The sequence below is a fragment of the Motilimonas thetidivivens genome, assembly GCF_046452435.1.
GTDB lineage: Bacteria > Pseudomonadota > Gammaproteobacteria > Enterobacterales > CBDFNC01 > Motilimonas.
The window spans coordinates 57,672-173,014 of sequence record NZ_JBKFDK010000006.1 but is presented as its reverse complement, the minus strand read 5'-3'; the positions used below and the strand labels follow the sequence as shown (position 1 = coordinate 173,014).

The 115,343-nt window shown below is 45.4% G+C and carries 94 protein-coding genes and 1 riboswitch (2 of these 95 cut by a window edge); of the genes, 51 read left to right on the top strand and 43 right to left on the bottom strand.

Annotated features, from left to right (window positions below):
* The 4 genes from ACK8OT_RS06915 to ACK8OT_RS06900 all read right to left on the bottom strand — a co-directional run.
* A protein-coding gene (locus ACK8OT_RS06915; protein WP_410195764.1) for a glycosyl hydrolase family 18 protein crosses the window boundary here: on the bottom strand, window positions 1-2,034 show its 5' portion. It extends 942 nt beyond the left edge of the window; only the first 2,034 of its 2,976 coding nucleotides appear in the window; the start codon lies at window positions 2,032-2,034; its stop codon lies beyond the left edge, outside the window.
* Between the two features lie 392 nt (window positions 2,035-2,426).
* On the bottom strand, window positions 2,427-5,762 hold the full coding sequence (locus tag ACK8OT_RS06910) for a glycosyl hydrolase family 18 protein (protein ID WP_410195763.1): 3,336 nt from the start codon (window positions 5,760-5,762) through the stop codon (window positions 2,427-2,429).
* 168 nt (window positions 5,763-5,930) lie between these two features.
* Entirely contained in the window at window positions 5,931-6,758 is an 828-nt protein-coding gene (locus ACK8OT_RS06905) for a DODA-type extradiol aromatic ring-opening family dioxygenase (protein ID WP_410195762.1), read from the bottom strand.
* 9 nt (window positions 6,759-6,767) lie between these two features.
* Entirely contained in the window at window positions 6,768-7,721 is a 954-nt protein-coding gene (locus tag ACK8OT_RS06900; protein WP_410195761.1) for a glutathione S-transferase family protein, read from the bottom strand.
* Window positions 7,722-7,856: 135 nt separating this feature from the next.
* On the opposite strand from ACK8OT_RS06900, the gene ACK8OT_RS06895 reads away from it, so the two are divergent.
* Window positions 7,857-8,765, top strand: coding sequence for a LysR family transcriptional regulator (locus ACK8OT_RS06895; protein WP_410195760.1), 909 nt, complete (start codon window positions 7,857-7,859; stop codon window positions 8,763-8,765).
* A 275-nt stretch (window positions 8,766-9,040) separates the two neighbouring features.
* On the opposite strand, the gene ltrA is transcribed toward ACK8OT_RS06895, so the two are convergent.
* The 7 genes from ltrA to aspA form a co-directional block, all read right to left on the bottom strand.
* Window positions 9,041-10,696 carry a group II intron reverse transcriptase/maturase gene (gene ltrA / locus ACK8OT_RS06890; protein WP_410195759.1) on the bottom strand — a complete coding sequence of 552 codons (1,656 nt, stop codon included), beginning with the start codon at window positions 10,694-10,696 and terminating at the stop codon, window positions 9,041-9,043.
* Window positions 10,697-11,716: 1,020 nt separating this feature from the next.
* Window positions 11,717-13,354, bottom strand: a complete 1,638-nt coding sequence (gene groL / locus ACK8OT_RS06885; RefSeq protein WP_410195758.1) for a chaperonin GroEL — start codon at window positions 13,352-13,354, stop codon at window positions 11,717-11,719.
* Window positions 13,355-13,405: 51 nt separating this feature from the next.
* Window positions 13,406-13,699: a co-chaperone GroES gene (locus tag ACK8OT_RS06880; RefSeq protein WP_410195757.1), complete on the bottom strand. Its 294-nt coding sequence runs from the start codon at window positions 13,697-13,699 to the stop codon at window positions 13,406-13,408.
* Window positions 13,700-14,037: 338 nt separating this feature from the next.
* The gene (locus ACK8OT_RS06875; protein WP_410195756.1) at window positions 14,038-14,271 is read right to left on the bottom strand and encodes a DUF1107 domain-containing protein; all 234 of its coding nucleotides are present in this window, start codon (window positions 14,269-14,271) and stop codon (window positions 14,038-14,040) included.
* 441 nt (window positions 14,272-14,712) lie between these two features.
* The gene (locus tag ACK8OT_RS06870; RefSeq protein ID WP_410195755.1) at window positions 14,713-15,237 is read right to left on the bottom strand and encodes an FxsA family protein; all 525 of its coding nucleotides are present in this window, start codon (window positions 15,235-15,237) and stop codon (window positions 14,713-14,715) included.
* Between the two features lie 241 nt (window positions 15,238-15,478).
* Window positions 15,479-16,780 carry an anaerobic C4-dicarboxylate transporter gene (locus tag ACK8OT_RS06865; RefSeq protein ID WP_410195754.1) on the bottom strand — a complete coding sequence of 434 codons (1,302 nt, stop codon included), beginning with the start codon at window positions 16,778-16,780 and terminating at the stop codon, window positions 15,479-15,481.
* Between the two features lie 58 nt (window positions 16,781-16,838).
* Window positions 16,839-18,296 (bottom strand): aspartate ammonia-lyase, encoded by a 1,458-nt coding sequence (gene aspA / locus ACK8OT_RS06860; RefSeq protein WP_410195753.1) that lies wholly within the window; start codon window positions 18,294-18,296, stop codon window positions 16,839-16,841.
* Window positions 18,297-18,589: 293 nt separating this feature from the next.
* On the opposite strand from aspA, the gene cutA reads away from it, so the two are divergent.
* The 6 genes from cutA (at window position 18,590) to ACK8OT_RS06830 (ending at window position 24,058) form a co-directional block, all read left to right on the top strand.
* A complete protein-coding gene (cutA, locus tag ACK8OT_RS06855) occupies window positions 18,590-18,910 on the top strand; it encodes a divalent-cation tolerance protein CutA (protein ID WP_410195752.1) in 321 nt (106 codons plus the stop codon).
* A gap of 55 nt (window positions 18,911-18,965) precedes the next feature.
* Window positions 18,966-20,759 carry a protein-disulfide reductase DsbD gene (locus tag ACK8OT_RS06850; RefSeq protein ID WP_410195751.1) on the top strand — a complete coding sequence of 598 codons (1,794 nt, stop codon included), beginning with the start codon at window positions 18,966-18,968 and terminating at the stop codon, window positions 20,757-20,759.
* Window positions 20,760-21,695, top strand: coding sequence for a LysR family transcriptional regulator (locus ACK8OT_RS06845; protein WP_410195750.1), 936 nt, complete (start codon window positions 20,760-20,762; stop codon window positions 21,693-21,695). It abuts the gene before it with no gap.
* 136 nt (window positions 21,696-21,831) lie between these two features.
* Entirely contained in the window at window positions 21,832-22,443 is a 612-nt protein-coding gene (locus ACK8OT_RS06840) for a LysE family translocator (protein WP_410195749.1), read from the top strand.
* A gap of 137 nt (window positions 22,444-22,580) precedes the next feature.
* Window positions 22,581-23,219, top strand: coding sequence for a response regulator (locus ACK8OT_RS06835; RefSeq protein ID WP_410195748.1), 639 nt, complete (start codon window positions 22,581-22,583; stop codon window positions 23,217-23,219).
* 47 nt (window positions 23,220-23,266) lie between these two features.
* Window positions 23,267-24,058, top strand: a complete 792-nt coding sequence (locus ACK8OT_RS06830) for a hydratase (RefSeq protein WP_410195747.1) — start codon at window positions 23,267-23,269, stop codon at window positions 24,056-24,058.
* A 15-nt stretch (window positions 24,059-24,073) separates the two neighbouring features.
* On the opposite strand, the gene ACK8OT_RS06825 is transcribed toward ACK8OT_RS06830, so the two are convergent.
* The 6 genes from ACK8OT_RS06825 to ACK8OT_RS06800 form a co-directional block, all read right to left on the bottom strand.
* Entirely contained in the window at window positions 24,074-27,541 is a 3,468-nt protein-coding gene (locus tag ACK8OT_RS06825) for a hybrid sensor histidine kinase/response regulator (RefSeq protein ID WP_410195746.1), read from the bottom strand.
* Between the two features lie 75 nt (window positions 27,542-27,616).
* Window positions 27,617-28,756, bottom strand: a complete 1,140-nt coding sequence (locus ACK8OT_RS06820; protein ID WP_410195745.1) for a 3-phenylpropionate MFS transporter — start codon at window positions 28,754-28,756, stop codon at window positions 27,617-27,619.
* Between the two features lie 62 nt (window positions 28,757-28,818).
* A complete protein-coding gene (locus tag ACK8OT_RS06815) occupies window positions 28,819-29,571 on the bottom strand; it encodes a hypothetical protein (RefSeq protein WP_410195744.1) in 753 nt (250 codons plus the stop codon).
* A complete protein-coding gene (locus ACK8OT_RS06810) occupies window positions 29,564-30,667 on the bottom strand; it encodes a hypothetical protein (protein ID WP_410195743.1) in 1,104 nt (367 codons plus the stop codon). The genes ACK8OT_RS06815 and ACK8OT_RS06810 overlap by 8 nt, the downstream gene beginning before the upstream one ends.
* Window positions 30,664-31,371: a prepilin-type N-terminal cleavage/methylation domain-containing protein gene (locus ACK8OT_RS06805; RefSeq protein WP_410195742.1), complete on the bottom strand. Its 708-nt coding sequence runs from the start codon at window positions 31,369-31,371 to the stop codon at window positions 30,664-30,666. The genes ACK8OT_RS06810 and ACK8OT_RS06805 overlap by 4 nt, the downstream gene beginning before the upstream one ends.
* A complete protein-coding gene (locus ACK8OT_RS06800) occupies window positions 31,362-31,901 on the bottom strand; it encodes a GspH/FimT family pseudopilin (protein WP_410195741.1) in 540 nt (179 codons plus the stop codon). The genes ACK8OT_RS06805 and ACK8OT_RS06800 overlap by 10 nt, the downstream gene beginning before the upstream one ends.
* Window positions 31,902-32,110: 209 nt before the next feature.
* Between ACK8OT_RS06800 and ACK8OT_RS06795 the strand changes: the two genes are divergently transcribed.
* The 5 genes from ACK8OT_RS06795 (at window position 32,111) to ACK8OT_RS06775 (ending at window position 39,701) form a co-directional block, all read left to right on the top strand.
* On the top strand, window positions 32,111-33,916 hold the full coding sequence (locus tag ACK8OT_RS06795; protein ID WP_410195740.1) for a DUF294 nucleotidyltransferase-like domain-containing protein: 1,806 nt from the start codon (window positions 32,111-32,113) through the stop codon (window positions 33,914-33,916).
* Window positions 33,917-33,937: 21 nt separating this feature from the next.
* Window positions 33,938-34,561: a 3'-5' exonuclease gene (locus ACK8OT_RS06790; RefSeq protein WP_410195739.1), complete on the top strand. Its 624-nt coding sequence runs from the start codon at window positions 33,938-33,940 to the stop codon at window positions 34,559-34,561.
* A 311-nt stretch (window positions 34,562-34,872) separates the two neighbouring features.
* Window positions 34,873-36,822, top strand: coding sequence for an acetate--CoA ligase (acs, locus tag ACK8OT_RS06785; RefSeq protein WP_410195738.1), 1,950 nt, complete (start codon window positions 34,873-34,875; stop codon window positions 36,820-36,822).
* Window positions 36,823-37,065: 243 nt separating this feature from the next.
* Window positions 37,066-37,524, top strand: coding sequence for a type II 3-dehydroquinate dehydratase (gene aroQ, locus ACK8OT_RS06780; RefSeq protein WP_410195737.1), 459 nt, complete (start codon window positions 37,066-37,068; stop codon window positions 37,522-37,524).
* Window positions 37,525-37,868: 344 nt separating this feature from the next.
* The gene (locus tag ACK8OT_RS06775; protein ID WP_410195736.1) at window positions 37,869-39,701 is read left to right on the top strand and encodes an ATP-binding response regulator; all 1,833 of its coding nucleotides are present in this window, start codon (window positions 37,869-37,871) and stop codon (window positions 39,699-39,701) included.
* Here the strand turns inward: ACK8OT_RS06775 and ACK8OT_RS06770 are convergent.
* Window positions 39,689-40,327, bottom strand: a complete 639-nt coding sequence (locus ACK8OT_RS06770; protein ID WP_410195735.1) for a response regulator transcription factor — start codon at window positions 40,325-40,327, stop codon at window positions 39,689-39,691. The genes ACK8OT_RS06775 and ACK8OT_RS06770 overlap by 13 nt on opposite strands.
* A gap of 362 nt (window positions 40,328-40,689) precedes the next feature.
* Here ACK8OT_RS06770 and ACK8OT_RS06765 point away from each other — a divergent pair, with 362 nt between their 5' ends.
* From ACK8OT_RS06765 to ACK8OT_RS06740, 6 genes are all read left to right on the top strand, one after another.
* Window positions 40,690-41,118 (top strand): hypothetical protein, encoded by a 429-nt coding sequence (locus ACK8OT_RS06765; protein ID WP_410195734.1) that lies wholly within the window; start codon window positions 40,690-40,692, stop codon window positions 41,116-41,118.
* Between the two features lie 143 nt (window positions 41,119-41,261).
* Window positions 41,262-42,143, top strand: a complete 882-nt coding sequence (gene prmA, locus ACK8OT_RS06760; protein WP_410195733.1) for a 50S ribosomal protein L11 methyltransferase — start codon at window positions 41,262-41,264, stop codon at window positions 42,141-42,143.
* Between the two features lie 176 nt (window positions 42,144-42,319).
* Window positions 42,320-43,279, top strand: coding sequence for a tRNA dihydrouridine synthase DusB (gene dusB, locus ACK8OT_RS06755; protein ID WP_410195732.1), 960 nt, complete (start codon window positions 42,320-42,322; stop codon window positions 43,277-43,279).
* 26 nt (window positions 43,280-43,305) lie between these two features.
* Window positions 43,306-43,605 carry a DNA-binding transcriptional regulator Fis gene (gene fis, locus ACK8OT_RS06750; protein WP_233072658.1) on the top strand — a complete coding sequence of 100 codons (300 nt, stop codon included), beginning with the start codon at window positions 43,306-43,308 and terminating at the stop codon, window positions 43,603-43,605.
* A gap of 232 nt (window positions 43,606-43,837) precedes the next feature.
* Window positions 43,838-44,464 carry a hypothetical protein gene (locus ACK8OT_RS06745; protein ID WP_410195731.1) on the top strand — a complete coding sequence of 209 codons (627 nt, stop codon included), beginning with the start codon at window positions 43,838-43,840 and terminating at the stop codon, window positions 44,462-44,464.
* Window positions 44,461-45,210 (top strand): oxygen-binding di-iron domain-containing protein, encoded by a 750-nt coding sequence (locus ACK8OT_RS06740; RefSeq protein WP_410195730.1) that lies wholly within the window; start codon window positions 44,461-44,463, stop codon window positions 45,208-45,210. The genes ACK8OT_RS06745 and ACK8OT_RS06740 overlap by 4 nt, the downstream gene beginning before the upstream one ends.
* 31 nt (window positions 45,211-45,241) lie before the next feature.
* Here ACK8OT_RS06740 and ACK8OT_RS06735 read toward each other — a convergent pair whose 3' ends face one another.
* From ACK8OT_RS06735 to zntR, 4 genes are all read right to left on the bottom strand, one after another.
* Window positions 45,242-45,469 (bottom strand): alternative ribosome-rescue factor A, encoded by a 228-nt coding sequence (locus tag ACK8OT_RS06735; protein ID WP_410195729.1) that lies wholly within the window; start codon window positions 45,467-45,469, stop codon window positions 45,242-45,244.
* Window positions 45,470-45,588: 119 nt separating this feature from the next.
* Window positions 45,589-46,587, bottom strand: a complete 999-nt coding sequence (locus ACK8OT_RS06730; RefSeq protein WP_410195728.1) for a DUF6929 family protein — start codon at window positions 46,585-46,587, stop codon at window positions 45,589-45,591.
* A 413-nt stretch (window positions 46,588-47,000) separates the two neighbouring features.
* On the bottom strand, window positions 47,001-48,200 hold the full coding sequence (locus tag ACK8OT_RS06725) for an SO_0444 family Cu/Zn efflux transporter (RefSeq protein ID WP_410195727.1): 1,200 nt from the start codon (window positions 48,198-48,200) through the stop codon (window positions 47,001-47,003).
* Complete coding sequence (zntR, locus tag ACK8OT_RS06720; protein WP_410195726.1) at window positions 48,194-48,613, bottom strand: Zn(2+)-responsive transcriptional regulator; 420 nt, start codon at window positions 48,611-48,613, stop codon at window positions 48,194-48,196. The genes ACK8OT_RS06725 and zntR overlap by 7 nt, the downstream gene beginning before the upstream one ends.
* Before the next feature lie 370 nt (window positions 48,614-48,983).
* Here zntR and purH point away from each other — a divergent pair, with 370 nt between their 5' ends.
* Together purH and purD are read left to right on the top strand one after the other, a co-directional pair.
* Window positions 48,984-50,576, top strand: coding sequence for a bifunctional phosphoribosylaminoimidazolecarboxamide formyltransferase/IMP cyclohydrolase (purH, locus tag ACK8OT_RS06715; RefSeq protein WP_410195725.1), 1,593 nt, complete (start codon window positions 48,984-48,986; stop codon window positions 50,574-50,576).
* A gap of 110 nt (window positions 50,577-50,686) precedes the next feature.
* Window positions 50,687-51,979 (top strand): phosphoribosylamine--glycine ligase, encoded by a 1,293-nt coding sequence (purD, locus tag ACK8OT_RS06710; protein WP_410195724.1) that lies wholly within the window; start codon window positions 50,687-50,689, stop codon window positions 51,977-51,979.
* 185 nt (window positions 51,980-52,164) lie between these two features.
* Here purD and hupA read toward each other — a convergent pair whose 3' ends face one another.
* The gene (hupA, locus tag ACK8OT_RS06705) at window positions 52,165-52,440 is read right to left on the bottom strand and encodes a nucleoid-associated protein HU-alpha (protein ID WP_410195723.1); all 276 of its coding nucleotides are present in this window, start codon (window positions 52,438-52,440) and stop codon (window positions 52,165-52,167) included.
* A gap of 405 nt (window positions 52,441-52,845) precedes the next feature.
* Here hupA and ACK8OT_RS06700 point away from each other — a divergent pair, with 405 nt between their 5' ends.
* Window positions 52,846-53,898 (top strand): hemolysin family protein, encoded by a 1,053-nt coding sequence (locus ACK8OT_RS06700; protein WP_410195722.1) that lies wholly within the window; start codon window positions 52,846-52,848, stop codon window positions 53,896-53,898.
* 22 nt (window positions 53,899-53,920) lie between these two features.
* On the opposite strand, the gene ACK8OT_RS06695 is transcribed toward ACK8OT_RS06700, so the two are convergent.
* The gene (locus ACK8OT_RS06695; protein ID WP_410195721.1) at window positions 53,921-54,502 is read right to left on the bottom strand and encodes a YjaG family protein; all 582 of its coding nucleotides are present in this window, start codon (window positions 54,500-54,502) and stop codon (window positions 53,921-53,923) included.
* 31 nt (window positions 54,503-54,533) lie between these two features.
* Between ACK8OT_RS06695 and ACK8OT_RS06690 the strand changes: the two genes are divergently transcribed.
* The 4 genes from ACK8OT_RS06690 (at window position 54,534) to ACK8OT_RS06665 (ending at window position 61,563) form a co-directional block, all read left to right on the top strand.
* On the top strand, window positions 54,534-55,475 hold the full coding sequence (locus ACK8OT_RS06690) for a D-2-hydroxyacid dehydrogenase (RefSeq protein ID WP_410195720.1): 942 nt from the start codon (window positions 54,534-54,536) through the stop codon (window positions 55,473-55,475).
* A gap of 279 nt (window positions 55,476-55,754) precedes the next feature.
* Window positions 55,755-58,142 carry a glycosyl hydrolase family 18 protein gene (locus ACK8OT_RS06685; RefSeq protein ID WP_410195719.1) on the top strand — a complete coding sequence of 796 codons (2,388 nt, stop codon included), beginning with the start codon at window positions 55,755-55,757 and terminating at the stop codon, window positions 58,140-58,142.
* 493 nt (window positions 58,143-58,635) lie between these two features.
* A complete protein-coding gene (locus ACK8OT_RS06680; RefSeq protein ID WP_486348274.1) occupies window positions 58,636-61,053 on the top strand; it encodes a glycosyl hydrolase family 18 protein in 2,418 nt (805 codons plus the stop codon).
* A 387-nt stretch (window positions 61,054-61,440) separates the two neighbouring features.
* The gene (locus tag ACK8OT_RS06665) at window positions 61,441-61,563 is read left to right on the top strand and encodes a hypothetical protein (RefSeq protein WP_282560156.1); all 123 of its coding nucleotides are present in this window, start codon (window positions 61,441-61,443) and stop codon (window positions 61,561-61,563) included.
* Between the two features lie 104 nt (window positions 61,564-61,667).
* On the opposite strand, the gene ACK8OT_RS06660 is transcribed toward ACK8OT_RS06665, so the two are convergent.
* The 3 genes from ACK8OT_RS06660 to nudC all read right to left on the bottom strand — a co-directional run bounded on the left by ACK8OT_RS06660 (window position 61,668) and on the right by nudC (window position 64,437).
* Entirely contained in the window at window positions 61,668-62,195 is a 528-nt protein-coding gene (locus ACK8OT_RS06660) for a GNAT family N-acetyltransferase (RefSeq protein WP_410195718.1), read from the bottom strand.
* 230 nt (window positions 62,196-62,425) lie between these two features.
* Window positions 62,426-63,490, bottom strand: coding sequence for a uroporphyrinogen decarboxylase (hemE, locus tag ACK8OT_RS06655; RefSeq protein WP_410195717.1), 1,065 nt, complete (start codon window positions 63,488-63,490; stop codon window positions 62,426-62,428).
* Window positions 63,491-63,621: 131 nt separating this feature from the next.
* Window positions 63,622-64,437: an NAD(+) diphosphatase gene (gene nudC, locus ACK8OT_RS06650; protein WP_410195716.1), complete on the bottom strand. Its 816-nt coding sequence runs from the start codon at window positions 64,435-64,437 to the stop codon at window positions 63,622-63,624.
* A gap of 138 nt (window positions 64,438-64,575) precedes the next feature.
* Between nudC and rsd the strand changes: the two genes are divergently transcribed.
* The gene (gene rsd / locus ACK8OT_RS06645; RefSeq protein ID WP_410195715.1) at window positions 64,576-65,061 is read left to right on the top strand and encodes a sigma D regulator; all 486 of its coding nucleotides are present in this window, start codon (window positions 64,576-64,578) and stop codon (window positions 65,059-65,061) included.
* Between the two features lie 80 nt (window positions 65,062-65,141).
* Here rsd and fkpA read toward each other — a convergent pair whose 3' ends face one another.
* The gene (fkpA, locus tag ACK8OT_RS06640; RefSeq protein WP_410195714.1) at window positions 65,142-65,957 is read right to left on the bottom strand and encodes an FKBP-type peptidyl-prolyl cis-trans isomerase; all 816 of its coding nucleotides are present in this window, start codon (window positions 65,955-65,957) and stop codon (window positions 65,142-65,144) included.
* 131 nt (window positions 65,958-66,088) lie between these two features.
* Here fkpA and ACK8OT_RS06635 point away from each other — a divergent pair, with 131 nt between their 5' ends.
* The 5 genes from ACK8OT_RS06635 (at window position 66,089) to ACK8OT_RS06615 (ending at window position 71,504) form a co-directional block, all read left to right on the top strand.
* Complete coding sequence (locus ACK8OT_RS06635; RefSeq protein ID WP_410195713.1) at window positions 66,089-67,063, top strand: WD40 repeat domain-containing protein; 975 nt, start codon at window positions 66,089-66,091, stop codon at window positions 67,061-67,063.
* 7 nt (window positions 67,064-67,070) lie between these two features.
* Window positions 67,071-67,292 (top strand): SlyX family protein, encoded by a 222-nt coding sequence (locus ACK8OT_RS06630; protein ID WP_410195712.1) that lies wholly within the window; start codon window positions 67,071-67,073, stop codon window positions 67,290-67,292.
* A 147-nt stretch (window positions 67,293-67,439) separates the two neighbouring features.
* The gene (locus ACK8OT_RS06625) at window positions 67,440-68,903 is read left to right on the top strand and encodes a TldD/PmbA family protein (protein WP_410195711.1); all 1,464 of its coding nucleotides are present in this window, start codon (window positions 67,440-67,442) and stop codon (window positions 68,901-68,903) included.
* Window positions 68,904-68,905: 2 nt separating this feature from the next.
* Window positions 68,906-70,312 (top strand): metallopeptidase TldD-related protein, encoded by a 1,407-nt coding sequence (locus tag ACK8OT_RS06620; protein ID WP_410195710.1) that lies wholly within the window; start codon window positions 68,906-68,908, stop codon window positions 70,310-70,312.
* Between the two features lie 154 nt (window positions 70,313-70,466).
* On the top strand, window positions 70,467-71,504 hold the full coding sequence (locus ACK8OT_RS06615) for a cytosolic protein (RefSeq protein ID WP_410195709.1): 1,038 nt from the start codon (window positions 70,467-70,469) through the stop codon (window positions 71,502-71,504).
* Window positions 71,505-71,940: 436 nt separating this feature from the next.
* On the opposite strand, the gene ACK8OT_RS06610 is transcribed toward ACK8OT_RS06615, so the two are convergent.
* The 4 genes from ACK8OT_RS06610 to ACK8OT_RS06595 all read right to left on the bottom strand — a co-directional run bounded on the left by ACK8OT_RS06610 (window position 71,941) and on the right by ACK8OT_RS06595 (window position 73,785).
* Window positions 71,941-72,390 carry a hypothetical protein gene (locus tag ACK8OT_RS06610; RefSeq protein WP_410195708.1) on the bottom strand — a complete coding sequence of 150 codons (450 nt, stop codon included), beginning with the start codon at window positions 72,388-72,390 and terminating at the stop codon, window positions 71,941-71,943.
* Window positions 72,391-72,453: 63 nt separating this feature from the next.
* A complete protein-coding gene (locus ACK8OT_RS06605) occupies window positions 72,454-72,786 on the bottom strand; it encodes an immunity protein Imm33 domain-containing protein (protein WP_410195707.1) in 333 nt (110 codons plus the stop codon).
* 256 nt (window positions 72,787-73,042) lie between these two features.
* On the bottom strand, window positions 73,043-73,567 hold the full coding sequence (slyD, locus tag ACK8OT_RS06600; protein ID WP_410195706.1) for a peptidylprolyl isomerase: 525 nt from the start codon (window positions 73,565-73,567) through the stop codon (window positions 73,043-73,045).
* An 11-nt stretch (window positions 73,568-73,578) separates the two neighbouring features.
* On the bottom strand, window positions 73,579-73,785 hold the full coding sequence (locus ACK8OT_RS06595) for a YheV family putative zinc ribbon protein (protein ID WP_410195705.1): 207 nt from the start codon (window positions 73,783-73,785) through the stop codon (window positions 73,579-73,581).
* A gap of 109 nt (window positions 73,786-73,894) precedes the next feature.
* Here ACK8OT_RS06595 and ACK8OT_RS06590 point away from each other — a divergent pair, with 109 nt between their 5' ends.
* Window positions 73,895-75,814 (top strand): ABC transporter ATP-binding protein, encoded by a 1,920-nt coding sequence (locus tag ACK8OT_RS06590; RefSeq protein WP_410195704.1) that lies wholly within the window; start codon window positions 73,895-73,897, stop codon window positions 75,812-75,814.
* 458 nt (window positions 75,815-76,272) lie between these two features.
* Here ACK8OT_RS06590 and ACK8OT_RS06585 read toward each other — a convergent pair whose 3' ends face one another.
* Window positions 76,273-77,400 carry an immunoglobulin-like domain-containing protein gene (locus ACK8OT_RS06585; protein ID WP_410195778.1) on the bottom strand — a complete coding sequence of 376 codons (1,128 nt, stop codon included), beginning with the start codon at window positions 77,398-77,400 and terminating at the stop codon, window positions 76,273-76,275.
* Between the two features lie 243 nt (window positions 77,401-77,643).
* Here ACK8OT_RS06585 and ACK8OT_RS06580 point away from each other — a divergent pair, with 243 nt between their 5' ends.
* A complete protein-coding gene (locus tag ACK8OT_RS06580; protein WP_410195703.1) occupies window positions 77,644-78,168 on the top strand; it encodes a DUF1543 domain-containing protein in 525 nt (174 codons plus the stop codon).
* Window positions 78,169-78,387: 219 nt separating this feature from the next.
* Window positions 78,388-79,290 carry a substrate-binding periplasmic protein gene (locus tag ACK8OT_RS06575; RefSeq protein WP_410195702.1) on the top strand — a complete coding sequence of 301 codons (903 nt, stop codon included), beginning with the start codon at window positions 78,388-78,390 and terminating at the stop codon, window positions 79,288-79,290.
* Window positions 79,291-79,298: 8 nt separating this feature from the next.
* Here the strand turns inward: ACK8OT_RS06575 and ACK8OT_RS06570 are convergent, their stop codons facing one another.
* From ACK8OT_RS06570 to ACK8OT_RS06560, 3 genes are all read right to left on the bottom strand, one after another.
* Window positions 79,299-80,423 (bottom strand): methyltransferase, encoded by a 1,125-nt coding sequence (locus ACK8OT_RS06570; RefSeq protein ID WP_410195701.1) that lies wholly within the window; start codon window positions 80,421-80,423, stop codon window positions 79,299-79,301.
* A 332-nt stretch (window positions 80,424-80,755) separates the two neighbouring features.
* A complete protein-coding gene (locus ACK8OT_RS06565) occupies window positions 80,756-83,074 on the bottom strand; it encodes a bifunctional diguanylate cyclase/phosphodiesterase (protein WP_410195700.1) in 2,319 nt (772 codons plus the stop codon).
* Between the two features lie 10 nt (window positions 83,075-83,084).
* Window positions 83,085-83,738 (bottom strand): cupredoxin domain-containing protein, encoded by a 654-nt coding sequence (locus ACK8OT_RS06560; RefSeq protein WP_410195699.1) that lies wholly within the window; start codon window positions 83,736-83,738, stop codon window positions 83,085-83,087.
* A gap of 150 nt (window positions 83,739-83,888) precedes the next feature.
* Here ACK8OT_RS06560 and ACK8OT_RS06555 point away from each other — a divergent pair, with 150 nt between their 5' ends.
* The 4 genes from ACK8OT_RS06555 to ACK8OT_RS06540 all read left to right on the top strand — a co-directional run bounded on the left by ACK8OT_RS06555 (window position 83,889) and on the right by ACK8OT_RS06540 (window position 88,467).
* Window positions 83,889-84,851 carry an alpha/beta hydrolase gene (locus tag ACK8OT_RS06555; RefSeq protein WP_410195698.1) on the top strand — a complete coding sequence of 321 codons (963 nt, stop codon included), beginning with the start codon at window positions 83,889-83,891 and terminating at the stop codon, window positions 84,849-84,851.
* A gap of 61 nt (window positions 84,852-84,912) precedes the next feature.
* On the top strand, window positions 84,913-85,467 hold the full coding sequence (locus tag ACK8OT_RS06550; protein WP_410195777.1) for a TrmH family RNA methyltransferase: 555 nt from the start codon (window positions 84,913-84,915) through the stop codon (window positions 85,465-85,467).
* A 231-nt stretch (window positions 85,468-85,698) separates the two neighbouring features.
* A complete protein-coding gene (locus tag ACK8OT_RS06545; RefSeq protein ID WP_410195697.1) occupies window positions 85,699-85,911 on the top strand; it encodes a hypothetical protein in 213 nt (70 codons plus the stop codon).
* A 207-nt stretch (window positions 85,912-86,118) separates the two neighbouring features.
* Entirely contained in the window at window positions 86,119-88,467 is a 2,349-nt protein-coding gene (locus ACK8OT_RS06540) for a glycosyl hydrolase family 18 protein (RefSeq protein WP_410195696.1), read from the top strand.
* Between the two features lie 68 nt (window positions 88,468-88,535).
* On the opposite strand, the gene ACK8OT_RS06535 is transcribed toward ACK8OT_RS06540, so the two are convergent.
* Complete coding sequence (locus tag ACK8OT_RS06535) at window positions 88,536-89,270, bottom strand: substrate-binding periplasmic protein (RefSeq protein WP_410195695.1); 735 nt, start codon at window positions 89,268-89,270, stop codon at window positions 88,536-88,538.
* Between the two features lie 199 nt (window positions 89,271-89,469).
* Here ACK8OT_RS06535 and ACK8OT_RS06530 point away from each other — a divergent pair, with 199 nt between their 5' ends.
* From ACK8OT_RS06530 to ACK8OT_RS06515, 4 genes are read left to right on the top strand one after another with little or no spacing between them, the layout of a single operon-like run.
* On the top strand, window positions 89,470-90,141 hold the full coding sequence (locus ACK8OT_RS06530) for a vWA domain-containing protein (protein ID WP_410195694.1): 672 nt from the start codon (window positions 89,470-89,472) through the stop codon (window positions 90,139-90,141).
* Window position 90,142: 1 nt separating this feature from the next.
* Window positions 90,143-90,922, top strand: coding sequence for a PP2C family serine/threonine-protein phosphatase (locus tag ACK8OT_RS06525; RefSeq protein WP_410195693.1), 780 nt, complete (start codon window positions 90,143-90,145; stop codon window positions 90,920-90,922).
* Window positions 90,919-92,283 (top strand): protein kinase domain-containing protein, encoded by a 1,365-nt coding sequence (locus ACK8OT_RS06520; RefSeq protein WP_410195692.1) that lies wholly within the window; start codon window positions 90,919-90,921, stop codon window positions 92,281-92,283. Before ACK8OT_RS06525 ends, ACK8OT_RS06520 begins: the two co-directional genes overlap by 4 nt.
* Window positions 92,280-93,953 carry a hypothetical protein gene (locus tag ACK8OT_RS06515; RefSeq protein WP_410195691.1) on the top strand — a complete coding sequence of 558 codons (1,674 nt, stop codon included), beginning with the start codon at window positions 92,280-92,282 and terminating at the stop codon, window positions 93,951-93,953. The genes ACK8OT_RS06520 and ACK8OT_RS06515 overlap by 4 nt, the downstream gene beginning before the upstream one ends.
* 104 nt (window positions 93,954-94,057) lie before the next feature.
* Here ACK8OT_RS06515 and ACK8OT_RS06510 read toward each other — a convergent pair whose 3' ends face one another.
* From ACK8OT_RS06510 to ACK8OT_RS06495, 4 genes are all read right to left on the bottom strand, one after another.
* On the bottom strand, window positions 94,058-94,399 hold the full coding sequence (locus tag ACK8OT_RS06510) for a hypothetical protein (protein WP_410195690.1): 342 nt from the start codon (window positions 94,397-94,399) through the stop codon (window positions 94,058-94,060).
* A gap of 398 nt (window positions 94,400-94,797) precedes the next feature.
* Window positions 94,798-96,336, bottom strand: coding sequence for a hypothetical protein (locus ACK8OT_RS06505; protein ID WP_410195689.1), 1,539 nt, complete (start codon window positions 96,334-96,336; stop codon window positions 94,798-94,800).
* A 60-nt stretch (window positions 96,337-96,396) separates the two neighbouring features.
* Complete coding sequence (locus ACK8OT_RS06500; RefSeq protein WP_410195688.1) at window positions 96,397-98,550, bottom strand: TonB-dependent receptor; 2,154 nt, start codon at window positions 98,548-98,550, stop codon at window positions 96,397-96,399.
* A 166-nt stretch (window positions 98,551-98,716) separates the two neighbouring features.
* Window positions 98,717-99,112, bottom strand: coding sequence for a hypothetical protein (locus ACK8OT_RS06495; RefSeq protein WP_410195687.1), 396 nt, complete (start codon window positions 99,110-99,112; stop codon window positions 98,717-98,719).
* 465 nt (window positions 99,113-99,577) lie between these two features.
* Window positions 99,578-99,748, top strand: a riboswitch (FMN riboswitch).
* Window positions 99,749-99,882: 134 nt separating this feature from the next.
* Between ACK8OT_RS06495 and ribB the strand changes: the two genes are divergently transcribed.
* From ribB to ACK8OT_RS06455, 8 genes are all read left to right on the top strand, one after another.
* Window positions 99,883-100,536, top strand: coding sequence for a 3,4-dihydroxy-2-butanone-4-phosphate synthase (ribB, locus tag ACK8OT_RS06490; protein ID WP_410195686.1), 654 nt, complete (start codon window positions 99,883-99,885; stop codon window positions 100,534-100,536).
* A 243-nt stretch (window positions 100,537-100,779) separates the two neighbouring features.
* Complete coding sequence (locus ACK8OT_RS06485; RefSeq protein ID WP_410195685.1) at window positions 100,780-101,247, top strand: hypothetical protein; 468 nt, start codon at window positions 100,780-100,782, stop codon at window positions 101,245-101,247.
* A gap of 63 nt (window positions 101,248-101,310) precedes the next feature.
* Complete coding sequence (locus ACK8OT_RS06480) at window positions 101,311-102,435, top strand: hypothetical protein (RefSeq protein WP_410195684.1); 1,125 nt, start codon at window positions 101,311-101,313, stop codon at window positions 102,433-102,435.
* Complete coding sequence (locus tag ACK8OT_RS06475) at window positions 102,432-103,598, top strand: hypothetical protein (protein WP_410195683.1); 1,167 nt, start codon at window positions 102,432-102,434, stop codon at window positions 103,596-103,598. The genes ACK8OT_RS06480 and ACK8OT_RS06475 overlap by 4 nt, the downstream gene beginning before the upstream one ends.
* The gene (locus tag ACK8OT_RS06470; RefSeq protein WP_410195682.1) at window positions 103,595-105,547 is read left to right on the top strand and encodes a hypothetical protein; all 1,953 of its coding nucleotides are present in this window, start codon (window positions 103,595-103,597) and stop codon (window positions 105,545-105,547) included. The genes ACK8OT_RS06475 and ACK8OT_RS06470 overlap by 4 nt, the downstream gene beginning before the upstream one ends.
* 381 nt (window positions 105,548-105,928) lie before the next feature.
* Complete coding sequence (locus ACK8OT_RS06465; protein ID WP_410195681.1) at window positions 105,929-108,238, top strand: tellurite resistance TerB family protein; 2,310 nt, start codon at window positions 105,929-105,931, stop codon at window positions 108,236-108,238.
* Between the two features lie 3 nt (window positions 108,239-108,241).
* Window positions 108,242-109,549: an ATP-binding protein gene (locus tag ACK8OT_RS06460; RefSeq protein WP_410195680.1), complete on the top strand. Its 1,308-nt coding sequence runs from the start codon at window positions 108,242-108,244 to the stop codon at window positions 109,547-109,549.
* Window positions 109,546-111,741 carry a DEAD/DEAH box helicase gene (locus ACK8OT_RS06455; protein WP_410195679.1) on the top strand — a complete coding sequence of 732 codons (2,196 nt, stop codon included), beginning with the start codon at window positions 109,546-109,548 and terminating at the stop codon, window positions 111,739-111,741. Before ACK8OT_RS06460 ends, ACK8OT_RS06455 begins: the two co-directional genes overlap by 4 nt.
* Window positions 111,742-111,944: 203 nt before the next feature.
* On the opposite strand, the gene ACK8OT_RS06450 is transcribed toward ACK8OT_RS06455, so the two are convergent.
* Window positions 111,945-113,774 carry an ABC transporter ATP-binding protein gene (locus tag ACK8OT_RS06450; protein ID WP_410195678.1) on the bottom strand — a complete coding sequence of 610 codons (1,830 nt, stop codon included), beginning with the start codon at window positions 113,772-113,774 and terminating at the stop codon, window positions 111,945-111,947.
* A 467-nt stretch (window positions 113,775-114,241) separates the two neighbouring features.
* On the opposite strand from ACK8OT_RS06450, the gene ppnP reads away from it, so the two are divergent.
* A complete protein-coding gene (gene ppnP, locus ACK8OT_RS06445; protein ID WP_233072609.1) occupies window positions 114,242-114,526 on the top strand; it encodes a pyrimidine/purine nucleoside phosphorylase in 285 nt (94 codons plus the stop codon).
* Between the two features lie 188 nt (window positions 114,527-114,714).
* Here ppnP and ACK8OT_RS06440 read toward each other — a convergent pair whose 3' ends face one another.
* A protein-coding gene (locus ACK8OT_RS06440) for a cellulase family glycosylhydrolase (RefSeq protein WP_410195677.1) crosses the window boundary here: on the bottom strand, window positions 114,715-115,343 show its final stretch. 1,000 nt of this gene lie beyond the right edge of the window; the window shows 629 of its 1,629 coding nt (coding positions 1,001-1,629); its start codon lies beyond the right edge, outside the window; the stop codon is at window positions 114,715-114,717.

The window sequence follows — 115,343 nt, the reverse complement described above, 5'->3', positions numbered from 1 at the left end:
AGTTGATAGGAACACGCCCTTATCTTCATTCCATAACCAAGAAGCTTGTGCTACTTCGTCGTAATGCTCAACGTAGTTACCAATCGCTTGGCCTTCAGGCTTAGTTGTATCATGACCGTAGATGCTAACGTACGGCGTTGGTAGACCTTGTTTCAAGTTCTCTACGTGCCAGATTGGGTTAACACCCGCAAACATTTCTTTGCCGTCTGGACCTAAGTCGTACCATAAGTTTTCAATACCTTGTGCACCTAGACCACATGGCGCGCCCGCTTTTGGAGATAGCGCGTCTGGACCTAAGTTACCGCCGGTACCTAGGTAACATTCTTTTTGGTTTGGTAGTGCAGCTAGGCCATTGTAACCGTTAGTGCCGCCTTGAACTTGCTGCCAACCACGGGTGTAGTATGGTAGACCGATGTTGATACGGCCGCCCGCTAGTGCAGTACGGAAGTATTTGTAAGACCAGTCAATGTTTAGGTAGCCTTGGCTGTTGTAGTACTTAGCATCGTTACCTGTGTAGATACCTGCGTCAGCAATCTCGTTATCAACACCGTTGTCGTATAGTGCAGCGTTGTGACCAACGAAGTGGTTCCATGCACCGTGTAAGTCGTAAGACATGATGTTTACGTAGTCTAGGTATTTAAGTGCTTGGAAGCCTTCGAAACCACGTAGTAGGTAACCAGAAGATGGAGAAGCGATAGTTAGCATGTAGTGCTGATTATCTTTCTCACCTTGTTTGTCTAGTTCAGCACGTAGCGCTTCCATTAGCGCCATGTAACCGCCCCATAGCTTGCCGCGATGTTGGTTAGAGATCGCCCAATCTTCTGGGTGACCCGCATCAGACATAGATGATGGGTATTCGTAGTCGATGTCGATACCGTCAAAGTCGTAAGTTTCTACGAATTTAGCAGCCGATTTAGCAAATTTAGCAATCGCTTCGTGGTTGATTGAACCGTCTGGCTTGATAGTTAGGCTGTAGAAACCACCATCCATGTAACGGCCTTTGTCATCGAAGTGAGCACCGGTTTCAGCCCAACCACCAACAGATAGAAGTAACTTAACGTCATGCTTCTTCGCATATTGGTTTAGTAGGTTGAAGTGACCTTTGTATGGTAGAGATGGATCCATCGCATTTTCTGCGCCTTCCCATGTCATGCCGGTCGCTGGGTTGTTTGGATCGTTTACATCACCGATAGAAACTTCGCCTTGCTTGTTAATGTGAGCAAATGCGTAGTTGATGTGAGTAATGCTGTCCCATGGAATGTCAGACGCTAGGAATGATGGTTGACCATTCGCGCCGTTACGCCATGAAGTGAAGTAACCGATGATACGACGTGGGTGATCTGCACCCATTTTCTCACGGCCGTCTGCATCGTAAATTGTACAGTATGGCGTGTTAACACCTGGAGTTTGGTATAGACCTGCAGGCTTACAGTTTGCTTCGCCTACTGGTGGTAAAGTTGGTTCAACTGTTGGCTCAGCTGTTGGTACTGGAGTCGGTTCAGCTGTTGGTACTGGAGTCGGTTCAGCTGTTGGTACTGGAGTCGGCTCAGCAGTTGGTACTGGAGTTGGCTCAGCAGTTGGTACTGGAGTTGGCTCAGCAGTTGGTACTGGCGTTGGCTCAGCAGTTGGTACTGGAGTCGGTTCAGCAGTTGGTACTGGCGTTGGCTCAGCAGTAGGTACTGGAGTCGGCTCAGCAGTAGGTACTGGAGTTGGTTCAGCAGTTGGTACTGGAGTCGGTTCAGCAGTTGGTACTGGCGTAGGCTCAGCAGTAGGTGTAACACCTTCACATTGGCCTAGTAGCTTCCATTCTTGCCAGTTACCTGAACGCTCTGCAGGGTTATTGTTTTGTGTCCACCAGTTAGCTTGGTAAGCAGAACCTTCGAATTGAACTTGCGTGCCGCCAGTGTAAACGCCTTGCGCTGTCCACTCTTCTAGATTTGAACAATCTGCAGCTTGAGCGTTAAACGCCATCAAACATGCAGCGGAAAGTGTGCTAAGCGTAAAACCACGCTTCGCAAGAGGAGAAATGCTCATCTCGTTCTTCCTTAAACTAATCAATCTTATGCAGGACGCGTCCTGCTTCCTGTGCTAGCTTTCCTAGCTAGTACAGTCAATATACGTAGAAAAATGAATAAGGAAAAATTGAATTGAACAAAACGTGATCGACTCCCTGTATTTACAGCGAAAATATTACAGAGACTTCACGGATTGATATTTACTTCACCTTTTTAACGTGTTTTTTAAGTTTTAATCTCTAAATTTCCCCATAAAACCCTTATATAAAAGTGGATTTATCGTTTTCTGTTTGACCATTTTCTCTGCTATCGCCTGTTCCAATCTGATAGTAAAAGCCCCGCGATAGATCCTGTTGAACTTATCACGGGGAAGCTGAGCGGTTAGGCGATTGCTATCACCTAACCAATTCACTATTTAAGAGTACAAACCTTAGTCCAAGCAGAATCACTTGCCGAAGGCTCGGTATTCGCTTGACCCCAACTTGGTACCCAAATCGCACCGTTGTGCACCATTTTTTCGCCTTTAGCGTTGTATGGCTTCCAACCATCTTGATGGACAAAATCAGGATACACAGGTAAACCTTCTGGGCGGCATAAGTCTGCAAGCGGCAGCTCTGGGTGCTCTTGCGCTAGTGCATATTCAACCCCATCGATTTTCACTGTGTAATTCACCGGCCCGGTGATAGGCAAGTTATAAGTAAATTGAATTTTCCCTGTTGCACCATCGGCAATCGCTTGGTATTTCGACACGCTAAAACTAATGCGATGGAAGTTACCTTTTAGACCACCTATGTTGTCACCGTCATGACCCGATACGATACTCACGGTATTGGCATTACCAGCCACTGCATTGGCTGGCGCCGACGTTGGGTAATCAAATGAAATTTCAACCAGATCATCAATCGCGACACCGGCGTTATTTTCAATGATTAAGTCGGTCGTGATCGGGTAATCCGCACGCTGTTTATCAAGGGTGATTTTTAGATCCACGGCTTGCGCTGGCACACTGCCTTCAATGATCTTGTTGCCATAAGGCGTAGCCGACTTGAACTCTTCGTAAATGGTTTCTGTCATGGTGTTACCCATGTGGTATTCACCATTACCCGAAGCACATGCCGCTTCCGACTTATCGGCCACCGTGGTGCGCTTACCTTGAGCGTCATAAGGGTAACATGAATAGTCACCCGCTAATTCCCAGAACATGATACCGCCGATGCCCTGCTCTTTAACGTACGCTGCTTTGGTCAAGATTGATTTATTATCTTCCATCGACAGGAAGGTTTGCGTGGTGGGGTTCCACAACCAAGGAGCCACGGCTTGCTCATCGTAATGGTACTCGTATTGTCCCACTATCTGATCATAAGCCGATTTGTCACCGGTGTAATCTGGCGAGTTAATATAAGTAGTTAGGTAAGATCCGAGCATGTTGTTTTGCAAGTTTTTCGCATGCCACATCGGGTTTGAGCCAGCCGGCACTTCTTGATCTTTCTCCAAATCATGCCATAGGTTATCTAAGCCTTTAGCCCCTGCGCCGCACTTGCCGTGAGTCCCTGCAGGACAATTACTGCCCTTAGATTTACCCCACAAACCGGCTTCGCCGCCTGAGACTTTTTCCCAACCTCGGGTGTAGTAAGGCACACCGATATTGATGCGACCCGCTGGCATGCCGCCACGGTAATAATGAGCCGCCCAATCGGTATTTAAGTAACCTAATTTACCGTACTGCTGCGCGGCATAAACCTGCGCTAACTCACCATCTTTACCTGTGTCATAAAGCGCGGCATTGTGGCCCACGTATTCATTCCATGCACCGTGTAAGTCGTACGACATGATGTTGATGTAATCAAGATATGCATTGGCTTGATAGCGCTCCATACCGCGCAGTAACCAACCGGATGCGGGCGCAGCTACCGTTAATAGGTAATGCTGGCCATCTTCAACCGAGGCTTTATCTAGCTCCTCACGCATGACTTTCATTAGCTCAACATACGACGCCATTAGATGCGGGCGAAGTTTATCGGAAATCCAAAAATCATCGGGGTGACCCGCGCCTTTCATCGCCGAGGCGTATTCGTAGTCGATGTCGATACCATCAATTTTGTGCTTACGAATAAACTCAACCGACGATTTGGCAAACTTGGCAATGCCCGCATGGTTAATCGAGCCATCCATATTGGTGGTTAGCTTGTAGAAGCCACCGGTTTGCTCACGGCCATCAGGGCCATTGATGCCGCCCGTTTCAGCCCAGCCACCGACCGAAATTAGCACTTTTACATCGTGCTGTAATTTACGCTCAACCAAACGCGCTAGTTGCTCTTGCTGGGCTTGGCCTAAACCGACCCCTTGATCTTTACCCACATGAGCAAAGGCATAGTTAATATGGGTTAGGTTTTCCCATGGAATATCATCCACTAGGTAATCTTGATCGACATTGCCCTTATTACGCCAGCTAGTGAAATAACCAATGACACGGCGTGGGTGATCAGACCCCATTTTTTCTCGGCCTTGGTCGTCATAAACGCTACAGTAAGGCACTTTAACGCCCGGTGTTTGATACAAACCATCAGGGCGACAGTCATTACTCACCACCCCATCATTCAGCGTTAAGAAGGCATGTTGTTGCTTAGTTTGCCCCTTCATGTCGGTTGCCACCACGGTGACTTTTGCATCTTTGGTTGCAACAAAATCAAAGGTATATTTGCCGCTGGTGAAATCTGAAACCGTATCAGGCGTGAACCTCGCAATCGTCACACCATCAATCAAAAACTCAACCTGTTTTAGGCCATCGTCATTATCACTCGCAGTGGCATTAATGGTCACCGTGTCACCCGGCTTAGCTTGTGTGGCGCTTAAACTCATTGACACTTGCGGCGGTAGGTTAACCACTTCTTTACCATTCACCGTTAAGCCCTGCTCGACAATGGCGCCTTTGTCATCTTCGGCTTTCACTAAAATACTATTTACGCCGCTTGCGATAGTGAAGTTTGCAAGGTAGGTCACTTTATTGCTGGTACCATTATCTGGCGCAGGAATTAAATCAACGCTCACCCCATTCACGACCACTTGGACGTTAGCAATGCTGCCATCGCTATCTTGTGCAACCACTTGCAGCGAAACCGATTCTCCCACTAACATTTCTGCGCCATCGGTCACGCCAGATAGGGTTAAAGTTGGTTTTAGGTTGTCAACAGGCTCGGCATCCACGGTGATTTTTTGCACCGCTACCTCACTTTGGGCTCCTTTATCATCGTAGGCAATCGCAGTCAGCTCATGCTGCCCAGCAACTGCTTGCCAGCTAACTTGGTAAGGCGCATTCGCCACACTGCCAATCAGGCTACCGTTAATAAAGAATTCAACTTTGCTGACTTGGCCATCGTCATCTTTGGCGCTGGCAGTAAAGCTAGCAGATTGGCCTGCGGTTAACTTGCCAACATTCTCTAGGGCAACCGTAGGAATGATGTTCACTTTAGTATCGCCACATTCACCTTTGAATTGCCAGTTGGCCCAAGGCGATGCGTCTACGGCAGGCTTATCCCAGCTACCGGCATACCACTTATTTTCAAACACCGCTCCTTGGTGTTGAACTAATGTTCCTTTTGCTGCGTAAACAGCGGATGAATCCCAAGGTTGAATATCGCTACAATCATAACTAGCGGCTTGGGCATTAAATGCCAATAGGCATGCAGAGGTAAGAGTACTAAGCGCAAACGCGCCCTTGGCCAAGGAGGCCTTGGTTGAATGTTTCATACGTTTATCCTTAAACGAGGTTAGGTTGTGGTGCGACTTTTCCTAAGTCAGGCAACAACATAAACAACATATGAAACCAATTTCATAACATGGATCACATTTCAAAAACTGTGTAAAAAAACCACACTCCATGACAAATAATTGATCCACCTAAAGTAGTAATTAAGCTCACTCCAGATTAGAAAAAGACTCAATATTTTTGCCAAACCAAACAAACATCGATGCTTGATATCCTAAAATTTCCACCGAATAATCTTGGTCACAAGCTCGCCCTGCTAACCCATAACAAACATGCAGCGGCAGCAAGTGCTCCTCTCTGGGATGGCATTCTCTTGCTCCCGGCGCTTGTTGCCAATGCGCCAAATTTTGTTCACGCACCGGCTCTGACATATCTTGAGTACATAAGGTTGAGCCCAACCAAGACTCAAATGCTTGGTTATGAAGTTTCATCTGTTGGCTTGGGGTAAAAAACGCCCGCATGTTATGAAACGAGAATCCAGAGCCTACCACCAGCAAATCATTCCATTGGATTTGGCGTAGCGCTTTGCCAAGTAGAAGATGAAAGGACGCATCCAAAGAAGATGAGAGTGACAATTGCACACAAGGAATGTCCGCCTCTGGATACATAATTTTAAGGGGCACAAATAGGCCATGGTCATACCCACGATTGACGTTTTCTCTGGCTTCTATGCCATGACTTTGGAGCGCAGTCAGTACCTGTGCGGCCAACGCTGGCTCCCCCTTACAGGGATAGCTAATATCATACGCTGCTGACGGAAAGCCCCCATAATCATAAATCAGATCTGGCGCAGCAGCTGACGTCACCATCACAGGATCGGCTTCCCAATGAGCACTGATTACTAAGATGGCACTTGGCTTAACAATCTGCTTGGCGATGGTGTTAAGGGTAGCCACCATGGCTTGATGGCTTGGAGCACCGAGCAAAGGCATAGGGCCGCCGCCATGGGAGAGAAAAATAACCGTTCCATCATTCATCGCCTGCTCCTATTGAAAAATAGCGACGGGCCATTTAGGGACGATACCATTAGGATTAAGCGCCTTAATGGAGTAATACCCTTGTTTAATATGATCGACATTGACCGTTTCGGCGATTCCTTTCAGCCTCAATACTCGTTGCATATAGCGGTATAAGACGGGCATATCCTTGATCATATTGCGATTGCATTTGAACAAGCTGTAATAAGCCAGATCAAAGCGGATCAAGGTAACAAACAAACGTAGGTCCGATTCCGTTAACGCATCTCCAAATAAGAATAAGCGACCATCGGATAACCGCTGCTCCAATGTATCTAATGCCGTAAACACCTTTTCATACGCTTCCTCATAGGCCGTTTGCGTAGTAGCAAAGCCTGCTTGGTAAACGCCGTTATTTAAATAGGTATAAAGGTAATCATTTAACGCATCGATTTCTGCCGTTAGGTCAGCAGGCACCAAATCAGGTCCCTGATCGACCAATTCAACAAACGCACTATTGAGCATACGAACTATATCGGCCGATTCATTATTGACTATGGTATGGGTATGCTTATCCCACAATACAGGCACAGTGGCCCTGCCGGTAAAGTCGGGGGCGACTTGACTATACAGTTCATGTAAATAGGTTTTATGGCTTAGCTCATCTTGGCCATTGCTGCCTAGGCCAGCAAATTTCCAGCCTTGATCCGTTAACTTAGGCGAGACCACTGAGACACTAATGATCTCCTGCAACCCTTTTAAAGCGCGAGCCATTAAGGTGCGACTGGCCCAAGGGCAAATGTAAGCAACATAAAGATGATATCGCCCTGCTTGAGCTGGGTAGCCCCCCAGCCCCGTTATTCCAGCAGCACCATCTCGGGTGATCCAGTTACGAAATGAGGAAGTTTGTCGAATAAAACGCCCTTGATTATCTTGATCTTGCACCGGTTGCCATTTTTGTTGCCAAACGCCATTTACTAACATAGTTATGCCCTTGTCTGCTCTTTGCCCTCATCACCGTCTGAGTCGGGTATAAATAGAGACTAATCACAACCTTGGTGTAGATAAATGCTATATTCATTGCATTATTAACAACACTACGTTGGCAATAGAGAAACCATGGATCGCATTGAAACGATGAAGGCGTTTGTCGCCGTTGCCGAGCAAGGCAGTTTCACTAAAGCGGCTGATAAGCTTAGGCTTTCCAGCCAGTTGGTCAGTAAATATGTGTCACATCTTGAGCAAGGGTTAAATGTCAGGCTTTTTAATCGCACCACCCGACGCGTCCATCTTACCGAGGCGGGAGAACAATGTTTAAAGCATGCCACGCAGATCTTAGAAAGCTTAACCGATATGGAAGAGCATTTTGGTCAGATCCAGACCCAGCCAAAAGGGCGGCTGCATATTAGCGCACCGGTTTCATTTGCTACCTTGCACCTTGCCTCTTTGCCCAGGGATTTCAGAAAACACTATCCAGATATCTCTATCAATCTCGAGTTAAGTGATCGCAAGGTAGATGTGGTTGAAGACGGATTTGATGTCGCGCTGCGCATTGGCCATTTGCAAAGCTCATCATTAATCGCAAGAAACATTGCCCCCATTCGTCTCGTGCTTTGCGCCGCTCCCGATTATCTCAAGCAGCACGGTACGCCAATGGCTCCAAGTGAGCTCAACCCGGCCCATTATTTACGCTATAGCTATATGGATTTTAGCCCTTCAACCAATGAGTTAATCAATACGTTACGAACTTACGCACAGCAAAATCAAGGAGCCATGATAGCCAATAATGGTGAGGTGTTAATGCAAGCCGCCATCGCTGGTGAAGGCTATATTTTACAGCCCAGCTTTATCGTTGGTGCGGCATTAAAACAAGGTCATCTGCAAACCCTATTAGATTCGTTTACACCAGACCCATTAAGTCTTTACGCGGTTTATCCACACCGAAAATTACTTGCGCCTAAGCTGCGCGTGTTTATCGATTTTCTCAGTGCTTATTATGGTGAATCACCTTACTGGGATGAGTATTGAATGAAGCGGAAAACAGGAGGGTAAAAATCAATAAAAATGATTTGAGAGGATAAAAAAATGGCCAGCGCAATGCTGACCATTTTAAATAACAAGCTATTAAATCAATAACTTATTGACATAATACGGATGTCGGGTAGCAGCAGCGCATTACTGCGCCACCGCCCCCTAAGAACCGTACGTGCGAGTTTCCCCGCATACGGCTCAAGCCTTTATAAGCCTATACCTAGATATAGGCCAGCTTCGTTTAAGTCATTACATACTGATCATTAGATAGCTTAATCAGAGTGTATTTGTCGATGGCAATTGATATGCACCATTACCAAGTTGGAAATTTTATCACTGCCGCCCTTAGAGCGCGGTACGAGATGGTGTAAATCCCAATCATCCATTTCGTTCATGATTTGCTTACAGACAAAACATTGATAGTCCTGCCTCGTCGCAATTTTCCATAGCAAGTCGTTACCTGCGACTGACTTCTTTAATCGCTGAACCTGTAGGCGCTCAAAATATTGCTCATCTTCAGGTAGATAACAGTTAGCTGTTCCCTTGGTTTTTATATGCCTAACAATTTTTGTTTCCGTTGCATAAAGCAGACGATAACAACCATCACTCTCTCGTTTGGGTGCACTGAAAACCCAATTCCTTTGTCCTACTGATTTAAAGTATTTAAACCTTATCCAGCGTTTACGACGGTTAGAATGGATCCTACGGCACCATTGCCAAAGCATTTTCCAGATCCGGTAATCTACATACTTAAATGCGTCACCTGAACAGATACTTCGATGGTAGTTACACCATCCTCGTATCATCGGATTCAACTTCCCTATTATCGCGGAAGCTGGAGCCGTTTTATGACTATTCAGGTAATCTCGTATGCCTCGCAGAAATGCTTTTACGTTTTTCTTCGATGGCTTGATGATCATCTTGCCATTGTATTTACGTAAATTCTGCCCGAGAAAATCAAACCCTTCGTCAATGTGTGTTATCAGCGTTTTCTCCTCTGATAATTGCAGCCCACGCTCAGCCATAAAGGCTTTCACAAGTGGTAAGACTTTTTCTTCAAGAAGCTCTTTCGAGATCCCCGTAATGATGAAGTCGTCTGCATAACGCACATAATTAACCTTGGTTTTATAACTGGCTTTGGTATTTTTCGCCCCAAAGTGAGATTCAAGCACCGCTTCCAGTCCATCCAAAGCTAAGTTAGCCAGCACCGGTGAGATAATCCCCCCTTGAGGTGTGCCAGCTTCCGTTAGATTAAATTTTCCAGATTCCATAAAACCTGCCTTTAACCATTTCTTGAGAATAGCTTTATCCATGGGGACATTAGCTATTAACCAGTCATGACTAATGAAGTCAAAACACCCTTTAATATCACCCTCTAATACCCATTGAGCACTCGATTTACGACTGAGATTCACGAAACATTGTTCGATAGCATCAGCGCAACTTCGATGAGGGCGAAAGCCATAGCTGTTTCGATCCCCTGTTGTTTCCGATACAGGCTCCAAAGCGAGCAAGTATAAAGCTTGCATTGCCCTGTCGCGCATAGTCGGTATTCCCAGTGGACGACGCTTGCCATTGGCTTTAGGAATGTAAACTCGTCTAAGCGGTTTGGGCTTGTAACCCTTACGCTCTAACTGATTTATTGCATTCCATTTTCGGCTCGGAGTGTTCCAAGTTTCCCCGTCTACTCCAGCTGTGTTTTTACCTCTATTTTCAGTTACTCGCCTCACGGCGATAGCTTTAGCAGAAAACGATCGAGTCAGCATACGTTGCAGTTGTTTAACCTTACGCCACCTCGACTCTTTCGTTGCTTTTGCGATCCGTACTTGTAGCTCTCTCACCCTCAAATAACAGGTTTCCCAGTTTATTGAGTGCCACTCAGTGGCGTGGTGTGAGAACGCAGATACGTCAGTTTTTGAAGTATTCATCTTGCTGCTCTCCTAGTTCAAAGAAAAGTCACAACAACAAGACAGCACTACCTTCAGGGTAGTTACTACCCTGAAGGTGCTTATTTCTAAGTGCTTTTAAGCTTTACACGTTTTCACGCAATTAAAGACCTGTTGAAAGTCTGCCCTGTTTCCAGTGGAGGAACCTTTAACCCCCTATCTGCTTCATTACAAAGCAGCATTCGCTTTTTTCAACTTCCCGAGCCCGCATCTTCAACAGATCTCCTTGCGGATCACCTGCCCATAGGGCAAAGATACGGGGTTACCGAGTTCCATACTGATGACACGATATACTTAGGCTCTGTCAATACGCCGAAGGTTAAATGGCAACGTATCCCCAGATGTAAAAGGGATAACCAACCTCAATACCTTTTGGTTAGAGCATGTCAGTAGCATTTGCTCCTTGCGGCTGACGGCGCTTGTAAACAGTTCACATGTGTTAGCCATATATATCAGCCTAGCCTCTCAAATACTTACTACTAGCATTATCCAAACGCGATCTCACGATACGCGATTGCCCAAAATGGGGAGTACATTGTCAGGAAGCTTCCCACAAAACCGTTACCAGTAATGCAGTATCCCTAGGCTACTGTTAGTTGCATAACAGGTCTGTTATCAAAATATATTGATTCAGACAATCATCAGTACAGCTTCACACCGAGCTGCTCTGATACCATGGATCAAGATCCATTCCTGTAGTTTTTGAAGGTTACTAACCCTAGGCTAAATTGGAAATTCCAATTGCCTACTTGAAGGAACTGACAAGTCAGTTTATTGTGAAGGTTGGAAACACATACTATTGTATGATCGCAGCTTTTAGTCTCCTGCTACGCTTGTTTGGGTTGCGTATTACGCATTTTTAAGTTTGGGAACGCAGATTGCGCACACTCCTGTATTTCCCTTTAAGAGTGCTGGATAGTGGTCAGCTAAGCAAGCTGACCACCAGGCTAAATAAGCTTTAAAATCAAAAGCTTATTTAAGAGCAACACGACTCTCGTCGCATCACATCATACCGCCCATGCCACCCATGCCGCCCATGTCAGGCATTGCTGGTGCATCTTTTTGTGGCTTGTCTGTTACCATGGCTTCGGTGGTGATCATTAGACCAGCAACCGATGATGCAAACTGAATTGCACTACGAGTTACTTTAGTTGGGTCTAGGATACCCATCGCAATCATGTCGCCGTATTCTTCGGTTGCAGCGTTGTAACCGTAGTTACCTTCACCGCCGCGTACGTTATTGGCAACCACAGACGCTTCTTCACCTGCGTTAGTCACGATTTGACGCAGTGGCGCTTCCATTGCACGTAGTGCAACACGGATACCTACGTTTTGGTCTTCGTTGTCACCGGTTAGCTCGGCTAGCTTAGCTGCAACACGAACCAGTGCAACACCACCACCGGCAACTACGCCTTCTTCAACCGCAGCGCGTGTTGCATGTAGTGCATCTTCAACGCGTGCTTTTTTCTCTTTCATTTCTACTTCAGTTGCTGCGCCAACTTTAATTACCGCAACACCGCCCGCTAGTTTAGCTACGCGCTCTTGTAGTTTCTCTTTATCGTAGTCAGAAGATGAGTCTTCGATTTGACCACGGATTTGCGCTACGCGAGCTTCGATTTGCGCTTGCTCACCCACGCCATCGATGATGGTGGTTTCATCTTTGTTGATGATAATGCGCTTAGCTTGACCTAAATCTTCTAGCTGAACTTTTTCAAGATCTAGACCTACTTCTTCAGAAATCACGGTACCCGCAGTTAGGATAGCGATATCTTGAAGCATAGCTTTACGACGGTCGCCAAAGCCCGGTGCTTTAACCGCAGCCACTTTAACGATACCGCGCATGTTGTTCACAACTAGCGTAGCCAGTGCTTCACCTTCAACATCTTCAGCAATGATAAGTAGAGGCTTGCCTGATTTAGCCACGCCTTCAAGCGCTGGTAATAGCTCACGGATGTTAGAGATTTTCTTATCAACCAATAGGATGTAAGGGCTTTCTAGCTCAACCGTACCCGCTTCTTGATTGTTGATGAAGTAAGGAGATAGGTAGCCGCGATCAAACTGCATACCTTCAACTACGTCTAGTTCGTTTTCTAGGCCTTGGCCTTCTTCAACTGTGATAACGCCTTCTTTGCCTACTTTGCCCATGGCTTCAGCAATGATGTCGCCTACGGCTTTATCAGAGTTAGCTGAAATAGTACCTACTTGTGCAATAGCATTAGTGTCAGCACAAGGTACAGATAGGGCTTTAAGCTCTTCAACCGCAGCTACCACTGCTTTGTCGATACCGCGCTTTAGATCCATCGGGTTCATACCAGCCGCTACTGCTTTTAGGCCTTCGGTGATGATAGCTTGCGCTAAAACCGTTGCCGTTGTGGTACCGTCACCGGCCGCATCGTTGGCTTGAGAAGCAACTTCTTTCACCATTTGTGCGCCCATGTTTTCAAACTTGTCTTCAAGTTCGATTTCTTTAGCAACCGATACACCATCTTTAGTGATGGTTGGCGCGCCGAAGCTCTTGTCTAGTACTACGTTACGGCCTTTAGGACCCAGTGTTACTTTTACTGCGTTTGCTAATACGTTAACACCCGCTAACATTTTGTCGCGTGCATCAATACCAAATAAAACGTCTTTTGCAGCCATTGTTATTTCCTTAAATTCAATTAATTACTCAGAAAGATTAAAATGCGTTGTTTAAGCTTCAACCACAGCTAAGATATCGCTTTCGCTCATGATCAATACTTCTTCGCCGTCTAGCTTTTCAGTCTTAACGCCGTAACCTTCACTAAAAATAACTGTATCGCCAATTTTCACTTCTAACGCTTTAACGTCGCCATTTTCTAAAATACGACCATTACCTACGGCAATGATTTCACCACGAGTCGATTTAGTGGCAGCTGAACCAGTTAAAACGATACCGCCAGCAGACTTAGATTCTTGTTCTTGACGTCTAACGATAACGCGATCGTGTAAAGGACGAATTTTCATTGAAGTTCTCCTGAGAGTTTTGTTTATGTTGATTGCAATAAAAGACCGAGTTCATGCCTAGTTTTGTTAGGTTTTCACGAACTAAGTCAAGTCTATGCACTTCTTAATGGGGCTGATACAGGCTATCTCAAGGGGAACAAATAAAAAAAATTAAAAAAATTACCCACTATGAGAGCTACGGTGATGAAAAAGTGGATGTAAAGCGGTAATGAGTAAGTTTACTCTTGATTCACTCGGATGATGTTCCCATCGCGAGTAGCCACAGAATAGCCTATAAAGTAGAAAAGGAGCATTAGGCTCCTTTGCTGGGTAATCTGAACACTTAAGTAGTCTGTGAACTAAGCAGCGACACTTTGGTGTGTTTGCATCTCTTTGATAATGCGGTTGACTTCGCTCATCACTGACAAGGCTTTTTTGTCAGCATCTTTGTAAGCGACTAACTTACCATTAACAACGCGAAAACGGCCAATACCCACTATGTAGATACGCCCGTTGAAGAAGGCTTTGATGTGTTTCGCTACTTGACGAGGATGGTACTTTTTAAAAGTTCTTAAAGATACAGCAACATTCATGTGGAAAATCTCCCTTAATGATGCCTCTAATCGTTAGTACAACGAAGAGGACCAAATCAGCTGAACTATTCAGCTAAATGCAAGCTCCCTGCCACCTATGCTTTATTTAGAATCAAACCTATCCTTGGGTTTGATCCATACTTCAATAAGGCCCACCAAGCTGGTGAAAGTAATTATTGTGTCGACTTATACTCTGGTTAGACGAAAATCGATCACCAAAGTTCATTTTATTTTTAGTCTAGATTTCGACGTTCGGTAAAATACAGGGATAGTTTTTGCTTTTCAAGGCTTAGATTATTGCATAGCTCAATAGTGTGATGGCCGTTTGCGATATTTTTGCGGGAATATAGGTCAAAAAAGAGTGGAAATGAAAACAGCACGTTACCGTGCCGTTTTCGCCAAATGCTTCAAATAGATATTATGTTTAGCTAAGGCAGTGGATTATTCCTTGCGCTCATACTCACCTTCGATGGTGCTACCTTTGGCTTTACTGGCATCTTGAGCTGGGCCGTCGTTTATGTCAGTTGAAAACGGTGAGCCTTGTGAGTGAGTTCGAGGATCAAAGTGTCCATTAAAGCCCCCTTGAAAGCCGGCCGCTGGGGTCACCATTTGCACTTGTAGCTTGCTCATCGCTGCTTTTGCCAAATGCGCTCTAATACTAGGTTGTAATAGCATCAGGCCTAAAAAGTCAGTCACAAACCCCGGAGTCACTAACAGCACACCAGCTATCACCAGCATCATGCCTTCAACTAACTGTTGCCCCGGCATTTCCCCCTGATTCATCCGCTGTTGCACCTTAAACATGGTTTGAATACCTTGGCTACGAACCAGAGATGAGCCCACAAGTGCCGTCACAATCACCAAACCGATAGTAGGCCAAGCCCCTAAAATACCGCCCACTTTAACTAAGATAAAAATTTCTAATAACGATGTGGTGGTAAACAATAAAAACAATCTAGCAAACATAATCACCTCGACCTAAGTTCCATTTGGTAAGCATAACAAGCCCCACTTTAATCACCATACCTAGTTGCCCTTACAACCTTAGGCAAAATCCATAGTCTGGTTTTGATGTGAGTAGAGCTCGCTTTAACTGGGCGCAAGCTTACCTGAACTTGAGCCTAGCAACAAAAAACCCTGCCGCGTAAATACCGAACCATTCGCCTAGTATTTACGAAACAGGGTCTATCTTTGCTCTGAACACGTCTTATAGCACTAGATTGGCTACCACAAAGCCTAGCGCCACAGAGACGGCGATGGTCACGACACCCGGAATGACAAAAGGATGATTAAACACCGCTTTGCCGATGCGGGTCGAGCCCGTGTCATCCATCTCAACGGCTGCCAACAAGGTTGGATAAGTGGGTAGCACAAACAACGCACTCACCGCCGCAAATGATGCGAGCGCCGCTTCTGGGCTAACGCCCAATGCCAATGCTGGCGGGATCAATGCCGCCGTGGTCGCCGCTTGAGAGTACAACAGCATACTGGCGAAAAAGAGAATAACCGCCAGCATCCAAGGGTGATCCGTGAGTAACACACCGGATAATTCTTTAATTCCGTCTATGTGGTTGGATACAAAGGTATCGCCAAGCCAAGCTACACCAAGCACACAAATACAAGCACTCATGCCCGATTTAAACGTGGCGGCATTAAGTACCTCGGCAGTATCTATCTTGGTAAAAAAGGCAATGATGGTGGCAGCCGTGAGCATAAACACCATAATGGCTTCGTTACGAGGCAATACCGGGTTTTCAATCCAAGCCACGGTATCACTAATGGCCGTGGCATAAACGACAACGGCTAATATGGTCAAAAGAAAAATAACCACCGAGGCCTTGGCACCGGCTTTAATTTCAGTGGCTTCTATCTTATGGGTAGACACGAGTCCCTTGGCCAGACGATCTTGATAAACCTCATCATCGGCTAGGTCTTTACCTAAAAACTGCGCCACAAACGCGCCCACCATACAGGCAACAAAAGTAGTTGGAATACAAATAAGTAAGATCTGTAGATAACTCACATTGTATTTTTCTAGCATGCCCGACATCAGCACCAGCGCCGCCGAAATTGGCGAAGCTGTAATGGCGATTTGTGAGGCGACTACCGCAATACTCAAGGGTCTGGAAGGTCGAACGCCCTGCTCTTTGGCCACTTCGGCAATCACAGGTAAAGTGGAAAAAGCGGTATGACCAGTGCCCGCAAACAAGGTCATGACATAGGTGACAATAGGCGCTAAAAATGTCACTTGCTTCGGATTTTTCCTTAACAAGCGCTCAGCTAATGAAACCAGATAATCCAGTCCACCAGCCACTTGCATCGCTGCTATCGCCGCAATCACCGACATAATAATCAGGATCACGTCAACAGGAACCGACCCAGGCGTCATACCAAAGCCTAAGGTCAACACCAAGACACCTAAACCACCCGCAAAGCCGATGCCGATACTGCCGAGCCGTGCGCCAATAAAAATGGCCGCTAGCACCACCAATAGTTCAATTGCAATCATAATATATGCCTTAGCCGGCAATTTGCCGGCTTATCTGCTCAGATTAATAATCAATTTGTTAAACATGTAATTTAGCTCGGTATTGCGGCCTTCTTAAGTTCTCAACCGATAAAATTTCATCTAATTCGGCTTCACTTAGTAGCCCCAACTCCAGTGCGACTTGTTTTACCGATTGGCCAGTTTGCGCGCAAATGCGACCGATTTTGTCGCCGTTATGGTGGCCAATATAAGGGTTTAGATACGTCACTAAACCAATCGAGTTTTGGACATAACTTAAGCATACTTCGGGGTTAGCCGTGATCCCAGCAATGCATTTGTCCGCCAAGGTGTAACAAGCGTTAGTCAATAGCTGTAAGGACTCAAACAAACTTTGGGCGATCACCGGCTCCATTACGTTCAGTTGTAACTGTCCGCCCTCAGCCGCCATGGTAATGGTTAAATCATTACCACAGACCTTAAAACAAACTTGGTTAACCACTTCAGGAATAACAGGATTTACCTTAGCAGGCATAATGGATGAGCCCGCTTGCATTTCAGGCAAGTTGATTTCGTTTAAGCCCGCTCTTGGCCCTGAGCTAAGTAGGCGTAAGTCATTACAAATCTTAGATAGTTTGACCGCGCTACGCTTTAATGCGCCGGATAAAATCACATACGCGCCGCAGTCTGATGTGGCTTCAACCAAATCTTCGGCAGGCACAAAGTCATGGCCAGTTACCTCGGCCAATTTAGCGATGGCTAATTTTGAATATCCAGCAGGACTGTTTAAACCCGTACCAATCGCGGTTGCACCTAAGTTGACCTCAAGCAGCAGTTCCTGACAGCGTTTTATAAACTTAATTTCTTCATTAAGGGTAACCGCATAAGCATGAAACTCTTGGCCTAAGGTCATGGGCACCGCATCTTGTAATTGAGTGCGCCCCATTTTTAGGATGTCATCAAAAGATTTCGCTTTATCATCAAAGGCTTGTTGCAGATGAGCGATGGCCGCTAATAATTTGTCACTGTAGCGATACAAGGCAACGCGAAATCCGGTTGGATAGGCATCATTGGTTGATTGGCATTTATTAACGTGATCATTGGGGCTTAGGTGCTGATATTCTCCCTTGGCATAACCCATGTTTTGCAAGGCGATATTGGCGATCACTTCGTTGGTGTTCATGTTCACCGAGGTGCCCGCACCGCCTTGAAAAACGTCCACCTTAAATTGATCGAGTCCAATCCCCGTTTGTAAAATCAGATCGCAGGCTTGCACGATTTGTTGCGCCATGTCTTTAGACAAGGTACCAAGCTCACCATTGGCTAAGGCCGCCGCCTTTTTGGTCAGCACCATGCCAACAATAAATTCAGGGAAATCGGAAATGGTTTGCGAGCTGATCTTAAAGTTATTCATCGCTCGCTGGGTATGTACCCCATAATAAGCTTCTTTTGGGATCGCAAGTGGACCAAGCAAATCATGCTCAATTCGCGTGTCATCTTGGCTTTGCAACGGATAAGTAATACTGGCTGGTGCTGTCATGGTTTGTCCCCTTTAAGCGCTCAAACAAGCAAAGTAGCTGTGTCGGTACACAAACTACCATCAGATGTTGACCAACTTGCTCCGCATTCTTGTATCCCGCATCAAGTTATGAGACTTTTGGTCAATAAAACCAGACTACGTAATCATTGCGCACCTAGGTATAGGGGGATACCCTTATTCTGGGAGGGAAACAATGAAATTGTGATATGGATCAAAAGCGTATTGATGCGCTTATTGCTTCAAACTCAATCACGGATTACATGTCATTTCAGGACATTTGAGGAGTTATGCCAATGCAGCAAACCTACATCATGGTACTTTGTTCGGTGCCCGACAACACCGAAGCCGACAAGATTGCAACCGAGATCCTAAACGCAAAACTGGCCGCTTGTGTAACGATGCAGCCCAATGTGTATTCGATGTATCATTGGCAAGGGGAAATTAACCAAGATCGTGAAGTGCTGATGATGATTAAAACCTGCGCCACGTTATTTGAGCCCCTAGCAGAAGCCATTAAAGCAATTCACAGCTACGACACCCCTGAAATTATCGCCCTGCCGATCAGTCAAGGCGAGCCAAGATACCTAAATTGGATTGATCAAGTTACCCAGTAATTGTGTATCTTGTTTTGTTTTTATCCCAATAATTTTTCGCGTTAAGGTAGTAGTAATGAAAAAACGATGGACGGTTATTTTACTGTGTTGGCTAGTTAGCTTTGCTGTGCACAGCGCCGACCCTTTTAGCCAAGCCAATAGTAACAGTCCGTTTCAGCAGCCCAGTTTTTTACCCGTTGATCAAGCTTTTCCCTTTGCTTATCAGCAACAAGATGACGAAGTTTTTCTCAACTGGGCAGTCACCCCCGGCTACTATCTGTATCAGCATCAATTCAGCTTCAAGGTACAGGGCGCAGAGCTTGCCCCCTATCAACTCCCCAAAGGCATTGATTACCATGATGATTACTTCGGCGATGTGGTAATTTATCGAGAAGATACCGAAATCCAATTGCAAGTCGCTAACGTGCAAAAAGATGCGCAAATTACCGTCACCTTTCAAGGCTGTGCCGATGCGGGTTTATGCTATCCACCAGAAACCAAAACTATCTACCTAACCCCACTGACTGGCGACGCGAATACCGACGCAGCAGCGCCAGCGCAAGTTAATAAAGCACCAGTTAACGGGCCAAATCAGCAACCCCAGCTGGATAAGCAAAGTGCCTCTGGCTTGGCGGCAATTCTATCTCAGCAAACCTTATTAGTGAGCCTAGGGTTGTTCTTTTTACTGGGTATCGGTCTGGCTTTTACCCCTTGTGTTTTTCCTATGTACCCCATTTTGTCGGGTATTATTGTTGGTCAAAAACAGCTAAGTACCAAGCGCAGTTTTATTTTGTCTTTTACCTATGTGCAAGGCATGGCGCTAACCTATACCTTACTGGGCCTAGTGGTGGCGATGGCGGGATTAAAGTATCAAGCCGCGCTGCAGCACCCGGTTATTCTGATTAGCTTAGCCGTGTTATTTACCCTCTTGTCCTTATCTATGTTTGGTTTGTATAACTTACAGTTACCCGGCTTTATCAGTAACCGGTTAAATAACTTAAGCAACCAACAACAAGGCGGCAGTATTAAGGGTGTCTTTATCATGGGGCTGATTTCGGGCTTAGTGTGCTCGCCTTGTACCACCGCGCCCTTATCGGGGGCATTGCTGTATGTTGCCAGTAGCGGCGATATGACCTTAGGCGCCGCGGTGCTTTATGCACTTAGCTTGGGCATGGGCTTACCGCTATTAATACTGGGCAGCTCGGGCGGTAAATTGTTACCTAAAGCAGGGCCTTGGATGATGCACATTAAGGTGGTGTTTGGCTTCCTGCTGTTGAGTGTCGCCGTGGTGATGTTAGAGCGCTTTTTAAATGCCACCTTAGTTACCCTGCTATTCGCGTTATTGGCTCTTGCGCTATTGGCTTACTTAGCTTCAGCCAGTCGACGCAGTCTTAGTCGCTATAAAAATGTGCATCGTCTGTTATTGGCTTTAGCCGCGTTTGGAGTTATCGGCTACAGCGTGATACAGATCCAGCAACACCAAGCGGTGCAACAAAACCTCAAATCGCGCTTTGAATATGTGGCAAATTTGACCGAGTTAGAGCAAAAATTACAACAAGCCCAGCAACAAGAGCGCTGGGTCATGGTGGATTTTTATGCCGATTGGTGCGTGGCTTGTAAGGACTTTGAACGTGAAACCTTTGCTGATCCAAGCGTGATTGCCCAACTTGAGCAAGCCATGTTGATCCAAGCCGATGTCACGGCTAATAATGAGGCTAACCAAGCACTGCTGAAACAGCTAAACATCCTTGGTTTACCTAGCATTGAATTTTATAACCCCAAAGGCGAGCGACTTGAACAGGCTCGCGTGACGGGATTTCTCAATGCCGAGCAGTTTTTAGCGCATTTACAACAACTCGGGGTTAACTAAATGATTGACCGCATTAGCCGTATAAACCTTAACTTAATCGTAAGCTTGCATTTGTTACTGCAAGAATTAAGTGTCACCAAGGCGGCGCAGCGGCAATACATTAGCCAATCGGCGATGAGTAAAAACTTGGCTAAATTACGGGAGTTGTTTCACGACCCCTTACTGATGAAAGCCGGCAATGAGTTGATCCCAACCAACAAGGCGCTGCAACTGGCGCCCGAAGTTGCTAAGTTAGTGCAGACCATGGAAGGCTTATTTAGCCCACAAGAATTTGATCCCAGTGAATGCCGTAAAGAGTTCACCATCGCCGCCACCGACTATGTTAGTGAATATATTTTACCTAAGGCGCTGGCCGACATTTATTTGATGGCGCCGCATATCTGTATCAATGTGCAAAACTGGGATAAAGAAACCTATCAATTGCTCAAAGAAGGCAAGGTGGATTTAGGCACTACGATCCAAGATCCCAATGCCAAAGATATGCATGCCAGCCTTATCAACCGCGATTACTTTGTTTGCATCATGCGCCATGATCACCCGTTAAGTGGGAAGGCCGAGTTATCGCTGCACGATTTTGCCCAATACCACCATGCGGTGATCACAGTGGGTACGGATAAAACCACCGCGATTGATCGCGCCCTTGCTGAGCATGGCATCACCCGCAAGGTCAGATTACGGGTTAGCTCCTATCCTTCTGCGGTGAACATGGTGGCACAATCGGATTTGCTGCTTACCCTACCCTCGCATATTGCCAAACGCTTATCACAAGATCACCCCGTGACGATCAAGCCATTACCTGTGCATATCGACGAATTCGACTGTACCCTGCAATGGCATCATCGCAATCACCAAGATCCCGCCCATCGCTGGTTTCGCACCCATTTGGCTAAGCTCATTCAACAGCAAGAGCTAGATCCGCTGTCGCGTACAAATTAACCAATAAAAACTACCACCTAGCGCGAAAAGGCAAATTCCTAAATGGAATAATGACAATTCTTAAAAGTCACTCTGGTTATGACCACTTACCCCCTACACTTAGCCATATCCGTTTAACTTTGTGCTGTGTTGTATTATGTCTGAAGTGCTATTCACCTTACTTGTTATCAACTTACTTGGCATGCTAAGCCCAGGTCCAGATATGATCATGGTGATCCGCTATGGCAGCACAGGTGCTAAACGCACTACCTTATGTTGTATTTTGGGGATCATGACGGGGTTCTGTGCACACCTGTTGTTAGCTGTTTTCGGCGTGTCACTGCTGATTTCACAAGCCCCTTTGTTATTCACCGTGGTGAAATATTTAGGTGCAGGTTATCTAATCTATCTCGGCATCAAGGCATGGCGCAGCAAAAGCAAAAGCTTGGACTCTAGCTGCAAAGGCCCTATCAAAGCACGCTACGCTTATCTCGAAGGACTATTGTGTAATCTGCTAAACCCTAAGGTACTGATATTTTTGGTCGCTACCTTCACCCAAATCGTTTCCCCCGACACCTCAACAAGTAGCAAGTTATTCTTTGCCGCGACCATTGCCATTGAAGCCATCGTGGTATGGGCCTTGTTAATGAAGTTCATCTACTCTGGCTGGTTAAATAACTGGCTGCAAAAAAACCAACAACGTATCAACAAACTATCGGGCGGGATCTTAGTCGGCCTTGGCAGTTTGATTGGTATTCAGATGTCTTGATGCGTTAAATATTACATATTTGTGTGAGCTGGGATCTATACTAAAGTCTTACCACAGGGCCATCAATTGACCAAAAGTACAGTTGGTGTTAGCGTGAGGTAAATACGTATACCATCGATTAACATGGATATAACCCCATGGACACGCCTTACACTATTGTTATTGCAGATGATCATCCGCTATTTCGTAATGCCCTTTATCAAGCCGTGCATATGGCGGTTAACAACGCAAATTTACTCGAAGCCGATACCATTGACGGCCTCTTGGCGTTACTTGAACAAACGGAAGACGTCGACCTACTGCTACTTGATTTAAAAATGCCCGGTGCCAATGGCTTTTCTGGGTTAACCCATTTACGCGGCTTGTATCCCGATCTGCCTGTGGTCGTTGTCTCGGCCAGCGAAGATGAAGCCGTGATCCGCAAGGCCATTAAGCTTGGAGCCATGGGCTTTATCCCTAAGTCGGCCCCAATGAAGCAATTGGTCAATGCGTTAAATCAAACCTTAGCGGGCGACCCTTGGATCCCCGAAGGCATCGACCTAGATCAAGCCGAATCTGATCAACCCGACTTTGCCGATAAATTAGCGCAGCTCACGCCACAGCAATACCGCGTGTTAGTGATGCTCAATGAAGGCTTACTCAACAAACAAATTGCCTATGAATTAGGCGTCTCCGAAGCGACCGTTAAGGCACATGTCACCGCTATTTTCCGCAAGCTTGAAGTCAGCAATCGCACTCAAGCCGTGATAGCACTGCAACAAATGGAAGTGGAATAACCTTGATGCTCATCACTTGCTGATGAGCTTTCTTATCTGAGCCCCAAATGACTGTTATCTTATCTACCTCAGCAATTATTGATGCCGCAACCGAACTGACCCAGCGCCGACTAAATAAAACCAAAGGCCCGTCTTTGCTCCCTGAGCAACAACCGAATCACTTTGCCGATGCCTTTGCTATTGCCCGCCAAGTCAGTCAGCAATACTGCCAATTGGCTCAAACTGAGGTGATTGGCTGGAAGTGTGCCTTACCTAACGGCGAAAAAACCATTATTGGCCATTTGTTTGCCAACGAGGTTCAAAACGAAGCTCAAGTCTTACTGACGCCAACCCAAGGTGAAGCATTAATTGAGCCTGAGCTGTGTTTTACCCTATCACGCGATCTGCCGCCGCGGGCAACGCCCTACAGCCAAAGTGAAATTGATGCGGCGATTGGTTCAACCCGTTTAGCGTTAGAGCTCATTCTTAGCCGTTATCAAACGCCCGCTACAGAGAGCTTCCACGCCGCCCTTGCCGATGGCTTATTAAATCAAGGAATTTGGCTTGGCCCTGAAATTCGACCCAGTCAAGACGAAAGCTATGCTGCATTTGATTTAACCATCAACTCAACCGCGCTAGGCGAGCAAAGCTATCAGGCTAAACATCAAGACGGCCACGCCCGAGCAGGCCTGTATTGGCTGGTCAACTTTCTATCGGAGCAAGGTATTGGGCTCAAACAAGGCCAGCATATTATCACCGGCTCCTATGCCGGCGTGTTAGCTCTGCCGTTAAATCAACCCGTTCAGTTTCACTACGGTGATTTGGGTGAGTTTAGCGTCGAATTCACTCCATCAGCATAAGCTAAACAATTAAGCCTAGGCCCCATCCAAAATCGCCCTGATCAGGGCTTTTAACTTCAAAGGTTTTACAGGCTTACTTAAATAGCGATAGCCGTGATGCTTAATTTTAGCCAGCATCTCTTCTTGGCGATCAGCACTGATCACCACGCCGGGAATATCGCCGTATTGCAGCCTGAGCATATGCAAGGCTTGTAATCCGGTTTTACCTTGGCCTAAGTGATAATCACTGAGGATCAGTTGCGGCAACCAGCCACTGGCTAATAACTCTGCAGCATGATCTAAGCTTTCAGCCACTTCCACCTCACAGCCCCAGCGTCCCAGTAGCGCTTGCATCCCCGCAAGAATATCCACTTCATTATCAATACAGAGAATTTTAACGCCCTCAATACCTATGGCCGTGGCGATATTGGTTTGCTGCTGAGCGACTAATTTTGGCTCAGCTCGCGCGATCCGCACGCTAAATACGGTTCCCTTGTTGGGCCAAGAGCGCACCAGTAACTGATGACCTAATAACTTGGCCAAGCCTTTAGCAATAGCAAGACCTAAACCTAAGCCTTGCTCTTGTGCGGTTTTTGAATGATCTAACCGCAAAAACTCTTCAAAAATATCGGCCAGCTTATGCTGCGGGATCCCCGGGCCGTTATCCCATACTTGAATTTCAACCTCATTAGCAACACGGCGCACGCCCAGCAATACCTTGCCTTGAGGATTATAGCGAAATGCGTTGGTCAAAAAGTTTTGTAAGATACGCCTTAATAGCTTGGGATCCGAATAAACCGGAATATGAGCATGTTGGGTATGAAAATTCACCCCATATTCCTTGCCCAGTACACTAAACTCGGCATCCAATTGGCTTAATACATCGGTTAAATAAAAGTGCTTAGGCTTAGGCGTTAGCTTGCCCGCCTCTAACCGCGACATATCTAACAAATCACCGATTAGCTCCTCAGCTGAGGTTAATGAGTCGTCAATATGTTTTGCCAAAATCGACGTTTCAGGGGTATTCGCCATTTCGCGTAGTGATGAAGTAAACAGTTTCGCCGCATTCAAAGGCTGCATTAAATCGTGGCTAACGGCGGCCAAAAAGCGCGTTTTAGATAAGTTGGCCTGCTCAGATAACTCGGTTGCGTACATTAATTGTGAGTTTAAATGCGACAAGGCTTCGGTGCGCTCGGCCACTCGCGCTTCAAGGTTTTCATTGGCTTCTTTGAGCGCTTTTTCTGCTTGGCGAAACGGCGTGATGTCGTTAAAGGTCATCACGAAACCACCACCGGGCATAGGGTTACCTTGCATCTGAATTTCACGGCCATCAAGACGTGTGCGCGATGATTCATGTGGGGTGCCGTTGCGCATATGCTCAAGACGTTTGGCTATTTGTGATTCAATATCGCCTAAACCCAGCAAGCCTTGCTCTGCGTTATAACGCATGATGTCTTCGATTGGGCGTCCAACTTGAATAAGCTCCTTAGGGAAATTAAACAACTCGATATAACGGCGATTCCACGCTACCAGCTGTAATTGGTTATCGACCACGGAAATGCCTTGATTGATATGCTCAATCGCGCCTTGCAGTAGGCCGCGGTTAAATTGAAACAACTCAGAGGCTTCATCAACAATCGTCGCCAGCTCATCCAGCTGCATATCCCGCCCTTGTAAGGCGGAAGATAAGACTAAGCGCGCTGAAGAAGCACCAAATACACCAGCCAGTAACCGCTCGGTTAGCTCAATCAAAGAGCCCGGCGCTTGCATGTCTGGCTTAAGCGTTAAATCATTGATTCGGGCATATCGAGAAAAGTGTAATTTAACTCGGCGTCGCCCTAAAAAGCGCGTCGCCAGCATTTCTAACTCTTCAACACGCACCTTGGCTTGATAAAAGGCAACCGGATCTTTGTCAACGTTACCGACAAAAGCCGACGCTTGCATGCGCTCACTCAATGCCGGTGAGGACAAGCTAGAGCCAATAAGGTAACCCAGTAGATTGCTCAATAAGCTGAGAATGATGCCCCAGTAGGCCGGACTTAACTCAACGAAAATACCAAATTGTGGTGGCGTTAACAGCCAGATAAGCGAGTTATTATCCATGTTACCGGGTAACCAACCTAGCTCATGGCATAAAGTCAGTAACCAGAAACTAAAGCCCAGACCTAAGCCAATATACACCCCCTTACGATTCGCATTGCGCCAGAATAGTCCAAGGATAAGTGCGGGAGCAAACAAGGCGATAGCAGCAAAAGAAAGTACGCCGATGGCAGCCAGTGATTCAAGCTGGTTAAATAATAAATGCGCCCCCCATGCGAGCAGTAAGATCACCACAATCGCGGTGCGACGCACCTTGATCAGCAGATCTTTAAACTCGACAAAACTGTTTTGGCCAAAATTTTGCCGACGCAGCAGCAGCGGCAACACAATGTCGTTACTGATCATGATGCTCAGAGCAATCGTTGAGACAATCACCATGCCACTGGCGGCAGACATGCCACCAAGGTAAGCCGCGATGGCTAAATAGGGGTGGTCTAGTGCCATTGGCAAACTAATCACATAATGATCTGGGCTGACATCACTGCCTAACCAAAGCTGCCCAGCCATAGCAAGGGGTAACACAAACGCGCCCATCGCCAATAAATAAACCGGGAATAACCACCGCGCCCAATGAATATCTTGGCCTTGGCTATTTTCTACCACGGTGACATGAAATTGGCGCGGCAAACACACCATAGCAAATGCGGCAAGCAAAGTGAGCACTAACATCTCAATGCCTTGGCCCCAACTTAATGCCGTGGCATGTTGACTAAAATAGGTCGTGACCGGTGCCGTAATGGCCTCGGGCGCGCTGTAAAAAACGTAAGCTGCAAAAATCCCCACGGCGACAAAGGTAACAAGCTTAACTAAAGATTCAAACGCCACCGCAATCACCATACCACGATGATGCTCGGTAATATCAATTTTGCGGGTACCAAATAAGATGGTAAACATGGCTAAGGCAAGACTTACTAACAGTGCCATCAGCCCAGTATTATCGGTATTGTAAGGCGTGCTCACGGTAGGTGTGCCCAGCAAATCTAAGCCCATCACAATAGCGCGCAACTGCAAGGCGATGTAAGGCAAGATACCGATAATGGCAATCAAGGTGATCACCATGGCCAGCTTTTGAGACTTGCCGTAGCGGGCTGCAATAAAGTCGGCGATGGAGGTAATATGCTCGCGCTTGGCGATCAAGATGATCCGCCCGATCAGCTTCCAACCTAATGTAAAGACTAAGATAGGACCTAAATAGATAGGGATAAATGACCAAAAATCGGTACTGGCTTGACCCACGGTGCCAAAAAAAGACCAAGAGGTGCAATAAACGCCAATCGACAAACTATAGATGAGAGGCTGCCATTTTAAGCGCTTAGTAGTGCGCCGATCGCCAAGCCAAGCAATTAAAAACAGCAGACTTAAATATGCGACCGACACCGGCGCGACTAACCAGCCAAGATCCATGGCAAACCCAGTTGAAGAATATTTTTGCTATTGTTATGAAAGCGTTAAATCAAAACAAGAGGCAAGTGCTCAGAGTTAGATCTGACGCCGACGAGTTAACCAAAATACCGGCAGTGCAAATATCGCCATTAACCAAAAAACCTGCCCTTGCCAACTTGGGTATAAGTAGCCGGATACCCAAGTCAAAATCGCGGTCACTAAACCAAGGGCAATTGCCGAATAGAGGGCTTGTAATTGGATCGCGAATTGCGGCGGCGCTTCTTCTGAAATATAACGAATTGCCGCAATTTGCGCGGCGGCAAAGGTGATAGCATGTAAAGACTGAGCAAACACCACTAAGGCTAGCTCGCTAGTGAAGGCTAACATACTCCAACGCAGGGCGACGCCAACTCCCGCCAACATAAACAGCTGACTGGCTCGCCAGCGACCAAACCACTTACTGGCAATCGCCATTAAGCAAACTTCGGCCAACACCGAACCCCCCCACAAATAGCCGATGGTGGTTTCGCTGTAACCAACGCTTTTCCAATAAATAGAACTAAAACTGTAATACGCAGCATGGCTGCCTTGAATACAGCTGGTGATCACAATAAAACGCACCACGCTGGGCTGTTTTAGCACTTGCCATAAAGGCAAAGAGACACTGCTTTGCGACAGAGTATCTTGCGGTAAGGTGACAGGCTTGAACCAAGTCATCAATACCAACGCCAGCAAACTGGCTAACATGGCATAAAGAATAATCGAGTGGTCAAAGCGGGTAATTAAACCGCCCAAAATACTCGAAGAAATGATAAAACTGACCGAGCCCCACAACCGCACCTTGCCATAATCAAGGCGAATTTGGCTGACCCATTTTGAAGCTAGGGCATCACCCAACGGCATTAACGGCGAGATAATAAAATTAGCCAGTAAGGTGCCCAGCGCCAGTAAGATAAAGCCTTGTAAAAATAAAAACAAAGCAAAACACGCCAAGGTAAAAAAGCACAGATAGCGGATCGCAGGCAGCAGTTGGCTCTCTTTTTTGACTCTAGGCACGATCAACAAACTGGCAAAGCAGCGCAGCAATAACCCCGCCCCTAACACTAACCCAATTTGCCCCGGCGTTAAGCCCTCCCCCTCAAGCCAAAGCGCCCAAAAAGGTAAAAAAATGCCCCAAGCAAAGAAAAACAAGGAGAAAAAACCGGCAAGCCAAAGAGGAGAAGATAAAAAAGGCACTTAATGGACTCTGAAAAGGATAAGTGCCTTTATTGTAGTGATACAGTTAAGAATAGTAAATGTTACAAGCATGAACCTGGTGTGCATACTTCCCATGCATCAGCTATCCAGCTGGGATCTGCTATGTCAGTATTGCCTAGACCATGGTTAGCGTGATCTCGACATTTGGAACCAGCCTTACATTTATATGTTACTCCATCGTGCTTAACTAAATCGCCTTTAGCATAGAAGTTATTTTTAGCGGGTGCAGAAGAATCATAAGGCTCATACGCAGGTGGCACAAACGAAGGTGAAAGAGGATTCACACTGTCATCCAGTGGATTTTCTGTGCCTGAGCCTGGGTTATTCTGTACATATAAATTATCAGAGGTAAAAGCACTCACAGGACTGATAGCTGATTTTAATTCAATGGATTCTGAATCTCCATGCAACCCCGTCCAATTTACATTCACTTTCAACTCATATAGTTTGTTAACTGCAGTAATCCCCTGATTAGGGCTAGAAGTAATTACCGAAGGTACAACCTGCCGTTGAAAAGTAGTAAAACTAGCCGAAGTAGATTGAGGTAAGTAATTTAAAGAAGTAGCAGTAGCTGAACTAACACTACTAAAACTCCCAATCCCGAAACTTCTTAAATCATCAAAGGTTTCTTGTCCGACTCTCAGTGCAACGAGGTGCTCTTCAGCTTCAGCACTTTTTACACGCATGTGCTTTTGCAGGGAAACTATGCCAGAAACCCCCACACTCACGACTAACAGAGCAATCAGTATCTCAATTAAACCAATACCTGCTTGAAATTGTTTTAACTTAGACATCTTCCCAGCCTCCCGACATCCAAAATGCCTCTGCGTAATCACCTGTCGGCCTACCAGTGATATAATCTGGCTGATAATTAATCGTTACCGAGCCACGAAAAGTGAAGGTATATTTATAATCCACCACTAAAGCCCCATTAATCTCCGTAGAACCATCACCAAGAACAAACTTCGCTAAATCACGGCTATTTGTCCCCGTTAAAGGCGTATCATCAACAGCATCCGTATTTGTATTTAGTGCATAAACAAGACCATACGCTTTCGAAAACTCCGCATTTCCATTGTGAATAATCAATGTCACTGGATGAGCTTCCGACCCTATGATAGCGCCGCTAGCATTGCAGTCCCCCCTAACCCAAATAGTAGAGTATATTAATGAGTCAGCTTCTATGGTTGAACAATCATCAACCACGTGTACATCAGTGCGTGCGCGATAGAAGGTATACGCATCCCTACCTTGATTGAAATAGCGGTAAAAGTTATCACCACGTACATCCGAATTATCTGTGTTAACTGAAGAGGTGGTTGCGGAAGACCCATTAACAATATAGTCCTCACCACCAGTAACAACCGATTTTGAATTGCCATTTGCATTAATGAATGCCGCAGCCTCAAAAACAGGTGTTCCCGCGGCCACTAATGGAGCCTCAATAAGGATCCCTCCTATATTATGTCGAGCCACACGGGAAATTGTTTTTGTCGTACCATTTTTCCCCTTACCAACCGACGTAATTAAGGCGGCACCTTGCCCCGAACCACCTGAAGCAGCAGGGTAATCTTCAATTGTAACAGTGTATAAATCACTGCGAGCTGTGCTCACATACACTTTGTTTCCTGCCGTATTGGTTGAAGATGTGAAGTTTACGGTAGCATTCTTCCAACCATTACTATTTATGATACTCAGTCCGTGGTCTAAACCAGCTTCAGCGTTAACATAAGCTTCACGATATCGGTACTCGTTTTGCGCAATCTTACTTTCCATCAATCTGGATTTAACGCTAAAAAAAGTAAAGCTAGTCGCCGATACTAGAAGCAATAATGTTACGGTTAATGCTGCAACACCATGGTTATATTTAGGTAACGAACGCCTCATCATTGAAACATCTCCATATTTCGAACCTGAACATGAGACTCAAGTTTTTCTGTGACAGTCTTAGAGCCCAAGGTAGTTTGACCTTCTAGGGTGATTTTAACCACCCTCATTCTTGAATAGACCGATGTAGAAAGTAATGAATTCTCAAACTTTAGATCGCTGATCGTTATAAAATTAGGATCTGTGATAGTCTCCCAAGTAGTGCCATCGCAATTTGTAGGGTAGTTAACGTAACTGCTATTTGTAGTCATTTGGATAGCACCACTGCTCAATCGATATCCAAAGTGCTCGTTTGAGCCGATATCACCACCTGATTTATCTAAATCGTAGCGAAAGAGAATACAACTGCTGGGCTTGCTACCATGGTCTAAAATCGCTGTTGATATTCCTGCAGATACGCTGACTACTGTACCATCGGGTTTTGTAGTTGTAGTATTTTCTAACCACATAAATTTATTCGGACCCGACAAGGTACCTAACGCATAAGATATCGTATCCCCTCGATACCCCGCGCGGCGAATATCAGACTCCATTAAATGCATGACCGCTTGCAAGTCGGTTTTCATACGGGAGTATTTGATACTGTTGATGTTATTGACGATGCCGCTGACGTAAAGGCTAGAGATCATGGCGATCACTAAGGTGCCCAGTACCAGGGAAATCATCAACTCAACTAATGAGAAGCCTTGCTGTTTGTTTAGATACATTCCTTGTAACCTAATCCTACATCGCCAACTTGGCAGATTCGAACCCGACCACGAATCGACGTGATCACTTTTAACTCTTTATGCTGTGCGTTTTCGATGCGAATAGTACCTGCATTTGCGGTTAAACGCACGGGCGAAAATTTAACGCGACGATTTACGAAATTGACTGGTTTAGGGTCTGGCAATTGTAAACTTTCACCATCAATCCAGTCGGCACTGGTGTCCTGTCCATTTAAGGTACACGAGTTAGCCGTATAACAGTCGCAAGGCTCTTTATTACTTAAGGCCGTTCGCCACTCATCGCCATTTTGGCAGAAAAATAAATAGATGGCTTCATTTCGCTTCAGAGCCAAACTTTGCGCATGCTTGATTTGGCTATAGGTTGCTTCAGCAACGGATTTGAGGTTTTGATCTTGTATTAGCCCCCGATAGGAAGGGAGGCCAACGCCGAGTAAGACGCCGGCAATAGCCAGTGCAATCAATAACTCAATGAGATTAAAGCCATCTTGCCTAATTATTTGCTTATCCATTATACCCACTCAAAGCTAATTTTTTAAAGATGAACAAAAAACAACCACGATATCTGGATCACAGTTTAGTAAATGAATAAATAGATTTATCACTTAAACCCAATATTAGTGATTTAATTGTCATTAATGTGATCAGACTAAAGTCTGGCTAGGCAAGCTCATTTAATTAGCTAAGCTGGAAAAATGACATTTGGTGATTGGAGTAAGCTGTGGACGAAATCGTAAACTTCACCCTTAGCCCTTTTAATATGTTGACCAAATATCAGCAAAAGCTGTTTAGCGATAGTTTAGATATCATCTACTTACCAGCGAAAAGCCACTTCTTGCATCAAGGTCAATTGGCGTCGAGCTTTTACATTATCGTAAAGGGATTAGTTGAAGAATTCAGCGCAGCAAACGGCACCTTATTTGCGCATTACACCCATGATGATTTTTTTGATATCCGCAGCCAATTTGGCAGCCCATGCAAACATGATTATCGCACCTTAGAAGAAACCATTTGCTATACCCTGCCCACCGAGATTTTCCGAGAACTAGTCAACAGTAATAGCGAGTTTGCCGACTATTTTCAGCGCGATCTGGCGCAAAAATATGCCCAACTTGAAGCCCGCGAAGGCAATAAAAACCTCGCCGAGTTTATCCTCACACGCATTGATGAATCCAACTTACAACCTGCCATGGTGATTGGTGCTGATGTCAGCCTATTTCAAGCCACGCAAATGATGCTGGAGCAAAAGCTAGAAACCTTGATTGTTGAGCAAGATGGCCTCTATGGCATGTTAACAGGCACAGATTTGCTCAAGGCTTGTGTACTTGACGGTGTCGAGCGAACGGAAGCGGTGGCTAACTTTGCTAATTATCGATTGATAAGTATTGAATATGGCGATTTTCTCTTTAATGCCATGCTGGCCATGACCCAACACCATATTGAGCGGGTAGTGGTAAAACGCGGACCGAGTATTGTTGGCATCATGGAAATGTCCCATGTGCTGAGCTTGTTTTCGACTCACTCCCATGTGGTTGCCCTACGCATCGCTCGTGCGCAAACCATAGATGAACTAAAAGCGGCCGCCGAAACCCTTAATAACCTAGTAGAAAACCTCACTAATAACGGCATTAAAATCGTCTTTATTATGGAGCTGATGGCGACCATGAATGGTCAAATCATGGAGAAATTATTTCAGCTCTTGGTTCCAGAGGAAATACGTAGCCGCGTCTGTCTCATGGTGATGGGCAGTGAGGGGCGCGGCGAACAGATCCTTAAGACCGACCAAGATAACGGTCTGATCATCGAAGATGGTTTAGATTGGCCCGAACAAGAACAAATACTTAATGAATTTAGCCAACATTTACTTAGTTTTGGTTACCCGCCCTGTCCGGGTAACGTCATGGTGAGCAATCCGGCTTGGGTGAAAAGCCAAACCCAATGGCAGCAGCAAGTCGACACTTGGATAGCAAAAGGTCAGCAAGGTGACACTAACAGCATGATGCAATTAGCTATTATTAACGATGCCCATGCCATTACCGGAAACAAAGCCTTGTTAACCCCAATCAAACAACAAATCTTAACCGGTTGCCATGATAGAGAGTTGATGCTATCTCAGTTTGCCCGCATCGCCCTCACCTTCGCCACCCCATTAAGTATTTTCGGTAACTTGAAAAGCAAGGATGCTGAGCTGGATATTAAAAAAGGCGGGATCTTTACCTTGGTTCATGGCATTCGTTCACTCGCTATCGAACAAGGCATCCTAGTAAATAACTCCTTTGCGCGGATCCGAAAACTGATTGAACTTGGGGTGCTAGAGCCTAAACAGGGTCAAGACTTACAAGAAACGTTGCAACTATTCTTCTGGCTCAGATTAGAGCAGCACATAACACCAAGTAAACGGGGAATTAATTTGCTCGATATCAATCAGCTCACCCCCAATGAACGCGATTTACTCAGGCACGGACTTCATGTGGTGAAAAAGTTTAAAAGCTTTTTAGCCCATCACTTTATGATCCGTGATTACTAACGATAAGCCTTATTGACTAACATGCATTTAGCCAGACTACTACGACCATTTGATAAACGCAGAGCCAAGCAAACGCCCTTTACTGATATTTTTGCACCTTATCACGGCGATGAGCTGATATCGCTCGATTGCGAGACTACAAGCCTAGATCCAAACAATGCGGAAATCATTACCATAGCGGCGGTAAAAATTAAGCAGCAACAGATCCTGACATCACAAAAGCTCAGTATTAAGATCCAACCAACAGCCCCGATAAATGCCGATTCCATTGCGGTGCATCAAATCCGCAATCAAGATATCGCAGGCGCCATGAGCATAGAGCAAGCCTTGCCTATCATATTAAACTTTATCGGTAATCGCCCAATATTGGGCTACTTTATTAAGTTTGATCTGGCCGTTTTAAACCGATTTATCGAGCAAACCTACGGTTTTCATCTGCCCAACAAACCGGTCGAGCTGTGCCATGTGTACTACAAAAAGGTCAACACTTATTACCCCGATGCGTGGCTAGATCACAAATTTGAAACCTTAGCAAAAACCTTAGATATTCCGATCATGGGCCGCCATAGCGCCCTTGGTGACGCAACCACAGTGGCGCTCATGTATCTACAACTCACTTACGGCAAACGACCCGAGCTAATTTAAAATTTAAAATTATCAATCAGTTAATTTACCCCTTTGATTGCCTATTTAAACTCAGCGTGACCTTTATCAACAAAATGTTACAAAAATTAATATTTAGTTGAAGCGCTTCACATTACTTTAACCTTTCCCCCTCTATGATGTTGACCAAGATAGTAAGCCTCGGTTTTATATGCCGTTAGCCAAAGGTCTAATTGTTAAAAACCCTTTTTTATTCGAGTTTAATAATTATAAATGTTCAGGCTAACGCGCATCCCTACACATTTTGAAATGCGGTTTAGCAAACTGATAACAATTCCCTTCAAGGAGTGATAATGAGTGATTTAAAGGTCTATCCAGTACAAGAAAATATTGCCAAAAATGCATTGATTGATGATGCGGGCTACCAAAAGATGTACCAAGAATCCATCGTTAACCCAGAAGCCTTCTGGCGTGAGCAAGGTAAAATTGTCGATTGGATCACTCCCTACACTAAGGTTAAAAACACCTCTTACGATCCTGGCCACGTTAACATTAAGTGGTTTGAGGATGGTCAGCTAAACGTATCTGCTAACTGTATCGATCGCCACCTAGCAACACGCGGTGATGACGTTGCTATCATCTGGGAAGGTGATGATCCAGCTGACGATAAAAAACTAACGTATAAAGAATTACATAAAGAAGTTTGTCAATTTGCTAATGCACTTAAATCTCAAGGCGTTAAGAAAGGCGATGTAGTATGTTTATACATGCCTATGGTGCCTGAAGCGGCGATTGCTATGCTGGCTTGTACTCGCATTGGTGCGGTTCACTCTATCGTCTTTGGTGGTTTCTCGCCTGACGCACTAGCGGGTCGTATTATCGATTCAAATTCATCGATTGTGATCACCTCAGATGAAGGTCTGCGCGGCGGCCGAGCAGTGCCACTGAAGAAAAACGTCGATGAAGCATTGGCCAATCCAAATGTAAACAGCATTGAAAAAGTTATCGTATTAAAACGCACCGGTGGCGTTATTGCATGGCAAGAAGGCCGTGACGTTTGGTGGCACGATATTACAGCAGATCAACCGGTTGAGTGCGATCCAGAGCCAATGAATGCTGAAGATCCGCTGTTTATTCTGTACACCTCCGGCTCAACCGGCCAACCTAAAGGTGTGTTGCACACTACAGGTGGTTATCTCGTCTATGCGGCGATGACTTTTAAATATATTTTCGATTATCAACCTGGCGACATCTACTGGTGTACGGCTGACGTGGGTTGGATCACCGGCCATACTTATTTAGTTTACGGCCCACTTGCCAACGGCGCTGCAACCATTTTATTTGAAGGTGTGCCAAATTACCCAAGCACAGCGCGCATGAGCGAAGTGGTGGATAAGCATCAGGTAACTATTTTATACACAGCGCCTACGGCTATCCGTGCGCTAATGGCCAAAGGCGATGAAGCCACCGCAGGCACCTCACGCACCTCATTGCGCATTATGGGGTCGGTAGGTGAGCCAATTAACCCAGAGGCATGGGAATGGTATTACCGCGCTATTGGTAACTCAAGTTGCCCTATCATGGATACTTGGTGGCAAACCGAAACAGGCGGTATCTTGATCACCCCACTACCAGGTGCAACCGCTCTGAAGCCAGGCTCAGCGACACGCCCATTCTTTGGTGTACAACCGGCACTGGTTGATAACGAAGGCAATATTCTCGATGGCGCCACTGAAGGCAACCTCGTAATGCTAGATAGCTGGCCAGGTCAAATGCGTACCGTATTTGGCGATCACGAGCGTTTTGAGCAAACCTACTTCTCAACCTTTAAAGGTATGTACTTCACCGGTGACGGTGCTCGTCGTGACGAAGACGGCTACTACTGGATCACAGGTCGTGTTGATGACGTATTGAACGTATCTGGTCACCGCATGGGTACCGCAGAGATTGAAAGTGCGTTAGTGGCTCACCCTATGATTGCAGAAGCAGCCGTAGTAGGTGTACCACATGAGATTAAAGGCCAAGGCATTTATGCTTATGTCACCCTAAATGCAGGCGAAGAGCCAACACCTGAGCTTCATGCTGAAGTGAAGCAATGGGTTCGTAAAGAAATTGGCCCAATCGCTACACCTGATGTTTTACATTGGGCTGAAGCGTTACCTAAGACACGCTCTGGTAAGATCATGCGCCGGATCTTACGTAAGATCGCAACCGGTGATACCAGCACTTTAGGTGATACATCTACCCTAGCGGATCCTTCAGTGGTTGATAAACTGATTGAAGAAAAAGCTAAGGTAGTATAAAAGGGTATTGAAAGCATAAAAAAAAATTCCATTCTACACTCGCTTGCCGGCTTTCTAGCCGGCTTTTTTTTAGCTAAAGAGTGAAAAATTGAGTGGTAAAACCATGATTTAAATAGCTTTACCATTAAGATACAAATATATTCAAGCTTTCTTTAGTCAAAATCATCATGCCTTGATCTTTGTCTATGTTTGCCCGAGTTTCCGGCAGTTGTGACAAGGATCCCGTACAGAGAAAATCGATCTATGTCAAAAAAATGCAAAGTGCTACTGCTTAACGGGCCTAACCTCAATTTACTCGGTAAACGTGAGCCTGAAATATACGGTGCACAAACCCTAGACGATATCGTTGCCGATCTTAGCCGTTTAGCCGAGCAGTTCGATTTAGCGCTGGATCATTTGCAATCTAACCGCGAGTACGAGTTGATCGAAAAGATCCACCAAGCCATGGGACAAGTGGACTATATCATCATCAACCCAGCAGCCTTTACCCATACCAGTGTGGCATTACGCGATGCCTTATTAGGGGTCAACATTCCCTTCTTTGAAGTACACATTTCCAATGTGCATGCCAGAGAAGCTTTCCGTCACCACTCTTATTTAAGCGACAAAGCCACAGGTGTCATTTGTGGCTTTGGTAGCCAAGGCTACGAATTTGCATTACGGGCAGTGGCGCAAAAGCTGACTAACCAGAGCGTTGGATAAGTTATATCGTATGATTAATCCGCAAAAACGCGGTGAATATGTCCCTATACGCTCTGCGTTTTCATCCCTGAAAACGAAGTTGTGCTACTTATTCATACGATATACATCAGCTGGCTTCATTGACCAGAATTGAGGTTAACTAAGTAAAAAATCAAAAAACTACCCATTTGGGTAGTTACATTAAAATCAAAAACTTGTCATTATTCATCTCGTGCTTACGGTCTACAGTTACACAGCAGTGTGAGAGCGGTTGTGTAATCCGTACTTTACGCCATTGACACGAGAGAGCTAATTGGCGATTGCCCGACAATGTCGGGCTTTTTTTTTCTCTATAGCCTTATGATATGCTGAGCCTTCCTTCTGTGTTAGAAGCAACTAAGATGCCCTTGTCTATTCAACATAACGAATTCCTCACTACAGCTAGCATCAATAACTTTACTGGCTATTTCAATGATCGCCAGCAAGAAATCCATGCTCAACAAGCATTATGGCCCAGCCAAGCCCGGGCTTTGCGTATTCCGTTAATCATCTTTTCTCTGCTGATTGTTGGCGCCGGATACTTAGATTTTATCCATTATCAATTAAGTCTACATTTCTGGGCCATATTTAGCTTACGTCTGTTGCTAGCCGCCTTAGCGGGATGCATTTATAAACACAGTTTTCAGCGCCAAAAGCCCCCTAGGTTTGATTTACTGATGGGGATCTTTCAGTTCTATATTTTATGTTTCTTTTTTGCCTTGTTTTATGATCGCTGGTTTTTAAGCGGCTTAACTAACGTGTCTGAAACTTTTTATACGGTTTTGTTTATCAGCTATCCGTTATTGGCTTGCTATGTGTTTCCTAGCCGGTTATGGACATCACTGCTGCACAGCATCGCGGCTTTCATCATTTATGTAGCCATTTTGATCATGCTTCCTGAAACTCAGCTGCGCTATCATGTTACTGAGCTTATCACTGGCGAATTTTTTGTTTATTACGCTTATCACTTAATGAGAAGCCGCCACCAAGATCAACGTCAAGTCCTATTGTCCCAGCAGCGTCAGCAGCAAAGCCTTGCTCAAGCGGTTAAGGCCAGCCAAGATAAATCGCGCTTTATTGCCGCCACTAGCCACGACTTACGCCAACCACTGCATAGCCTAGGTATTTATAACGAATTATTAAAACAGCAACACCCTACCCCTTATGCTGATGAACTGCTGACCAAATCGAGCCGAGCAATAGACTCACTTAGTCAATATTTTGAAGCCCTGATCGATATTTCTCGCCTCGACAGTGGCACCCTAAAACCCACTTGTTATCACTTTCAGCTTGCTCCATTACTCATAAAAATAGCAGCCGATCTTCGCCCGTTGGCGCTGCAGCATAATATAACGCTTAAGGTGATACCAAGCGCTCAAGTGGTCTATAGCGACCCTAGCTATCTTGGCAAAGTCATTGAACAAGTGCTTAAAAATGCCCTGATCCACAGTAAAGCAACTAAGGTCATCATGGGGGCGCGCAGACGTAAAGGACGACTCGAGCTGCAAATTTGGGATAATGGCCAAGGCATACCACAAGATAAATCTGAGACTATTTTTGATGAGTTCAGCCAATTAGCTAATCCGGAGCGCAATAGAAATAAGGGTTTGGGGCTTGGCTTAGCACTGGCGAAAAAGATATCGAACTTATTAAAGCTGCAACTAACTTTGGTTTCTAGGCCAAATCACTTTACGGTATTTAGTCTGCAGCTTCAGTATGGGGATAAGCAACAGCTGATCAACACCAAGCCTAAGCCCAAATATGAACAAACCTCACCTCAACACAGCATACTGTTAGTGGATGACGACGAGATGGTACTGGAAGCCATGATCTCGATGTTAGAGAGCTGGCAATATCAAGTCGTTGCTAGCACATCGCCAGAGCAAGCCATTGAACTTGTTAAAACCAATAAAGTTGACGCGATAATCAGTGATTACAACTTACCTGGCCAATATAACGGACCTCAGCTGCTCACCCTGTTTAATCAGCTCAAAGGAGCGCCATTACCCGCCATCATTCTCACGGGGGATATCAATATTCCGGTTCGCCATAGTGATGAAGAAACGGGATATCTGTTACTGCATAAGCCAGTAAAAGGGGCTCAATTACGTATGGCCCTCAATAAGCTATTGATGAAGCAAAAGGCTTATGCCCGATGAAGCGGTAACAACCCTAACTCATTGGCGCGAGTGACAGATTCGGTGCGATTAGACACGCCAAGTGCCTTATAAATGCCCCGCAGATGAAATTTCACTGTGTCTTCTGAGATATTTAATATATCGGCCACTTTTTTATTGGGGTAACCCTTAGCCAACAACTTGAGCACATCCAATTGACGTGAAGAAAGAGTGCAACTGACTCGCGCTTGTTCGTTCGCTTTGTGCTGCATCAGCTCAACCGCTAACGATTCCGGAACATGGATTTGCCCCATCGAAATGTCTTCGATGGCACAAAGTAATTTTTCTGGTGGGTAAGATTTAGGTATAAATCCCATGGCTCCAGCATCTAACGCATCAGAAATCTGGGCAATATCTTCAGAAGCCGATACCACCGCCACGGGAAACAACATATCACGCGCATCAAGCGCCCGAAGCATGCTAAAACCATCCATTTCAGGCATGGCAAGGTCGATCAAGATAAGATCGGGTTGCTCACTAGTTAGTTGGGTCAATGCCGTAACAGCACTGTCAAAGGTTACCACCTCAGCTCCCGAATTTTGCAGCATCAACTCCATGCCATGCAAAAACAAATGGTGATCATCTATGATGGCTATTTTAATTTTCATACTTTCCCATTAGTTCCTTTTCTTATCTTTTTTCTAATTTAGAATCATAAGGATAGGCAGAATTACTACTTTAGACTGAGCAACCAAGTAAAAAACCACCGCAACAACCTTGGCCAGATCACATTTCTACGACTAAACTTCGCTTTAGTTGCAACATTTTTTTAACACCAATTTGAGATATTGTGAAGTATGAGATGAGCTAATGCTTTCATGAAAATCATACTTTACAACTAGCTTTGATGCCTCAAGGAGAACAATGGCCAGTAACGCATTAAGCGAACGACCTTAGCAAATTAAGTGACACCCTGTATTAGTTGTTAACAAACAACAAGCTGCATTGCAAACATAAATGGAGACGTTTTATGCTAAGCAAGATGACCTATGAATTACTTCCTATGACTTACTTAGTGGCAGGTGTAGGCAGTATCTCTATGCTAGAAACCAGCTATGGCATCATTGCCGGCACTATTCTCTATTCAGTTGGCGCGTTGGTTTGGGTAATGCGCTCCAACTATCGTCGCACCGATCAGCGTCGCCAGCCAAGAAGAAGTTTGTTTCTCCTTCCCGAATGGTTGTATGAGTTTATACCATTTTTACTTATTGCCTGTGCAGCCTTTATTATCCAGCTTTCCCATCAATTTGCAGCCACGATTGCAGCGACACTGCTTACGCTTTACGCTATGCATAAACTGTATTTACGCTACCAACACCGCCGTCACGAATGGCAAGAGCTCAGTATTTATGCGCCATCTAAACGAACTGCATCACGAAATGCAAATTTACATAAGTAACCTTACTGTGAAGCAAACGGGTTAATTTATACCAAAATCGTTGCAATCATTCAGGTTACTTTGCTGGGCAAAGCGGCGATGTTACCATTGTCGCCATCTAAACCGTAAAAATCGGTCATTATTTGCCTACTTGAGAAAACATCATGCCATGGATCCAACTTAAACTTAATGCGACTTCAGACACCGCCGAGCCAATCGGTGAGCTTTTACAAGATTCAGGCGCCCTTGCCGTCACCTTTCTAGATGCTCATGACACCCCTATTTTTGAGCCTTTACCCGGTGAAACCCGACTTTGGGGTAACACAGATATAGTCGCTTTATATGAAGCAGAGCAAGATCTCTTTCCTATCGTTGAAGCCCTTAAACTGCATCCAATTATGAGCAAAGATTTCGCTTGGAAGATTGAACAGCTTGAAGATAAAGATTGGGAACGAGAATGGATGGATAATTTTCATCCAATGAAGTTTGGTAAGCGTCTATGGATATGCCCAAGCTGGCGCGACGTACCCGATCCTACCGCGGTAAACGTGATGCTAGATCCCGGCCTTGCTTTTGGCACCGGAACACACCCAACCACACATCTTTGTTTAGAATGGTTAGAAAGTTTAGATTTAGCCGGCAAGACCGTTATCGACTTTGGTTGTGGCTCAGGAATTTTAGCCATTGCGGCATTGAAACTTGGAGCCAGCAAGGTTATTGGTATCGACATCGACCCACAAGCCATCACAGCTAGCCTTGATAATGCACAGCGTAATCAGGTTGCAGATAAAATTGAGCTATACCTTGCCAAAGATCAACCTCAAGGACTACTCGCCGATGTGGTGGTCGCCAACATTTTAGCTGGCCCATTACGCGAGCTATTTGACCCCATTAGCACCTTAGTTAAACCAAACGGTGTATTAGGCCTATCTGGCATTTTAGAACAACAAGCCGATGAGCTTAATGCCGTCTACCAAGCTAAGTTTGAAATGGCAGCGCCAACCATCAAAGATGAGTGGGCACGTTTGTCTGGCACAAAAATCTAAGCAAAACCGCACCCTAGTCGCCCAAGGCAGAGCCTAGCTGCTCTGCCGCAAGGTTGAAACACTAAAAACAAGGTCTTTTGCAAGTGTTTTTTTTGCAAAATGTCTATTTATTAACCTTTCCTCTGACGACAAAAATGCGTACACTACGCCGCCCATGTGAGAGGTAAGTGCGTTTCATGCGGATTGCAGAGTATATTTTAGACAACCCAGTTATTCTGGCACCGATGGCAGGCATCACAGATCGGCCATTTCGTCAGTTATGCAGAAAATACGGGGCTGCCTTGGCAGTTTCGGAAATGTTGTCGAGTAATCCATTAGTCTGGGAAACCGAGAAATCGAAGAACCGGATGGATCATGAAAATGAATCTGGCATTAGCGCTGTGCAAATTGCAGGATCAGACCCCAAATTGATGGCTGCTGCGGCAAAAGAAAATGTCGCCAGAGGTGCGCAAATCATCGATATCAATATGGGCTGCCCAGCTAAAAAGGTGAATAAAAAGTTAGCGGGTTCCGCTTTAATGCGCGACCCAGACTTGGTCAAAGCCATTTTACACAGTGTTGTCGATGCAGTTGACGTCCCTGTAACGTTAAAAATACGTACAGGTTGGGATCCTGAACATCGCAATGGCATTGAAATAGCGCAATTGGCGCAAACTGCAGGCATTCAATCTTTAGCCGTGCACGGACGAACTCGTCAGTGTATGTATAAAGGTCAAGCAGAATACGACACCATCAAGGCTATCAAGCAAAGTGTCACTTTGCCGGTAGTAGCGAATGGCGATATTACCAGTCCAGAAAAAGCGAAAGCTGTACTGGAGTACACAGGGGCAGATGCTGTGATGATCGGCAGAGGAGCCCAAGGTCAGCCTTGGATCTTCCAACAAGTCGCTCATTTTTTAAGTAGCGGAAAACATCTGGCACCGCCAAGCCGTGACGAAATTGCCGCTAACTTACTTGAGCATGTATCGCAATTACATGAATTTTACGGTGAACTTAAAGGTGCCCGCATTGCACGTAAACATGTGGGCTGGTACCTAAAAGAACAACCGAATACTGAAGATTTTCGTAAAAGTTTTAATACCTTAGAATCTGCCTCGGCACAACTTAAGGTATTAGAAGAATTTTTCATGCATTAAACTAAACCAAGAAGAGCTGATATCATATGTTCGAACAAAACACTTCTTCTGAAGCGCTAATCACTACAACCAGTGTTCCTGCGACAGGCCAAACGACTCAACGCCCACTTCGTGATTCTGTACAACAGGCTCTCACGAACTACTTTGCTCAATTAAACGGCCAAGACGTAACCGAGTTGTACGACCTAGTGCTTTCTGAAGTAGAAGCGCCTTTATTAGATGTTATTATGCAATACACTCGTGGTAACCAAACCCGTGCAGCTAACATGATGGGTATCAACCGTGGCACACTTCGTAAGAAGCTTAAAAAATACGGCATGAACTAATCAATCAAGCTTAATCGCTTGTCTTTTTAAGGGCTTAACTGTGATGGTTAAGCCCTTTTTTGTTTCTGCTAACACTTGAGCTTTGGAAGCTCATATCATCTCAACCCTAGCAAATAATACGTAATCTAAAAATCTAACTCCTTCACACTCTTGGCTTATCCCTTTGTGCCAATTACAAAAAGCTAACTAAGATTAAGCTACATGCGCCATATTTTTTGTAAAAGGAGCGGAAATGGCGATTCAATCAAGTCAGCTGCATCAATCATTAGCCGCACAAACTGCCGCTGCGGCAAATATTTCTGCTCAATTGAATCAATCTAGGCAGCAAGCCGGACTGCTGTCATTATCAGCAAAGAACCTTTCTGTGATTGCGGTGCGTATTGGGCAAGAAGCGGCGGGACTGAAAGTATTGTCTTTGTTTTATGATGAGTTTGCTCAACGCGCCATCAAGGTTTCCAATGAGATTAACCAGCTTGCTGCAGACATTGCGCTTAACTCGGTTAAACGTTGGCGCAGTGAAATGTTCCGACTAAAAATGGAGCAAGTATTGCGCCATCCTCCCGCCTTTTCAGGCGAATTGTTAAACCACAAGATGCAACTCGTTGCAGCCACCTCGGCTCATTTAAAGCAAAATACGGACGGCGCTTGCCAAGCACTCGAAAGCCATTTAGAAGAATTACTCACCTTTATGCAAAGTATGCAGGTGATCGCCATCAATGCTCGGGTTGAAGCGGGCAATTTGCCGCTTCATAAAGCCCAACTAGACGACTTATCGGCAAAAATTGATATAACAACGCAGAAAATCTTAGAAAATGTCCACGCCTGCCAACATCGTATGAAGGAAATAAAACAACCATGAAAATAGTGGAACTTTATAAAAACCAACAACATAAATGGATAATGTTAGGCAGAGACGAAACCAAACCCGATAAGATCATTGATACCAATCAGTATCTCATCTACCACAACGATCAGGCGATTCTACTCGACCCAGGTGGCATTGAATTGTTTGCTCCTATGCTGGAAGCCTTGGTAAAAATACTGCCATTAGAAAATATTCAACACTTGTTCGCGTCACATCAAGATCCCGATATCATCTCGTCTTTGGGGTTATGGGATCAGGTGTTAGATGGCGCTAAGTTGCATAGTCCTTGGCTATGGGAAGGCTTTATTCGGCACTTTGGTATGGAGCATACCGAATTTATGCCTATTCCCGATGAAGGCAGCACCCTCAATCTTTTTGGCCTAGAGCTACAATTTATCCCAGCTCATTATCTGCACTCATCAGGTAACTTTAACGTCTATGATGCCAAGGCCAAAATTCTATTCAGTGGCGATATAGGTGCGGCTCTAGAGCCCATCGACAGCCCACTTTATATTGATAATTTCGATGAGCACATTGCCAAAATGGCTTATTTTCATCAGCGTTGGATGCCATCTGAATCGGCCAAACAAGATTGGATCAAGCGCGTTAGAGAGCTGGAAATAGACATGATGTGTCCACAACACGGACGCATCTTTAAAGGTGAGCAAGTAGTGCAATTTTTAGACTGGTTTGAGCAGCTACCGGTCGGCATTGCGACCCAGTCTAAATCGAATCAATAAAGGATGAAGCCTAAGCTAAAGCCAACGCGATTTAAGCAAGCGCAAACTTTAGATTAGGCTCCATCGCCTTAACAAATTTAGCTTTACGATTGTAACTGCCCTTGCCTTTTTTCGCCTTTTCAACGCGCTGTTTAAACAATGGGGTATGTAATACCGCCTTAATCGCCGACTCCTTGATCTTGCCTTTAGTGTGCAAGTAACTGATTTCACCGCAGTCCACTTTGCTGTGCTCGACAGCTTTTGGTTTTATTTTACTCATCATTTTATCCTATAAAAAAACCGCGCCGTTAGTGAGCGCGGTTAAATAATAGTCAGGTCAATGTCATCGTTCAAGGGATATTTTATTTGTAGTCCCTTGCCCAACTCATTGAAATCAACTTATTGGTTTCGTTTTAACACAAAATTGAAGAACTCACTGGTTCCATCATCATTGTCACACACCAGTGCACCTTTGATAACATCTTCACCCTCTTCACTGATCATCACAGATTCAGCTTTAGCGAGTACCGCTTTACCGCCTTTTTGCAAAATGGCTGCGTAAAAAGTTAAATCAATCTCGTTTTCGGTAGCAAACTTAACCATAGGTAGCACGCCAACGAAGCTACCTAAGATATAGCCTTTTTTATTGATGCTGTTAGACGCTTCAATAGAAGCCGTAAATACTAGGCTATCTAACTTGGCCGAATAAGTTGCACCAGATAGGCCAGCCTCAAAACCGTGCATTTTTGGCAGGATGACTTTTTTCACTACCAAGTGCTCAACTTGCTCACGCTCGCCTAGCATGTATTGCAATATCTCATCGGTTTTTAGCTGATAAATTAAATTATCCCCGAAGTTACCTCGGTTTAGTAAGTAGGTGTATTCATTGGCAACCGCTAAGCCTTCGATATTGAACTTTTGATTCTCGGCAAAATTACCCGCACTGTGTAACTGGCTGTAAAGCGGGCTTAGAGAGCGTTCAATAATCTTAGAATGGTCTTGCGAAATAAGGTATCCCCATTCCCTCACCATGGCCTTTGAGCCTGAGCCAAGTACTAAAAATGCCTTGCCTTCTTCAAACGGAATCAAGGCCATTGACTCATAATCAGGCTTAACACTGCTATCTAACGTCCCGTTTTCTTTTAAACTCTCAGCCGGGAATTGCTTGATCGTGGTTAACGAGTCAACATTAAAGTTCTTGTCTAACTTGTATAAAAATGGAGACATATCGCTGACAGCAAAAATACTGTCATCTACTGTAACCAAAGAAGATGCCGCAGGTACTTTTTCGCTATGAACCGGATCACCTAATTCCAATACGTATTTGTGCCCAGTGCGCGCCTGCGCTTGCCCGATTACTGATGCTAATAGCAGCATCATGGCCATTTTTCTTAACATCCTTGCTCCCACATTCTAGTCACTCTTATGTGTCGATAAATAAATATGAGCAAACTCTACAAGTAATTGTCTTGTAAATCTATTAATCAACCTACAAAGGCTCAATAAAAATTTGATTAATCAATAACAGCACCACGAAATAGGGAAAAAATAAACCAATCCAAGGGCAAAAATCAGGGCAAACGTATGAATATTTTTCAATCGATGGGTGATGTTTTCTTATACGAATATCTGCCGCAAGGATGCGGCACTTAAGCCATCATGGATGATTTTATGGCGTTTCGTATAAGAAAATGTCACTTTGTCCGCTTGGATGATTGTTTTTTGCACATTCATGCGGTCACCCTAGGTCAAAAATGGCCAATCAGGATGATTAGGCATAATGGCTTCATTATTTGCAAAAAGCAGCCAACTTACTTGGCTATGTAGCCTTGCACTTTCTGCCAAAACACCCGCGCCATTAACAAGGCCAACAAGCAGCTTGACGCAATCGTTATCCACTCAGGTAACAACGCGTGATCTAATTGTGATAGCGGCGCAACTTGAAAACCATAAGTCGCAACCAGGTAATTAGTCAGCCAACCAAATACGATAGACATGGCTATAACACCAAACAAATAAGCAACTAACGCCCGTTTACCTAATTCTTTCAAAACCACACCTAAGGTTGCAATGTTGGTTGCAGGTCCAGCCATCATAAAGACTAAAACCGCACCAGGACTTATCCCTGACATCAACAACCCCGCAGCAATAGGCGTTGAGGCCGTGGCACAAATATACATAGGCACACTGATCAGCACCATGGCTAACATGGCCCAGATACTGTCACCCCATAAGGCTAGAAAATCCGTTTCCACATAAGTTTCAACCAAGGCAGCAAAAAATAAGCCAATCACTAACCAAACACTAATATCACGCACTAAATCCGTGGCAGCAAATAGCGTCCCAGAGCGTATTTTTTCCCACAGTCCTGGTTTTTTATCGCCATGAGCATCACCAACAAGGGATTGTGATGAACAACAACTCGTGGCTTCGGCTACCTTGTCATGGTTACAACAGTGAGATGAAGCAAGCTCAGCTTTCACCTTTTCACTGCCACCTTCACTGTTACAACAGCTGACAGCGGCATTCGCCTTTGTCTTAACCGCTTTACTGCTACAACAACCACTAGCATGACCATGGGCTTGTTGTTTCAGATCCTCTTTAGCTGCAAAAATAGCTTCTTCTTTGCCAACCAATAACCCCGCAACGATGGCACTCACAATCGCCGCAATCGGTCTAATTATCGCCATAAAGGGGCCAAGCAGCGCATAAGACACCGTCACCGAATCAACACCTGTTTCCGGCGTCGCAACTAGGAATGCTGTGGTGGCGTTTTTTGATGCGCCACTGCGACGCAAGCCCAATGCAGCAGGAATGACACCACAGGAGCACAAAGGTAACGGCGCGCCGATAAAGGCCGCCTTAATGGTTGTTTTAACGCCTTTACCGCCAAGATGGTTAGCCAAAAAATCACTGGGGATCGACTCTTTGATTAAGCCGGCAATCAACAACCCCAATATCATCCAAGGCGCCGATTCCATAAATAAGTCAATGAAATTGGTAATTAGCATAGCGCCTCCTGATCACTGGCCGCGAGGGCCTCCAAGATCGAACAATGACTCGCCGATTCAGCTCCCCCGCAACAAGAGCTACTCAGCTTTTGCAAGGATGCGCGAAAAATTTCCAGCTCTTTTATCTTGGCTTCGACTTGCGCCAACTTGGTATCGGTAATTAATTTGGGCTCCGCGCAACTGTGCCCAGCACTGTCTAGTTGAATGGATAATAACTCGGCTATTTCATCTAACGAAAAGCCGACACTTTTGGCGCGTAAAATGAAATGAAGCTTGGCTTCATCACCTTGGCTATAAAGCCGATAGCCTGCACCATTGCGGGCGCTAGGCACCAATAACCCTGATTTTTCGTAAAACCTTAGGGTGTCAGTTTTAAGACCACTGCGGGCCGCCATTTCACCTATTCGATACATCCAGCATTTCCTGTCCAAACTCAGTCACGGTGCCATTATAAAGTTTAGACCTTACTCCAAGGTCAAGGGGTATTTACGTAAAAATGGCGACAATTAGTTGCTTGGATCACAACTCGGAGGCTGTATTGACGCTTTTTTATGCAAAAAATCGCCACTAAATCCCTTTTTATTCCTTTTTTTCTGGTTAAAAGCAGCGCGAATTAAGGTAGAATACCCGCCAATTTTTACAGGCCAATAAAAACAACCACAAGCGTGTAAAAAATCTATCGCCATGCCCATATAAACCACCTAGCTATAAGGTGTTTTCAATCGGCAGAGATAGCAAAATTGTTTTACCCACCTTTAAAATCAATAACGGGAAGAAGTAGAAATGGACATAGCTCGACCAATTAAACGTGCGCTGATCAGCGTATCTGATAAAACAGGTATCGTTGAGTTTGCGCGTGAGTTAGCCGAACAAGGCGTAGAAATTCTATCTACTGGCGGCACGTTTAAGTTACTGGCTGATAACGGCATTAAAGTAATCGAAGCATCCGACTACACCGGACATCCTGAAATCATGGATGGCCGCGTTAAAACACTGCATCCAAAAATTCACGGCGGTATTTTAGGTCGTCGTGGCACCGATGAAGGTGTAATGGCAGAAAACAACATCCAACCAATCGATATGGTTGTTGTCAATCTATACCCATTTGCGGCAACCGTTGCTAACCCAAACTGTAGCCTAGAAGATGCCATCGAAAACATCGACATCGGTGGCCCAACTATGGTGCGCTCTGCGGCGAAAAACCACAAAGATGTCACCATAGTGGTTAATGCAAGCGACTATGGCCGCGTACTAGCAGAAATGCAAAGCAATAGCGGTAGCCTAACTTACCAAACACGTTTTGACCTAGCGATTGCGGCTTTTGAGCACACTGCGCAATACGACGGTATGATTGCCAACTACTTCGGCACGAAAGTACCTAGCTATGGCGAAAACAAAGAAGGTGACGCAGAATCTAAATTCCCACGCACTTTCAATGTTCAACTGCAAAAGAAACAAGACATGCGCTACGGCGAAAACAGCCATCAAGCGGCTGCTTTCTATGTTGAAAACAACGTTGATGAAGCGTCTGTTTCTACCGCTCGCCAAATCCAAGGTAAAGCACTGTCTTACAACAACATCGCCGACACTGACGCAGCGCTCGAGTGTGTTAAAGAATTCAGCGAGCCAGCGTGTGTTATCGTTAAGCATGCCAACCCTTGTGGCGTGGCACTGGGTGACAACATTCTTGAAGCTTATGATCGCGCTTACAAAACCGACCCGACCTCAGCGTTTGGCGGCATCATCGCATTTAACCGTGAGCTAGACGCTGACACCGCAGAAGCCATTGTTTCACGTCAATTTGTTGAAGTGATCATTGCGCCTAAAATTTCAGCTGCGGCCGAGCAAATTGTGGCTGCGAAGAAAAACGTACGCTTACTTGAGTGCGGCCAGTGGAGCGACAAAACCAAAGGTTACGACTTTAAGCGCGTTAATGGCGGCTTATTAGTACAAGATCGTGACCAAGGCATGGTGGGCTTAGATGACCTGAAAGTGGTCACTAAGCGTCAACCATCAGAGCAAGAGCTAAGCGATGCACTATTTTGCTGGAAAGTGGCTAAATACGTAAAATCTAACGCCATTGTTTACGCTAAAGACAAGTGGACTATCGGTGTCGGCGCAGGCCAAATGAGCCGCGTTTACAGCGCTAAAGTAGCAGGTATCAAGGCTGCTGATGAGAACCTAGAAGTCGCTGGTAGCGTGATGGCATCGGATGCATTCTTCCCATTCCGTGACGGCATCGATGCAGCAGCGGCGGCTGGTATTACGTGTGTGATCCAGCCTGGTGGCTCAATGCGCGATGACGAAGTCATTGCCGCAGCCGATGAGCACGGCATGGCCATGGTATTTACTGGCATGCGTCATTTCCGCCACTAATTCCAATATCACAACGGCCTAAGTCCCACTTAGGCCGTTTTGTTTTATTTCTGCAAATGAACACTTTGTTCGAGGCCTAGCTTCGATAAGTATTGAATCAAGGAATCCAAATGAAAGTTTTAGTGATAGGTAGCGGCGGTCGTGAACATGCCCTAGCTTGGAAAGCAGCTCAAAATGCCAATGTAGAAACCGTGTTTGTGGCCCCGGGCAATGCGGGCTCTGCGCTAGAAGCCAAGGTTGAAAACGTGGCAATTGGTGTCGAAGATATCGACGCGCTAGTTAAGTTTGCCCAAGACAAACAAGTTGAATTAACCATCGTTGGCCCTGAGGCTCCGCTGGTTATTGGTGTGGTTGATGCGTTTCGTGCAGCAGGCTTAAAATGCTTTGGCCCAACCAAAGGCGCTGCGCAATTAGAGGGCTCAAAAGCCTTTACCAAAGACTTCCTAGCTCGCCAAGATATCCCAACGGCTTGGTATCAAAACTTCACTGAAATTGAGCCAGCGGTTGCTTATATCAAAGAAAAAGGCGCGCCAATTGTAGTTAAGGCCGATGGCCTAGCAGCGGGTAAAGGCGTGATTGTTGCCATGACCGAACAAGAAGCGATTGACGCGGTTAACGATATGCTGGCGGGCAATGCGTTTGGTGAAGCAGGTAGCCGCGTGGTTATCGAAGAGTTCCTAGACGGTGAAGAAGCGTCTTTTATCGTAATGGTAGACGGTAAAAATGTCCTTGCTATGGCAACCAGCCAAGACCACAAGCGTGTAGGCGATGGTGATACCGGACCAAACACAGGTGGTATGGGCGCGTACTCTCCTGCTCCTGTCGTTACCCCTGAGATCCATGATCGCATCATGAACGAAGTGATTTACCCAACGGTTAACGGTATGGCTGCCGAAGGTAATACTTACACAGGTTTCTTATACGCAGGTCTAATGATCATGGCCGATGGTACACCGAAAGTGATCGAGTTCAACTGTCGTTTTGGTGATCCAGAAACTCAACCTATCATGCTGCGCTTACAGTCTGATTTAGTTGAGCTATGTCTAGCTGCTGAAGCAGGCGAACTGGACAAAGTAACGGCTGAATTTGATCCTCGCGCATCAGTTGGTATCGTACTGGCAGCAGGCGGTTACCCTGGTGACTACGCTAAAGGCGAAATCATTTCAGGTTTACCGACCACGCAAGTGGAAGGTGAAAAAATCTTCCATGCAGGTACTAGCCTAAAAGATGGCAACACAGTGACCAATGGCGGCCGCGTGCTTTGTGCAACAGCCCTAGGTAACACGGTTACCGAAGCGCAGCAACGCGCTTACGAGCTAACCAAACAAGTAAGCTGGAAAGATTCTTTCTACCGCACCGATATTGCATACCGTGCAATTGCGCGCGAGCAAGCGGCTAAGTAAGCCAACAGCTAAATGTGGCAGCCGCTCTAATTTGTGGGAGCCCCAGTGATGGGGCGATGATAGTTACTAAATGTTAAAGATAATCGCTGCATTGCGGCAGCTCCCACAAAAGCAGCCCCAACCTGCTTCTAGCGAAAAAAAAGCCAGGCTTAGCCTGGCTTTTTTCGTTATATGCAATCTTTTAATTATGCTTTAACTGCGTCTTTTAAAGCTTTACCAGCAACAAATGCAGGGATATTTGCCGCAGCAATTTGAATTTCAGCACCTGTTTGTGGGTTACGGCCTGTACGTGCAGCACGGTGGTTCACTTTAAATGTACCAAAACCAATTAGCTGTACTGGCTCACCGTCTTTTAAGCTTTCGGTAATGCCTGCTAAAACTTGTTCTAATGCAGCTTTAGCTTGTGCTTTAGAAAGATCGGCTTTTTCAGCGATGGCATCAACCAGTTGAGTTTTGTTCATGTGACTTCCTTTCCAAGGTCGTTGTGGACTTAATAGCGGGTTCAATGTATTCAAAAACAACGCCGTGCGCAAAGGGTTTATCTCTTAAAACCTGTTAACCGTCTGCCCTTTAACCAACTTCTGCGTGTAAGCTCACAATTTAGCCGCTACATTTAGCTAAAACGCAGCTAGATGATTGAAATATAATCGCAACAAATCTCGAACTCTGGCATTTTTGGATATAATAAAGCGCCTTTAACCATGCTATATAAGCAATCAAGCTCGCTGTTTTATGTTGGCTCCAGCTTTATCAACTCGGAATTTTCATCACGACAATTCATTTAAAAAGGCTTTTTCTTCATAGAGAATTAAGTAAACTAAAAAACAGCATTATTATTTAGCTAACCATTGCTTACAGGAGCGAACTTGTTTCTTTTACTTTTCTATTTGGCCTTGGCCGTTGGCGTTTCATTTATTTGTTCGGTTTTAGAGGCCGTGCTACTGAGCGTTACACCAAGTTATATACGCGCCCAAGCTATTAAGCACCCTACCCGCAGCGCCCAGTTAGAACAATTGAAACAAAAAATTGATCAGCCTTTGGCCGCCATCTTAACCTTAAACACCATAGCTCATACGGTCGGCGCAGCTGGTGTAGGGGCACAGGCTGCGGTGCTATTTAACAATCAATACATAGGTATCACTTCAGCTGTGTTGACGCTGATTATCTTGGTTTTTTCAGAAATCTTACCTAAAACCATCGGGGCGACGTATTGGCGTCGACTTGGTTTGTATATCGCTCCCGTTTTGATCGTGATGGTAAAACTGTTAAAGCCGTTTATTTGGTTATCAGACGTCATCACCCGTATCATTGGCAAACAACACGGTGAGCACCAACATATCCGCGAAGAAATTGCTGCCATGGCTCACTTAGGCAGCGAGACAGGGCAACTGGCGGATAACGAAGGTAAGATCATTAACAGCTTGCTCAGTACACGAGACACTAAGCTTAAAAATATCATGACACCGCGCACCGTACTGTTTTCGGTCGACAAGAACATGACGGTTAATGAATACCTAAGCCAGCACGCCGATGCGCCTTTCTCAAGGATCTTGTTAAGCAGTAAAGAGCGCGACAATGTGATTGGTTATGCGCACAAACACGATATCTTGATGAACCAGCAGCAAGGTGACAATGTAAAACTGGGTCAGTTGTTACAACCTATCTACGTTGTCCCTGATACAGTAGGCATTCCAGCCTTGTTTCAAAGTTTGCTCGAGAAACGCAATCACATTGCCTTGGTTGTCGATGAATATGGTGATGTGCAAGGCATTGTCACCATGGAAGATCTGGTTGAAACCCTGCTGGGCGTCGAGATTGTTGATGAGCAAGATAAAATTGCCGATATGCAGCGTTTAGCCAAAGCACGTTGGATCCGCCATCAGCGCAATACCGATGGCATCATTGAAAAACCAGAATAATTCGGCGGGTTTACATCATGCCTCAATCGAGGCTGATGCCGATATTACTGACGCCCTGATTGCGCGCAAACTTTCTGACCGCTTTCAATAAATCAGGGCTTCTTTGCTGTTCAAGCTGATAGATTAACTCTTGTTGAAACGCCAGCTCTTGCTCCATTAATTCATCAGCAAAAATAGCTTCTTCTGATAATTCTTCTTCGCAGGTCGCTTCAATAAAACTCGCGACGGTGGCGATAGACGTTTGACTCGCGTTAATCGCTTCTTCGCCATCTTCTTGCTTGTTCAACATTAAGTTAAATGCACAAGTCACCACCACGCAAGCATCCAGCGCAGGATAGACCCCATACATATCATAATCTTCAACGTTGGGAATGGCCGACTCAAAATGCTCACTTTGGATCTCAAAGTTCACCTTGGCATTTTTTACAATCAGCTTTTCCCAAAATAAATCCAACATTTTGCGAAAAGTCGCTTGCCCCGCAAACTCGGTGCCTTCACAAAATAACACATAGTTTGGGTACATACGCTCGGCCAAAGCGAGACAAAATGTCACTTGTTGCCATGGCGCAAATTGATTAAGTTGCTTATTTATATTATTTACCACTATCAAACCTGCTAAGTGCTTAAGGATGAAAATGCGACACACACTACTGATACTGAGCCAAGACGCCTCGCAATATCAACAAGCCCTAGCAAACAAGCTACCGGACCATGTATCGATGTTGGTGTGTGATAATATCGACTCTGTGGCTTGGATGCAGCAACAAATTACTTTAGCCCTCGCCGAGCCAGCATTAATTCGCCCCCTGATACCTCAACTTCCAAAACTGCAATGGCTGCAATCCACCTTTGCAGGAGTGGATGCACTTGCCGGAGCACATTTCCCCAAAGCCTGCCAAGTAACCGGCGTAAAAGGTATTTTCGGCCCCTTAATCAGTGAGTATGTGTTTGCTCATTTACTTGATTATCAAAGACAACTTGGCCAATATCGCCAGCAACAACAGCAGCAACTATGGCGCTCTCATGGCTATCACAGCGTACAAGGCATGACCATGCTAATCGTTGGCAGCGGCTCTATTGGCCAACATTTGGCGCAAACAGCAAAGCATTTTGGGCTAACCACCTTGGGGGTTAATCGTAGCGGTAAGCAGATAGCTGGCTTTGATCTATGTTACCCAATGGCGCAATTACACAGTGCGCTCTCGCAGGCCGATGTCGTGGTAAATACCTTGCCGCTAACGAGCGAGACCAGAGGTTTGTTTGACACTCAGTGTTTTAATCACATGCCCAATCACTGTGTCTTTTTCAATGTTGGCCGCGGCGCAAGTGTTAACGAAGCGGATTTGTTTGACGCACTTGAGCAGCGCCAGCTTGCCCACGCTGTTTGTGATGTGTTTAATACTGAACCTTTACCTGCTAACTCTGCACTATGGCACAGCCCATACTTAACCATTACACCGCACATTGCCGCGGTCAGCTCGCCACAGCAAGTAGCACAAATATTTTTAGAAAACCTGCAACGCTGGCAGCAAAACTTGCCGTTATTACATCAGGTTGACTTAACCTTGGGTTACTAATCAAACGATTCCGATGGCGATTAAAGGTGAGTAAACTCTCATTTATAAGGATTGCATTTGGCGCTGTCGATTAATCAAGCTAAATTTAATCCTGCTCTCATATGAGCATGGTGATGCACAATAAGTGTGATTAGGTCAGGAGACCTAACTAACCCACTGAAAGGCCAAGGATAGGCATATTCAATATTAACATTGGGGCTCAGCCCATGATGTTACCTGTCTGCGTTATTCAGTTCTCTTATCTGTGTTTTCTCGTGTAGAAGTCAAAGGAATAGACTCATGAAGAAATCAAATGTTTTTGTTAAAAGCTCATTAGCTGTTGCTGTTGCAATGGGCATGAGCAGTGCGGCTATGGCTGCACCTGGCACACCGATCGTACAATGGATGGAAGATAACTACTCCATTATCGAAGTAAACCAAGCCGCGTCTGCATATAAAGACTTATTCGTTGTTAAAGATGCCGCAACGGTTCCTGTTACTTGGGATATGTGGTCGGGTGCACCGGGCACCAAATGGCAAGTATTACTAAACGGTGAAGTTGCCCACGAAGCCACTATTGCAGCGACACCGGTACAAAAAGGCGTTGTTGATCTGCAAGTTAAAAAAGGCGGCCAATACGCACTAACGGTTAAATTATGTGATGACACCGGCGCTTGTAGTGAAAGTGCGGCGAAAAATATCGTGGTTGCAGATACCGACGGTAGCCACCTAGACCCACTACCGATGAAGGTAGATCCAAACAACGGTAACTACACCACCCCAGAAAACACGGTTGTAGGTACTTACTTCGTAGAATGGGGCGTTTACGGCCGTAAGTTCTCTGTTGACCAAATTCCTGCACAAAACCTAACGCACATTATCTACGGTTTCGTGCCAATATGTGGTCCAAACGAATCATTAGGTGAAATTGAAAACGGCAACAGCTTAGCGGCACTAAACCGTGCTTGTGCTGGTACACCTGACTATGAAATGGTTATCCACGACCCGTGGGCCGCTATTCAAATGCCACAAGGCAGCGATATCCACTCAACACCTTACAAAGGTACATACGGTCAAATGATGGCGTTAAAACAACGCTACCCTGATCTAAAAATTCTACCTTCGGTAGGCGGTTGGACCCTATCTGACCCCTTCTACGATTTCGTAGACAAGTCTAAGCGTGACATCTTTGTTGCTTCTGCTAAGAAATTCCTTCAAACATGGAAATTCTTTGACGGTATCGATATCGACTGGGAATACCCAGGTGGCCAAGGCGCACACCCAACCAAAGGTAACCCTGATTTAGATGGCCAAGCATACGCTGATCTAATGAAAGAATTACGCGCCATGCTAGATGAGCTATCTGCTGAAACGGGTCGTACCTACCAGCTAACTTCTGCTGTTGGTGTAGGCTATGACAAAATTGAAGACGTAAACTACATTGATGCCGTGCCTTACATGGACTACATCTTTGCCATGACTTACGACTACTACGGTGGCTGGAACAATGTTGTAGGCCATCAAACTGCACTTTACTGTGGTAGCCACATGAGTGCGGATGAGTGTGAAGGTAAAGGTCTTGACGCTGAAGGTAACCCTCGCAAGGGCCCAGCTTACACTTCTGCAAACGGGATTAACCTACTGCTAGAAAAAGGCGTTCCAGCGAACAAACTAGTGGTTGGTGCGGCTATGTACGCACGTGGTTGGACAGGCGTAACCCAAGAATCAATGACAGATCCTGCTAACCCAATGACGGGTGTAGGTAACGGTAAAGTGAAAGGCTCGTGGGAAGCGGGTGTAATCGACTACAAAGATGTGGTTCGCGATTACATCAACAACCCATCTGTTAAGAAGTTCTATGACGAAGTGGCAGAAGCCCCATATGCATGGAACCCAGCAACGGGTGACCTCATCACTTATGACGATCGTCGCTCAGTACTAGCCAAAGGCGCATACGTTAAAGCCAACGGTTTCGCGGGTTTATTCTCTTGGGAAATTGACGCAGACAACGGTGACATTCTAAATGCAATGCAAGAAGGTCTTGCTGGCCACGTTGTTGTAACGCCAGTTCCAACAACACCACCAACGCAAGAGCCGACTCAAGAACCAACGCAAGAACCGACTCAAGAGCCAACTCAAGAACCGACTCAAGAGCCGACTCAAGAGCCAACAGCTGAGCCAACGGCTGAACCAACTCAAGAGCCGACCCAAGAGCCAACTCAAGAGCCAACACAACCTCCAGCAGGCGATTACGATTTCGTTTACCCTGATGGACTAGGTAGCTACACAGCAGGCACTAAAGTACTTGCCAGCGATGGTGGTATTTACCAATGTAGCGTAGCGGGTTGGTGTAACCTAGGCGGAGCTTACGAGCCTGCGAAAGGTTGGGCGGCAGACAATGCGTGGACTAAAGTAGGCTCAGGCACCGTGCCATCAACCGAGCCAACTGGCACTCCAACTGTAGAGCCTAGCGTTGCGCCAACAGTGGAGCCAACGGCTGAACCAACGGCTGAGCCAACGGTTGAACCAACTCAACCACCAGCGGGCGACACAACTTGGGTAGATAGCCAAGTGTACAATGGTGGTGACCAAGTCCTATACAATGGCGTGAAATACCAAGCTAAGTGGTGGACACAAGGTGACAACCCATCTCAATCTGGTGAATGGGGTGTATGGAAAAAGCTATAAGAATTAATCAAATTGATTAAATCGATAGATTAAGTCTCGAGGGGAATGGATCACATTCCCCTCTATTTATTTTGACAATTTGATCCGCATAACAAATATCACTTTCAATACAATAACGCCCTTTAATAGCAACAAAAACCTAAACTAAATATGAAGTTAGGGAAATAATCTAAAAGTTTAGCCATTCGCACTTTATTTACGTCGATTTATTCACCATTTTTTTTAGCTTCATCACGTTTAGCACTTTCCCCGTCTTGCCCTTAGCATCAGATACTCCTATATTGTCTTAAGTCTGAACAAGACTACACTTTTTGAAATGAATCAGTATGGCCAGGAGGCCTTCTAATATACTGATTTATATGTTGCCAAGGATAGGCAAATACATTGGATAAGGATATTGCTGCGCCTCTGCCGCATATCTGCCCTACGTCTATCTCTTGCACAATTTCAAATTGACTCTGAATTCTCAATGACTAGTCAAAGGAATGGACTTATGAAGAGAAATATCTTAGCTGCATCTATCTTGGCTGCAATCAGCACTAGCGTAATGGCTGCTCCTGCTGCACCAAGCATCGACATGTACGGTTCTAACAACCTACAATTCTCTAAAGTTGAATTAGCAATGGACACTACCGCAGGGTACAAGTCTATGGTTAAGTACAACGAAGAAGCGCAAATCGCGATTAAATTCAACCAGTGGTCTGGTACTCCTGGTGACACTTACAAAATTTATTTTGACGGTGTTGAAGTTGCAACTGGCCCAATCACTGGTAGCCAAACAACTGCAACTTTCGGTTACGCGAAAGGCGGTGTTTACGATGTAGTAATCGAAGCGTGTGACGCAACTGGCTGTACTAAAGGTGCTTCAGCAAAACTAACCGTTGCTGACACTGACGGTTCACACCTTGCGCCACTAACAATGAACGTAGATCCTAACAACAAGTCTTACAATACTGATAAGAACACTGTTGTAGGTACTTACTTCGTTGAATGGGGTATTTACGACCGTAACTACACAGTTGACAACATCCCAGCTGACAACCTAACTCACATTCTTTACGGCTTCATTCCAATCTGTGGTCCTAACGAGTCTTTGAAATCGGTTGGCGGCAACAGCTTCAACGCACTTAAAACTGCGTGTCAAGGCGTGCCAGATTACGAAGTTGTAATCCACGACCCATGGGCTGCATACCAAAAGAGCTTCAAGCAAGCTGGTCATGACTTCAACACACCAATTAAAGGTAACTTTGCGATGATGATGGCGCTTAAACAGCGTAATCCTGATCTGAAGATCCTACCTTCTATAGGTGGTTGGACACTATCTGATCCATTCTTCTACTTTACCGACAAAGCTAAGCGTGACACATTTGTTGCATCAACAAGAGAGTTCCTAAAAACTTGGAAATTCTTCGACGGTATTGACATCGACTGGGAATTCCCTGGTGGTGGCGGTGAGAACGCAAACCTAGGTGACCCAGTAAACGATGGCCCTGCTTACGTTGCTTTAATGAAAGAGCTACGTGCAATGCTAGACGAGCTAGAAGCTGAAACAGGTCGTAAGTACGAGCTAACGTCTGCAATCAATGTTGGTTGGGACAAGCTTGAAGACGTTGACTACGGTGAAGCAGTTCAGTACATGGATTACATCTTCTCCATGAACTATGACTTCTTCGGCGGCTGGAACAACGTACCTGGCCACCAAGCGGGCCTATACTGTGGTTCATTCATGGCTCCTGGCCAATGTGATGGTACTGGCATTAACCCAGATACTGGTAAACCATATGGTGGTCCAGCTTACACCGCAGATCACGGCGTTACCGGTTTATTAGCACAAGGTGTACCAGCGAACAAAATCGTAATGGGTACTGCTATGTACGGCCGTGGTTGGGACGGCGTGATGCCATCTAGCCTAACAGATCCAAATGACCCTATGACAGGTACAGGTAACGGCAAGTTAACTGGTACTAAAGCACAAGGCGTTTGGGAAGCTGGCGTAATCGATTACAAAGGTATCAAGCAGTACATGCTAGGTGCTAACGAAACTGGCATTAACGGTTTCGAATACGGTTACGACGAGCAAGCACAAGCAGCATACGTGTGGAACCGTTCAAACGGTAAACTAATCACGTTTGATGACCAACGCTCAACTAAAGCTAAAGGCGCTTACGTTCGCGATCTAGGTCTAGCGGGTCTATTCTCTTGGGAAATCGACGCGGACAACGGTGACATCCTAAATGCAATGCATGAAGGTCTAAACGGTTACGTTGTACCAACTCCGACTCCGACTGCTGAACCAACAGCTGAGCCTACTGCTGAACCAACAGCCGAGCCTACTGCTGAACCAACAGCCGAGCCTACTGCTGAACCAACAGCCGAGCCTACTGCTGAACCAACAGCCGAGCCTACTGCTGAACCAACAGCTGAGCCTACTGCTGAACCTACTGCTGAACCAACAGCTGAGCCTACTGCTGAACCAACAGTTGAGCCTACTCAACCACCAGCGGGCGCTATCGTTTGGGTACCTGGTCAAACTTCTGTTAAGAATGGCGACCTAGTAACTTACAACGGCCTATGTTTTGTAGCTAAGAACAACCCTGGTACTTGGGAAACTCCAGCTGCAGGCGGTAACTGGTTCTGGACTGAAGTTCAATGTGAAGGTGGCGTAACTCCTACTGTTGCACCTACAGCTGAGCCTACCGTTGCTCCAACAGTTGCACCAACTGTTGAGCCTACAGTAGAGCCTACTGTTGCACCTACTACTGAGCCAGGTAACTCTACTTGGAGCGCAGACGCAGTTTACACTAAAGGCGATCGCGTTATCGTTGACGGTGTAACTTACGAAGCGAAGTGGTGGACTACTGGTGAAAACCCAGCAACAACTGGTCCATGGGGCGTTTGGGCAAAAGTTTAATATAAACTTTTCCTAGCCAACTAAAAGGGATGCGATTGCATCCCTTTTTATTTGTATCATCAAAATTCAGCTTCCTCCGCTATCTTCCTTCGCAATATTGCCCATCTTGCTATCGTCAAAAGCCCCGCAACTAACCAATATTTTACCTAGCTTGGTGAGAAATCATAAACAAGCAACCCAGATCACACAAAACTGTAATAATAAAACACAAAGAATATAGGTATTTCCTAAAACAATAAGTTACAAAACAAAAACCACTTCAAATCACACTTTTTTGTAATTTATTTTCACAAAGGTATTGAAAAGTGTGATCTGACGCAGTACTATTAACTCGTTCCTGAAGCAAAGGAACAAAACAATCAAACATTAATTGAAAGAGGTGACATTATGTTATTAGGTAGCTCAGCATTAGACTTCACACGCGCAACTATTCAAGAGCGTGAAGCACAACGTAAAGCAGGTTTAAACTTAAACTTCTTTGCAAAAAAGAAAGAAAAGAAAGTTAAATAAGACCAACTAGTGAATTGCACCACTAGTAAAAGCAGTAAAGTAGTAACAGTAACAAGAAAGCGAAGACCACAGGGAATAGCTCCAATCATGGAGCAAAAATGAACCTAGCCCTCACCTCCCCATGAGGCTTTGTCCAAACTATAGACCAATACAGGTTTATCATAAAAGTGGGTCTCCCGCTCCAATCTAAATCCCGAGCTTTCAGCCACCCGTTTTGACGCCACGTTATTATCCGCGATAAACGATATCAATCGTTCTAAACCTAGATCAGTAAAAGCATATTTCGTCGCCGCTCGCGCCGCTTCGCTGGCCAGCCCTTGCCCCCAATAATCAGGCAATAAACGATACACCAATTCCACTTCATCTTTTCCCTCTAAACGGTGAAAAAAATGACCACAAAACCCAATAAGCCTTTGATCTTCTTTACTATGAACAGCCCACAGACTAAAGCCTTTACTACTATATGTATCAAGAATGCTATTTAGAAAACTCAGGGCTTGTTTACGATTAAGCGGACCACTAATAGAAAACTTCATGACTTGTCGGTTTGACATCAACTCATAAAGCGCTTCAGCATCATCAGATTCAAAAAAGCGCAATATCAGTCGTTCGGTTTCAGCAATTTTCGGCATAACATCACACTCCAACTCTGAGTTAACAGCATCATAACCACAACGCTAACCCGCAATTCTTAACAACTAATCAAGCGGCAAGCATGGATGAGAAGCATCAGTGTGATCAAGCTTAGGTGAAATAAGCAGGCCTATCAAATGTGACTTGGTTTAGACCAAACCTATTGGAGCAAGAGTAAGACACAAAAAAAGCCGGCAGCCCGGCTTTAGATACAATCACTTAACAGTCATTATCTGTGGTAAGGCACACTTAACTCGTGAACCGCTTTAATAAAGACGCCCGCGTGCTCAGGATCGACGTCTAAGTGGATACCGTGACCCAAATTGAATACATGACCACTGCCTTCACCAAATCCAGAAAGGATATGCGCCACCTCATCACGAATACGCTCAGGGGATGCATATAACATAGAAGGATCCATATTGCCTTGAAGCGCCACCTTATCACCCACACGCGCCTTAGCATCGGCAATATCTATGGTCCAATCAAGGCCTACCGCGTCACAGCCTGTTGCCGCAATATCTTCAAGCCACATACCACCATTTTTGGTGAATAAGGTCACAGGCACCTTACGGCCTTCATTTTCTCGGGTTAAGCCGTCGACAATTTTAGCCATGTATTGCAGTGAAAACTCACGATAATCCCGTGGTGATAATACCCCACCCCAGGTATCAAAGATCATTAAAGACTGAGCGCCTGCTGCTACCTGAGCATTTAAATAACTAATGACGGAATCCGCCACTTTATCAAGCAACATATGTAGAATTTTCGGCTCTGCAAAGGCCATTTTTTTGATCTTAGTGAACGCTTTTGAAGAGCCACCTTCTACCATGTAGGTGGCTAACGTCCATGGGCTGCCTGAAAACCCAATCAGTGGAACTTCACCTTTTAACTCACGGCGGATAGTGCGCACCGCGTTCATCACATATTGCAATTCACCTTCAGGATCGGGAATACCAATTTTATCTACATCGGCTTTGCAGGTGATAGGACGTTCAAACTTAGGGCCTTCACCGGTTTCAAAATACAGCCCTAAGCCCATTGCATCAGGGATAGTTAAAATATCCGAAAATAAGATCGCCGCATCTAACGGAAAACGACGTAGAGGCTGCAAGGTCACTTCACAAGCCAGCTCTGCATTTTTACAAAGAGACATGAAGTCGCCCGCTTGAGCGCGAGTCGCTTTATACTCTGGTAAATAACGCCCTGCTTGGCGCATCATCCAAACTGGGGTTTTGTCGACAGGCTGTTTCAGCAGCGCTCTAAGATAACGATCGTTTTTTAACTCGTTCATAAAACTTCCATGGCAATGATTCTTTGGCGAATTGTAGCAAAGCCCGCCGACAAGGGAAAAGTAAATGTCATGTTATGCCCAAGCGACCTCAAGATACAGATTCAAAGCCGCTTTTCATGTTTAGCTTGAGGCTAACGGCATCTTTGTCTCACCTTCTCTATTAATAAGCGGGCAATCGTGCCATGAGGCGGCAATAAAGGTAAATCATCAAAACTAAACCAGCCCGCATCATTTAACTCGTTTTTATCTATATTTAGCTCTCCGCCTGCGTAATCAGCAATAAAGCCCATCATTAATGAATGTGGAAACGGCCACGGTTGACTCTTGATATAACGGATGTTTTTAACTCGAATGCCCGCCTCTTCAAACACTTCTCGCTCAACACATTGTTCAAGTGTTTCACCCGCCTCGGTAAAACCTGCCAACGTAGTATAAATTTCATGACCCGGTCTGTTATGGCGAACGTGATTAGCCAGTAACACCTGCTTGCCGCGACGAATTGCCACAATAATGCAAGGCGAGACGCGAGGATAACAACGATGACCACATTGATAGCACTTCATCGCCAATTCCCAATCGATGCGATGCATGGGCTGACCACATTGGCCGCAAAAACGGTGCGTATTAAGAAAGTTGATAATTTGAAAGGCGCGCCCTGCTAAGTTAAATAACTCATCACTCACCTTACCCAATAAATAGCGTAATCCTTGATACTCACCAAATCGCATATCCAAGTTCAGATCGGGTAACACAACCAAATTAACCGGGTAGCCTTCATATTCGCCGACCACTAACTGTTCAAACGCATCTAAATTGGGAAAGGGCAGTTCGTCTAGGCAACCAAAAGGGATGGGCTGCTCACCTTGGGCAACTAACAATTGATCCTCACCTATCACCAACCACCACGCCATCTGCTGCCGAGTTAGAAGGATTTGTTCATTTTGCAAAATATCGCCCTCACAATTTCCATATAGCTCACAGTTATACATGAAGTGGGTTTAAGTAACCAAATTAGAGTTGACGATAAGCCCGCTTTTCATTACTTATATCAATATGGCAATAAAAATAAAAACCAAGGACATAATATGTTGACCAAACTTGAACGCGCAAAACAGGAATGGGGTGGCACATCTCATATTATCGATAATTGGTTAAATGACCGTCAGAAAGTGCTAGTTGAATATTGTGAAATGGCTGGCCTGCCTCCTTTTGCCAAAGAGCACCACACATTGCCAACACTTGAACAAGTTCAGGGATTTTGCCAATCTTTAGTCGATTATATGTCAACCGGTCACTTTGAAATTTATGACCAAGTGGTTTCGGAATGTGAAAAACATGGCGCAGAAAGCGCAAGACTCGCTCAAGAGTTATATCCGAAAATTTCTCAAACCACAGATTCCGCTCTTGAGTTCAACGACAAATACGCAGATAACATGGACGAAGATTCGATAGATGATTTCGATATTGACTTATCTAAACTGGGGCAGATCATGGAGCAAAGGTTTGAATTAGAAGATCAACTGTTAGCAACCTTGCATCAAAAGCATCTCCAACCACAAGTACAAGCTTAATACTCTATCCTCATCTGAAACTGATTTGAAAAGTATTAAAAAAGGCGCTCATTGAGCGCCTTTTTACGTTTTGACTCAGCTTATTCTGCCGCTTTGTCTTCTGCTGGAGCTTCTGCTTTTTCGATTGATAGTAATTCAACATCGAAAATTAGCGCAGAGTGTGGAGGAATACTGCCTGCGCCTTGTTCACCGTATGCAAGTTCAGCAGGAATAGTAAACTGGAATTTAGAGCCTACATTCATCAGCTGTACGCCTTCAGTCCAACCCGCAATAACACGGTTTAGTGGGAAGGTAGCTGGTTGACCACGAGTTAGTGAGCTATCAAATACTTCACCGTTTAATAAACGGCCTTCGTAGTGTACGGTAACCGTATCTTCAGCACTTGGCTTATCGCCTTCAGCCGCCGTTAGCACTTGGTATTGCAGACCTGAATCTGTTGTTACCACACCTTCTTTTTTCGCATTTTCAGCTAGGTAAGCCGTTGCTTCTGCTTTTGCTTTTTCAATTGCTTCAGCTTGTTTAGCTTGGGCAATTTCACTTAGCTTTTTATCGTATGCTTGTAGCGTCGCAATCACTTCTTCGTCTTGTAGCTTTAATTCGCCACGTAGCGCATCAGAGATACCCGCAATGATTTGTTCTTTGTCTAGCGTTACGCCTAGCTGCTCTTGTTCAGCTAGGGTCTTCTCAATGTAACGAGAAACAGATGCACCAATTGCATAAGCTGCCTGCGCATTTTCGTTTTCAAACTTCACTTCAGGTGCCGTTTCTACCGCTGCAGATACCGCTTCTACCGCAGGCGCTTCAGCTTTAGGCGCTGTTTCCGCTTGCTTATCATTACATCCTGCAGCCGCAAGAACCGCGCCAGCAAGTAGCGATACCTTAAAAATATTGTTCATGTAAAAAAATCTCCCAAAAAAATGTCACCTCAGCACGCATTATCAAAACGTAATGAGGGGCTTAGCGTAATAAATCCGTTTATACTAACGCTATCATGCAGTAAACAAAACAAAATTAGTAGACTATTAAGATGACAAAAGGTGCAATCTTTTTATCTGTGATCTCGGCAATCTTGTTAACTGCTTGTAGCGGTGAACAACTGTCAGCCACAAAAATAGAACACGCTGTTGAAGGTGCTTACGCAGCTGATATCTCAGCTGATGGCCAGTACAGTGTTATTTCATCCATTCACCATGGCATTAGCCTATGGGACAATAAAAAAAATGCGTTGAAATATCAATGGAGCCATCAAGGAAGCGAGCAAAATCAGGTTTTTTTAACCCGCTTTTCCGATGACGCTAGCCATGTTGTTACCGCCACCAGCAACGAATTTGCCATTTGGGATGTGGCCACCGGTGAAGCCAAAGGGTTCTATCAAATTCCCGAATCCAATATTCGTGATATCGCGATTTCGGCTCAAGCGCGATACGTGCTGTACGGTCTCGCAACCGGCAAAGTAGTTCATATCGATTTAAATACGGGTCGTCGCCTTGAATTTTTAGGCCATACGGAAAAAATCAACGCCGTTGATATGTCGGCTAATGGCCATTACGCCCTGACCGGCGGCAATGATTACACGGCCTATTTTTGGGACACACGCACCGCGCAAGTACTGCACCGTTTCAACCATCCCAGCCGCGTGACCATGGTGAAACTAGAGCGCGAAGGGAAATACCTGTTTACCGCTGATAATCAAAAGCAAGCCAGCATTTGGGATATGCGCACCGGCCAAGCCGTGAGTCGATTAGATTACCTTGCGCGCCAAGAAATCTTCAGCAGCGTGCGTTTTGTTAACCAAGGCGACTACTTACTCACTGGCTCTCCGTCTCGTGTGCTGGCACTGTGGGACTCAAAAACCGGTAAACAAATACAGAAATGGCGCGTTAGCCCAAGAAAAAACAGCCGTCCAAAAAGTGCTGTAGTATACTCGGCCACCATGGTGGGTGAGCAAATACTAAGCGAAAGCTCGGCAGGCTTACTTGAGACTTGGAATATGAATAAGTAGTTAACCAATGAATGACTTAAAAGACATACTGACACGACTGGAATACTTAGAAACTAAGGTCGCGTTTCAAGATGACACCATCGAAGCCTTGAATAACGAAATTGCCTCTATGCAAAACCGTTTAGAGCTACAACGCGAGCAAATGAAATACCTAGTCAATAAAGTAAAAGACGTGCAAGGTAGCCAAATCGCACGGGAACAAGACGAAACCCCTCCGCCCCATTATTAATCCCAAGCTTTACATCAAACAAAGGCTAGCTATCACCACACCACGGATAGCTAGCCTAGCGGTCAAGCATTTGTTCGTGCCTCTATGCATTTCATTGTTCTACAAACGCTTGTCTGCCTAAGGCCATTACATTTTGAGAGTGACATTATGATAAGCCAAGCCAAAGCGCTGATTAGTTTTATAACCCAACACGGCGCTGAGTATGCCGATATCCGCATTCATCAGCTCGATGAAGCCGAACACATTGCCACCATGAAAGGTGATGTGGAAACCTATGATCGAATTAGTCAGCAAGGCTATGGTATTCGCGTTCTGGTTGACGGCGCTTGGGGCTTTGCCGCCAGCGAAGACATGAGTAACGAGGCCATGCAACACACCGCCTTACAAGCCATCGCGCAAGGCAAAGCGGCAAGCCAATTTATCCAACAAAAAATCACCTTATCGCCCAAGCCCGCGATTAAAGACAGATATTCATCGCCTTGCCAGATTGACCCTTTTAGTGTCGACACCCAAACCAAATTAGCCCGCCTGCTCCAGCTGGATCAACAACTCGCCGATGACAAATTCGATTACTGGGGAGTCTCTGCCAGCTTCTACAAGCGCGATATTATATATGTCGACAGTGAAGGCAGTGAAATCCAGCGCCAATTGATTGAACTTGATGCCAAACTGTTTGCCTATGCCACCGATATCGATGGTCAGCAGCAAAGGCGCACCTTTGTCATGCCACAAGATGCCAGCGGCAGCACCGGCTGGGAAAACATCATCAACGACAGCCAGTTTGATCACACTAAACGTCTACGCCAAGAATTGCTGAGTTTGTTGGACGCACCTGTGTGTGAAAAAGAGCGCTGCGACGTCATCTTATTACCCGAAATGATGGCGCTACAGACCCATGAAACCATAGGCCATGCGTTAGAGTTAGACCGAATTCTGGGCTATGAGCTGTCCTACGCGGGCGGCTCTCATATCGACTTGGATGACTTTGGTAAACTGCAATTTGGCAGTTACAAACTCACTGCCCGCGCCGACGGCACCGTCGCCAACTCTCCCGGCTCTATAGGTTTTGATGACGACGGCGTACCGGCCCGCAATGTCACCTTAATCCAAAACGGCGTGCTGAAAGACGCCATCACCTCAAGACAAATGGTGATGGAAGCCAATGCGAAAGCGGGTCGTACTATTTTCGATGGCTCTGGTGCAACCTGCCGGGCACAAAGCTACAACAGCTTACCCATAGAGCGGATGAACAACATCAATGTTGACGCCGGCCAAGACGGCACCTTAGCCGATATTATTGCTGCTACCGAAAATGGCATTTTACTGGAAACGCCTTGCTCTTGGTCGATCGGCTCAAATCGAGAAAACTTCCATTTCGCCACCGAAATCGGTTGGAAAATCAAACACGGCCAAATTACTCATGTGGTACGTAACCCCACTTATCGTGGTGACAGCTTGCCATTTTGGCGCTCACTCGACTTGGTTGGCGATGTCAGTACGTGGCAACTGCAACCGGTATTTATGTGCGGTAAGGGGCAACCCAATCAAATTATGCGCCTCGCCCACGGCATTCCAGCATGTCGATTTAACGATGTTCAGGTAGGAGAGTAACCATGCTCACTCATTCAATCACAGCCGTGGCTGCCACCCTCAAAACCATCAATCAATTTATGCGCCAGCAAGGGATCGAAGGCAGCCTAAGTTATCGCCATGAAGTGTCGCGCATGGTGCGTTGCGGGCGCAGTCAAATTTCACTCAATGTCGCCGAGCAAAGCGAAAAATACGTTATCGAGTTACAACAGGGTAAGCGCAAGATCAGCGGCAGCACCACAGCGCCAAACGGCGATCTGGATAAACTAAAAAGCCTAGTGATGTCATTAAACGAGCGCATTCAATATATGCCTGAAGTAGCGCATATGACGCCGATGACGGCCATTGCGCAAACCGACCTAGCCCGTTGTGATACCGACCCCGCACTGGCCAATATCGACTCCAGCATGATGGTGGATTTGTTTAAACAAACCCAGCACAAGTTTGCTCAGTTAGCAGTTGAAATATCCGGTGCATTTTCTGCGGGGATCTACAGCTACGCCATTATCAACACCTTGGTCGATGAGCCCGTCACCTATCAGGGCAGTGACTACAATATAGAGCTGGTGCTGCAATTATTAGATCAAGATAAAAAAGAGCTAAGAGTCGCTGATGTCGGCGCCTCACTCGCGCAATATCGACCGAACGCGCTAATCGATGAGTTAGTGCGCAGCTACCAAATTAAAACCAGCACCCCAAGGCAAGATCTCAGCGCGGGTGAATATGATGTGGTGTTTCATCGCGATGCCTTTGCTGAGCTCGTGCATTACCTCAGCTTTATGGCTCTGCACGGTGAAACTTATCAATACGGCATGGGCATGCTGCAAAAACAGCAACATCAACTGGGCGATAAACTATTCTCAAGCAAGCTGACCATCAGTGATGATCCCACCGACACGCAGACTTTATTCCAACGCCCGGTTGGCTTAAATGGCGTTGCGCGGCCAAGTGTCAACCTGATTGAACAAGGCGTACTAAAGCATCTCTATTACAGCAATAAAGACGACTGTGACCGCTTTAATGTTGAGCGAAATAATGATTACGACGCCGCCAGTTTAAAGGTGCATCCGGGCGATGGCCCTACTGATTTTAAGGCCATGGTCAAAAGCTGTATCAAGCCAACCCTTTACATTGGTTACATTCATTATATGAACGTCACCCAAGCCTCTAAGGGCGAGTTCACGGGCACCAGTCGCTTTGGTACTTATTTGCTGGCCGATGGCGAAATCAAGGCACACCTTTACAACCTCAGAATTAACGATGCCTATCCTCGACTATTTAACAATATCGAATGGCTTTCTGCTCAGCTCAGCCACGCCAACATTTCCAATACCTATGGTATGCGCTTGGCCAGCAGCATAGCTTGTCCTTTGTTTGTTAAGGTAAACCAAGTGCCGATCACCGGCTCAAGTGGTAGCTCGGATAATTAATGCTCATTGCGGCGCGAGGGCGCCGCATACTTACCCCAAACCATTCGCGAATCAAGTATCAACCATTTAACATCACGAGCGTTCATTTATTGAACAATTTTTAACCACCCGCCAGCTCTGCTATACTTGCCTCGGTTTTTCTGCTGGAGGATAAATGAAATTACTATATTGGCTCGATGACTGGTTAACCCTTACCCCACAACAACAAGCAACTAAGCTGCCACTGGAAGATGGCGATTTACTGGACGATGTTTACGTTAAGTATTATTTAGTTGATCCCAACAAGCCGTTACTCTTCACCTTCTCTCCCGCTGGTACTAATTATCAAGAGCATGATCTAACCGAAGACTTTGAACCTTGGGGCTATCGACTCGCTAAGCAACAGGGCATCAATGTGATGGCATTTCAACACTTAGGTATAAGTAATTGGTTTCGCAGTCGTAATCTGATTTTTTTCCTCGAACAATTGGCCCCTTTGCTTACTCCGTTCCAAACTCGACTAGGCTACGGCTTAAGCCGAGGCGGTTTTGCTGTCGGTGCTTTTGCCAATCTTCTGCAATTGGATAAGGTGCTGCTGTTTCATCCTGTCAGTACTAAAAATCAACAAAAAGCACCTTGGGATAAACGCAGCAGTACCGAGATAGCGCAAAAGTTTGATTGGCTGGGTGATTATCACGACTTGGATTTAGGTAAAGCGAAAGGCTATATCATCTATGATCCCCTCAATAAAACCGACCGCTTGCATGCTAAGCGCTACCCTGAATTAACCCATTTACGGGTGTTTGGCATGGGCCACAGCACCCATGCGACTTATATGAATAAGTTTGGTTTTTACAAGCAAGTTGCCGTCGATTTCATTGCCACCCAAGCCATCGATATTCCGAGCTTTCGCCAACAAACCAAAACCTTGAGATTCAAAGAAGACTATTACCGACGTCTAAACAAAGCCAATAAACAATCGGCCCATCGATTAACCCTATTGAGCAAAGCCCACCAAATCGTGCTCGGCGAACAACAAGCCCATGTGCAAGCGCATCAAGAAACCATCGATGTGCAACCTTTAGTTGAAATTGCTCTTCGGCATCAAACAGAGCATCCCAAAGACGCGAAGAAAATCCTCGAAGTCGCCCAACAACTGGCTCCCGACGATCTGTTGATTGAACAAAAACTGAAAGACCTAAATAACAACTAGCGTCTATTAACTTAAGCAATTGAACTTAAGCCATAGAACTTAAGCATTTGGCGAAGATTTTTTTGTGAGGCTTGAAGCTTGCTCAGGGAATGGATGAGATGCTCGACGAGCGAGCTCGGCTTCTACAGATCAATCGCACTGAGCTTAACCATGTTGACTAGTTGAGCAGGTATAGCTCAGCTTTTGCTATATAGCCTGCAATTTCCTGCCAGCTTTTTTCTGCTGGGATATATACCCAAGTTACCTCAAGATGCTTGTTCAGCGAGGATTTGTAGCCTGCTAGGCGCGACGCTGATTTGAGACATAGTCATTCTACGTTGAAAATCAGCAACAAAGCATAGCAGCCTACAAAACTCGCCCTTTGGGAGTCGCTCATTACGTCCATTTTTTCGTTAAAAAGCCTCGAAAGGGAATGCCATTCCTTCGTCTTTTTGCCTCAAACTGAACATAATGAGCGGCTCTGAATCCCGCATCTTGAGGTGTCTTGGGTATACATAGGGAAAGTTAAATCAAAATTACCCAGGATCAACACATCAGAGGTTTGAGAAACGAAAGCATCAAAGCGCAATTCTCTGACGTTTAGCCTGATGGTTTCTTCCATATTCTTTGCTGCTTCAACCAAGCCAAAGCGATTGATATTTTGCCTACAGATAGACAATCCAAGTTGGCTTTCAAGTGCTGTAAACAAATTTATAAAGCGCTGCTCAACGGCTATAAAATCTAACCAATTCGGATCATAAGCCCCTGAAGATAGTGCAGCAAATGACATCCAGTGCTTCGCCGCTTCATCTTGGCTTAACCATTTGGCGTGGATAGAGAGGTATCTACACTGCCAGCCATTTGGTGTTTCACCTTCAAGAAATGGTTCAATATCGAACGGTTTCATCTGCTTTACAGTCCTATCCCTTGGCTCAGGCGGCGACCTGGCAAAGATTAATTGTTGAACCTATTATCGGTCAGAGATCAGCGGATCATGCCATACATCCACATAATCACCTGCGACTAAAAATCGATACCCCGGCGGTAATGATAAGTATTGCTCTACTTCAGGTAAGTATTTGGGTATATGACTCACATGTAATGGCTTGAAAAAATCGACATCTTCAGACATTGTCTCACCACACCAAATATACCACCCACATGTCCCATTCTCAGGCTTATAACGAACCCCATTAATCGGCAACTGACCTATCGTTTCAATAGCGATACCTAGCTTTTCAGCCGCGTTGACGGGCAGTGGTAATGCAGCGAATTTTTTACACACGTCTTTTTGATTCGGCATAAAACTTCCTAAAAGAGTTAAATGGGTTAACCATTTTCTGTACTTTCAAAACGCTTTAACTATTGGACGATGGCCACCTAAGCCAATTAGAAGGGCTGAACGACTTTAGGGGCTGGATTACTGTGGGAGACGATTTTGTGGAAACGGTTTTTAAACCGCGAATCTATGGGTTTTAAGCGCGCTGCTGCGCGCAATAAAGTCCGCTCCCACGTGATGCAGCCTCAAAAAGAGAAACTGAACCTAAGTGCAATCAGGATTAGTGATTACAGTGCTCGCCGTGCTCATGATCGTGACCATGGTCATGGCCGCAGCCGCCCTCAGCGTGAACATGACCGTGAGCTAGCTCTTCGTCGGTCGCAGCGCGAATGGCTAATACTTCACCTTTAAAGGTTAAAGTTTGGCCCGCTAAGGTGTGATTACCATCAACTGTCACGGTATTTTCTTTCACATCGGTAATTTCAACCGAGCGAGGGCCTTGATCCGTTTCAGCAATAAAACGCATACCGACTTGAACTTGACCTTCGGTTTCAAACAGCTCACGAGGCACTTCTTGAACTAGCCCTTCTTCGTGCTCACCATAGGCGTCTTCTGGCTGACAAGTGATATCAAACTGATAGCCAACTTCTTTACCCGCTAACTCAGCTTCAAGGCCTGGCACCAAAAATAGGCTGCCTTGAATGTAGTCTAATGGCGCACCGTCACGGGTAGAGCCAAGCTCAGTACCGTCTTCGTCATACACGGCAAAGTGGATAGATACAACGCTATCATTTTCAATTTTCATAATATTTCCAATTATTTTTCATCTGGATTAAACACGCCAATCAATTGTTCGAATTGACGAGTCGAACCACTTACCTCACCAGGGGCTTGGGATTGTAAGTAGTCACATTTAACGCATTTTACTTTTTCCACGTTATGCTCAACAAACACCACTATGGTGTCTTGCTCACCACACGAAGGGCAAGTTGCGCCAGCAATAAACCGCTTTCTTTTACTCATATTGCTCCCCTGTTTTTTGCCACAGTGTAACTGATCAAAGTGAACTTTTCTTCTGCTATTAGACCTGTGTTAGAATCGCGGCTTATTTTTGTTAGATAGAAGTCAAATCATGATCACAGCCAGTGCCATTGAGCTCATTCGCGGCGGCCGCCCGCTTCTTCAAAACGCCACAGCCAGCATTAATCCGGGCCAAAAAGTCGCGCTGGTCGGGGCCAATGGCACGGGTAAATCTAGCTTTTTTGCATTATTAAAGGGCGAAATCCACGCCGATAACGGCGAGCTCAGCTTTCCGAGTAACTGGCAGCTAGCCAGTGTGGCACAAGAAACCCCAGCGCTTGAGAAAAGTGCAATTGAATACGTGATTGATGGCGACAAAGAATTTCGCCGCTTAGAAGCAGAGCTAGCAGAGGCTGAACAACAAGGTGATGGTAATAAAATTGCCCTGCTGCATGGCCAATTGGAAACCGTTGGCGGTTATACCATCAAGGCTCGCGCCGCTGAATTACTGGCGGGACTCGGCTTTAGTAACGATAAACAAGCTAACCCTGTGAGTGCCTTTTCCGGTGGTTGGCGGATGCGTTTAAACCTCGCCCAAGCCCTGTTATGTCGCTCTGATTTATTACTACTGGATGAGCCCACCAACCACTTAGATTTAGATGCTGTTATCTGGTTAGCGAAATGGCTGAATGCGTATCAAGGCACCTTGATCTTGATTTCCCACGACCGTGATTTCATCGATGATATCGTGGGAAAAATCATTCATATCGAACAAAACAAATTCTTTGAATACACAGGCGACTACACCAGCTTTGAAAGACAGCGCGCCGAAAAATTAATGCAGCAGCAAGCAATTTACGAAAAACAGCAAAAGCAAATGGCGCATATGCAAAGCTACATCGACAGATTTCGCTACAAGGCCTCTAAAGCGCGCCAAGCGCAAAGCCGAATTAAAGCACTGGAAAAGATGGAGCTAGCCCTGCCAGCGCACGCCGACAGCCAATTTAATTTTTCATTCTTTGAGCCCGATGCCCTGCCCTTGCCGCTTATCACTATGGATGAGATTTATGCCGGCTATGGCGACACCCTCATTTTAGAGAAGATAAAATTCAACCTAGTACCCGGCAGCCGCATTGGCTTATTGGGTCGCAACGGCGCGGGTAAATCAACCCTGATCAAACTGCTCGCCGGCGAACTTAAAGCCCAAGGGGGTCACTTCGAGTTAAACCCCAATGCCAAGGTCGGCTACTTTGCCCAGCACCAATTAGAGTTTTTACGCTTAGAAGATACCCCATTGCAGCACCTGGCTCGTCTGGCTAAAGACAAAACCGAGCTAGAGCTGCGCAAATATTTGGGTAGCTTTGGCTTTCAAGGCGATAAAGCATTAGAGCCCGTAGCGCCTTTCTCTGGCGGTGAAAAAGCACGCTTAGTACTGGCGCTGATCGTTTGGCAAAAGCCAAACCTATTGTTACTGGATGAGCCAACCAACCACTTAGACTTAGAAATGCGCCACGCCTTGACCGTAGCCTTGCAAAGCTTTGAGGGCGCCATGGTCGTGGTTTCGCACGATCGCCATTTGCTTCGTACCACCACGGATGATTTATATTTAGTCCATGATCGCCAAGTCGAGCCATTTAACGGGGATTTAGAGGATTATCATAAATGGCTTGGCGAGCAGCAAAAAATTGATAAACAAAAAGCTGCACCTGAAAGCAATGAAAAAAGTGCCAATAGCGCCGTCAATCGTAAAGAGCAAAAACGCTTAGAAGCCGAGATACGCAAGAAAACCCAGCCGTTCAGAAAAGCGATGGAAAAAGCGGAAAAACAAATGGATAAGTTAAGCGCGCAACTGGCAGAAGTAGAGCTAGAGCTTAACGACAGTGCCCTTTACGACATCGCACAAAAAGCCAAGTTGACCAAAGTATTAGAGCAACAGCGTCAGCTTAAAGCCGATATTGAAGGTGCAGAGATGGAATGGATGGATGCCCAAGAGCAATTGGAAGCGTTAGAGGCGGAACTTAATTTGGCCTAAATCACCTTTTAGTCGTAACTAAATGAGTAGGCTGCAGATAAAAGCCTACTCAGTTATTTTAACGTCGGTCGGCTTCGCGTTTACCTAACATAAAACCAAGGCTGTTAATAAATCGACGCTCGCACCAATTAACATATCAGGAAAAGCTGCCCGCATATTTTTAAATACTTGCGCCGCTGCGGGAAAGGTTTAACTTAAGCAGGTCTATTGGGTGGGCAGGGCGAGCGCATGAGTTTACAAAATGCAATCAACCAAGGGAACAAAGTGGAATTTTCTTATACGAAACGCCGTGAAATCATCCCTCAAAGGCTGTTAATGGCTTAACTGCCACATCCTTGCGGCAGATATTCGTCTAAGAAAACACCACTAAACGCTCAATAAACATTGATGCGTTTGCCCTGATCGGGTGGATCCCGAAAGACTCAGTAAAAGCCCTTCGAGACAAGAGCTAAACAAGACTACATTTTTTGATGTTGTAATAACCACTGGAACAGACTTTGGTCGTAAACATCGTAATTAGTAGCGCCTTCTCCCATAAACCCTAGACTATAAACATCATCATCAATCAAGTGGCCGCCACTAGGGAAAACCGTTAACTTGGTTTCGGAGACCAAGCCTGAGCAGGCTTTGAGGGTAGCGACAGCGCTAATGACATTATCACTAGGAATCACGTTATCATCAGCAGCAGTGAACGCCCAGATCGGGACTTCTTTTACCGGACAGATATCATGCCAATACCCCATAGACAACGGTGCAGCTGCTGCAAGTTTATGGCCATACTTCTGCGCATAATCCCACGTCATAAAACCGCCATTGCTAAAACCTGTCATGTAGATCCGGCTTTTGTCGATCGGGTAATTGCGCTCTGCCCATTCAACAAAACTATTGAGCCTTGCCGTTACATTATCCCCTAAAGCACTCTGGCAGCGTTGTGGTGCTAATACAATAAAGGGCAATTGATTATCCCATTGACCCGCTTTAAACATTTTCACCACATTGGTTTTATCCATTCCACTCATACTAATGCCATCAGTATCAAAGGTTTTCGAATGCTCATAACCATGATTACTGATTAATAGTGGATAGCGGGCTTTGGGATCCTCACCAAAATTAGCGGGAAGCTGTTCATAAAACTCCCAAATAGCATCCATTTCAGTAAAAAAGCGCGGACTATATTTCGCCACTCGATCGCCATCAACGATCCGCACCATGCGGTACTCACTCAATGAAAGGTTTTGCTCACTATCTACAACACTATATTTAAGTAAATAATCCCCTACTTTTCCGGTGTCTAGCTTATCTAATCCTTGTACTTGTACAGCAGAAGATAACTCACCATCTTCGTTATCAAATGCCTCGACACCCGGCTCTACATACTGGTCCCCCACATTAAGCAACATCACTTTATCACCCAGTAATTGAATGCTCGGCTGACCTGCTTGCTGAGCATAATTAGGCAATGCAACCTGACATACGTCTCCCGAACTACCCGCAATAGAATTTCCAGCGCCCGATGAGCCACCACCGCAACCAGACAACAATAATCCAAGCGAACTACAAATAACGATTCGTTCTAACAATGACATCACAATCCATTCCTTTGATAAAAAATAACACCTCAAATTAGGTAGCTATCTGTTCTCATTTTGCCGTTCATCTAAATAAAAAAAACCATATAAGTCACAAAAACATAAAGCACATGTTTTTATTAACCTTTATTCGACCTTACCGGTCTTTTCAAGCACACTCCTGCTATGAAATAACTTGAAGCAATAAGAGCTAGCTCATCACTTTTCTCGTAACATTTTTATTTATGTGGATAAGATTTAATGCATCGACTTTTTCTAGCTTATTTAGGCGGGCGGATCAGCGGCGGACATATTGAAATTCATGACATACGTTTTGTTCATGGAGAAGACATAACCGACACCTTTGGTCAGTTAAAACAACAATGGATTGGCAATAAACAAGGCGCTCATCTTGATGCTTACGTGAAGCTGCATCATATTGATGGCTATCAAATATCACTCTCACCCGAGCCCAGTCATGGCGCTAAACTCTACTTCGTCAACTTTGGTGGCTACCATCAACAGCGATTGGCTGAACTACATCAATTTTTTATGGTAGTGGCCGATTCTGCGGATCAGGCAAAACAGCGGGCTTGGCAAAAAATTCAACTCAGTTGCAATACTGCTTGGCAACAAACCCATCTTGATGACTTGAAGCAAGTTGATGATTGCTTTGCCGTTTCACTAATAGATAGCCCTTATCACGTACACCTTAACTATCAGGGTGAACATTTATCACAATCACAGCCCCTAAAGCCCGATTGGTTTGGTTACACCAAGTTATAAATAAGTCTTAAGCGGCAATAAACTATTCCTAAAATCAAGCATCTCCAAGTTGATTGGCTATAAATCAAATTTACCTCGCATTTACATCATAACTGCGCATGCTTAAAACAAGCAGACTAAAACCGCCTATACTCAGTAAATATCCGACCGAGCAAGCTTCCCCCCTATGAGTTAGCGAAACGGGCAATTGCAACCCGAGCACAGAGACTAAGAGTAAGTATGGAATACTCACTAGCAAAGCAGAAAAGACCATGCCCACAGCTAACTTCTGTTAAAGCTAATCTGCCTCGTTATCTTGATTTTCTTGGTCCATTATTTGCGCCGACACCGCGCTGGATTAAACGGCTTTGCTGCCTTTGTTTACTGATGTTCGCCCCCTTTGCTAACGCCGACTGTAAAAACGCCCCTCTCATCTGGGGTTGGATAGACTGGCCACCGTTTATTTATCAGCAGGAAAATGGCGAGTTCAAAGGAATCGACTACCAAATCATAAGCCAAGTCATGGCCAATACTTCCTGTTCAATAAAGCTTTCAGACTATCCTATCCCGTGGCGAAGGCAGCTGGCTTGGTTGGAAATAGGTAAAATAGCCATGATGAATGGTGCTTCTAAAACGGCTGAGCGAGAGGTATACGCCTACTTCTCGATTCCGTATCGCAGTGAATCCGTGAGTGTCTTTATCCGTAAAGAAGACTTAACCCGAATAGCAATATCTGAATTATCACAACTACTTGACCTCAAGCTGCAAAGCATTGGTTATAGCAAAGGAAGCTACTATGGTGAAGAGTTTGCTCAGCTACTTAATAACAAGCAGTTTTTGCAACTGCTACATTCAGATTTTGATATAAACAACTTCCACCGTTTGAACAATAAACGAGTCGATGCGGTGATCGCAGACAGCATCAGCGGAGCCGAGTTAATCAAACAGCTAGACCTAAGCGACAACATAGTAGCGATCCCCTCGATAAAAATCGTTACCGGTGACATCCATGTGATGTTTAGTAAAAAGGCCGTGACCCCATCGTTTGTGGAGCAATTTAATCAAGCTATCATGCGCTACAAGGCCAGCGCAGAATACCAGCAATTAATGCAAACTCTGCAACTTGCCCCTTTAGCCAATTAGGTTAACCGCTACTTAGTAGCTGCCAGCACCACAAACTTGTTGTTTTGACCTAGCTGCTCAACCTGACTAAAAATACGCTTTAACTTCGCCTTATAGCCCAATTGACGGTTACCGATAACAATTAATCGTGCGCCGCTGCGCAACACACGTTTGGCATCGGTAAACATCTGCCACGCAATATGATCGGTAATGGTATTAATTTGGTGAAACGGCGGATTACACATCACTAAATCGACACAGCTGTCATTGAAACCATCTAAGCAGTTATTAACTTGTACGCTAAATTGGCTTTCGGGCAAATCGTTTAGCTGCACATTATCTCGACAGGACTGCGCCGCCATGTAGCTCTCATCAACGCTAATAATATGAGCTTGTGGATTGAGCTTTGCCGCCTTAATGCCGATAACACCATTGCCACATCCCAGATCAATAATCTGCTGCAGCTGAGGGTCTTGTGGCACAAATTGCAGTAACAAACGCGCACCAATATCTAAGCTATCACTAGAAAAAACGTTAGCATGATTGCTGATCACTAAATCATGCTCAGGCACGGGCCATTGCTTCGGCTTTGGCAAGGCTTGTTGCAGTGATAAGTCTGGCTGACAAAAAACCAAACGCGCTTTTTTGACCGCTAACGAAGTGGTGGTTTGCCCTAAATACTGTTCAAAAAGCTTTAACGTCGAACTATGAATATCTTTAGCCTTAGCAGCGGCGACCACAACACAGTCAGCAGGTAAGGCATGGCACAACTGCTGCAATTGCCAAATAAGTAAACGGTTGTTCTTAGGTAACTTAAACAACACCAACTGAACATTAGCTGGCAGCGGGCTTAAGCAATCTAAAAATGTCACTGCAGGCTGCTGATTTTGCTGCAAGTTGAGCATGCTAGCTTGGCGTGCAATAAATGAATCCGTCACACTCGATACAGGCCCCTGCCCAGCAAACCAAGTAGCCAGCGCACCAAAGCTATCATTAAGCACTAAAATTGGCCGTTCTTGGTTGAGCTCTAGAGTTTGACAATGGTTAATCAAATACTCATCTGCCGCATCCCATGCTTGCAGGGTTTCATTTTTACGAACAGGGTAACGATTAAGCACCAGCGTGCGCTGATGGAGGTTCAAGCTTGAATTCATAAACTAACAACGACAACCAAAATAGTAGGGGTGCTATTGTCGCAAAAGCATTGGCAAAGTAAAACCTAAACAATCACGCGCCTGTGAATGAACCAATATGAATAAACCAATTGTGAATAAAGCAAGCGAGGGTAAGCTTCAGGGCAAACGTATGAACGTTCATTAAGCGATGAGTGCTGTTTTCTTATACGAATATCTGCCGCATGGATGCGGCAGTTAAGCCATCATGGATGATTTTACGGCGCTTCGTATAAGAAAATATCACTCTTTCCTCTTGAGTGGTTATTTTTCACTCACTCATGTGGTCACCCTAGGGTAAGCTTAACGCTTTATCACACCGACTTATCTTGGCTCCCAGCATTATATTTCTCTTGCCACGTAGCAAACTCCAATGCTTTTAATGGCTTAGAAAAAACATAACCTTGAATTAAATTACAGCCTTTACGTCTGAGAAAATCGATACCTTCAACCTCTTCGACCCCTTCCGCAGTCACAGAATAGCCCAACCCATGGCTCAGGGCGATGGTGGTATCCACTATCATGCTGTCGTTGTCATTAACCAGCATATCTTTAATAAAACAACGATCTATCTTCACTTCATTGACGGGTAAAGACTTCAAATAAGCTAATGAAGACTGCCCCGTACCAAAATCATCTATCGCGATACTGACCCCGATATTTTTAAACACCTGTAACACGGCAATAACTACTTGAGGGTCTTTCATCACCGCCCCTTCGGTCACCTCGATGGCAAAGGCGACAGCGGGTACATCATAACTTTGCAATAAAGACTGAATATAGGTAGGTAATTGCATATTTAACAAATCATGGGCGGAAAGATTAACCGCAATTTTTATCTCCACCCCTTGCGCCCGCCAAGCAGCTAATTGCACGATGGCCTGCTCAATGACCCAATTACTGACCTGTTCAATGTTACCTGAATGTTCGGCTAAGCGGATAAATTCATCAGGTGGAATAAAGCCTAAATCAGGGTGTTGCCAGCGGATCAAGGCTTCCGCGGCATGGCATTGATTTTGTTGGATATCGACCTTAGGTTGATACACCAAATGAAATTGACCTTGCGCCAGCCCTTTAGATAAGTCACTAATTATGGTTAATTCGCGTTGATACTGCTCATCTTCGCCGGCCAAATATGTGGCCAAGGGTTTATTTGATTGCACGGCTTTGGCTAACGCAATTTCAACCCGGCGCAGGGTTTCATCAACACTGCCACCATGCTGAATTACGTCCAAAACGCCAGCTCTTACATTAACCGAAATACTTGAGCCACGAACCGGATAGGGTTGCTCTAACTCTTGGATAATATTGCACAGTTGGTCTCGTTCAATTCCCTGATGAAACCAGAGTAAAAAACCATCGCCATCAATTCTGGCAATAAAATCGGCCTTAGGTTGGATGGCTTCTAAACGCTTAGCAAAACGCACTAACAAAGCGTCGGCGTTTGCAAAACCTATCATGTCATTAATATGGCGAAAGTGTTGTAAATCCAGCTGAACGAGGTGACCTGATAATTCACCATTAACTTCCCTGAGCATCTGTTTAACCGATTCACGGTTATGGAGTCCGGTTAAGCTGTCATGCAAAGATTGATAAGTTAAATCCGCTTCACGCACAGCAATATGCTGTTGCATTTTCGCCATACCATCGGCCAATATCTGTAATTCTTTGGGTGCATCCAAGATCGGCTTAGGTTGTTCGCCTTGACCAATTTTTTCAGCGTAATCAACCAAATGCATGATAGGCTGAGTTAAACTGCCCCCTAACCACCAAGCAATCAACAAGGCCAAGCCAACGGTGATGGTGAAAACGAGCAATAATCGGTTACGCAATTCCAGATAACTTAACTCCCATTGTAAATTGGAGAGATGTAACACCACCCACAAATCATCAGAGCTGTCATCCAGTGACATCGGAAATGATAAATATCCAGCTAATAAATCATCTTTAACTTGGTTCACCATCTTGGGCAGCAGTTCAACCTGATTAGTTAACGCAGCCACCAAAGATTGCGGCAAGGTTGATGCTATCGTAATTCCATAATCGGGATTCCAATGGACAAAGCTAACATCAACTCCGGTAATCGCTTTCGCTTCTTGAGCAACTTGCTGATCTAACACAAACCCCATACCAACCCAAGCCACCAAAATAGGCGCTTTAACGGGTTGCAACACAAATTGATAACTAACGCCGTCGATGTCCAGCATAGTCGATGAGGAAGCATTATTGGCGCTCTTTGTTAACGCATTAATGGCTTTAATTTCTGGTTCATCAATACCGGGTAAGCTCGCCTGTATCAACTCACCTTGCGGGGACAAAAGCACCACCACATCAGCATCAATGCGTTGACCTTGATTGGTTAACACAGATGCAACCGTTTCTTCCTCCCCCGTGGCAATGGCTTGTCGAAAGCCAAAATCTGCAGCAAGCACAGATAAGCTTTTGTTGAGCGCTTTAGAGCGGTTTTGTAACACATCTAAGAAAACATTAATGCCGACATCTAGGCTATTCTGCTGCTGCTTTAATCTGTCTTGATGGGTGGTGTTAATGACGGAGAGTGCAGTCGCTAACTGCACCAATACGAGAATCAAGACGATGACAACAATCAAACGACTACGGTAACTAGCGAACATCCATCCTCACTTAGTAATATTTTGGCAAGCCCGCTACGGGAGCGTCTGGCTTGATAGTCAATATCTTAAATTGATCGCTTCTATCCCCGTTTAAAGTGATCGCTTCAATGTCTGCAGAACGCCTTTGCCATGGATGCCAAACCTTTACTTGATAGTTAGCGGGCTCAAGTGCGTCAAACTCGACCATTCCTTTGTCATCACTCACGGCAACCCAAGGCGAACTGGCCACATAAATATGCGCCTGCATACGATCATGAATGTTACAACCCAAAGCCACCACACCGGGCTTATCAAATAAAATGGGGCTATGAGGACGGTCTTTATACAATTTGATTTCAAAGGTTTTCGCTTTGGAAAAAGAATACACGTGATGTCGAGTAGCATCTAAATTAGGGAAGTCGACCTCAGCCCCCACAGGTATCGCCAGCACAAAAGGTTGAAACTGTTTATATTGTTGGATGATTTGGTAATCGCCTGGAGTTTGCTTCGATATCGCGTTTTCCAACGCGCCGGCTGCAGTTGGAATAATCTCAACCACCGCATCGGGTAGAGGATGACCTAAGTTATCCACTACATTAATTTGCCATTGTGCCGCGCTCACAGACCAGCTTAACAACCCAAAACACAAGGCTAAACCATGTCCATATCGCCATTTATGCTCCACTTCTTGCCTCCCTACCATCTTGCTGAGCCAGTTATAACTATGGGAGATGAAAGCACATTTCGCCAATTAGTCAGCCGATAAATAGGTCTGAATATGATAGCCTAATCAAATCAATGAAAAATCATATAAAAGTATCAGGAAACCCTCTTTATGTTGCCCATTTTTCAACAAATTCAAGTCACCAGCCCGAGCCTAGCTGACAACCTACTTGGTGATGAACCAACGCGAAACGTACTCGTTTATCTACCACCTAGTTATCAACACAACCAGATTAAACGCTATCCCGTTATCTACCTTTTACACGGTTTTGGAGGCACACCCGAAGGCTGGTTTTCGACCTCAGCAGGCGAGCCTAGTATTCACTTAACCATGACCGAGCTGTTAAGTCAGGGTGCGGTTGAAGAAATGATTATTGTTGTTGCTGATACGCAAACCCGCTTTACGGGCGCGGGGTATAATAATAATCCGATTCAGGGCAACTGGCTCGACTTTATTAGTGAAGATTTACCCGCCGCAATCGAAGCCAACTATCGTTGTAAAAAAGGCCCAGAGCATCGTGCCCTAATGGGACATAGCTCCGGCGGAGATGGCGTGCTAAAAACCTTGTTATTTAAACCCGGCCACTTCAAACAGGCGGTAGCCATGAGTCCGGCTCAAATTAACGCCGATGACCTATCCTTTTTTAAAGACCTCTATAACAATAACCAAGCACAGTTAACCGCAGCAGCTTCAGGAGAGCTAACCGTTGAACAATTAGATGTTTGGCAGCACCTACTTTGCACTCGCTTCCAACAAGTCTTGCCTGCGCCGACTAAGCCTCCCCTCTATTGCCTTTTACCCGAATCAGACCAAGATTGGCAGGGCTTGGCTGATGCCGCTTTTAGTCGACTCATGCCCAAGGTTGGACACAATTTAAAGGGCGTAACACTGGCCATCGACATAGGAAAAAAAGAAGATACCTATCAAGACTGTTTGCAGTTAGTTGAGCAAATGCACGACTTAGGCATAGCGGTCAGCCTGTTTGAATTTGATGGCGGCCATGTTGATCATATGGGCAAGAGCCTAGTTTATGTGCTGACCTGGCTAAGTCAGGCATTACATCAAAGCCAATAATAGATATTGTTAATCAATACTTGCTACACTAGCGCGCTTGGTCATTCTTTAGAGCAAAATGATGAGTCACACAACAGACAATCAGACGCATAAGGCGAGCGAGCCTGACAGCACCGAACAGGTAACAATTGGCTTAACCAACCCCAAAAGTGCCACTAACGTGGGGGCGGTTATGCGCGCGGCCGGCTGTTTCGCGGTCGATAAGGTCATTTACAGCGGGCAACGCTACGATCGCACGGTTAAACTCAACACAGACACCAAGAAAATTCGCTCTAAGATCCCACTGTCGCAACAGGATTGTTTATTAACCAACAAAGCCGAAGACGTTCAAGTCGTTTGTGTCGACTTAGTGGTGGGAGCGACGCCACTGCCTGAATTTGAGCATCCCGCTAAAGCACTTTATATTTTTGGTCCTGAAGATGGCACTATCAGCCAACAAGTCATCGATAATGCCGATGCAGTGGTGTACATCCCTACCCTTGGCTGCCTGAACCTTGCCGCATCGGTTAATGTGCTACTGTATGATAGAAGTATTAAACGTCATCAGTTCAGCACCAGTGACGAGTTAATCAAAAGCAGCCGTGACCAAAACAACAAAGTAAAGGTAAAAGCGTAATGACACTAGATCAAAGGTATTAACGAGTATTATTTGAGCAAAACCTAACACCAAGAGCATTTTCTAATACGAATCGCGTGAAATCATCCCTGCCTGCTACTTTAGATTTACTATCCTCTAAACAAATGATTAAAGCGCCTCATACTGTCTGTTCTAAAGGCTTAGGCCGAGTATTACAGTCACCAAAACCCATGCCAACTAACTGTTATTTAAATAGTTATGATAAAAACCATGAATTTTGTAACGTTTTTAGTAGATTTTTTAAGCAAAAGAAAAAGAACAAAAAACAACCAAACAAAGAAATATCAAATAAAAATATTTAAATATGAAAAAATAATAATTGATAATATAAGAAAAACCTTGAAAACACCCCCACAAACAGATAAATCCACTTTTTATGCAGTAAAAATAATTTATTGCGCTATCGAAAACCCATTTCTATAGTGATTTGGTCCAGCTTTGGATACCCCAACAAGTCGGAATAGAGCAAATATGAGGTCAAGGAGACCCGCTGTTATTAGCTCAGGATGCCAAGGAATGGCGACGATGAATTAAGCATGTAATGAAGTAACTCGTGCCTGTTACTCTGCTCTGCCTTTCTTGTCATATCCGTACTTGTCATTTTTATCACATTGGTCAAGGAACGAACTAATGAGTTACACCGTGTTTAATAAATCTAAAATTGCCTGCGCACTTGCAGCCCTTGCTATTGTTGGCTCAGCCAATTATGCCTCTGCCGCCCCAGCCCATGATAAAACCGTCATCGGTTACATTACCCAATGGGAAGCATGGAAAACCATGCCCAACCATGGTATCGAAAAGGGCGCCGCTACTCACTTAAACGTCGACATGAACAAGTACTCTATCTTGAACTTTTCATTCTTTGGCGTTGCAAAAGATGGCTCGTTGCATTCAGGTGATTACCGCAATAAATCCATTTACCAAAAAGGCGCAGTGCAAGAGCCAGCCCCATTATTGCACGAAGATCTCTACAGCAGCTGGGATTACCACATCCTTTGGGGTGAGCTAGAAATGATCAGCGACTTCCCCGGTGAATGGGGTAATAAAGAGCTTAAAGCACGCATTGCCGCGCAAGGTTTTGTGCCACATCCTACCGCCAATGGTAAGTGGTTACATGAGCCAACCGGTTTAACCGGTAAAATGCCATTACCGCTGAAAAAAGAAGGCGGTGCACCGGGCCTACTCGATAAAGCCAAGCAAGAAGGCGTGACCGTGATGGCTTCCATTGGTGGCTGGAGTATGTCTAAACACTTCCCAGAAATGGCTGCCGATCCAGTTAAACGTGAACGTTTCCTAGAAGATGTTAAACGCCTAATGGACATGGGCTTTGACGGTATCGACTTAGACTGGGAATACCCTGCCTTTGGCGGCATGAACTTTGATGGCCGCCCAGATGATTTTAAAAACTTTGAAGATCTAGTGGTTGAAATTCGCCGCGTGATTGGCCCAGATAAAAAAATCTCGGCCGCTTTTGCAGCTAGCCCAACTAAACTAGAAGGCTTTGATTGGCCGAAGCTAGACCAATACATGGACTACTTCAACATGATGACCTATGACTACGAAGGTGGTTGGTCAGAAAAAGCCGGTCATAACTCTCCGCTGTATGCCTACCCAACCGCGTCATCGCAAGATTTTAACTGGCATTCAATGGCGCAGTTCTTAGCGTCAAAAAATGTAACCGCAAGCAAGATCAATATGGGTCTAGCTTATTATGGTCGCGGGGTACAAACCGCTGAGCCTGCGGATGTGGGAGCCGTAACCAAGAAACAACAAGTCACTTTCTCGGTTGATGGTCCGTTGCAATCTGCCGCCGATTTAACCAACTGGAAAAACTACGAAGGTCAGCCTAACTACGTTTACATTAAACAACAAATGGCGGGCTGGACCGAGCACTGGGATGATGTTGCTAAGGTGCCTTATCTAACCAAAGGTAACTATTTCCTAAGTTACGACAATGAAAAATCCATTGGTCTAAAAGCCGAGTATATTGTCGATAACAACCTTGGTGGTGTGATTGTTTGGCAAGTGGCTGGCGACCTTGAGTGTAAGGGCAGTTATGTTCCAAGAGGTCGCTACCTCAAAGAATGTACAAACCTATCGCTACCACTGGCTACCGTGGTGGATAACGTGTTTAACAACACTAAACCAAGCGCAGCACCTGTGCTAACTGTCCCTGGCGCACAAAGCGTTAATAGCGGTGCCAACCTTGAGCTACAGCTCAGTGCAACCGATGCAGACAGCCAAAGACTAACCTTTAACGCCGACATGGGCACTGTGGTGGCAACGGGTGATAAAACAGCAACCCTAAGCTACGTAGCGCCAACTACTAAGGTTGATCAAACCGTCACTATTAACGTCAAGGTTAGCGATGGTAAGAAAGTTGATAGCAAAGCCATCACGGTCAAGGTCATTGGCGATCCAAGCATAGTTAACAATGCGCCAACCTTAACCGTACCAGCCAGTGTTGATGTAGTGGGCGGTAAAACCGTCGCTATCAATGTTAGTGCTGACGATCAAGATGCCAACGATACCCTCACTATCACCAGCGATATGGGTGAGTTAATCCAATCAGGCAACTCAGCTGTCATTAATTACACAGCAGAGAAAGTGACAGCCGATACCACAGTGAGCATCAAGGTGACTGTTTCTGATGGCACTGATAGCGTAGAGAAAACGGTTGTTGTTAATGTTTCACCGGCACCACTGGGCAACGAGTGGGATGCAAACAAGGTTTACAACACAGGCGACTCTGTGGTGGTAAATGGCGTTAAGTACACCGCAAAATGGTGGACTAAAGGTGAGCAACCAGGAAAAGCTGCGGTCTGGGCTGAATTTGATGACGGTTCAACTCAAGAGTGGCGCGCGGATAAAGTTTATACTGGCGGTAAATTAGTCACTTACCAAGGTGTAACTTACAAAGCTAAGTGGTGGACCATGGGTAATAACCCTGCAGATGGTGGCCCTTGGGAAGCGCAATAACATAAGTCATTAACATTCCTTTGACCCAAAGAGGCGCCTAGCGCCTCTTTTTTGTTATTCGGCCTCGGCTATTCACGATAGCGCTTTAACAAGCGGTCAATAAAACCATCTTGTTTCATACTCTCTAAAATACGCTGTACATCTTGCAAGGGAATAGGGCTTAACTTGGAAATGGCAGGAATAATCTCATGCTCACTGATTAAGTAACTGGCAAACACAAAATCATCACTAAAACCGTGATGTTGCAATAACCATTCACCTTGAATATCAGATGTGATGACGGCATTAACTCGGTTCACTTGCAGCTTTTGTAAACTCTGCAGTACTTCTAAAGCATCGACCCGACGCGCCTCACCATTAGCAAGCAAGGATTCTATCTCGGGATAGGCATACCCTAGAACAGTACCTATGCTTAGCCCTTTTAAATCAGCTAACTTGGTTAAATCGGGGGCTTGCTTTGGGATCACGAGAATATTTTTTTCTATAAACAAAGCAGGGCCCCAATCCACCTTATTAGCTTCATCTAACCACTTAGGATTAGACGTCACCACGATATGCACCTTGCCTTTATCTAAACTGTACTCCAAGCGTTTTCTGGGGGTTTTTAAAAACCGAATTTGTACATTCGCACGTAAGCCAAATTCTTGCATCAACTCAACAATAATGCCTGACAGCCTGCCATTGGGCTCATTTAAGATATATGGCGCGTTATCACTAGGGGCATAGTTAACAATAAACGTCGGCTGAGCCAAAGCAAGGTGACTACAAAAGCACCCAACTAGTAACAATAAGCTCTTTTTCATGCGCAACTCTTTCGCTTTGTCCTATCACATTATTATAGGCAAGGTAGACCGATAAGCGCGCAGCGAGAAGCAATTTAGCTCAAACACCTCCACTAGCGCGGCCTGCATTATTTAGCGGCAAAATACGCAACCTTTAAAATAGTTGATAAAAAATATAGAATCACCCATTACTAAACAAGATGCATATAAGGACATAGCAATGACTCAGGCGATCCCAGGTGTTGAGTTTGCCGATAACACCAACCAACGAACCCCTTGCGTATTAGTTTTAGACGCTTCTGGCTCTATGTCTGGCGCCCCTATTGAGCAGCTAAATCATGGCCTACGCGTATTTGAAGAGCAGTTAAAAAGCGATGTTGCCACCGCCATGCGGGTACAAGTATTAGTCATCACGGTCGGAGGTCATGATGATGTCACCGTGGTACAACCTTGGGTTGATGCAATAGATTTTACGGCACCCGAGATTAAAGCTTCGGGCTTAACCCCACTAGGTCAAGGCATGTCATTTGCTTTAGAGCAGGTACAAAACCAAAAGGCCCAATACGACGCCAATGGCATCTCCAGCACCCGCCCTTGGATTATCATGATTTCTGATGGCTCACCCAATGATTATGGCTGGCAAGAAGCAGCCCAAGCCTGTCGTGACGCCGAGCAAAATAAACGTGCCGTGATCTTTCCCATTGGCACCGAAGGAGCAGACTTTGACGCCCTAGGTCAGTTTTCAAATAAAACGCCGAAAAAGCTAAAAGGCCTCGCCTTTAATGAATTATTCGTCTGGCTCAGTCGCAGTATGACCACGGTATCATCGAGTGTACCAGGTCAAAAAGTACAACTGCCAAGTACCAATGAATGGGCCGAAGTCGAAATTTAACATGACACAAACAAGCAGTAAGCAAGCGCCAACTTTACACTTTGTTGGCGCAGCAGTGCGCGGTCAGGGGCACCTTAAAACCAATCAACCATGTCAAGATGCTTGGCAAGTTGCCAGCGAAGCTGGTGCAACCGTGGCCTGCGTTTGCGATGGCGCAGGCTCAGCTAAACACTCAGATCAAGGCGCAAAAAAGCTCAGTCAAATGGTCTGTGATAACTTGCTAAATTACGTTTTGGCGCAACCATCTGCAGCGATTGCAGAGCCTGAATTAGTCAATCAACTATGCGACAGTCTAGCTAATTGTCGCCAAGAGTTAGCCAATCAAGGCCCATTAAATGACTATCACGCGACGCTTTGTGGCTTGGTTCAGCACCAACAGCAAAACTTAGTATTTCATCTCGGTGATGGCTTGATCATTGGAATCAACCCAGATGATTGGCAGGACTATATTGTCAGTGAGCCTGAAAATGGCGATTTTGCCGAAACCACCTATTTCTTTACCTTGGACGATTGGCAGTCGCACCTGCGGGTCATGTGCGCGCCAGCGCGCTACAAGATTTGGTTTTTAATGAGCGATGGCTGTGCCAGCTTTGCTGCGAAAACCCATCCTTATGCACCGGATTTAAAATTTTTAAAGCCGGTACATGATTACTTGGCCAGTGTTGAGAGCAAGCTTGGCAGCCAAGCACTAATGGCAACCTTAGATGATCCGCGTACGCATTCCATTACCCAAGACGATAAAACCTTAGTGTGGTTGTATAACTCAAGTTTGGCAGTATGACTCTACGCGTTAACCTTTGTTTTAATGATGGCAAAACCGAGCAAATCAGACTCAACCCCAAGGCGCTAAATCAAGGCGCAGATGGCGCTATCCACGCCAGCCTTGATGGCCAGTACGCCATCAAGCTTTATCATGACGCGGACAAAGATCCCACAAGGCAAGATAAGCTGTGGCAAATGATCGCCACCCCGATCAATGCTCACAACTCTAGGCATCAAAGTTTTACTTGGCCCATTGCACTCGTTGCCGACAATAAACAGCGCTTTTTAGGTTTTGCTATGCCGCTGCTCGATTTATCCGAGCATGTGCAACTGGAAATGCTACTGAGTAAGCGCACCCGAGAATTACATCAACTGCCAGATGACATTCGCTTTCGCATTAAGGTAGCGATTAATCTTTGCCAGCAAATCGCAGAGCTGCACCGCCTTGGCCATGCCATTATCGACTTAAAACCGGCCAACTTATCGGTTAATAAACGCAGCGCGCAGGTTTGCATCGTTGACTGTGATGGTTTTGCCATTAAGGGTAAACAAGGAGACTTTCCGGCTCATCAATATACCGCCGGCTTTATTGCCCCCGAGGCTTATCGTGAACAGCAACCACCACAAGCCCTTAGTCAAGCGCAAGATAAATTTGCCCTTGCGGTTATTTTGTTTCAGCTTCTCAATCATGGCTTACACCCCTTTCAGGGCGTACCCAAAAAAGGACGAGAGTTACCCACGGATAACCAAAATAAAATAGGCCAGCAGCTTTATCCGTACGGTGCAACAGCGCATCCCGACATCGCCCCGTCGCCTTGGTCATTGCACTTGGATTTTCCAGCTGAGCTGATCAATAGCTTTTGCCGCAGCCTGACATCTAGCCAACGCTTAAATGCTATCGACTGGGTTGAGTTACTTAAGGGGTTAGATCTTCAGCTAAGACAATGCTCGCAAGAAAACAGCCATCAGTATTGGGGCCAATCTTGCCCTCATTGTCTCCAGCCCAAGAAAAATATTGTCGCGCCGCCAGTAGCTCGTCCCCCAAAAGCGGCCAAAGCCCATCGTAACAGGCAGCGACAGCAAAATAGGGCAACGACCAATTATTCACCCAACATAGCTAGACCAACCAGTCCAGCTTATATTCCAACACCTAGACCGCAAATCAATGTCGGCCAAGTATTGGCTAATTGGCTGCGCGGTTTTAAGCTGTCCAAAAAACAAGTGGCTGGTGCAGTCGCTGTTAGTGGCCTGAGTGTTGCTGCTTGGGCTTTGCTTTTTGCCATGCGCCTTACCCCGGCGCCCATACCTCAGTTTGACATTATTTCAGGGCAGCCCAGTCAAACCATAACCAGTGTAATTGACGCGCAGGAGCAACCATGATCAAATGCTCCATTAGTTTTTTGTTGATGGTATTGAGCTTGCTTTTAGTCGCCATACTGTCACTTAATAACATCAATACACCAAGTGCTGATAAACCCGCGAATGAATTCACGCTCAACCCCGAGGCGGATGAAGTAACCCTTGATACAACCTCTTTTGAACACTACTGGCCACTGCCACAAGTGGGGCTCAGTGGCAATGAATATCAAAATAACCATGTCTTTTTTAAGCCAATAAAAGGGCAAGCCTTTGGGGTCACGCAAAGTTTACGTTTGCTCACTCAAAAGAGCGATCGTTTGGCCTTTTATAGCGGACAAGCGCACCATTTTAGCCTTGAAATCGATCTCCCCCAGCAGCAGCTATTTCTAAACCACTGGCAGTACCGCCCTCGCTCCGATTTGTTGTTTAGTTACCTGTGTCAACCTGAGCAAAGCAATTGTGTTGGCATTAAAAGCGTACAAAAAAACCGTTCGCATCTTTATAACCGCCACCCTGATCAAAACTTTGCTTTTTTTGACCAAGACGCCTCCTATCAAGATGACGAGCCTTGGCTATTTGATGTCGGTATTTCCGGAGACATAGTGGTGGCTGCCAGCCAGCGCCGCATCAAGGTATTTAGTATTAAGGATGGGACGCAGCCCGTAGCCCATGCAGAGCTGCCCGAGCATTTGCAACACTATCGCATCAAAGCCCTAAAGGTCTCCTCGGGTGCGTTTCATATCGCCGCCCTTTATGCGACTGCCGATGGCCGAGATAGCTTTATCCAAATATTTGAATTTGAGCGCTATCGCAACAGGATCACAGCCAAGCTCAAGATAACCCCTAAAGCCAACAGCGAATTTCACAGCCTAGCGCTAGGTAATAATGTACTTGCCATCGGAGAAGTGGTCTTCACTACGCCCCTAGTTCAAGATGAAGGCACTCAAGTAAAAGTAGATAAAGCGCAAAGCCAAATTCGCGTATTTAAACGAAAACCAAGAGACAGGTCCAAACCACGCAAAGTGAAGCGAACGGCGACAGGGTATGAGCGCGTTCCTGAACCACTGATTTATCAACATTTGGGCACGATAAAGGGTGAAATAATCCAACAACCAATCAATTATTTGGCCAAACTGCCCATGGCCAGTATTAAGCATGATATTGCACCGCCTCAGTTAAGCTTTATCGATAACCTGCAACTGCCCGGCAAGGAAAACTTTCTATTAACTGGGCATCAGTTAACCTTACACCAAGGCCTAGTAGCACAGCGCCACTATGCTGATCTCACTCTATTTAACATACAGACTCAGCCCATCAGCATCGCTGAACGCTTTCGCAGTTACTTTGTTAGCCAAGCTAATCAGGCCGTCTATTTTGACTACAAATTAGATTTAAGTAACGATGGCATTGAAGCCTTTTGGACTAGTTATCAAGATGATAACGGAGCCATTACTGCACCAAAACACCTTAAGTTTGACTCACTGGAAACCCAGCATGAAGACTCGTTTTTTCAATCAGACTTTAACCATGAGGCGGTCAAGCGGGAGCACAGTAAGCAAGCGCAGTCAAGCCGCCGCCAAAGCATTAATGACCGAATAGAGTCAGTGCAAACCATGACCCCAGCGCAAGCGCTGGCTTTCAAGCAAAAGTTGCTCAAGCTAGCTGAGCAACAAGGGCAAGGGCAACAATAGCAAGATTAGGCAGGCCCAAGACCCATCACTTTTCATGAGGGCATACTCCCAGAAATGCTTTACTCATTCTTATACTGCACCCAAGTAGTGTAGTCGGATCCATTTTATTTTTCGGTTAAGAACTGCCAAGCCTTTGATGCATGACCTTTAAACTCTTTTAATTCTTTGTCAATAAAAGGGATGTTCGAAGTCACCCAAGCTGAAGCATCCATCATGAATGGGATAGCTGTGTATATTAAAGCGGCAAACATAATGATAATAAAAAAACGAGCAAAGACCTTCGCCTTGCTATCTGAAATGGTTTGCAACGACTTATTACAAGCATCCCAACTAAGCTTTGCGATAATTAAGACAACACTTAACTCCAGTGCAAATATGACAAGTGCAATAAAGAAAAATACAGCTAGAAAAAATGCGCCTTCAATTAAACCTGCTAAAACGTCCAACCAGCCCCTCCTACCATCAAGATACAAACGTCTCATAATGATATAGTTATCATTTTTATACCGTGATTTAGTTTATATTTTATTGATAAAGAGAGAAAAGGTGATTACTTACCCCCCTCAAGCACGGCGAGCGCATGAGTGAACAAAATACAATCAACCAATCAACCAGAGTGGAATTTTCTTATACGAAGCGCCGTGAAATCATCCTTGATGGCTTAACTGCCGCATCCCTGCGGCAGATATTCGGCTAAGAAAACATCACTAAACGCTCAAAAACATTCATGCGTTTGCCCTGCAGCCACCCTCAGGGATCTCTAGCTGTAACAAGATATTGCTTTATCGCTCGATAAACTCAAATACGACGAACTTCATTGGCTGCAAACAAAGCCAGAGCCTAGCTAAGCTCTACGTCTTAGCTTTAACACTATCCCCAAGGCAGCAAACAGCATCGCCATAAACAGCACTATGCACATAATAATGTCACGGGTGGTACGTTCCATAAATGGGCGGGTAAAATTCCACTTATGCAACAAGCTAAATGAATACCCTTCATAGCGTGCACTATCGGTTAATCTGTCGACTAAAATCCCCGTCGCTGGATCAACAAACAGCTTATCGCCTAGCTCACTGTCATAATCTAGCTGCCACACGGGTAAGCGCTTGTTCCGAAAATCATAATGCATACCAAAGTGAGTGATTAATTGAGTTTGAGTTAATTGCTCAGGCGGTAATCCGAGCTGCTGACTGGCCATCGCTATGACCAGTTTTTCATCATCAAAGGGGACTCGCTGTCCGGTTTTAGTCGAGATATAAAGGGCTGGGTCGGTAATGGCAATACCATCATAAATAGCATCTCGTGACGGGGCTTGATGGTGGTGAGCATGCTCTTTGGCTCCGGTTGAGGCAATCGCATCGTGCACATGTCCCCCTTGTGGCTTACCTTTAGCGGGTAAACTCAAGCGATAGATAAGCTGACCTTGGGGGTCACGGATCAAACTCAATCCATTAAGCATAAAATCCAGCTCTTTGCTCGCCCACACCTGCTGATTGAGTTCATCATCTTGCCAAGTTAACGGCTCACTTAAGCGCATGCCACCGTGCTCATCGGCAAAGGAAGCATGGAGCAAATGGTATAAGCCACTGCCACTAAAGCCAAGCAAGGGCAGCCAAATTGCATAAGCCACTAAATGGTGCAGATTACGCTGCCAACTCACCTTATTACTGCGCTTAATCGTCATCACCATGGCCATGCCCGTTAAGGTCATTAGCACCAATACGAGCATCAAGGCCGCCACTAAAAACACCCGCGCGTATTCAAAGTCATCAAGCCAATGCCAAGTATGTAAGGCGCGAAACCAAGACTGTACTTGGGTTTTGTAGTTATTGGTTAATCCGGCTTGAGCATTGGTTTCGGTATGCACATAAATAGTGAGATTATCTGGTGTGGCAAACTCCAATTTATATACGGGTAACAAGCGATTTACCCAAGGGTAAGCGCTATCAAATTCGGTTTGAAATGATACCCCTTGGATTTCTGTTTCAGTCAAACCAGTATAATGGCGAGCTAACCACTTAGCGTGGGCAACATCATGATTGGCCAGCTCTTGATGACTAGTTAAATCAAAATACCGTCTTGGTAACATGGCATCGGGTGTTACTTGCAGGACAGCCCCATCCACCGAGGGCACAACCTTAACCAATAACGCTTGATTAATGCCGTGCTGCTTTAACACCTCGGGCACCTGACTCACCAAACTAGCAGGCAATTGCGCCTTGGGCGGAAAAAAAGCCGCCAATTTTGGCCCGGTCCAACTCATCAATGGATGCAATAAACCCGATAATGCCCAGATAAACAAACTAATGAACGCCAGCCATGCTAGGCGGTTGTGCCATTTTTTGGCCGGTTTTAATAGCGACCTAAATAGAGTAACTCGCATAGTTCTACCTCAATTTTGGTTTTTACATCGCCAAGTCATCAACTTGGCGACATGGGTTTGTTAAAACTGCGCATCTATGCCTAAATAAAAGCTGCGCGGCGCGCCCGGTCGATAAGAAATCTCAGGGTTGCCTACTTGGTTTGAGGTATATGTGGAATAACGGGTATCGGCTAAGTTCATCACCCGACCTCGCAGCATCACGCTGTCGGTAATGTCATAGCTAACCCGTAAGTTAAATAAATCATGCCCCTTGTATTTATTGGTGTTGGTTTCGTCGGTGTAGTATTCACCTAAGTGCTCCCACTCCGCTTCAATTGCTAGCCCATCTATGGCTAACGGCGCGTATTGGAAGGCAAGATTGCCCATGGTGTTGGGCGCTTTACCGACATCAAAACCCGCATAGTTGCGCGTTTCAACAACAGGTGGAACACAAGCTGGCGGATAGCAAGAGTAAATGTATTGGTACTCTTTGTACTCTTGTTGATTATAAGTAAAGCCCGCGTTCATCCCCCACTCGTCGGTTAAGTCACCCGCAAGGGATAACTCAATGCCTTGATGTTGCGTTTTACCAGCATTAGTGGTTTTTCGATCGCGGCCATCGATATAACTCACCACCTGATTTTTCACTATCATGTGGTACAAGGTCAGGTCATAACCAAAGCGTTCACTTAAATCACCACGAAAACCTATTTCAAAACTGTCGGATTCTACGGGTTTAAGATCTGTTGTATTGACCGTTGAGCCAGAGCGAAATAGCTGGCCAACCGAAGGGATCCGAAACGCATTACGGTAGTTAGCATAGGTTTGGTGATTTGGCGTAAAACGATACACAGCGCCAAATTTAGGGCTGAGGTGATTAAAGTCTAAGGTTTGCGAATCGGGGCGTAACCAACGGCCACGGCCAAGGGTTTCACTGACACCGCTATCTAGCTTGTCATTGTAGTCCAAATGAAAATAGTCATAGCGCAGCCCCGCCACTAAACGCCAATTATCTGCCGGAGTCCATTCGCCATGCACATAGGGTGAAATAGAGGTTTGGTCGGCATCATAGTCATAATGAGTACGACCCGTTTCATTGTAATCGGTAAAAATATCGCCCTCTTTGGTCACCGAAATTTGCTTTTCTTGGTAATCAGATACGGTGTGATCAATATCGACACCAGCGATCAATTCAGCTTGTTCAAAGGAGTAACGATACTTACTTAATAAGCCAAATGACTGGAAGTTGGTTTCACGAATGTTAGGATCATAAGTCACCATCCAACTCGGCATCATCTTAGTGGTATTGTTGCGATAAAATGGCGTAAAACTCAGCAGTGAAACATCGCTTAGCTCGGTTGCAATCTCGCCGGTCAGACGAAATGCCCTGACATCACGAAAACCAATATCGCCATGATATTTATTCTTAGTCGGATGATGTTTGTAATCATCTTGTTCTAAATCCGATACGCCGCTTTGGTCAACATAGGTATAAGCAGCAATCAACTTATATTCAGTGGCATTCGATAAATCACCATCAAAGCGCAGCGAAGTAGAATAACGCTGATAGTCTGACTCGTCACGATAGCCATCGCTATCGGTCACATTAAGCTTAAACGCGACACCATGTTCATCATTAATATCTGTGCCGGCCGAAATCAGCGCGCGCTTCCAACCATGCTCTCCCCCTTCCAGATTAACTCTGCCCGAGGTGTAATCAGGGCTGGCCTCGGTGATCGAATTAATCACACCACCTATCGCGTCACTGCCATAGAGCGAAGATCCCGGCCCCTTGGTTACTTCTAAACGCTCGGCTTGGGGAATGTTCACTTCATACAAACCGTTGTGATTGAAGAAACCGGTAGGACGCGTTGGCACGCCATCTTCTAGAAACAGATAAACGCCAGCCGTTGAAATGGGCTGACGAATCGCTGTCATATGGCCTTCGCCGCCGAGATTATTCACGTGTACCCCTGCCACCCGATTGAGTAACTCTGAGGGATGCGAAGGTGACACAGCTTCGATTTCTGCTTTGTCTTGCACGCTGACACTTTCAGCCAATTCACTGCGCGATTTACCTTCACGCGTGGCCGTGATCACCATGGTCTCAATACCGCTTGTCGTCGTTTCAACTTGGCCCTGAGTTTGCTCTGACTCAGACTGCGCAAGCGCGGTAAAAGGCACCACACTGCTTATCGCTAATGCGAACAAGGTTTTTTTAGTTGTTATTTTCATTTTAAATTCAACACGTTTATAAGCTAACAAGGCGTACCATGGCATTGCTGCCAAAAAACGCTTTGCTTAGCAAAATCAATTTCGAGATTGAATTTGCCAGAAAAATCAAGCTGTAACCTAAGTTACACAGCAAGGCTTTCCAACAAAATCAGATTAAATAAGGCGGTTAAACGTGTTGTGACGGCGGGGCTCGCAGAAGGGGTTGAAACCAAATCGCATCAGCATATTCGAGGCCATTGGATTGATACCAAATCGCCGTTAGCTGACTTAATAATAAGCTGGCTTTGATGCCAAGATAAACCTGTTGCAGTGTGCCTAAATCAACACAAGGCACACACAAGGCGCATTTAAACTTAGAAAAAGGTGAATTACCGTGGCCATCTAAACCACTGACATCAAGCATCTGATTGCCATCGGCGCTCGTGTTAGCATCGGCAAACAGTTCACTGGCCTTAACCCACTTAAAGCCAGTTGCGGTACAAATTAAGATTTTTTCATTAGGATCAAAGCCCTGCAGCGCCGGATTAACGGCACTGGCAGCGCTGGCATAGAAGGGCAGCATCAGCTTCAGCAAAACTGATATTACGAGAAATCGCGCCCATTTACGTAAACATCCTTGTTTCATGGCGCAGGAGAGTAACCATCGCCCTTGAAAAAATCAACATTTCTTTAACAATAATTTACATACACAGCACCGCGCGGCTTCAGTTCATCACAGTGTATTTGCAACTTATTCTTATAGCAGTAAACTAAACGGGCTTTATATACCCAAGTTACTTCAAGATGCTTGTTCAGCGAGAATTTGTAGGCTGTTAGGCGCGACGCTGATTTGAGACATAGTCATTCTACGTTGAAAATCAGCAACAAAGCATAACAGCCTACAAAACTCGCCCTTTGGGAGCCGCTCATTATGTTCATTTTGTCGTTAAAAAGCCTCGAAAGGGAATGCCATTCCTTCGTCTTTTTGCCTCAAACTGAACAGAATGAGCGGCTCTGAATCCTACATCTTGAAGTATCTTGGGTATAAGCACATTCTCAGGGCGGGGTGAAATTCCCCACCGGCGGTAAATTGTTGTCCACCTCGATGTCGAGATAAACAAAAGCCCGCGAGCGCTTGATTAATTCACTTTAATCAAGGTCAGCAGATCTGGTGTGACTCCAGAGCCGACGGTCATAGTCCGGATGAGAGAGAATAAAGATAATGCGCGAGTTTATCCGTTAGCAGGCTATTGTCAGCCGTTTTGCTAATGGGTTATTTGCGTAGGCTTTTTCGTGGTCAAACACGCCTCTATCAGCCCTGATTCTGGTATCTATTTATTGAAGGAATTTACCATGAGTCAGTCTTTACTTACCCCATTTGGCATGCCACACCAGCGTGTTGAGGCGGCATTAATTGCCCTGCAACAAGGTCAAGGTGTATTAGTCGTTGACGATGAAAATCGTGAAAACGAAGGGGATTTTATTTTTTCAGCGCAACACCTCACTACTGCACAAATGGCCATGATGATCCGCGAAGGTAGCGGCATCGTGTGTTTATGCTTACCCGAAGACCGAGTTAAGCAACTCGATTTACCGCAAATGGTTAGCCACAATACCAGCCAAAATCACACTGCTTATACCGTAACTATCGAAGCAAAAGTGGGCGTAACCACAGGCGTTAGCGCCGCCGATCGCGTGGCCACCATCAAAGCCGCCACCGCAGCCAACGCCAAGCCCGAAGATTTATCGCGCCCCGGCCATGTGTTTCCGCTAAAAGCGGTTAATGGCGGGGTCTTGGTTCGCCGCGGCCACACCGAAGCCTCGGTGGATTTAATGCGTTTAGCAGGACTTGCTCCCTTTGGCGTGATTTGCGAATTAAACAATATTGATGGCTCAATGGCACGCTTACCTGAAGTAGTTAACTTTGCCGAGCAACACCAAATGCCAGTGTTGTCGATTGAAGATTTGGTGAGTTACATAAAAAGCCAACAAGCGTTAGCTGGCTAATCCCTAAGCCGCAGTCATGCGGCTATGCAACAATATCATCACCCCACAACAGCTACTTTCCCCCTTTCTTCCTAAATGGCATATCCACAAAAATGAGAAATAAATAGCGATCTAGCTCTAAAAGATCAATATGCAAACTATTGCATATAAAACTATACACATATCATAACCATCACCTATCAGACTAGAAATCCGTGAATGACAGGTGTGATTGCACCTACTCACTCCTTCAACGAGGAAATCATGACCATGAAGCCAGCTTTGTTATTGCCTGTTATTGTTACCCTTAGTTTATTGATTAGCGCCTGTGGCTCAGGAGGTGGAGGGGAAAAAGCAACAGATGGCGCAACCACCCCTCCTGCTATAACACCAACTGACGAGCCAATTGCGCCAACCGAGCAGCCAACTCCGCCCCCTGCTATGCCAACCGAACAACCCTCCACCGATCCGACGCCCGTACCAGAAATGCAAAGCTGGCGTTTAGATTGGTCAGCACCGACTCAACGGGTTGATGGCTCGGATTTATCTGAGGCAGAGATTAGCGGGTATGTGATCAAATGGACCAACACCGCGACCCTAGCAACAGGCGAAGTCACGGTTGCAGCAGGGGAGACTAAATATCAACTAGATCTGCCTAGCGGAGACTATCAATTTGAGCTAGCAACTAAAGACAGTGTTGGCCGCCTCAGCCAATTTATTACCCCCGAATAGTAGGGGTGATATGCTTTGTTATCTCACTTGTTTCAGCCAATTAAACTAGATAGTCGCAGCCTTATGAAAATACGCCTAGTAACAAGTTTACTGCTTACCTTCGCCGCTTTTTCAGCGCAAGCCGAGCTGATTTTTCAAGATGATTTTGAAAGTCATCCCGACTGGGTAGCGGGGATCACGAATCCGGATAACCCCACCGCTCGGCCTCATTCCAATACGCCACCCAATGGTTGGTATGCCCTGCGCACCGATCCCGCCCGCGCCCCCTCAATGGGGGATTTAGATCGCCATGAATCCATCGAGATTAAAGCCGCGCCAGAAAAAGCGCGTTCAGGCGTAAAATCGGCGCAGTTTTATCGAGATGCACTGTCGACACCGGACTGGAAATGGTGGTCGGACGGCATATTGGCAAAAAAATTCGATCAAGATTATGACCAACTGTATGCGTCTTTTTACATAAAGTGGCAACCCGATAGCCCTCACCCCCATTCCCTTAGCAAGTTGTTTCGCATCACTCACACCGAGGGCGTTGGCAGTCAAGTATTTCGTAACTTTCACGACGGCTTTAATGGCCCTACCGCTGGCTGGATGTATGTACACAACGATTATGGCTTGCGCAACACCATCATGATGCGCGGCTACCCGCCCATGACCAACTACTACTTTGAAGAAGGCGGCGCTAAAGATCTGCCACGCAACATTTATAACGGTGATATGAGCCTAAATTGGAATAGCAACCTCACCGATCTCAACCGCGATGGCATTGATGATAATCCCAATACCTCGCTACGCAGTTGGCTCAATGATGAGCTGATCCCAGGCAGCTATCATGAAGGCATCATCAGCCCGCAAGATCTGTTTGGCGATAGTAACAAAACCGGCTGGCGACGTATTCAGTTCTTCGTCAAGATGAACTCAGCGCCCGGTGTTACCGATGGCGTAATGGAGCAATGGATTGATGGCCAGTTGGTGTTTGCTAATTATCAAATTCCTTGGGTCGGTGCGTCAGCCACCAAAATGGTGGGATGGAATTTAATCAAAGTGGGCGGTAACGATTACATCAATAAAAAACTGGACGATAGCCTGAGATTTGAAGACTGGTACGCCATTGACGATATTGAAATACATACCGCGCATCCTCATACGCCGGCAGCCCCTGCTAACGTTAAGGTTGAGAAGCTCATATGATATTCAATCAATCAAACCTATTTAGCGCTAAAGCTGCACCTATCTTGCTTGGCGCTTGTTTGCTCATGCCAAGCGCACAGGCAGATGTGTTGTTTTATGAAACCTTTGATGCTCAGCCCGATTGGACCACGGACGATTATAAGCGTGATGGCACCTTACCCGAAGGGTGGTTCTCCGCCCGCGCGCAAGAGCTCTGGTCGCCGTACACCGGCCACCCAGATCGCCAGCCCAACGCCCAAATTCTGGCCGCCAACAGCGATAAAGCCAAGGGAGGTAAAGGCAAATCGTATGTCATGTACCGCGAGTCCGGCGGCGTGCCCAAGCAATGGAACTCAGACAGTATTCTGGCTTATTACCTCGGGCCAGAAGTCGGCCCCTATCAATACGGCACCCAGTACGATCCGCAAAGTGGCTATGAAGAAGTCTACATCCAATTTGATATCACCTTTTCCAACGACTTTATCCAGCGTTACTACGATCACGGCCTAGGACAAGGCAAGGGAGCACGGATTTACCACTTCGATGGTAAACAGCTTTATTCATTTTTTAGCGGAGAGCAAAATCCCGCATTCATCTGGGATTTTTCGGGTACAACCACCTATGGCATGCGCAACTTTTTGTCCTTTTATCCCAGACAAAAACCCGAGCGCCCTTACACCGCAGTAAAAAATCCGCCGGTGCAAATGCATCGCGGCGATATGTCGGCCAGCTATTTGACCACCACCAAAGGCATGATGCCAGACGGCAGCGATGCCAAGGTTTTTGATCTCACTAAAAACGACGGCAGTTTACTACCCGGTCCCGTCGCCCATGCCGATCAGGTGTTTGGCGATGAAAAACACTGGGTCACCATGGGGTTTTACGTAAAAATGAACTCCGCCCCCGGCGTGCACGACGGCGTAATGATGCAGTGGTTAAACGACCAACGCATCATGTTTAACGACCAAATCGCTTGGGTAGATGAAACCCGCAACATGGTGAAATGGAACATAGTCGCCATCGGTGGCAACGATGCCTACAACGCCATCGCTAAAGAGCTGCGCGACGAACACTGGTTTGCCATCGATAATGTGCTGATTGCCAACCACTTACCCAATGTGTATGCCCCCGATGCCAGCTTAACACCAGCGGCTCCCACCCAATTTACGGTAGAACAACAATGAAAACTATCCTATCCACCAGCTTCGCCATGGCGCTCTATGTTATCTGTTTTGCCGGTGTCGCCGCACCGGCGCCTTACCTTGCCTTCACCGACCTGATTTCAGGGCCACAATCAGGACTCGGTGATGGCAAGGGTCAAGGCACCATTATTACCCTTTGGGGCAACCGTTTTGGCAGTGAGATGGGCACGATCACCCTGACTGATGCCCAAGGTAAACAACACCCCGCAGCGCATATTTATTACTGGAAAAAAGCCGACGGCCAACTGCCCGGTGGTCCAGCCGATTTATGGCGCTCCCATGAAATGGATGAGTTAGCCTTTTCATTACCCGCCTCCCTGCCCGATGGCCCTATTAGCATAAGCCTTAGCACAGCCTCAGGCGTAATCAGTGACAACCAACTGCCTTTTACCGTGCGACCGGGACGCATATTTCATGTTAAAGACGGTGGCGACAACACCACCTCAGGGCAATTTGACGACCCTTGGCAGTTTATCAGCCGCACCACGTTTCAATATCCAGCCCCCGGCAATGGCGGCCTAGAAGCCGGCGATATTGTTTACAGTCATGGCGTACGCGAAGTGATGGAAGAAGAGCCAAGGCCCGGCTTAGGCCGTAGCATGGCAGGCATGTGGCTAGTGCAATTAGAGGGCACCGCCGAGCGTCAAATTGCCATTGCCAGCTACCCCAACACGCAGGCCTTGGTATCGGGTGCCAACTGGGGCATTCATCCTTATTTGTCCACCGGGCTGGTTATATCCAAATACCGCGTCGAAGTGGGCCACCAAGCCGATCTGGGCCCCAATGCACCGGTGCAAGGCGTGCCTAATGCGCAGCTATCAAATGAGAATATTCGCGCCAGTCGCTGGGGCCGAATTATCGGCAATTACCTGCTAGAGCGCGAAGGCATGTGCGCCGATGGCTTTGCCGGGGCTATCGTCAGTAACGGTCATCAGGGCGATGGTTTAAAAGCGCTGGGCAATCATATCTTTGACCATGGCTGCGACCAAACCTCACACTTTCAGCACACCACTTATATTACGGTGCGCCAAGATGGTGCAGGCAAAGAGCAGCTCGATGGTTGGGAATTTGGCTGGAACCACCTAGAAAACAACAAAGCCAAATTTGGCCTGCATTTCTATGATCAAATGAACTATGGCTACGAGCAGTGCCTTGGCTTTAAGCCCGGCGCGGTGATCAAGGCTCACAACAACTACATCATCAACCAAAAAGGCTCGGGCATTAATGTGCATAACTACAGCCGCGAACTGACCGATGCAGCAGGCCAAAAGTACATCCCCCCTTGCTGGCAAGTGGATGTACAAATCTACAACAACGTCATCATCAACTCAGGCCTTGGCCCCGTGGGCGAGCTCAATAACGGCACCGCGCCTTATGGCATCACCGCTGGCGGCCATATATTAGGCCAGTTTGATATATTTAATAACACCATTTCCGGCGTGTCCGATGAGTCAGCAAGACAATATGATGCCAATGGCCACACCGTGATTAATGAGCCCGATGCCATCAAGCTACAACGCTGGCAACCATCGACATTTAGGCTGTTTAATAATCTAGTGGATGTCGACTTCCCCATGCCTTATCTCACCTTGGACGACCCTGAAGCCGATGTTGGCGCGTTTGAGGTCAGTCATAACCTTTGGTTTAACACTACCAGCGACAGCTGGAGCCAGCGCGACAGTGAGCGATTTTTGCTAAACACCGGAGCAAACGATGAATTTATCCACCCCGCCATCGCCCTGAAAACCCCATTTAAACTTGAGCAAAACTCACCCGCCCTTAACGGCGGTATGCTAGATGCCAAAGCAAAACACGACTTTTATGGCGTAGCAACGGGCGCAATCATGCATCGCGGCGCAGTGAACGGCCACCTGCCTGCTAAACCCATGCCCCCGGCGCAGGTGAATGTGACCAAGCTGGCAACAAACTAGCCCCAGCAATGGGGCTACAATCAGAGCGAAGAGATGAGCGTATAAAATGCAATTAACCCAACGATCATAGTGGAATTTTCTTATTCGAAACGCCGTGGAATCATCCTGGATGGCTTAACTGCCACATCCTTGCGGCAGATATTCGACTAAAAAAACACCACTTATCGCTCAAACACATTCCTTCTTTCACCCTGAGGCAACAATGCGCGAGCCTTAAAATGACATACCAAGCGATAAGCAAAAGTCTTGCGTTGCTCACATTAGGTTTCTAGTTCATTGATATATAATGAAATAACTCTTGCCCATTTTAGATTAAGTATGACTAATTAGATATTAATCTAGGGGGAATGCAGGTAATGATTTGATAATAAAAGGAAAAAAATGGAATTTATCATTTGGCTACTCATAATTTATCTAGCTTACCGACTGTATAAATACAAAAAGACGCCTTCTCCACACTCATCAAACAAAAAAATGTTACAACCAACCTCCATTAAAACTGAAACATCAGAAAATATAACAACTTATACACCTAAAGTCACATCTGACGCCTCCTCTGTTGTTATTTCAAGTTCAAATGTAGCAACGAGTTTAGACGGCGACGACTTTGCCACTTTTACAATTCACACGAGCTTTGGCCGAGAGCCAGAAAAAACAACTAACAAACAAAAAGGTCGATGGGTAAGTGAAGATGAACAACTTTCTGTTAATGGAAGACAGTTAACGAAAGGCTTTTTCTACTTTGGTGGAGTAATGAATTCACTAGATGGTTACGGTATAGAGCCATCTCTAGTGGATGATAAACGCCCGGCTTCAAGTACCTCGGTAGATTCAGAAATATACACTGATGAATCCTTAGGGTACTGGCCAAGTTACGCTTCTTTGTCTAAAGGCTGTAGAGGCGCTTACCTAGATTGGCTCGCCTCAGATCGCTCAAACCCCAATACGCCAATTGGTTATGTCTTCATCTATTTCTATGGGTTTGAAAGAAGAGTCATAGAAAACAAATCCAATAGTCAAATATCTGATGAAGAATACATAGCAATATTTGAAGAAGTGTTACGTCTCCATACAGTTTTCAACGCAAACCGTTCTTTCAGAGGATACTCTGCTAATTTCCTCGAACTAATGTCCCTTCAAAGACCCGCCTTATTTGAAGATAGACTGTCAGATATACCAGAAACTAATGATGCATTGTCATTCAAAGTTAAACTTGCAACAACTATAGCCAATGGAAACCCTGTAACAGCTCTCTTAGCTTTAGAGTGGCTAAAAAATACATTCGAGTACTCACTAAAAACTCCCGCCCGTAGATGTGAAGAAGAGTTTAGCCAGCTTTTCCAAATTAGATTTTCTGAAAAGTTTGGCGACGGAATTACCGTAAAACCCAATAAAACTAAACTGCGACTTTCATACAATGCGGCAAGTAATGGTGTGCATGGGGTTGATTTGGAGTTGGGTGACTTACCAGATCCAAGTATTCTCAAAGGCCCAATTAAAAAGCTCATTCCTGTTGCCGAACAATGTACAGAAGAGTTAAGCAGCTATAGCCGTTACTTAGGAAAAGCAGATACCTCAAGGAGTGATATTGCAGCGTTGCTGTTATTACCTAAAGAACTGGCAAACGAAGTAAACTCACCAGTTATAGAAACATTTAAGTCTTGGGCAAATCAGATAATTAGTTCGAATGATGGACTAACCACAGTCAAGGATTTCTGGACTCATACAGGTACGCCTCTCCCTAAGGCGTTTAATAAAAAAGAAAATGAACTAGTCGCTAACTTGGCTGCTAAGGCTGAAATAGGTATTGCGCCAGACCAACGTTTTCACCATGCAAAATTGAAAATCGATGACAACATTGTGCTCTTCTCACCGGGCCATGGAGAATTTTTTGAGCCAAGCTCGGCATTCAACCAAGTAAGTTTGGCAATTAGGTTAGGGGCAATGGTCGCAACGATAGATGGTACTGTAGATCATCATGAAAAAATCGCCTTACAGACGTTGATAAACCACGATGACAAACTCTCTCCTTCTGAAAAGAACTCGTTAAATGCATATTTAACTTGGCGTCTAAATGCCCCTGTAAATAATACGGGGTTGAAAGCTAGGATTGAAAAACTCGGAGTTCCACAGGTGGAATTCTTGAAAAAATTCATGCTTTCCATCGCTTTTGCTGATGGAAAAATCGATGCTTCTGAAATTAAGCAAATTGAAAAGCTATATACCTCGTTAGGTCTAGATAAATCACTCGTTACAAGTGACATTCATGCCTTTGCCTCCAGTAAACAACCTATCTCAGCCACATCTAAAGACGTTTCAATTGATAAAAGTACGTTTCAGTTGGATGAAGGTATTTTGGCTATGCATGAAAGTGACACCAACGACGCAAAGAGTATGCTGGAAAGTATATTTGCCGTTGATGAAGAACCTGAACTGGAAGTGAGCTCCACCGCTGATGTCGATGAAGGAGGCTTAGATAGCCCTTACAAAGAACTTTTTGAAACTTTGATAGCTAAAGAATCGTGGCCACGTAAAGAAGTTCATGAATTGTGCGGCAAACTAAACCTAATGGTTGATGGCGCATTAGAAACTATTAATGACTGGGCTTATGACAAAGTCGATGCGCCAGTTCTAGATGACGATGGTGATATCTATGTCGATCTAGAAATCGTAGAAGAATTGAAGGGATAAATAATGGTTGCAAAAAGAATACGAGCTAAAGAAAGGGATGCAATTATCCAATCTCTGAAGTCAGGTGTGACTCCTAAGATTGGAATCCAGCATATCCAAGTAGGTCGAGTAAATGAATTAAAAGCTCTGATCCAAGACATTGATCGGATTTCAGATGGAGGTTCAGCTTTCAGGCTCATTATTGGCGATTATGGTTCTGGTAAAACATTCTTTTTAAGTGTTGTACGCGCTATTGCTCTAGAGAATAAGCTTGTAACCGTCAATGCGGACTTATCTCCTGATAGACGTATTCATGCATCGGCTGGCCAAGCTAGAAACCTTTACTCAGAGCTAATGCGTAACATGGCTACTCGCAACAAACCTGATGGTAATGCTTTAACCAGTGTAGTTGAAAAGTTCATCACAGAAGCAATGAAAGAAGCTGATACTTCAGGAAAAAGTATAAATTCAATTATCCATGAAAAATTAGCATCACTTTCTGAACTCGTTGGCGGTTATGATTTTGCTAAAGTTATTGAGGCTTATTGGATAGGTCATGAGAAAGATGATGAGATACTAAAAGCTAACGCCATAAAATGGTTACGAGCAGAGTATTCAACTAAAACCGATGCCCGAAATGACCTAGGTGTTCGAACAATTATTTCAGATACATCTTTTTATGATGCGCTGAAATTAATGAGTTTATTTGTCAGACAAGCTGGCTACCAAGGGCTTCTAGTTAACTTAGATGAGATGGTAAACCTGTATAAATTGAACAACACCACTGCGAGAACTTCTAACTATGAGCAAATACTCCGAATTCTAAACGATTGCTTGCAAGGAAGCGCTGAGCATTTGGGTTTCCTTCTCGGTGGAACCCCTGAATTTCTTCTAGATCCACGTAAAGGCTTGTATAGCTATGAAGCGCTGCAATCTAGGTTGGCAGATAACAGTTTTGCTAAACAAGCGGGCGTGATTGATTATTCGTCACCGGCACTACACCTCGCTAGCTTAACCCCTGAAGAACTCTATATTTTGCTTAAAAACTTGCGTCACGTTTATGCTGAAGGTGACGAAGCAAAGTACTTGGTTCCAGACGAATCTCTCAAAGCGTTCTTACAGCATTGCAGCCAAACTATAGGAGATGCGTATTTTCGAACGCCACGTAACACCATTAAAACATTTTTAGATATGCTCGCGGTGATCGACCAAAACCCGCAAATTGCGTGGCACAGTCTAATCTCATCAGTAGCAATTAATGAAGATAAGCCTTCCGATGTTGAACTCGAAACTGAGAACAATGAAGATGGATTTGCTGACTTCAAACTATGATTGATAAACATGAAAAGTTAGACCATCGGGTTCAGCGCTGGATATTCAAACAAGGTTGGACTGGCTTACGAGAAATACAATGCCTTGCTATTGAACCTATATTGTCTGAAAAGACAGATGTGCTGATCAGCGCTTCAACTGCAGCAGGAAAAACAGAAGCATTTTTCTTGCCTGCGCTCAGCGCAATCGCATCTCAGGAAACAGGTGTAGGGATCCTTTACGTTAGCCCTCTAAAAGCCCTTATAAATGACCAAGATAGGCGCTTAGAAAGTCTGTCTGACCTGTTAGAAATACCGGTTACGCCCTGGCATGGTGATAGCTCACAGGGCCGAAAGAAGAAATTAAAGGCATCACCATCTGGTGTCGTGTTAATAACACCTGAGTCATTGGAGTCATTACTCATCAGAGACTCAGGCTGGATAAAAGCTGCATTCTCTAATTTGAAATATATCGTTATTGACGAGTTTCATGCCTTTATTGGCTCTGAGCGCGGCCATCACTTACTCTCTTTACTTCATCGACTAGAACATCTACTTGGAAGACTAGAAACACCAATCCCGAGAGTAGCTTTGAGTGCAACGCTTGGTGAGTTAGAGAAAGTACCTCTATCACTTCGCCCTAATCGCTCTTTACCTTGCAAAATCATCAAAGATACACATTCGACTTCCACCTTGAAGGTTCAGGTAAAAGGGTATGTAAACCCTGCTAACTTAGAAGCCGAGTCTTCCAATGATGCCGAATATACGATCTGCCAAGATTTATTTAAATTTTGTCGCGGCGGAAATCACCTTGTGTTTGCAAATAGTAGGAGCCGTACAGAAAGCATTGCGGCTACATTATCTGACTTCTGTGAAGAAAAAATTGTACCGAATGAATTTTTTCCTCACCATGGCTCGCTATCTAAAGATCTTCGAGAAAGCTTAGAAAAGCGATTGCAACAGGAGCATTATCCTACCACAGCGATTTGCACAATGACTCTTGAACTAGGCATTGATATCGGCAAGGTCAACTCAGTAATTCAAGTAACAGCCCCCCACTCTATTTCAAGTTTACGTCAAAGAATGGGACGCTCAGGAAGACGCGGTGGAGCCTCAATATTGCGAATGCTCATCGCTGAAGCTGAATTGACAAAGGACTCTAGCGTCATCGACAAACTGAGATTGGAACTTATCCAGTCTTTTGCCATGGTCAGACTTCTTATCGGCAGTAAATGGTATGAACCAGCTGATACATCACTTTATCACTTCTCAACACTCCTTCATCAAGTACTTGCTGTTACTGCACAATGGGGAGGAATTAGAGCAGAGCAATTATTTAGTTTGCTCTGTAAAGATGGTCCTTTTCAAAACGTTGATGTTGAAAACTTCAAAGCACTACTTGTCCACATGGGTAAAACAGAACTCATAACTCAGTTAGGAAGTGGTGAATTGGTACTTGGCCTTTTGGGAGAAAAGCTGACAAGCCATTACTCGTTCTATGCTGTTTTTAAAACGCCTGAAGAGTTTCGGATTGTATGTGGAACCAAATCACTCGGAACGCTGCCTGTAGATTCATTGGTATTAGAAGGGCAGCATATTGTTTTCGGAGGAAAACGTTGGAAAGTAAACGACATAGATAGCGAAAAGAAAGTTATTTATGTGGTGCATGCAAAAGGTGGCAAGCCGCCTAAATTTGGTGGTGCTGGCTTGAACATACATGATGTTGTCCGCCAAGAGATGTTCCAAATATTAAAAGACGCTGACTACAGAATTTCAGTAGGTGATCACAAAGTCGACTTCGCTGATTCAGCCGCACGAGAACTGTTTAGTGAGAGCGTCCAATATTTCAAAGAAGCTAAGTTATCAAGCGAACCTTTAATTCAGGTAGGAAATACAACATACATATTCCCATGGCTTGGAGACAAAACGGTAAATACTATTGTTGCCTTGCTAATCCAACATGGCTTTGAAGCTGGTGCATTTGCAGGTGTCATAGAAGTAGAAAAAGCGTCATTAGAAAGTGTTCGCGTAACATTGCTCAAACTTGCTTCAACGGAACTCCCAACAGAAACAGAACTAGCACAACAAGTACTAGAAAAACGTATAGAGAAATTTGATGAGTTTTTACCTGAAGATATATTATCTGCTGGATATGGAACTAAGGCATTTCAAATAGCTGGTGCGACAGCTTGGTTCAATCAATTTAAGGCCTGAGAGAGCATGAAAAAACAAACTAGCCTCTTCAATGGGGCATAACCCATGGCCTGTAGAAAATTAACTTGCTCAGTGAACGCAGCAATTCCCTAAGCAATCTCAGCTCCTTGTGCCGTAAAACTCAAATTATAATTCGCCGAGCAAGCTCAGCTCCTACAAGGGAAATATCGTGTAGGAGCCGAATTCATTTGGCGAATATGCGCTTACTCCTCACCGAGGAAACCGCCCGTTTGATGTGACCATAGCTGGGCATAGATGCCACCCGCGGCAACCAATTCCTTATGGCTGCCTTGCTCGGCGATTTCACCTTTATCCAGTACGATCAGTTTATCCATCGCGGCGATGGTCGATAAACGGTGTGCAATGGCGATAACGGTTTTACCTTGCATTAGTTTGTAAAGACTGGCTTGAATAGCCGCTTCTACTTCGGAGTCCAGCGCCGAGGTGGCTTCATCTAAGATCAATATCGGCGCATCTTTTAACAGCACTCGCGTAATAGCGATACGTTGGCGCTGACCGCCGGATAACTTCACACCGCGCTCGCCGACATGGGCGTCATAACCCGTGCGGCCACTTGGATCCGTTAGGCCTAAAATAAACTCATGGGCTTCGGCTTGCTTGGCGGCGGCGATCATTTGTTCTTCTGTTGCATCGGGGCGACCATAAAGTAAGTTCTCGCGCACCGAGCGATGCAATAAGGACGTATCTTGAGTCACCATGCCGATTTGACCGCGTAAGCTGTCTTGTTGAATATCACGAATGTCTTGATCATCCACCAAGATCCGCCCCGATTCCACGTCATGAAAACGCATCAACAGGTTTACCAAGGTAGACTTACCCGCACCGGAGCGACCGACTAGGCCGATTTTTTGCCCCGGCTTAATAGTGAACGACAAGTTGTTAATCACCCCTTTATCTTCACCGTAGTGAAAGCCAACCTGATCAAATTTGATTTCACCCTTATCCACCACGATTGGCTGTGCACCGGCTTTATCTTGAATTTGTAACGGCTTAGACAAGGTGTTCATGCCGTCGGTGACGGTGCCCATGTTTTCAAACAAGGCGCTCACTTCCCACATGATCCACTGCGCCATGCCGTTTAAACGCAGCGCCAACGACACCGCAATGGCAATGGCCCCCACAGTGATCAAGCTGATCGACCAAAGCCAAATAGATAAAGCGGCAATGGTAAAGACCAGTAAGTAGTTTATGCCATTCACTGCTAAGTTTAAGCCCGTTGCCAAACGCATTTGCTTGTAAACCGTGACCATAAACTCATCCATGCCTTCGCGGGCATATTCGGCTTCGCGATTGGTATGAGAAAACAATTTAACCGTGGTGATGTTGGTGTAAGAATCAACAATGCGTCCCGCCATCATAGAGCGGGCATCGGCTTGCTCGGCCGAGATAGCACGAAGCTTGGGCACAAAATACATTTGAATGCCGACGTAAGCGACAAACCAAACCAGCATAGGCAACATCAAACGCCAATCGGCCGAGGCCACCAGCACTAACATAGAAGTAAAGTACACGCTGACGTACATCAGTACATCAAGCAGTTTCATCACGGTTTCACGCACTGACAGCGCGGTTTGCATCACCTTGGTTGAAATACGCCCCGCAAAATCATCGGCATAAAACGACACACTTTGTTTTAACAAAAAGCGGTGCGCCAGCCAGCGAATTGACATGGGGTAATTCCCCAGCAAGGTTTGGTGTACCAATAATGAATGCAATAAGCCCACCACAGGTAAGGCCACCAGCAATACTAAACTCATATAAATCAGGGTACTGGATTCTTCAGCCAAAAAGGTATCTGGGTTTTTGTCTGCCAGCCAATCCACCAGTTGCCCCATAAAACTAAACAGCGACACCTCTAAAATAGCAGCCAAGGCGGTCAACAAGGACATCAACAATAATGGCGTCCACATACCTTTGGTGTAATGGCGGCAAAAGGCAAATAACCCGCTAGGGGGTTGGGTCGGCTCTTCCGGTGGAAAAGCGGGCAACAGGCGTTCAAAAAAGCCAAACATGGGTGCTCCTTAGATTGAATGAGCAAAAGAATGGAGGCAAATTTGGCTGTTTTAGCCAAAAAAGGTGAACTTGTGATAATAATCTAATTTTGCCGAGAGGATCTAACTAAAAATGCGCTAAATCGGTTCGATTTTTTCAATGACAGCATACCGTTATCTATAACCAACATACTGTTTACAAGGCTTTCTCAGCAACCTGTGGGGCTATAATTCATAGCCCACGTAATGAGAAAGCGAGCAAACACACCAAATGATGAGTTTAGCAATATCATTTTATGAGCCTAAGCAAATAGTTTTACTTGTGTCGTTTTTTCGCAACGGGCATACTTGGCGCCGAAAAAATAATAACTGAGCTAACAGAATTAGCCAGAATGCACACAACAACACAGCTAATCCGCTCGATTGAGCAAGGTGGTTAACCACCCAAGCACACGAGCAAGGATAAACCTTACTTTAGGGATGATTCGATGTTTAATGTAAACGAATATTTTGATGGCAAAGTAAAATCAATCGCATTCCAAGGCCAAGACCTACCTGCAACGGTAGGCGTTATGGCACAAGGCGAGTATGAATTTTCTACTGCTGCAAAAGAGTACATGACCGTAGTTAGCGGTAGCCTAACCATTAAACTTGCTGGCAGCGATGCTTGGCAAACCTTCAAAGACGGCGAAACCTTTGAAGTAGCAGCTAACTCTAGCTTCCTAGTGAAAGTAGACGTAGACACAGCTTACCTTTGTAAATACGAAGGTTAATCGCTGCGCTACTCGCAGGATAAGAAAACGGCAGCCTAGGCTGCCGTTTTTGTTTGCATTAACTTCATAAGCCTTGGCTATTGTATGAATAAGTAGCAAAACGTCATTTTCAGGGATGAAAACGCAGAGCGTATAGGGATATATACACCGCGTTTTTGCGGATTATTCATACTATGTTGCCCTTTCAGTTATTTACGCATTTGCTCACGGATCCACTTACCCGCAGGCTTTAAGTTCGCCTCGGTCCAAGGGCCATCGTTGCGACAGGTACTTTGCTGCCACACCGCACCACTGCGAAAATCATCTGAGTAGTTCCAGTTAACCCAGCTAATTTGCTTGGCGTCCAAAATATCCAAATACGCTTGTGCACTAACAAAGTCATTATTGCCATCGCCGGTGTAAGTTTGGGTACCAAACTCGGTCACAAATAACGGCAACACTTCACTCGCTGCACTTAGCTGCTGGCGGTAATAACCATCATGGCTTGCCGCATAGAAGTGGAAGGTGTACATCACGTTGTCAAACGGCACCGGATTTTTCACTATATCTTGATAGCTAGCGCCATCCGATACGCCCAAACTTGCCCAGCCGTGAGTTCCAACCAACACCACGGCATCGCTATCAATGGCGCGGATCACCGGAATGATCTCGGTGGCATAAGACTGAATACGATCCCAACTCACTTTGTTTGGCTCGTTGGCAATATCGTAAATGATATTGTTACGGTCTTTGTTGGCCGTAGCGATATCGGTAAAGAAGCGTTTTGCATTCTCTAGGTTGTAGTTTGGATCGCCCGGATCAAGTTGGTGCCAATCCA

Bases quoted from the DNA above. Each gene is read 5' to 3' on its own strand.
- ACK8OT_RS06845 (WP_410195750.1), top strand. From the start codon at position 20,760: ATGATTGACCGCATTAGCCGTATAAACCTTAACTTAATCGTAAGCTTG.
- ACK8OT_RS06450 (WP_410195678.1), bottom strand. From the start codon at position 113,774: ATGTTTGGCTTTTTTGAACGCCTGTTGCCCGCTTTTCCACCGGAAGAG.
- ACK8OT_RS06635 (WP_410195713.1), top strand. From the start codon at position 66,089: ATGACAAAAGGTGCAATCTTTTTATCTGTGATCTCGGCAATCTTGTTA.
- ACK8OT_RS06605 (WP_410195707.1), bottom strand. From the start codon at position 72,786: ATGCCGAATCAAAAAGACGTGTGTAAAAAATTCGCTGCATTACCACTG.
- zntR (WP_410195726.1), bottom strand. From the start codon at position 48,613: ATGTATCGAATAGGTGAAATGGCGGCCCGCAGTGGTCTTAAAACTGAC.
- ACK8OT_RS06830 (WP_410195747.1), top strand. From the start codon at position 23,267: ATGACTGTTATCTTATCTACCTCAGCAATTATTGATGCCGCAACCGAA.
- ACK8OT_RS06815 (WP_410195744.1), bottom strand. From the start codon at position 29,571: ATGTCTAAGTTAAAACAATTTCAAGCAGGTATTGGTTTAATTGAGATA.
- ACK8OT_RS06465 (WP_410195681.1), top strand. From the start codon at position 105,929: ATGGAATTTATCATTTGGCTACTCATAATTTATCTAGCTTACCGACTG.
- ACK8OT_RS06725 (WP_410195727.1), bottom strand. From the start codon at position 48,200: ATGCTAATTACCAATTTCATTGACTTATTTATGGAATCGGCGCCTTGG.
- ACK8OT_RS06745 (WP_410195731.1), top strand. From the start codon at position 43,838: ATGGCGATTCAATCAAGTCAGCTGCATCAATCATTAGCCGCACAAACT.
- ppnP (WP_233072609.1), top strand. From the start codon at position 114,242: ATGTTTAATGTAAACGAATATTTTGATGGCAAAGTAAAATCAATCGCA.
- acs (WP_410195738.1), top strand. From the start codon at position 34,873: ATGAGTGATTTAAAGGTCTATCCAGTACAAGAAAATATTGCCAAAAAT.
- ACK8OT_RS06530 (WP_410195694.1), top strand. From the start codon at position 89,470: ATGACTCAGGCGATCCCAGGTGTTGAGTTTGCCGATAACACCAACCAA.
- ACK8OT_RS06630 (WP_410195712.1), top strand. From the start codon at position 67,071: ATGAATGACTTAAAAGACATACTGACACGACTGGAATACTTAGAAACT.
- ACK8OT_RS06550 (WP_410195777.1), top strand. From the start codon at position 84,913: ATGAGTCACACAACAGACAATCAGACGCATAAGGCGAGCGAGCCTGAC.
- ACK8OT_RS06660 (WP_410195718.1), bottom strand. From the start codon at position 62,195: ATGCCGAAAATTGCTGAAACCGAACGACTGATATTGCGCTTTTTTGAA.
- ACK8OT_RS06520 (WP_410195692.1), top strand. From the start codon at position 90,919: ATGACTCTACGCGTTAACCTTTGTTTTAATGATGGCAAAACCGAGCAA.
- ACK8OT_RS06910 (WP_410195763.1), bottom strand. From the start codon at position 5,762: ATGAAACATTCAACCAAGGCCTCCTTGGCCAAGGGCGCGTTTGCGCTT.
- ACK8OT_RS06900 (WP_410195761.1), bottom strand. From the start codon at position 7,721: ATGTTAGTAAATGGCGTTTGGCAACAAAAATGGCAACCGGTGCAAGAT.
- purH (WP_410195725.1), top strand. From the start codon at position 48,984: ATGGACATAGCTCGACCAATTAAACGTGCGCTGATCAGCGTATCTGAT.
- ACK8OT_RS06500 (WP_410195688.1), bottom strand. From the start codon at position 98,550: ATGAAAATAACAACTAAAAAAACCTTGTTCGCATTAGCGATAAGCAGT.
- ACK8OT_RS06865 (WP_410195754.1), bottom strand. From the start codon at position 16,780: ATGATTGCAATTGAACTATTGGTGGTGCTAGCGGCCATTTTTATTGGC.
- ACK8OT_RS06840 (WP_410195749.1), top strand. From the start codon at position 21,832: ATGTCTGAAGTGCTATTCACCTTACTTGTTATCAACTTACTTGGCATG.
- ACK8OT_RS06810 (WP_410195743.1), bottom strand. From the start codon at position 30,667: ATGATGAGGCGTTCGTTACCTAAATATAACCATGGTGTTGCAGCATTA.
- ACK8OT_RS06505 (WP_410195689.1), bottom strand. From the start codon at position 96,336: ATGCGAGTTACTCTATTTAGGTCGCTATTAAAACCGGCCAAAAAATGG.
- ACK8OT_RS06730 (WP_410195728.1), bottom strand. From the start codon at position 46,587: ATGTTAAGAAAAATGGCCATGATGCTGCTATTAGCATCAGTAATCGGG.
- hupA (WP_410195723.1), bottom strand. From the start codon at position 52,440: ATGAACAAAACTCAACTGGTTGATGCCATCGCTGAAAAAGCCGATCTT.
- ACK8OT_RS06575 (WP_410195702.1), top strand. From the start codon at position 78,388: ATGGAATACTCACTAGCAAAGCAGAAAAGACCATGCCCACAGCTAACT.
- ribB (WP_410195686.1), top strand. From the start codon at position 99,883: ATGAGTCAGTCTTTACTTACCCCATTTGGCATGCCACACCAGCGTGTT.
- ACK8OT_RS06765 (WP_410195734.1), top strand. From the start codon at position 40,690: ATGCTAAGCAAGATGACCTATGAATTACTTCCTATGACTTACTTAGTG.
- fis (WP_233072658.1), top strand. From the start codon at position 43,306: ATGTTCGAACAAAACACTTCTTCTGAAGCGCTAATCACTACAACCAGT.
- ACK8OT_RS06470 (WP_410195682.1), top strand. From the start codon at position 103,595: ATGAAAACTATCCTATCCACCAGCTTCGCCATGGCGCTCTATGTTATC.
- ACK8OT_RS06580 (WP_410195703.1), top strand. From the start codon at position 77,644: ATGCATCGACTTTTTCTAGCTTATTTAGGCGGGCGGATCAGCGGCGGA.
- rsd (WP_410195715.1), top strand. From the start codon at position 64,576: ATGTTGACCAAACTTGAACGCGCAAAACAGGAATGGGGTGGCACATCT.
- ACK8OT_RS06480 (WP_410195684.1), top strand. From the start codon at position 101,311: ATGAAAATACGCCTAGTAACAAGTTTACTGCTTACCTTCGCCGCTTTT.
- ACK8OT_RS06595 (WP_410195705.1), bottom strand. From the start codon at position 73,785: ATGAGTAAAAGAAAGCGGTTTATTGCTGGCGCAACTTGCCCTTCGTGT.
- ACK8OT_RS06805 (WP_410195742.1), bottom strand. From the start codon at position 31,371: ATGTATCTAAACAAACAGCAAGGCTTCTCATTAGTTGAGTTGATGATT.
- ACK8OT_RS06525 (WP_410195693.1), top strand. From the start codon at position 90,143: ATGACACAAACAAGCAGTAAGCAAGCGCCAACTTTACACTTTGTTGGC.
- cutA (WP_410195752.1), top strand. From the start codon at position 18,590: ATGCAGCAAACCTACATCATGGTACTTTGTTCGGTGCCCGACAACACC.
- ACK8OT_RS06775 (WP_410195736.1), top strand. From the start codon at position 37,869: ATGCTGAGCCTTCCTTCTGTGTTAGAAGCAACTAAGATGCCCTTGTCT.
- ACK8OT_RS06515 (WP_410195691.1), top strand. From the start codon at position 92,280: ATGATCAAATGCTCCATTAGTTTTTTGTTGATGGTATTGAGCTTGCTT.
- ACK8OT_RS06790 (WP_410195739.1), top strand. From the start codon at position 33,938: ATGCATTTAGCCAGACTACTACGACCATTTGATAAACGCAGAGCCAAG.
- ACK8OT_RS06495 (WP_410195687.1), bottom strand. From the start codon at position 99,112: ATGCTGCCCTTCTATGCCAGCGCTGCCAGTGCCGTTAATCCGGCGCTG.
- ACK8OT_RS06740 (WP_410195730.1), top strand. From the start codon at position 44,461: ATGAAAATAGTGGAACTTTATAAAAACCAACAACATAAATGGATAATG.
- hemE (WP_410195717.1), bottom strand. From the start codon at position 63,490: ATGAACGAGTTAAAAAACGATCGTTATCTTAGAGCGCTGCTGAAACAG.
- ACK8OT_RS06565 (WP_410195700.1), bottom strand. From the start codon at position 83,074: ATGTTCGCTAGTTACCGTAGTCGTTTGATTGTTGTCATCGTCTTGATT.
- ACK8OT_RS06610 (WP_410195708.1), bottom strand. From the start codon at position 72,390: ATGAAACCGTTCGATATTGAACCATTTCTTGAAGGTGAAACACCAAAT.
- ACK8OT_RS06585 (WP_410195778.1), bottom strand. From the start codon at position 77,400: ATGTCATTGTTAGAACGAATCGTTATTTGTAGTTCGCTTGGATTATTG.
- ACK8OT_RS06665 (WP_282560156.1), top strand. From the start codon at position 61,441: ATGTTATTAGGTAGCTCAGCATTAGACTTCACACGCGCAACTATTCAA.
- ACK8OT_RS06875 (WP_410195756.1), bottom strand. From the start codon at position 14,271: ATGAATGTTGCTGTATCTTTAAGAACTTTTAAAAAGTACCATCCTCGT.
- ACK8OT_RS06460 (WP_410195680.1), top strand. From the start codon at position 108,242: ATGGTTGCAAAAAGAATACGAGCTAAAGAAAGGGATGCAATTATCCAA.
- groL (WP_410195758.1), bottom strand. From the start codon at position 13,354: ATGGCTGCAAAAGACGTTTTATTTGGTATTGATGCACGCGACAAAATG.
- ACK8OT_RS06545 (WP_410195697.1), top strand. From the start codon at position 85,699: ATGAATTTTGTAACGTTTTTAGTAGATTTTTTAAGCAAAAGAAAAAGA.
- ACK8OT_RS06625 (WP_410195711.1), top strand. From the start codon at position 67,440: ATGATAAGCCAAGCCAAAGCGCTGATTAGTTTTATAACCCAACACGGC.
- ACK8OT_RS06905 (WP_410195762.1), bottom strand. From the start codon at position 6,758: ATGAATGATGGAACGGTTATTTTTCTCTCCCATGGCGGCGGCCCTATG.
- ACK8OT_RS06690 (WP_410195720.1), top strand. From the start codon at position 54,534: ATGCGACACACACTACTGATACTGAGCCAAGACGCCTCGCAATATCAA.
- ACK8OT_RS06685 (WP_410195719.1), top strand. From the start codon at position 55,755: ATGAAGAAATCAAATGTTTTTGTTAAAAGCTCATTAGCTGTTGCTGTT.
- aspA (WP_410195753.1), bottom strand. From the start codon at position 18,296: ATGACAGCACCAGCCAGTATTACTTATCCGTTGCAAAGCCAAGATGAC.
- ACK8OT_RS06540 (WP_410195696.1), top strand. From the start codon at position 86,119: ATGAGTTACACCGTGTTTAATAAATCTAAAATTGCCTGCGCACTTGCA.
- ACK8OT_RS06870 (WP_410195755.1), bottom strand. From the start codon at position 15,237: ATGTTTGCTAGATTGTTTTTATTGTTTACCACCACATCGTTATTAGAA.
- ACK8OT_RS06615 (WP_410195709.1), top strand. From the start codon at position 70,467: ATGAAATTACTATATTGGCTCGATGACTGGTTAACCCTTACCCCACAA.
- slyD (WP_410195706.1), bottom strand. From the start codon at position 73,567: ATGAAAATTGAAAATGATAGCGTTGTATCTATCCACTTTGCCGTGTAT.
- ACK8OT_RS06485 (WP_410195685.1), top strand. From the start codon at position 100,780: ATGACCATGAAGCCAGCTTTGTTATTGCCTGTTATTGTTACCCTTAGT.
- ACK8OT_RS06680 (WP_486348274.1), top strand. From the start codon at position 58,636: ATGAAGAGAAATATCTTAGCTGCATCTATCTTGGCTGCAATCAGCACT.
- ltrA (WP_410195759.1), bottom strand. From the start codon at position 10,696: ATGAATACTTCAAAAACTGACGTATCTGCGTTCTCACACCACGCCACT.
- ACK8OT_RS06835 (WP_410195748.1), top strand. From the start codon at position 22,581: ATGGACACGCCTTACACTATTGTTATTGCAGATGATCATCCGCTATTT.
- ACK8OT_RS06570 (WP_410195701.1), bottom strand. From the start codon at position 80,423: ATGAATTCAAGCTTGAACCTCCATCAGCGCACGCTGGTGCTTAATCGT.
- ACK8OT_RS06590 (WP_410195704.1), top strand. From the start codon at position 73,895: ATGATCACAGCCAGTGCCATTGAGCTCATTCGCGGCGGCCGCCCGCTT.
- dusB (WP_410195732.1), top strand. From the start codon at position 42,320: ATGCGGATTGCAGAGTATATTTTAGACAACCCAGTTATTCTGGCACCG.
- ACK8OT_RS06850 (WP_410195751.1), top strand. From the start codon at position 18,966: ATGAAAAAACGATGGACGGTTATTTTACTGTGTTGGCTAGTTAGCTTT.
- ACK8OT_RS06535 (WP_410195695.1), bottom strand. From the start codon at position 89,270: ATGAAAAAGAGCTTATTGTTACTAGTTGGGTGCTTTTGTAGTCACCTT.
- ACK8OT_RS06895 (WP_410195760.1), top strand. From the start codon at position 7,857: ATGGATCGCATTGAAACGATGAAGGCGTTTGTCGCCGTTGCCGAGCAA.
- ACK8OT_RS06880 (WP_410195757.1), bottom strand. From the start codon at position 13,699: ATGAAAATTCGTCCTTTACACGATCGCGTTATCGTTAGACGTCAAGAA.
- ACK8OT_RS06800 (WP_410195741.1), bottom strand. From the start codon at position 31,901: ATGGATAAGCAAATAATTAGGCAAGATGGCTTTAATCTCATTGAGTTA.
- ACK8OT_RS06825 (WP_410195746.1), bottom strand. From the start codon at position 27,541: ATGGATCTTGGCTGGTTAGTCGCGCCGGTGTCGGTCGCATATTTAAGT.
- ACK8OT_RS06735 (WP_410195729.1), bottom strand. From the start codon at position 45,469: ATGAGTAAAATAAAACCAAAAGCTGTCGAGCACAGCAAAGTGGACTGC.
- prmA (WP_410195733.1), top strand. From the start codon at position 41,262: ATGCCATGGATCCAACTTAAACTTAATGCGACTTCAGACACCGCCGAG.
- aroQ (WP_410195737.1), top strand. From the start codon at position 37,066: ATGTCAAAAAAATGCAAAGTGCTACTGCTTAACGGGCCTAACCTCAAT.
- ACK8OT_RS06475 (WP_410195683.1), top strand. From the start codon at position 102,432: ATGATATTCAATCAATCAAACCTATTTAGCGCTAAAGCTGCACCTATC.
- ACK8OT_RS06620 (WP_410195710.1), top strand. From the start codon at position 68,906: ATGCTCACTCATTCAATCACAGCCGTGGCTGCCACCCTCAAAACCATC.
- ACK8OT_RS06555 (WP_410195698.1), top strand. From the start codon at position 83,889: ATGTTGCCCATTTTTCAACAAATTCAAGTCACCAGCCCGAGCCTAGCT.
- ACK8OT_RS06455 (WP_410195679.1), top strand. From the start codon at position 109,546: ATGATTGATAAACATGAAAAGTTAGACCATCGGGTTCAGCGCTGGATA.
- fkpA (WP_410195714.1), bottom strand. From the start codon at position 65,957: ATGAACAATATTTTTAAGGTATCGCTACTTGCTGGCGCGGTTCTTGCG.
- purD (WP_410195724.1), top strand. From the start codon at position 50,687: ATGAAAGTTTTAGTGATAGGTAGCGGCGGTCGTGAACATGCCCTAGCT.
- ACK8OT_RS06770 (WP_410195735.1), bottom strand. From the start codon at position 40,327: ATGAAAATTAAAATAGCCATCATAGATGATCACCATTTGTTTTTGCAT.